At 67.7% G+C, this 115,343-nt stretch carries 103 protein-coding genes, 2 tRNA genes and 1 pseudogene (2 of these 106 cut by a window edge); 52 read left to right on the top strand and 54 right to left on the bottom strand.

The features are described from left to right. Nucleotides 1–334: the 3' end of a dolichyl-phosphate-mannose--protein mannosyltransferase gene (locus OQ968_RS03440; protein ID WP_324674632.1), read on the top strand. Its footprint begins 1,253 nt before the window's first position; the window shows 334 of its 1,587 coding nt (coding positions 1,254–1,587); its start codon lies off the left edge, out of view; it ends in the stop codon at nt 332–334. A gap of 102 nt (nt 335–436) precedes the next feature. On the opposite strand, the gene arcA is transcribed toward OQ968_RS03440, so the two are convergent. Further along, nucleotides 437–1,645, bottom strand: a complete 1,209-nt coding sequence (gene arcA, locus OQ968_RS03435) for an arginine deiminase (RefSeq protein WP_324674630.1) — start codon at nt 1,643–1,645, stop codon at nt 437–439. Nucleotides 1,646–1,703: 58 nt separating this feature from the next. Here arcA and OQ968_RS03430 point away from each other — a divergent pair, with 58 nt between their 5' ends. After that, nucleotides 1,704–2,300 carry an alpha-ketoglutarate-dependent dioxygenase AlkB gene (locus OQ968_RS03430; RefSeq protein WP_324674628.1) on the top strand — a complete coding sequence of 199 codons (597 nt, stop codon included), beginning with the start codon at nt 1,704–1,706 and terminating at the stop codon, nt 2,298–2,300. Nucleotides 2,301–2,306: 6 nt separating this feature from the next. On the opposite strand, the gene OQ968_RS03425 is transcribed toward OQ968_RS03430, so the two are convergent. Genes OQ968_RS03425 through OQ968_RS03415 form a run of 3 tightly spaced genes read right to left on the bottom strand, consistent with a single transcriptional unit; the run spans nt 2,307 to nt 4,626 of the window. Beyond that, nucleotides 2,307–2,963: a DUF5642 family protein gene (locus OQ968_RS03425; protein WP_324674626.1), complete on the bottom strand. Its 657-nt coding sequence runs from the start codon at nt 2,961–2,963 to the stop codon at nt 2,307–2,309. Nucleotides 2,964–2,983: 20 nt separating this feature from the next. After that, on the bottom strand, nt 2,984–3,664 hold the full coding sequence (locus tag OQ968_RS03420; protein ID WP_324674624.1) for a DUF5642 family protein: 681 nt from the start codon (nt 3,662–3,664) through the stop codon (nt 2,984–2,986). A gap of 11 nt (nt 3,665–3,675) precedes the next feature. Continuing rightward, nucleotides 3,676–4,626: a GNAT family N-acetyltransferase gene (locus OQ968_RS03415; RefSeq protein ID WP_324675072.1), complete on the bottom strand. Its 951-nt coding sequence runs from the start codon at nt 4,624–4,626 to the stop codon at nt 3,676–3,678. A gap of 245 nt (nt 4,627–4,871) precedes the next feature. Here OQ968_RS03415 and OQ968_RS03410 point away from each other — a divergent pair, with 245 nt between their 5' ends. Next, nucleotides 4,872–5,612: a class I SAM-dependent methyltransferase gene (locus tag OQ968_RS03410; protein ID WP_324674622.1), complete on the top strand. Its 741-nt coding sequence runs from the start codon at nt 4,872–4,874 to the stop codon at nt 5,610–5,612. A 13-nt stretch (nt 5,613–5,625) separates the two neighbouring features. On the opposite strand, the gene OQ968_RS03405 is transcribed toward OQ968_RS03410, so the two are convergent. Beyond that, a complete protein-coding gene (locus OQ968_RS03405; protein ID WP_324674620.1) occupies nt 5,626–5,877 on the bottom strand; it encodes a hypothetical protein in 252 nt (83 codons plus the stop codon). Between the two features lie 254 nt (nt 5,878–6,131). Between OQ968_RS03405 and OQ968_RS03400 the strand changes: the two genes are divergently transcribed. Continuing rightward, entirely contained in the window at nt 6,132–6,440 is a 309-nt protein-coding gene (locus tag OQ968_RS03400) for a hypothetical protein (RefSeq protein ID WP_324674618.1), read from the top strand. 110 nt (nt 6,441–6,550) lie between these two features. Here the strand turns inward: OQ968_RS03400 and OQ968_RS03395 are convergent, their stop codons facing one another. Together OQ968_RS03395 and OQ968_RS03390 are read right to left on the bottom strand one after the other, a co-directional pair. Beyond that, a complete protein-coding gene (locus tag OQ968_RS03395; protein WP_324675069.1) occupies nt 6,551–8,521 on the bottom strand; it encodes a chloride channel protein in 1,971 nt (656 codons plus the stop codon). 125 nt (nt 8,522–8,646) lie between these two features. Then, nucleotides 8,647–9,123, bottom strand: coding sequence for a MarR family transcriptional regulator (locus tag OQ968_RS03390; RefSeq protein ID WP_324675067.1), 477 nt, complete (start codon nt 9,121–9,123; stop codon nt 8,647–8,649). 216 nt (nt 9,124–9,339) lie between these two features. On the opposite strand from OQ968_RS03390, the gene OQ968_RS03385 reads away from it, so the two are divergent. Together OQ968_RS03385 and OQ968_RS03380 are read left to right on the top strand one after the other, a co-directional pair. After that, nucleotides 9,340–10,164, top strand: coding sequence for a class I SAM-dependent methyltransferase (locus tag OQ968_RS03385; protein WP_324674616.1), 825 nt, complete (start codon nt 9,340–9,342; stop codon nt 10,162–10,164). A 17-nt stretch (nt 10,165–10,181) separates the two neighbouring features. Next, on the top strand, nt 10,182–10,664 hold the full coding sequence (locus OQ968_RS03380) for a nitroreductase family deazaflavin-dependent oxidoreductase (RefSeq protein WP_324674614.1): 483 nt from the start codon (nt 10,182–10,184) through the stop codon (nt 10,662–10,664). 300 nt (nt 10,665–10,964) lie between these two features. Here the strand turns inward: OQ968_RS03380 and OQ968_RS03375 are convergent, their stop codons facing one another. Both OQ968_RS03375 and OQ968_RS03370 read right to left on the bottom strand, forming a co-directional pair. Beyond that, entirely contained in the window at nt 10,965–11,264 is a 300-nt protein-coding gene (locus OQ968_RS03375) for a PE family protein (protein ID WP_324674612.1), read from the bottom strand. 17 nt (nt 11,265–11,281) lie between these two features. Next, nucleotides 11,282–12,670 carry a PPE family protein gene (locus tag OQ968_RS03370; RefSeq protein WP_324674610.1) on the bottom strand — a complete coding sequence of 463 codons (1,389 nt, stop codon included), beginning with the start codon at nt 12,668–12,670 and terminating at the stop codon, nt 11,282–11,284. A 106-nt stretch (nt 12,671–12,776) separates the two neighbouring features. Here OQ968_RS03370 and OQ968_RS03365 point away from each other — a divergent pair, with 106 nt between their 5' ends. Then, nucleotides 12,777–13,025, top strand: coding sequence for a hypothetical protein (locus OQ968_RS03365; protein ID WP_324674608.1), 249 nt, complete (start codon nt 12,777–12,779; stop codon nt 13,023–13,025). A 47-nt stretch (nt 13,026–13,072) separates the two neighbouring features. Here OQ968_RS03365 and OQ968_RS03360 read toward each other — a convergent pair whose 3' ends face one another. The 6 genes from OQ968_RS03360 to OQ968_RS03335 form a co-directional block, all read right to left on the bottom strand. Beyond that, entirely contained in the window at nt 13,073–14,299 is a 1,227-nt protein-coding gene (locus OQ968_RS03360) for a PPE family protein (protein ID WP_324675065.1), read from the bottom strand. A 1,384-nt stretch (nt 14,300–15,683) separates the two neighbouring features. Then, nucleotides 15,684–15,756 (bottom strand) — tRNA-Ala (locus OQ968_RS03355). A gap of 50 nt (nt 15,757–15,806) precedes the next feature. After that, complete coding sequence (glpR, locus tag OQ968_RS03350; RefSeq protein WP_324674606.1) at nt 15,807–16,853, bottom strand: gephyrin-like molybdotransferase receptor GlpR; 1,047 nt, start codon at nt 16,851–16,853, stop codon at nt 15,807–15,809. A 177-nt stretch (nt 16,854–17,030) separates the two neighbouring features. Next, the gene (locus tag OQ968_RS03345) at nt 17,031–17,684 is read right to left on the bottom strand and encodes a GNAT family protein (protein WP_324674604.1); all 654 of its coding nucleotides are present in this window, start codon (nt 17,682–17,684) and stop codon (nt 17,031–17,033) included. A 21-nt stretch (nt 17,685–17,705) separates the two neighbouring features. Continuing rightward, a complete protein-coding gene (glp, locus tag OQ968_RS03340) occupies nt 17,706–18,995 on the bottom strand; it encodes a gephyrin-like molybdotransferase Glp (protein ID WP_324674602.1) in 1,290 nt (429 codons plus the stop codon). A gap of 43 nt (nt 18,996–19,038) precedes the next feature. Then, on the bottom strand, nt 19,039–19,947 hold the full coding sequence (locus tag OQ968_RS03335) for a UTP--glucose-1-phosphate uridylyltransferase (RefSeq protein WP_324674600.1): 909 nt from the start codon (nt 19,945–19,947) through the stop codon (nt 19,039–19,041). 76 nt (nt 19,948–20,023) lie between these two features. Here OQ968_RS03335 and OQ968_RS03330 point away from each other — a divergent pair, with 76 nt between their 5' ends. The 3 genes from OQ968_RS03330 to OQ968_RS03320 all read left to right on the top strand — a co-directional run bounded on the left by OQ968_RS03330 (nt 20,024) and on the right by OQ968_RS03320 (nt 21,762). Then, nucleotides 20,024–20,614 (top strand): 5-formyltetrahydrofolate cyclo-ligase, encoded by a 591-nt coding sequence (locus OQ968_RS03330; protein ID WP_324674598.1) that lies wholly within the window; start codon nt 20,024–20,026, stop codon nt 20,612–20,614. A gap of 74 nt (nt 20,615–20,688) precedes the next feature. Beyond that, nucleotides 20,689–21,015 carry an FmdB family zinc ribbon protein gene (locus tag OQ968_RS03325; RefSeq protein WP_324674597.1) on the top strand — a complete coding sequence of 109 codons (327 nt, stop codon included), beginning with the start codon at nt 20,689–20,691 and terminating at the stop codon, nt 21,013–21,015. A 66-nt stretch (nt 21,016–21,081) separates the two neighbouring features. Further along, nucleotides 21,082–21,762: an SAF domain-containing protein gene (locus OQ968_RS03320; RefSeq protein ID WP_324674595.1), complete on the top strand. Its 681-nt coding sequence runs from the start codon at nt 21,082–21,084 to the stop codon at nt 21,760–21,762. A 34-nt stretch (nt 21,763–21,796) separates the two neighbouring features. On the opposite strand, the gene OQ968_RS03315 is transcribed toward OQ968_RS03320, so the two are convergent. The 7 genes from OQ968_RS03315 to rpmF all read right to left on the bottom strand — a co-directional run bounded on the left by OQ968_RS03315 (nt 21,797) and on the right by rpmF (nt 27,177). After that, nucleotides 21,797–22,219 (bottom strand): MscL family protein, encoded by a 423-nt coding sequence (locus OQ968_RS03315; protein ID WP_324674593.1) that lies wholly within the window; start codon nt 22,217–22,219, stop codon nt 21,797–21,799. A 158-nt stretch (nt 22,220–22,377) separates the two neighbouring features. Continuing rightward, a complete protein-coding gene (locus OQ968_RS03310; protein WP_324674591.1) occupies nt 22,378–22,533 on the bottom strand; it encodes a hypothetical protein in 156 nt (51 codons plus the stop codon). Nucleotides 22,534–22,555: 22 nt separating this feature from the next. Further along, a complete protein-coding gene (locus OQ968_RS03305; RefSeq protein ID WP_324674589.1) occupies nt 22,556–23,113 on the bottom strand; it encodes a MogA/MoaB family molybdenum cofactor biosynthesis protein in 558 nt (185 codons plus the stop codon). Further along, complete coding sequence (locus tag OQ968_RS03300) at nt 23,113–24,561, bottom strand: S1C family serine protease (RefSeq protein WP_324674587.1); 1,449 nt, start codon at nt 24,559–24,561, stop codon at nt 23,113–23,115. The genes OQ968_RS03305 and OQ968_RS03300 overlap by 1 nt, the downstream gene beginning before the upstream one ends. 102 nt (nt 24,562–24,663) lie before the next feature. Further along, complete coding sequence (locus OQ968_RS03295; protein WP_324674585.1) at nt 24,664–26,208, bottom strand: HAMP domain-containing sensor histidine kinase; 1,545 nt, start codon at nt 26,206–26,208, stop codon at nt 24,664–24,666. Further along, nucleotides 26,208–26,894 carry a two-component system response regulator MprA gene (mprA, locus tag OQ968_RS03290; RefSeq protein ID WP_324674583.1) on the bottom strand — a complete coding sequence of 229 codons (687 nt, stop codon included), beginning with the start codon at nt 26,892–26,894 and terminating at the stop codon, nt 26,208–26,210. The genes OQ968_RS03295 and mprA overlap by 1 nt, the downstream gene beginning before the upstream one ends. A gap of 109 nt (nt 26,895–27,003) precedes the next feature. Continuing rightward, entirely contained in the window at nt 27,004–27,177 is a 174-nt protein-coding gene (gene rpmF, locus OQ968_RS03285) for a 50S ribosomal protein L32 (RefSeq protein ID WP_324674581.1), read from the bottom strand. A 319-nt stretch (nt 27,178–27,496) separates the two neighbouring features. Between rpmF and OQ968_RS03280 the strand changes: the two genes are divergently transcribed. From OQ968_RS03280 to OQ968_RS03235, 10 genes are all read left to right on the top strand, one after another. After that, nucleotides 27,497–29,206, top strand: a complete 1,710-nt coding sequence (locus OQ968_RS03280) for an acyclic terpene utilization AtuA family protein (RefSeq protein WP_324674579.1) — start codon at nt 27,497–27,499, stop codon at nt 29,204–29,206. Continuing rightward, nucleotides 29,203–30,351 (top strand): acyl-CoA dehydrogenase family protein, encoded by a 1,149-nt coding sequence (locus OQ968_RS03275; RefSeq protein WP_324674577.1) that lies wholly within the window; start codon nt 29,203–29,205, stop codon nt 30,349–30,351. The genes OQ968_RS03280 and OQ968_RS03275 overlap by 4 nt, the downstream gene beginning before the upstream one ends. After that, nucleotides 30,348–31,943, top strand: coding sequence for an acyl-CoA carboxylase subunit beta (locus OQ968_RS03270; protein ID WP_324674575.1), 1,596 nt, complete (start codon nt 30,348–30,350; stop codon nt 31,941–31,943). Before OQ968_RS03275 ends, OQ968_RS03270 begins: the two co-directional genes overlap by 4 nt. Before the next feature lie 5 nt (nt 31,944–31,948). Next, nucleotides 31,949–33,931, top strand: coding sequence for an acetyl/propionyl/methylcrotonyl-CoA carboxylase subunit alpha (locus tag OQ968_RS03265; RefSeq protein ID WP_324674573.1), 1,983 nt, complete (start codon nt 31,949–31,951; stop codon nt 33,929–33,931). Further along, nucleotides 33,928–35,094: an acyl-CoA dehydrogenase family protein gene (locus OQ968_RS03260; protein ID WP_324674571.1), complete on the top strand. Its 1,167-nt coding sequence runs from the start codon at nt 33,928–33,930 to the stop codon at nt 35,092–35,094. The genes OQ968_RS03265 and OQ968_RS03260 overlap by 4 nt, the downstream gene beginning before the upstream one ends. Further along, on the top strand, nt 35,094–35,876 hold the full coding sequence (locus tag OQ968_RS03255; RefSeq protein ID WP_324674569.1) for an enoyl-CoA hydratase family protein: 783 nt from the start codon (nt 35,094–35,096) through the stop codon (nt 35,874–35,876). The genes OQ968_RS03260 and OQ968_RS03255 overlap by 1 nt, the downstream gene beginning before the upstream one ends. Nucleotides 35,877–35,988: 112 nt before the next feature. Further along, nucleotides 35,989–36,588, top strand: a complete 600-nt coding sequence (locus tag OQ968_RS03250; protein ID WP_324674567.1) for a DUF1707 domain-containing protein — start codon at nt 35,989–35,991, stop codon at nt 36,586–36,588. A gap of 112 nt (nt 36,589–36,700) precedes the next feature. After that, nucleotides 36,701–37,033, top strand: coding sequence for a hypothetical protein (locus tag OQ968_RS03245; RefSeq protein WP_324674565.1), 333 nt, complete (start codon nt 36,701–36,703; stop codon nt 37,031–37,033). After that, entirely contained in the window at nt 37,030–38,703 is a 1,674-nt protein-coding gene (locus OQ968_RS03240) for an alpha/beta hydrolase (protein WP_324674563.1), read from the top strand. Before OQ968_RS03245 ends, OQ968_RS03240 begins: the two co-directional genes overlap by 4 nt. Nucleotides 38,704–38,705: 2 nt before the next feature. Beyond that, the gene (locus OQ968_RS03235) at nt 38,706–39,383 is read left to right on the top strand and encodes an LppA family lipoprotein (protein ID WP_420715812.1); all 678 of its coding nucleotides are present in this window, start codon (nt 38,706–38,708) and stop codon (nt 39,381–39,383) included. A gap of 73 nt (nt 39,384–39,456) precedes the next feature. Here the strand turns inward: OQ968_RS03235 and OQ968_RS03230 are convergent, their stop codons facing one another. Together OQ968_RS03230 and OQ968_RS03225 are read right to left on the bottom strand one after the other, a co-directional pair. Further along, nucleotides 39,457–40,620 (bottom strand): sulfotransferase, encoded by a 1,164-nt coding sequence (locus OQ968_RS03230; RefSeq protein WP_324674559.1) that lies wholly within the window; start codon nt 40,618–40,620, stop codon nt 39,457–39,459. Continuing rightward, complete coding sequence (locus tag OQ968_RS03225) at nt 40,617–41,993, bottom strand: cytochrome P450 (protein WP_420715811.1); 1,377 nt, start codon at nt 41,991–41,993, stop codon at nt 40,617–40,619. The genes OQ968_RS03230 and OQ968_RS03225 overlap by 4 nt, the downstream gene beginning before the upstream one ends. Before the next feature lie 183 nt (nt 41,994–42,176). On the opposite strand from OQ968_RS03225, the gene OQ968_RS03220 reads away from it, so the two are divergent. Continuing rightward, entirely contained in the window at nt 42,177–43,322 is a 1,146-nt protein-coding gene (locus OQ968_RS03220) for an LLM class flavin-dependent oxidoreductase (protein ID WP_420715810.1), read from the top strand. 81 nt (nt 43,323–43,403) lie between these two features. On the opposite strand, the gene OQ968_RS03215 is transcribed toward OQ968_RS03220, so the two are convergent. From OQ968_RS03215 to OQ968_RS03190, 6 genes are read right to left on the bottom strand one after another with little or no spacing between them, the layout of a single operon-like run. Next, the gene (locus OQ968_RS03215; RefSeq protein ID WP_324674557.1) at nt 43,404–45,392 is read right to left on the bottom strand and encodes a VWA domain-containing protein; all 1,989 of its coding nucleotides are present in this window, start codon (nt 45,390–45,392) and stop codon (nt 43,404–43,406) included. Continuing rightward, nucleotides 45,385–46,770 (bottom strand): ATP-binding protein, encoded by a 1,386-nt coding sequence (locus OQ968_RS03210; RefSeq protein WP_324674555.1) that lies wholly within the window; start codon nt 46,768–46,770, stop codon nt 45,385–45,387. The genes OQ968_RS03215 and OQ968_RS03210 overlap by 8 nt, the downstream gene beginning before the upstream one ends. Nucleotides 46,771–46,811: 41 nt before the next feature. Further along, nucleotides 46,812–48,383 (bottom strand): bifunctional phosphoribosylaminoimidazolecarboxamide formyltransferase/IMP cyclohydrolase, encoded by a 1,572-nt coding sequence (purH, locus tag OQ968_RS03205; RefSeq protein ID WP_324675061.1) that lies wholly within the window; start codon nt 48,381–48,383, stop codon nt 46,812–46,814. 8 nt (nt 48,384–48,391) lie between these two features. Continuing rightward, nucleotides 48,392–49,021, bottom strand: coding sequence for a phosphoribosylglycinamide formyltransferase (purN, locus tag OQ968_RS03200; protein ID WP_324674553.1), 630 nt, complete (start codon nt 49,019–49,021; stop codon nt 48,392–48,394). 44 nt (nt 49,022–49,065) lie between these two features. Next, entirely contained in the window at nt 49,066–50,397 is a 1,332-nt protein-coding gene (locus OQ968_RS03195) for a DUF6350 family protein (protein WP_324674552.1), read from the bottom strand. 39 nt (nt 50,398–50,436) lie between these two features. After that, the gene (locus OQ968_RS03190; protein ID WP_324674551.1) at nt 50,437–51,303 is read right to left on the bottom strand and encodes a DUF5336 domain-containing protein; all 867 of its coding nucleotides are present in this window, start codon (nt 51,301–51,303) and stop codon (nt 50,437–50,439) included. Nucleotides 51,304–51,545: 242 nt separating this feature from the next. Here OQ968_RS03190 and OQ968_RS03185 point away from each other — a divergent pair, with 242 nt between their 5' ends. Beyond that, nucleotides 51,546–52,394, top strand: coding sequence for an LLM class F420-dependent oxidoreductase (locus tag OQ968_RS03185; protein ID WP_324674550.1), 849 nt, complete (start codon nt 51,546–51,548; stop codon nt 52,392–52,394). Nucleotides 52,395–52,449: 55 nt separating this feature from the next. On the opposite strand, the gene OQ968_RS03180 is transcribed toward OQ968_RS03185, so the two are convergent. The 3 genes from OQ968_RS03180 to sucC are packed head-to-tail and all read right to left on the bottom strand — an operon-like array spanning nt 52,450 to nt 56,076. Further along, complete coding sequence (locus tag OQ968_RS03180; RefSeq protein ID WP_324674549.1) at nt 52,450–53,979, bottom strand: acetyl-CoA acetyltransferase; 1,530 nt, start codon at nt 53,977–53,979, stop codon at nt 52,450–52,452. Between the two features lie 15 nt (nt 53,980–53,994). Further along, nucleotides 53,995–54,897: a succinate--CoA ligase subunit alpha gene (gene sucD, locus OQ968_RS03175; protein WP_324674548.1), complete on the bottom strand. Its 903-nt coding sequence runs from the start codon at nt 54,895–54,897 to the stop codon at nt 53,995–53,997. A 15-nt stretch (nt 54,898–54,912) separates the two neighbouring features. Then, on the bottom strand, nt 54,913–56,076 hold the full coding sequence (gene sucC / locus OQ968_RS03170) for an ADP-forming succinate--CoA ligase subunit beta (protein WP_324674546.1): 1,164 nt from the start codon (nt 56,074–56,076) through the stop codon (nt 54,913–54,915). 321 nt (nt 56,077–56,397) lie between these two features. Here sucC and OQ968_RS03165 point away from each other — a divergent pair, with 321 nt between their 5' ends. Both OQ968_RS03165 and OQ968_RS03160 read left to right on the top strand, forming a co-directional pair. After that, a complete protein-coding gene (locus OQ968_RS03165; protein WP_324674544.1) occupies nt 56,398–57,444 on the top strand; it encodes a M23 family metallopeptidase in 1,047 nt (348 codons plus the stop codon). 1 nt (nt 57,445) lies between these two features. Continuing rightward, nucleotides 57,446–58,033 carry a hypothetical protein gene (locus OQ968_RS03160; RefSeq protein WP_324674542.1) on the top strand — a complete coding sequence of 196 codons (588 nt, stop codon included), beginning with the start codon at nt 57,446–57,448 and terminating at the stop codon, nt 58,031–58,033. Here OQ968_RS03160 and pcrA read toward each other — a convergent pair. Continuing rightward, complete coding sequence (gene pcrA / locus OQ968_RS03155; RefSeq protein WP_324674539.1) at nt 58,030–60,354, bottom strand: DNA helicase PcrA; 2,325 nt, start codon at nt 60,352–60,354, stop codon at nt 58,030–58,032. The genes OQ968_RS03160 and pcrA overlap by 4 nt on opposite strands. Nucleotides 60,355–60,692: 338 nt before the next feature. On the opposite strand from pcrA, the gene OQ968_RS03150 reads away from it, so the two are divergent. Beyond that, nucleotides 60,693–61,010 (top strand): chorismate mutase, encoded by a 318-nt coding sequence (locus OQ968_RS03150; protein WP_324675059.1) that lies wholly within the window; start codon nt 60,693–60,695, stop codon nt 61,008–61,010. A 78-nt stretch (nt 61,011–61,088) separates the two neighbouring features. Further along, nucleotides 61,089–62,753: a glucose-6-phosphate isomerase gene (gene pgi / locus OQ968_RS03145; protein WP_324674537.1), complete on the top strand. Its 1,665-nt coding sequence runs from the start codon at nt 61,089–61,091 to the stop codon at nt 62,751–62,753. Nucleotides 62,754–62,837: 84 nt separating this feature from the next. Here pgi and OQ968_RS03140 read toward each other — a convergent pair whose 3' ends face one another. Next, nucleotides 62,838–63,407: a TetR/AcrR family transcriptional regulator gene (locus OQ968_RS03140; RefSeq protein WP_324675057.1), complete on the bottom strand. Its 570-nt coding sequence runs from the start codon at nt 63,405–63,407 to the stop codon at nt 62,838–62,840. Nucleotides 63,408–63,503: 96 nt separating this feature from the next. Between OQ968_RS03140 and OQ968_RS03135 the strand changes: the two genes are divergently transcribed. Next, entirely contained in the window at nt 63,504–64,829 is a 1,326-nt protein-coding gene (locus tag OQ968_RS03135; protein ID WP_324674535.1) for an oxygenase MpaB family protein, read from the top strand. 79 nt (nt 64,830–64,908) lie between these two features. Here the strand turns inward: OQ968_RS03135 and OQ968_RS03130 are convergent, their stop codons facing one another. From OQ968_RS03130 to cobF, 4 genes and pseudogenes are all read right to left on the bottom strand, one after another. After that, entirely contained in the window at nt 64,909–65,658 is a 750-nt protein-coding gene (locus OQ968_RS03130; protein WP_324674533.1) for an SDR family oxidoreductase, read from the bottom strand. Between the two features lie 16 nt (nt 65,659–65,674). Next, on the bottom strand, nt 65,675–66,142 hold the full coding sequence (locus OQ968_RS03125; RefSeq protein ID WP_324675055.1) for a zinc finger domain-containing protein: 468 nt from the start codon (nt 66,140–66,142) through the stop codon (nt 65,675–65,677). Between the two features lie 153 nt (nt 66,143–66,295). Then, nucleotides 66,296–66,538: pseudogene (locus OQ968_RS03120) on the bottom strand (DNA-formamidopyrimidine glycosylase family protein); the annotation flags it as partial. A 3-nt stretch (nt 66,539–66,541) separates the two neighbouring features. Next, nucleotides 66,542–67,294 carry a precorrin-6A synthase (deacetylating) gene (cobF, locus tag OQ968_RS03115; protein WP_324674531.1) on the bottom strand — a complete coding sequence of 251 codons (753 nt, stop codon included), beginning with the start codon at nt 67,292–67,294 and terminating at the stop codon, nt 66,542–66,544. Nucleotides 67,295–67,404: 110 nt separating this feature from the next. Between cobF and OQ968_RS03110 the strand changes: the two genes are divergently transcribed. The 4 genes from OQ968_RS03110 to OQ968_RS03095 all read left to right on the top strand — a co-directional run bounded on the left by OQ968_RS03110 (nt 67,405) and on the right by OQ968_RS03095 (nt 71,784). Beyond that, a complete protein-coding gene (locus OQ968_RS03110; protein ID WP_324674530.1) occupies nt 67,405–68,310 on the top strand; it encodes a diiron oxygenase in 906 nt (301 codons plus the stop codon). Continuing rightward, entirely contained in the window at nt 68,307–69,569 is a 1,263-nt protein-coding gene (locus OQ968_RS03105; protein ID WP_324674528.1) for a DUF4873 domain-containing protein, read from the top strand. The genes OQ968_RS03110 and OQ968_RS03105 overlap by 4 nt, the downstream gene beginning before the upstream one ends. 467 nt (nt 69,570–70,036) lie before the next feature. Further along, nucleotides 70,037–70,810: an STAS domain-containing protein gene (locus tag OQ968_RS03100; protein ID WP_324674526.1), complete on the top strand. Its 774-nt coding sequence runs from the start codon at nt 70,037–70,039 to the stop codon at nt 70,808–70,810. 104 nt (nt 70,811–70,914) lie between these two features. Beyond that, the gene (locus OQ968_RS03095; RefSeq protein WP_324674524.1) at nt 70,915–71,784 is read left to right on the top strand and encodes a TIGR03619 family F420-dependent LLM class oxidoreductase; all 870 of its coding nucleotides are present in this window, start codon (nt 70,915–70,917) and stop codon (nt 71,782–71,784) included. A 3-nt stretch (nt 71,785–71,787) separates the two neighbouring features. On the opposite strand, the gene OQ968_RS03090 is transcribed toward OQ968_RS03095, so the two are convergent. The 3 genes from OQ968_RS03090 to OQ968_RS03080 all read right to left on the bottom strand — a co-directional run bounded on the left by OQ968_RS03090 (nt 71,788) and on the right by OQ968_RS03080 (nt 76,969). Then, nucleotides 71,788–72,597 (bottom strand): enoyl-CoA hydratase/isomerase family protein, encoded by an 810-nt coding sequence (locus OQ968_RS03090; RefSeq protein ID WP_420715809.1) that lies wholly within the window; start codon nt 72,595–72,597, stop codon nt 71,788–71,790. A 164-nt stretch (nt 72,598–72,761) separates the two neighbouring features. Continuing rightward, the gene (locus OQ968_RS03085) at nt 72,762–74,702 is read right to left on the bottom strand and encodes a fumarylacetoacetate hydrolase family protein (RefSeq protein ID WP_324674522.1); all 1,941 of its coding nucleotides are present in this window, start codon (nt 74,700–74,702) and stop codon (nt 72,762–72,764) included. Further along, entirely contained in the window at nt 74,699–76,969 is a 2,271-nt protein-coding gene (locus tag OQ968_RS03080) for an ATP-dependent DNA ligase (RefSeq protein ID WP_324674520.1), read from the bottom strand. Before OQ968_RS03080 ends, OQ968_RS03085 begins: the two co-directional genes overlap by 4 nt. A 150-nt stretch (nt 76,970–77,119) precedes the next feature. Between OQ968_RS03080 and OQ968_RS03075 the strand changes: the two genes are divergently transcribed. From OQ968_RS03075 to OQ968_RS03045, 7 genes are all read left to right on the top strand, one after another. Continuing rightward, complete coding sequence (locus OQ968_RS03075) at nt 77,120–78,658, top strand: mannitol dehydrogenase family protein (protein WP_324674518.1); 1,539 nt, start codon at nt 77,120–77,122, stop codon at nt 78,656–78,658. Nucleotides 78,659–78,666: 8 nt separating this feature from the next. Next, a complete protein-coding gene (locus OQ968_RS03070; protein ID WP_324675037.1) occupies nt 78,667–79,503 on the top strand; it encodes an HAD family phosphatase in 837 nt (278 codons plus the stop codon). Nucleotides 79,504–79,554: 51 nt separating this feature from the next. Continuing rightward, the gene (locus OQ968_RS03065; protein WP_324674516.1) at nt 79,555–80,967 is read left to right on the top strand and encodes a mannitol dehydrogenase family protein; all 1,413 of its coding nucleotides are present in this window, start codon (nt 79,555–79,557) and stop codon (nt 80,965–80,967) included. Then, on the top strand, nt 80,964–81,896 hold the full coding sequence (locus OQ968_RS03060; RefSeq protein ID WP_324674514.1) for a carbohydrate kinase: 933 nt from the start codon (nt 80,964–80,966) through the stop codon (nt 81,894–81,896). Before OQ968_RS03065 ends, OQ968_RS03060 begins: the two co-directional genes overlap by 4 nt. A 61-nt stretch (nt 81,897–81,957) precedes the next feature. Continuing rightward, complete coding sequence (locus tag OQ968_RS03055; protein ID WP_324674512.1) at nt 81,958–82,893, top strand: Ku protein; 936 nt, start codon at nt 81,958–81,960, stop codon at nt 82,891–82,893. Between the two features lie 18 nt (nt 82,894–82,911). Then, nucleotides 82,912–84,030, top strand: coding sequence for a phosphate ABC transporter substrate-binding protein PstS (pstS, locus tag OQ968_RS03050; RefSeq protein WP_324674511.1), 1,119 nt, complete (start codon nt 82,912–82,914; stop codon nt 84,028–84,030). Nucleotides 84,031–84,299: 269 nt separating this feature from the next. Continuing rightward, a complete protein-coding gene (locus tag OQ968_RS03045) occupies nt 84,300–86,360 on the top strand; it encodes a serine/threonine-protein kinase PknD (protein ID WP_324674509.1) in 2,061 nt (686 codons plus the stop codon). On the opposite strand, the gene pstA is transcribed toward OQ968_RS03045, so the two are convergent. The 3 genes from pstA to pstS (OQ968_RS03030) are packed head-to-tail and all read right to left on the bottom strand — an operon-like array spanning nt 86,357 to nt 89,368. Next, nucleotides 86,357–87,259, bottom strand: a complete 903-nt coding sequence (gene pstA / locus OQ968_RS03040; RefSeq protein ID WP_324674507.1) for a phosphate ABC transporter permease PstA — start codon at nt 87,257–87,259, stop codon at nt 86,357–86,359. The two genes, OQ968_RS03045 and pstA, sit on opposite strands and share 4 nt — an antisense overlap. Next, nucleotides 87,256–88,242 carry a phosphate ABC transporter permease subunit PstC gene (gene pstC / locus OQ968_RS03035; protein WP_324674505.1) on the bottom strand — a complete coding sequence of 329 codons (987 nt, stop codon included), beginning with the start codon at nt 88,240–88,242 and terminating at the stop codon, nt 87,256–87,258. The genes pstA and pstC overlap by 4 nt, the downstream gene beginning before the upstream one ends. A 10-nt stretch (nt 88,243–88,252) precedes the next feature. Next, the gene (gene pstS, locus OQ968_RS03030) at nt 88,253–89,368 is read right to left on the bottom strand and encodes a phosphate ABC transporter substrate-binding protein PstS (RefSeq protein ID WP_324674503.1); all 1,116 of its coding nucleotides are present in this window, start codon (nt 89,366–89,368) and stop codon (nt 88,253–88,255) included. A gap of 279 nt (nt 89,369–89,647) precedes the next feature. On the opposite strand from pstS (OQ968_RS03030), the gene OQ968_RS03025 reads away from it, so the two are divergent. The 11 genes from OQ968_RS03025 to OQ968_RS02975 all read left to right on the top strand — a co-directional run bounded on the left by OQ968_RS03025 (nt 89,648) and on the right by OQ968_RS02975 (nt 97,622). Next, nucleotides 89,648–90,439, top strand: a complete 792-nt coding sequence (locus OQ968_RS03025) for an SDR family oxidoreductase (RefSeq protein WP_324674501.1) — start codon at nt 89,648–89,650, stop codon at nt 90,437–90,439. 10 nt (nt 90,440–90,449) lie between these two features. Then, entirely contained in the window at nt 90,450–91,526 is a 1,077-nt protein-coding gene (locus tag OQ968_RS03020) for a diacylglycerol kinase (RefSeq protein WP_324674499.1), read from the top strand. 57 nt (nt 91,527–91,583) lie between these two features. Continuing rightward, nucleotides 91,584–92,825 (top strand): Nramp family divalent metal transporter, encoded by a 1,242-nt coding sequence (locus tag OQ968_RS03015; RefSeq protein WP_420715823.1) that lies wholly within the window; start codon nt 91,584–91,586, stop codon nt 92,823–92,825. 103 nt (nt 92,826–92,928) lie between these two features. Beyond that, entirely contained in the window at nt 92,929–93,573 is a 645-nt protein-coding gene (locus OQ968_RS03010) for a hypothetical protein (protein ID WP_324674494.1), read from the top strand. Nucleotides 93,574–93,710: 137 nt separating this feature from the next. Then, nucleotides 93,711–94,775 carry a poly-gamma-glutamate hydrolase family protein gene (locus OQ968_RS03005; RefSeq protein WP_324674492.1) on the top strand — a complete coding sequence of 355 codons (1,065 nt, stop codon included), beginning with the start codon at nt 93,711–93,713 and terminating at the stop codon, nt 94,773–94,775. Nucleotides 94,776–94,800: 25 nt separating this feature from the next. Further along, nucleotides 94,801–95,625, top strand: coding sequence for an LLM class F420-dependent oxidoreductase (locus OQ968_RS03000; RefSeq protein WP_324674490.1), 825 nt, complete (start codon nt 94,801–94,803; stop codon nt 95,623–95,625). A gap of 47 nt (nt 95,626–95,672) precedes the next feature. Continuing rightward, nucleotides 95,673–95,906, top strand: a complete 234-nt coding sequence (locus tag OQ968_RS02995; RefSeq protein WP_324674488.1) for an antitoxin — start codon at nt 95,673–95,675, stop codon at nt 95,904–95,906. 9 nt (nt 95,907–95,915) lie between these two features. Then, nucleotides 95,916–96,353 carry a type II toxin-antitoxin system VapC family toxin gene (locus OQ968_RS02990; RefSeq protein ID WP_324674486.1) on the top strand — a complete coding sequence of 146 codons (438 nt, stop codon included), beginning with the start codon at nt 95,916–95,918 and terminating at the stop codon, nt 96,351–96,353. Nucleotides 96,354–96,461: 108 nt separating this feature from the next. After that, entirely contained in the window at nt 96,462–96,710 is a 249-nt protein-coding gene (locus OQ968_RS02985) for a type II toxin-antitoxin system prevent-host-death family antitoxin (protein ID WP_324674484.1), read from the top strand. Nucleotide 96,711: 1 nt separating this feature from the next. After that, the gene (locus OQ968_RS02980; protein WP_324674482.1) at nt 96,712–97,107 is read left to right on the top strand and encodes a type II toxin-antitoxin system VapC family toxin; all 396 of its coding nucleotides are present in this window, start codon (nt 96,712–96,714) and stop codon (nt 97,105–97,107) included. Nucleotides 97,108–97,549: 442 nt separating this feature from the next. Further along, a tRNA-Arg gene (locus OQ968_RS02975) sits at nt 97,550–97,622 on the top strand. A gap of 16 nt (nt 97,623–97,638) precedes the next feature. On the opposite strand, the gene OQ968_RS02970 is transcribed toward OQ968_RS02975, so the two are convergent. Beyond that, complete coding sequence (locus OQ968_RS02970) at nt 97,639–98,655, bottom strand: tyrosine-type recombinase/integrase (RefSeq protein ID WP_420715808.1); 1,017 nt, start codon at nt 98,653–98,655, stop codon at nt 97,639–97,641. A gap of 146 nt (nt 98,656–98,801) precedes the next feature. Beyond that, nucleotides 98,802–99,065 (bottom strand): helix-turn-helix domain-containing protein, encoded by a 264-nt coding sequence (locus OQ968_RS02965; protein WP_324674478.1) that lies wholly within the window; start codon nt 99,063–99,065, stop codon nt 98,802–98,804. Nucleotides 99,066–99,786: 721 nt separating this feature from the next. On the opposite strand from OQ968_RS02965, the gene OQ968_RS02960 reads away from it, so the two are divergent. Together OQ968_RS02960 and OQ968_RS02955 are read left to right on the top strand one after the other, a co-directional pair. After that, the gene (locus OQ968_RS02960; RefSeq protein WP_324675035.1) at nt 99,787–100,839 is read left to right on the top strand and encodes a helix-turn-helix domain-containing protein; all 1,053 of its coding nucleotides are present in this window, start codon (nt 99,787–99,789) and stop codon (nt 100,837–100,839) included. Between the two features lies 1 nt (nt 100,840). Next, the gene (locus OQ968_RS02955; RefSeq protein WP_324674476.1) at nt 100,841–101,932 is read left to right on the top strand and encodes a hypothetical protein; all 1,092 of its coding nucleotides are present in this window, start codon (nt 100,841–100,843) and stop codon (nt 101,930–101,932) included. Here OQ968_RS02955 and OQ968_RS02950 read toward each other — a convergent pair. The 4 genes from OQ968_RS02950 to OQ968_RS02935 all read right to left on the bottom strand — a co-directional run bounded on the left by OQ968_RS02950 (nt 101,906) and on the right by OQ968_RS02935 (nt 106,115). Next, nucleotides 101,906–102,370 (bottom strand): hypothetical protein, encoded by a 465-nt coding sequence (locus OQ968_RS02950; RefSeq protein WP_324674474.1) that lies wholly within the window; start codon nt 102,368–102,370, stop codon nt 101,906–101,908. The genes OQ968_RS02955 and OQ968_RS02950 overlap by 27 nt on opposite strands. A 116-nt stretch (nt 102,371–102,486) precedes the next feature. After that, the gene (locus tag OQ968_RS02945; RefSeq protein WP_324674472.1) at nt 102,487–102,705 is read right to left on the bottom strand and encodes a hypothetical protein; all 219 of its coding nucleotides are present in this window, start codon (nt 102,703–102,705) and stop codon (nt 102,487–102,489) included. A 131-nt stretch (nt 102,706–102,836) separates the two neighbouring features. Then, the gene (locus tag OQ968_RS02940; protein ID WP_324674469.1) at nt 102,837–105,326 is read right to left on the bottom strand and encodes a DEAD/DEAH box helicase family protein; all 2,490 of its coding nucleotides are present in this window, start codon (nt 105,324–105,326) and stop codon (nt 102,837–102,839) included. Nucleotides 105,327–105,614: 288 nt separating this feature from the next. Continuing rightward, nucleotides 105,615–106,115: a hypothetical protein gene (locus tag OQ968_RS02935; RefSeq protein WP_324674467.1), complete on the bottom strand. Its 501-nt coding sequence runs from the start codon at nt 106,113–106,115 to the stop codon at nt 105,615–105,617. A gap of 300 nt (nt 106,116–106,415) precedes the next feature. Between OQ968_RS02935 and mobF the strand changes: the two genes are divergently transcribed. Next, entirely contained in the window at nt 106,416–112,259 is a 5,844-nt protein-coding gene (gene mobF, locus OQ968_RS02930) for a MobF family relaxase (RefSeq protein ID WP_324674465.1), read from the top strand. A gap of 486 nt (nt 112,260–112,745) precedes the next feature. Here mobF and OQ968_RS02925 read toward each other — a convergent pair whose 3' ends face one another. The 3 genes in view from OQ968_RS02925 to OQ968_RS02915 are tightly spaced (each overlapping or abutting the next) and all read right to left on the bottom strand, a layout consistent with a single transcriptional unit that may run on beyond the window. Then, complete coding sequence (locus tag OQ968_RS02925) at nt 112,746–114,551, bottom strand: DEAD/DEAH box helicase (RefSeq protein WP_324674463.1); 1,806 nt, start codon at nt 114,549–114,551, stop codon at nt 112,746–112,748. Beyond that, a complete protein-coding gene (locus tag OQ968_RS02920; RefSeq protein WP_324674461.1) occupies nt 114,544–115,047 on the bottom strand; it encodes a hypothetical protein in 504 nt (167 codons plus the stop codon). The genes OQ968_RS02925 and OQ968_RS02920 overlap by 8 nt, the downstream gene beginning before the upstream one ends. After that, nucleotides 115,044–115,343, bottom strand: the 3' portion of a protein-coding gene (locus OQ968_RS02915) for a GIY-YIG nuclease family protein (protein ID WP_324674459.1). Its footprint extends 144 nt past the window's final position; only the last 300 of its 444 coding nucleotides appear in the window; its start codon lies off the right edge, out of view — the gene reads right to left on this strand; its stop codon occupies nt 115,044–115,046. Before OQ968_RS02915 ends, OQ968_RS02920 begins: the two co-directional genes overlap by 4 nt.

Genomic DNA, 115,343 nt, shown 5'->3' with positions numbered 1-115,343 from the left:
CTGGCGCTATGCGGTGGTGCTGGTCGGCTACTGCGCGGGATGGCTGCCCTGGTTCGCCGACATCGACCGGCAGATGTACTTCTTCTACGCGGCGACGATGGCGCCGTTCCTGGTCATGGGGATCGCGCTGATCTGCGGCGACATCCTCTACTCCCCTCTTGCGGCTCGAGGCCCGGGTCAGAGCCCGGAGCGCCGGACGCTGGGCCTGATGGCCGTGAGTTTTTATGTCGCTTTGGTGGTGACCAACTTCGCCTGGCTGTTCCCGGTGCTCACCGGTCTGCCCATCTCGCAACAGACCTGGGACATGGAGATCTGGCTGCCCAGCTGGCGCTGACTTCACAGCCGCCACAGTCGCCGCGAAACTGCAACTAACGACGGCGCTACTCGAGAAATGCGTCGGCAGTTACAGTTTCGCGGCGGTGTCAAAGCGGTGCTGTCAAAGCGGGTCGCGGGCGACGGGGCAGGACATGCAGCGCGGGCCGCCGCGGCCGGTGCCCAATTCGGAGCCCGCGATGGTCAGCACCTCGATGCCGGCCTCCTGCAGGCGGGCGTTGGTCTGCATGTTGCGTTCGTAGGCGACGACGACCCCGGGGCGCAGGGCCAGCGTGTTGTTGCCGTCGTCCCACTGCTCGCGTTCGGCGACGACGGGATCCAGGCCGGTGTCGATGACGCGCAGCTTGTCGATCTCCATGGCCTTGGCCGCCGCCTCCAAGAAGGGGGTCTCATCGCTGATGCTGACGCCGTCGGGCGTGCGCTGAATGGTGAATGCCGAGAGCGTGTCGACGACGTTGGCGTACATCACCACGGTGTCGGTGTCGACCATGGTGCACACCGTGTCCAGGTGCATCTGCGCGCGCTTCTGGGCGATCGGCACGGCGAGCACCGTGTTGGCGAGGTCGTCGTCAAACAGGCTGCGCGCCAACGCCTCCGCGCCGGCCGGGGTGGTCCGCTCGCCCACCCCGACCGCGAGCACGCCGGGCGCGAGCAGCAGCACGTCACCGCCCTCGACCGGAGCGGTGCGCGACTCGTAGGCGCGCCGCACACCGGTGAAGCGCGGATGGTGCGCATAGATGAGGTCGGTCAGCGACGCCTCGCGAACCCGGGCCCGCAGCGCCAGCGTCGGGATCACGACCCGCGGCCCGATCCATATCGACGAGTCGCGGGTGAACACCAGGTTGGGCAGCGGCTCGATGACGAAGTCCCCGCCATGGTGCATGCGCAGCACCAGCGACACGTCGGTGCGGGTGTCGGGCGGGAGTTCGTTGAACGTCATCCCGGCCATCAGGACGTTGGCCAGCAGCACCGGGTCGAGGCCCCGCAGGTAGGCCGAAAGCTCTTGCGCCAGAGGCGTTCCGAGCCGGCGGGCATCGACCGCGGCGGCAACGCCCTGCATCCGGGCGGCCCCGCTGTGGCTCAGCGCCTCGGTCAGCAGGTCGGACAGCAGCAGCACCTCCACGCCGGCCGAACGCAGCAGCTCGGCGAACCGGTCGTGCTCCTCCTGCGCGCGGGCGACCCACGGCAGCCCGTCGAACAGCAGCTGGTCGTTGTTGCGCGGGTTGAGCCGCCGCACCTCGGCCCCGGGGCGGTGCAGGATGGCGACGCGCAGCGTGCCGACCTCGGAATCGGTGCTCAGCTCAACACCCACAGTTCAAACCGTAGCCGGTCACCTTCTGATCGAACGGGTGTGCGATAGACTGGCCGGCGTGAGCATCGCGGTCCAGGGCTCGCTGTTCCAACACACCGAGCGCAGACAACTCGGTGACGGCGCCTTCATCGAGGTCCGGGCCGGCTGGTTGAAGGATGCCGACGACCTGCTGCAAGCCCTGCTGTCGACGGTGCCGTGGCGGGCCGAGCGCCGCCACATGTACGACCGGGTGGTCGACGTCCCGCGGCTGGTGAGCTTTCACGACCTCACGGTCGAGGACCCGCCGCACCCGCTGCTGGCGCGGCTGCGCGTGCGGCTCAACGACATCTACGCCGGCGAGCTCGGCGAGCCGTTCACCACGGTGGGGTTGTGTTGTTATCGCGACGGCTCGGACAGCGTCGCCTGGCACGGCGACACCATCGGCCGCAGCAGCTCCGAGGACACCATGGTGGCCATCGTGAGCCTGGGCGCCACGCGCACGTTCGCGATGCGCCGGCGCGGCGGCGGCCCGTCGCTGCGGCTGCCGCAGGCACACGGCGACCTGCTGGTGATGGGCGGGTCGTGCCAACGCACCTGGGAGCACTCGGTGCCCAAGACGTCGTCGCCCACCGGTCCGCGGGTCAGCATCCAGTTCCGGCCCCGCGACGTCCGCTGAGCACGGTCAGCTCCGAACCGCGGTCACCGCCTTGACGAGCAGGTCCCGGGCGCGCTGCGTGTCGACCTTGGCGACCGGCTGGTCGGGCACCACGAGCGGATTGGCGATGACGATCACCTGGTAGTCGCCGAACTGGGCGGAGTAGTCGTAGAGCTCGCCGGTGCGGGCCGTGCTGCCGACGAGCGCCTGCAGGACGCGGTGCACCCCGAACGTGTGCGTCCCGTCGATGTGGGGCGCGTCGATCACCTCGAGGCCGCCGCGCACCTGCCCCCCGGAGAACGCCACCTTGGCGCAGTCCTTTCCCGGGTCCTCGACGGGCACCGGCTTGGACGTTTCCACCGCGATGACGACGTATCGGTTGCCGTTGCCCTCGGCCGACACCGCGGCCATATTGCCCTGCAGGTCCGGCGGCATCGTCGGCCCGAGCGCCGTTTTCGCGCAGTTGGGGGGATCGAAGTTGAGCCCCTCGGGCAGCTTGCGGGCGGACAAGAACTTGGGATCGATTGCCCGTTCGCTGATGTCGGTGACCTTGAACTCGGGACCGAAGCTCGACTTCACCCCGGAGACCTTGGCGATATCGGCCCTCGTCGAGGCGGTATCGGTACCCGATGAGCAGCCGGCGAGCACACCCACCGATGCGATCGCCAACACCACCTTCAACATCGTGGCCAATCTACCCTTGCTCAGCTGCGTAACGTGGACACCGTTTTGACGAGCAGATCCGCGGCGAATTGCGGTGGCAGCGCCGGCACCGTCGAGCCCGGGTCGGTGGTCAACGTGGTGAACGCGTAATAGTTTCCCAGGTACGCGGTGAATGTGTATGTCCGCGAATCGATTTCGGCGCCCGACTCGACGGCGGACTTGATATCGGCCACCATGCCGACCGTTTCGGCGCCGTCGACCCGCGGAGGGTCGGTGAGGTGAACGCCGACCGTGGTGTGCCCGGCGGTCATGGTCCACTGCCCGCAGGCCGCGAGCAGATTGTGGTCGAGGCCAACGGGGCCCGGCAGGGCGACGACGATCGCGTCGACGATGCCGCCCGCGCCCGAGGCGGACAGGCCCTGCGCGGACTGGTCGCGCCCGTCGCCCGGGTCGGCGAGGGCGGCGCACTGCGCCGGCTTGGCCCTCATGTCCGCCGCGTCGGCCCCGAGGCTCCAGATCACCCGGGGCGACGCCGCGCCGGGAATGCCGGTGCTGACCTCGTAGTTGGGCGGCAGGTCGCGCACCACCCGCTTGATGTTGGCCGGGTTGACGGGCGCGGCGTGCGCCGACGACGAGGGTGGGCCCGGCGGTTTCGGCGCGCGCGAATGAGCGCACGCGGTGACCAGCAGGGCGAGCACCACGCCAATCCAGAACGGCCGCATGCCCGTTCCTATCAGCCGACCGCTTCGATCACCTGGCGGGCGACGCGCTCGATCCGCTCGGCCATGTCCCGCTTGAGGTGCAGGTCGCGCCGGCGCGGCACGTCGATGACGGTGGTGATGACGCCGACGTCCTCGCGCTGCCACACCGCGCCGTAGTGGTCCATGATGATGCGCATCGGCAGATTGTCGGAAAGCATTCGCGCGGAGAACTTTTCGATCCCGTCGACGCGTGCGGCGATGGACAGCGCGCCGATCAGAAAGCTACCGATCCCCCGGCCCTGGTAGGCGTCGGCAACCGTGAACGCGATCTCGGCGCTCGCCGGATCGGCCTCGTCGCGCACGAAGCGCGCGTCGGCCACCGGGTCGCTGCCGTCGGTCACCACCCAGACGAAGTGGTCGACGTAGTCGACCTCGGACAGGTAATGCATCAGCGCCGGGCTGGGCAGGCGGGCCGTCATGAACCGGCGATACAGCGTCTCGCTGGAGAATTGGATGTGGCCGTGCACCGTGCGTTCGTCGTCGCCGGGCAGGACCGGGCGCAGCAGCAACTCGGTTCCGTCGCGGACGCGCACCGGGATCGGGGTGATGAACGCGGCGAGGCGCTGGCGGACGGTGCGCAGCAGCCGCGGCAGCACCTCGGGGATGTGCACCATCCTGGTGAACGCGTCGTTGTCGCCGATCCAGCCGGTCAGCGGTTCGGCCGTGGTGACCGTCGCGATCCGGGGACGCTTGCGCAGCAGGGCGATCTCGCCGACGATCGTGCCGGCGGACGCCTCTCCGACCGACACCGCGCCGTCGGAACCGACGTGCTTGATCTCGGCGGTGCCCGACGAGATCAGCAGGAACGAAACCGCCTGCTCCCCTTGCTGCATCAGCACCTGGCCGGCCGCGGCGCGCAGCGGCTGGACGGACGCCGCCAGCGGGGCCAGCTCCTCGGTGGGACATCCCTCGAAGATGTCCATCGCCGCCAGCTCTTCCACCCGCGCACCGGTCAATCCGGCCACTGGACCTCGAGTCCCGATGACCGTTTTGCCATGACCAGCCCTTTGTCGCCGTCGTCTACCGCGCCAGCTCAGGTTATGAGGTGGCTCGGGCCCCGGCAAGGATCGCTGCGGGCGGAGCCCGGCCGCACCCGGGCCAACGGCCCGGTGACACCGCCCACTAGCCTGACGGCGTCCTCCCGCGCCGCCCAACGAAAGCCAGCAAGATGAGTCAGGATCCGGTCGAGTTGACCCGTGGTCTCCTCGACGAGCCCGCCGTCCTGCGGCACGGTTTCCTCGACGTGTTGGGCGAATCGACGAGCGCCCCGGTTCCCACCATCGCCCAGCGCGCCATGAACAGCCCGTTCGTTGCCACCGTGTACGAGCGGCTGTGGCGCCCGACCGCTTTCTACCTTGCCAGCGGCGTCACCCACCGCGCCGAGCAGCATCGCGCCGCGTCGGCCCTGCGCCTGTCCACCGCGCGGCGATTGCTCGACGTCGCCTGCGGCCCAGGCAATTTCACCGGGCCGCTGGCCGAGGAGCTGCCCGATGGCGGCCTGGCCGTCGGATTCGACATCTCCGCGCCGATGCTGACCCGGGCCGTGCTGGACAACAGCGGGCCGCAGACATGTTATGTGCGCGGCGATGCCCGCAAGTTGCCGTTCGGCGACGAAACGTTCGACGCCGTCTGCTGTTTCGGTGCGCTGTACCTGATGCCCGAACCGTTCCGGGTGGCGCGCGAGATGATCCGGGTGCTGAAGCCGGGGGGCCGCATCGCGATCCTCACCAGTTACGCGCGCGAGGTCGCCCCGATCAGGCAGGTCCTGACCGTCGGTGCGCGCGCGATCGGGCTCACGATGTTCGACCGGACGGCCTTTGTCGACCTGTTCTCGTCGGCCGGCCTAATCGACGTCGAACAGCACACGCAGCGCGCGTTGCAGTTCGTCGCCGCCAGCAAGCCCGGCTGATGAGTGTTTGTGATCAGGAGGCGGCTTTACAGACGCCGACGATCCGGACGACGGGGGTGCCCTCTTCGCACTCCACCACCCATGGATCGCCGCCGTTGACGGGCTCCGAGGTGAGCGTGAACATCACCGGCCGGCCGGCCCGCCGGGACATCTGCGTGCATTCCACCTGGAACAGGCGGTAGTCGCCGTCACGGTGAACGGCCAGCGAAAAGCCCGGCTGGACGGACTCGACCGGTACCTTCTGCAGGTAGTACTTGGTGCTCATCGGGTCGACATTAGAGCCGGCACCGTGGCTAATCCCGCCCCGCCACGCGGTCTTACCGAATGTTCAGCAAATTTTTGGCAGCGCATCAGTTTTGGGCTCGCCCTACGCCAGGCAGCGTTGGCGATCAGCAAAGCGCTAAAGCGTTGCGCCGCAATCCAATTGCCAAACGGAGTCCCTTGCGCAGCAAGGCATCTCACCGCGCGGGCGCCTCGATTTTCCTTTGCCTCCGGCATGCTCGGCGATACTATCGAAGCATGCGTTCCACCTATGTCGCCGCGGCGGCCGGCATGCCCACCGCCGTCCTGTTATTCGCCCCGGTTGTGCTCATGGGGGCGTCGCCCGCTCACGCTGACCTCAGCGGTTACCGCCGCTGCGTGGGCAACATCAAGGAAGTCCCGCTGGCCCAACCAGACCCGCAAAATTTGCAGCTCGTCGGACTCATCGAGATGGATCTCAAATCCGGTGTCTCCCCCGCCGCGGAAGCACAGAAAATAGCCCGGACGGGCTTTGACACGCGCGTGGCCAACGGGGTTGTGCAATGCGTCGTGCAGGAGAACCCGTAAGAAAGCCGAGGCGAAACGGCCTAACCGGGTGCTGGTGTCGCTTGAGTGGCCTTGCTACCAAAGTGATCGGGCCCCTGCCCATCCAGATCGACATAGGGCCTCGGGCCTCATTACCGCGTCGGTCGACCCGCTTCACCTGGGTTGCCAATCACCGCGGGGTCGGTGGTCCCGATGTCGGTGCTGTCGACGTTAGTGCTGTCGACGTTAGTGTTGTCGACGGCAGGGACGAGGATGTTGATGCGGTCCCCCTTGGCGAGCCGGACTGTTGGGTCGGCCTCGACGAGCTGGCGGTCGTGGAGGATCGACACAGGGAGGTGACCGGCTGGCCAGTCGAGTTCACCGAGGGTACGGCCGACGGCAGACGAGTCGGGTCCGAGCGTGCGTTCGACGATGTGGTACCCAGCGAGCTGGCTGCGCGGATCATGTTCGGCCCCTCCGGCTTTCGGGTTGGCCCACTCGGCGACCTGGTGACTGGCGGCTATGTGGGGTTGGACATCGGCGAGGTGGGTGCCAACCGCGCGCAGCACATTCTGGTTGGTCAACCAGCCCTGGACGTGCCGGGCGTCGGTGTCGATGACCGGTAGGCCGTCACGGCCGTAAAGGACGAGCTGTCGCAGGGCTTGAGCGAGGCTGTCGTTGGCGAATAGCGCCTGTGGTTCGCGAATGCGGGTAACGGGGCCGAACAAGGTTGTCCAGTCCCGGCGCGGGTTCACGTCGCAGGTGAGATCCACCGGAACGGTGAACCGGTGCATGGCGTCAGCGGCGGTGAGATCGGCGAACGCATGGGTGGAAGTCGGCCGGTCGATGTCGATACCGCGACGCAGCAGTTTCGTGGTGTAGATGGTGCCATAGGACAGTGCGCGGGACACCGTCGTTCCGACGGCGACGGCCAGCATGACCGGCAGGGTGAGTGTGAAGTCGCCGGTCATTTCGACGGTGCTGGCCAGCGCGGTGAGCGGGGCGCGTGCCGCGGAAGCGAAGACAGCGCCCATTCCGACAATCGCGTAGAGGGCGGGTTCCCCGACCCCCGGCCCGATCAACTGGTGGACGGTTAGCCCGAAGGCCATGCCGGAAGTAGCACCGACGAACAGCGACGGCGCGAACACACCGCCTGAGCCGCCGATGCCGATGGTCAGGCTGCAGGCCAACATCTTGCCCGCGGCGAGGATCACCAAAAACCAGAGTGCATAGTGGCCGGCGAAGGCGGCGTACATCACCGGGTAGCCGACCCCGTACAGTTGCGGCACCGCCAGGAGCAGAACCCCGAGCGCGATCCCGCCAACTGCCGGCCTTGCCCAATCCGAACGGTGACGCCACGCCCGGTCGCACAAATCCTCGGTCTTGTATAAGACGTTTTTGAAGACAACCCCGATCAGTCCGGCGACCGCTGCGAGAAGGGCCACCAAAAGATAGTTGGCGATATGGTCCAGCTCGATGCCGGCGGGGAGCTGAGTGAGGAAGGGGGCGGAGCCGAAGAAGACCCGAGCGATCACGTCCGCAACCATCGCCGAGAGCATGATGGTGAAGATCGCCTCGACGGAGAGCTCCCGCAGGATCAGCTCGATGGCGAAAAATACCCCGGTGATTGGGGCATTGAACGTGGCCGAGATACCGCCGGCGGCGCCGCAAGCTACCAGCACCCGCAGCCGGTTCTCCGGCATCCTGACCCACTGGCCCAGACTGGACGCCAGCGCCGCGCCGATCTGCACGATCGGACCTTCTCGGCCAACCGACCCGCCCGTGCCGATGCACAGAGCCGAGGCGAGTGCTTTCACCACCGTCACCTGCGGACGGATACGGCCACCGTTCTCAGCCACTGCGATCATGACTTCGGGCACGCCGTGGCCGCGGGCCTCGCGGGCGAACCGGGAAATCAACGGCCCGTACAGCAATCCACCGACGACCGGGATGACCACAAAGAACCCAACCCCGAGCCAGGGCAGGTGGTCGCCGGCGACCCAGCCCTGTCGGCCGAACGAGTTGTGCCCTGTCGCCAGCCAGGTGAACCCATAGATCAGGTACCGAAACGCCACCGCACCCAGCCCTGAACCGATCCCTACCACGATCGCCACACAGAACATCCCGAGTCGGTTTGCGCGCAGCCAGCCGGCCGCCCGCCCCGCCGCACGGGATACCGATCGCGGTAGCCGCACCGGATCAGCTGCCGTCTTTTTCCGTTCAGTTCGCCGTCTGCACATGAGCTGACCTATAAGTCCGTGTCGACGCGAGCGGTGAGCTCACCCCCGGCGGCGGTAAACGCGGTCAGCGCACGCACGAGTCCGAGCCGTTCCTGCGACGGCATCTTTTCCACGATCTGGGCGATCTGACTGCGCCGATGCGTAGTGACCTGCCGCATGACCTGACGTCCGCCCGGGGACAGGGTGGCCAGCAGTTCACGGCGAGAGGTCGGGTGCGGTAGGCGATCGATCAGGCCAGCGCCGACGAGTCGGTCGACCATCCGGCCGGCGGCCGGCGGTTGCACGCCAAGCGCGCCAGCCAGCGTGGCGAGATTGACGGGACCTCGATTGGACAAGATCACCAGGGTCCGGAACTGCGGAATCGTGATGGTCTCGTCGACCTGAGCGATCGAATGAGCAGAGATCGCCACTAGCAGCCGTGATGCGGTCAGCAACGCGCCGGTTATGGCATCGAGTGACTCATCGGTTGCCGTCGTGTTTTCGATGGGTGCTTCCCTTGTCCGAGCCGGTCGACGTTCTCCGTAGATCACAGACGCTGCGATCAGAATAGTGTAGCAAGTGCATACAATAATAGACAGCAATTATTTCCTAGTGATACTATCGGCCCCACGGCATTCTTCCGTAAGGGTTTCGCCACGCGCTGTCGCGCCGACAACGACGTCGCGGTAGACGATCCCTCTCACTTTTCTTTGGAGGCCAGGATGGATATCGAAACCGCCACAGGCGAAGACCACACATTGGCGAGCGACCATCGTGCGGTGTGGGCGCTGGGCGACTACGCGCTGATGGCTGAGCAGGTGATGGCCCCACTAGGCCAGGTTCTGGTGGGCGCCACTGGCATTGGCCCCGGCGATCGGGTGCTTGACGTCGCCGCGGGATCAGGCAACATCTCGATCCCGGCCGCCAAAACGGGCGCTGCCGTCGTTTCCACCGACCTCACACCGGAGCTGCTGGAGCGCTCCCGGAAAAGAGCTGCCCAACAGGGCGTCACGCTCGAGTGGCGGGAAGCCAACGCCGAAGCCTTACCGTTCGCTGACGGCGAGTTCGACACGGTGATCTCCGCGATCGGCGTCATGTTTGCACCGCATCATCAGCTCGCGGCCAACGAACTGGTCCGGGTCTGTCGGCCCGGTGGCACTATCGGTCTGATCAGCTGGACACATGAAGGATTTTTCGGCCAGATGCTGACCACTATCAGGCCGTACAGGCCGATCATGTTGCCAGGCGTGCCACCGGCGGCGCTGTGGGGACGTGAGAACTATGTGGTTGGGCTGCTCGGGAATCGAGTCAGCGATATCAGCACCCAGCGGGATACGTTACGGGTGGACCGGTTCGGCAGCGCCCAGGCAGTCCACGAGTACTTCAAAACCCATTACGGCCCAACGATCAACGCCTACCGCAACATCAGCGGCAATTCCGTGCTTACCGCCACCCTCGACGCCCAACTCGTCGAACTCGCCCAGCACCACCTCCGTGACGGTGTCATGCAGTGGGAGTACCTGCTCGTCACCGCAGAAAAACGATGAGCCGCAGGTAGCCAATCGTGAAGATTGTCAAGAACGTTCAGCCACCGGCCGGACTAACGCGGTTCCTGTTTCGGATTCCTATCCACCTGTATCGGCTCAGGCTCGGGTGGGTGTTCGGGAGCCGCCTTCTACTGCTCAACCACATCGGCCGTGTCTCCGGCAAGCCCCGACGGACCGTCCTCGAGGTCGTCGAGCACGACGGCGACAGCTATGTCGTCGCCTCGGGGTGGGGACCTACCGCCGCGTGGTACCGCAACATTCTGCACACCCCCGACGTCACCATCCAGGTGGGGGGTCGAACGATACCCGTGACCGCCATGCCGCTCACGGGGGAGGAGGGAGCACAGGTCTTCCTACGGTATGCGTCACGGCATCGCCGTGCGGCCAAGTACATGCTTCCCCGCGCACTCGGATTCTCGGTCGACGGATCAGACGCAGACTTTCGCGCTGTCGGACACCACTTGCCCTTCATCCGGTTCATCCCCCGGGCAGAAGTTTGAGGTCAGACCGCTATGCCGCCAGGACCGTCGCTACGAACCGGCCATCAGGTGGCGGAAATAAGCTTGGCCTCGAACCGCTTTCCCGCATCGGGAGACGATCGGTGCCGACACCGCGCGCAGAGTGCAATGTTGGGTGTGTCAGCGGCAGCAGCCGTAGCACTGGCGCTCCTCTGCGTTTCCACCAGCACCCGGTTATGAATAACGCCACTGCGTTGAGTAGAACTGACATGTTGGCTCACTGCCCAAAAACCCGGCATGGCAATCTCGTTCGTTCAAAGTCGCTTCGGCCAATACGTTTTGCTAGCCGGTCGCGATCGCATTGGCGGTCTCGGTGGCCGCATACGAACCAGCGCTGGTCGCCAGCGTGTTCACGAACATTTCGTGAATCGCGGCGGCTTGGGTGCTGATCGCCTGGTAAATCTGGGCGTGCGCGACAAACTGTGTCGCTGTTAGCGCTGATACCTCATCGGCCGCAGCAGGAACCACGCCTGTGGTCGGGGCTGCTGCGATCATGTTCTCGGCCCACATCGCCGAGCCGATACCCTGCAAATCTCCGGCCGCGGCGGCCAGCAGCTCCGGTTGTGTGGTCACGAAAGACATTGGCTCTCCGTTTCTAGCTATCCCCATTTGGCCTGGGGTGGCGTGGGTTTGGACCTGTTGGCGGAGGACAAGTGCACCGCGTGCACGCCCGGTTTCTTCGACAGCTGGTCCAAGAGGCTCTCCAGGTGCTCCTTGTCGGTGTGCCAGTGCTGCACCGACTCGGGCTTCTGCGACAGTTCTGCGAGGACACGCCTGAGTTTGTCCGGCGTCTTGTTGTCCTTGTCGGGGCGGCCTACTCCTCGGGCGGCGTTTCCGGCTGTCGCACGGGGAACGGTGCCGCCCAGCGCGTTTCCGGCCAAGCCTGCCAGGGCCATTTCGCCGTATAGGGTTCCCGCGCTGTCCGCGACCGCTGGGGCGGCGGCCGCGCTGGTGCCCTGCAACACGGTGGCGGCCAACCTTATCGTCGGAGTGGCCTCGGCCCAGCTCGGCGGCACCGACAACGCCCCCACCAGGCCCGCGCCACCGGTGCCCGCCGACACCGTCGACCCGCCCGCCGCCAGGCCCGCTGCCCCCAACACGCGCGTGCCCGCACCAAGCTGCGCGAACAGCGGACCCTCTAGTTCGACCGCCCTGTCATTGATGGTCCGCGCCGCTGCCACCAAGGCCACGCTGTTGCTGACCATCGCGTCGCTAGCCGGGGTGGCTCCTTTGGCGATGAACTCAATGTTCCCGGCGGCGAGCGCCAACGGGGATGAATTCAGGCCGGTCAGCAGACTCGTCAATGATGGCGGCGACGGCGGATCAGCGGCCGCGGGCGCTGCGAGGCTTTGCAGCGCTTGCGGCGTCGCCGACATCAGCTGCGGCAACATCGATTGTGCGTTCGTGCCGGCGGAAGTCCCGGTGGCTTGGGCGACCGCAGCGGCCTGGCCGGCAGGGCCGTCCGCGTTGGTGGTCTGCGGCGGTGGGCTGAACGGTGTCAGCCGGGCGATGGTCGCCGAGGAACCGGCATAGCCGTACATCGCGGCGGCGTCTTGGGCCCACATATCCTCGTACTGCGCCTCGGTGGCCGCAATCGCCGGCGTGTTCTGCCCCCAAACATTCGTCGCCACCAGTGACGCCAGCTGACTGCGGTTGACCGCGATCACCGGCGGAGGCACCGTCGCCGCAAACGCAGTCTGGTAGGCGGCCGCTGCCGCCCTGGCCTGAGTGGCGGCCTGCTCGGCCTGCGCGGCGGTGGCGCTCATCCACGCCGCGTACGGTTCGACCGCGGCCGCCATCGTCGCCGACGACGGACCCTGCCACCGAGCAATCAGTCCGGAGATCACCGACCGGTAGGACGCCGCCGCCGAGTGCAGCTCGGCGGCCAGCCCGTCCCACGCCGTCGCGGCAGCCAGCATCGACCCTGACCCGGGACCGGCATACATGTGAGCGGAGTTGATCTCAGGCGGCAACATTCCGAAATCCATCACTGCCCCTTAGCCGTTCGCAACCGTGTCAGCGGCCTCGGTGTACGCATGGTCGCCGCCGCCAACATTTCCGGCTGTTTAGTTCCCACCAACAGGTGTCCTTCCTATGTCGTGGTTTGAGACCGGGCTCGAGCCGAGCACATTGTCGGAGTCGGCCCATGGTGTTGCCCACAGCGGACCGAAAGGTGCGCTGCGGTATAAACGCATCGCTGTTGTTGATCCGGCACTGTCTGCAAACGCCCGAGCGACAATCAGTTTGCGAACGATCGTCACCCTGCGTTCGGCCTGCAACGCCGTGGCCGCCGAGCCTCTGCTGGCGGGGCCGAAGTCGATCTGGCGGTCGAAGGTCATCTAACGTCTCCAAAATTTCAGGTCAGGGCCGGCAGTCCGCGGCAAGTGCAGCTATTCCTCCGCGTCGTCGGCGGGTATCACGATGATGGTGGCCGTCGTGGCCGGCCCCCCGCAGCCAGCGCCGCCGAATACGCTGAGGGGCCGGGCAGCGGTAGCACCGTTACCGGCCATGGCGCGTCCGGCCAAACTCGACAAAGCCATATTGCTGAACAGGCTTCCCTGACCGTTTGCTGCGAGCGCCGCTGGCGCGGTAAACAGAGTCGTTTGCGGCAACGCTACGGCGACCGGCCGCACCGCCGGGGCGGCCGCGGCCCAACCTTGCGGCACCGAGAGACCCCCGACCAAGCCGGCACGGCCCATTCCCGCCGAGACTCCGGGTCCACCTGCTTCGCCCACCACACGCGCCCCCAAACCAAGGCCGGGGCCCAGCCCCGACTTCAACCGGTCCCTTTCGAGCCTTTCGGCCGCGCTGGTCAGGTTCGCCCCGTTTTGGGGCAGCAGATAACCTGCCAGACCTAACAGATACGGGCCGCCGCCAATGCCGTACAGCGAGGTGGGCCCTAACGGACCAATGAGCAACTGGTCGAGTGAGAGCAGCGACGACAGCGGAGCCGCCGCGGCGGGCGGATCAGCCGCAGCAGGCGCCGCGAGGCTTTGCAGTGACTGCGGAACCGCAGACATCAATTGTGGCAGCGCGTGAGCATGCGTCCCGGTGGCTTGGGCGACCGCAGCAGCCTGGCCGGCAACCCCGACCGGATTGGTGGCCTGCGGTGGCGGGCTGAACGGGGTCACCGAGGAGGCGGTCGCAGAAGAGCCGGCGTAGCCGAACATCGCGGCGGCGTCCTGGGCCCACATCTCGGCGTATTGGGCCTCGGTGGCCATGATCGCCGGGGTGTTCTGCCCCAGAAAATTGGTCGCGATCAGTGCCATCAACTGCGCACGGTTGGCCGCAATCACCGGTGGTGGCACCGTTGCTGCGAACGCGGTCAGATAGGCGGCTGCCGCGGCCCTGGCCTGGGTAGCGGTCTGCTCAGACTGGGCAGCGGTGGCGCTCATCCACGCCGTATACGGCGCGGCCGCGGCTGCCATCGCGGCCGACGATGGACCCCGCCACCCAGCGGTCAGGGTGGAGATCACCGACCCGTAGGAACCCGCCATGGAGTGCAGCTGGGCTGCCAACCCATCCCACGCCGCTGCGGCCGCGAGCATCGGTCCCGCCCCGGGACCGGCATACATACGACCGGAATTGATCTCTGGCGGCAATAAACCGAAATCCATCACCACCACCCCCCCTTGCCGGGACAGCATGCGAGTTGTTCTCTTTGGCCCACACGACTTACCCATCCCAGATGACGACGAAACGTGGCTCGCTCCATATTGATTGACTGAGTCACGTGCCCGCCTGTCGTGACAATGCTTGGCCGCCAACCGGATACAGCGCACATATCAACGCCACAGGGCGAGTATATCGTGAATATCCTTTGTTCTCAACAACTTTGCGGCTGACCTTAAATTGTAGCAACCGCAGGGCGTCTTAAACCTCCGTCGTCACCAATGTGCGACGGATCTCAAACCGGTTTGGTGGCAAGCGGTGTCGTCATCGAGGCTTGCTATTAACGGCTTTGCAATTCAGCTGGGGATGGTCGCGGCCCGCTCGACCGAATGCACATGCAGCAACTGCTTGCACTGCCGCTGTAAACCATTTGGGTAAGCTTGTCGGTGTTACCTCCGGTGTTTAGACAGCATTGGGTCAAGACCCTCCATGACGTTTCGTTGCCTCGATTGACCACCAGCGGCTTCCGCGAAATGGTGTGCAGCACTGCCGCCGGGTGGAGATGCGGCATCATCACAAGGTCTGACGCATGTGGCCAATGCCGACTGCTGGTGTCGGTTCCGTGCGGGTCGCGCGGAGATTGCGCACGACATCGGCCACAGTTCGGCGAAGCCACGTTAGCGTCCACGTCGATAGGCCAGCGCATGACGCATCCAGCGGCGTGCGAACGATATCGAACCCTTTACCCGATTCGCGCATAGCATCATCGGGCGATTGACTGCGTTCGCCTAGTCGCTGACGCCACCGAGCGCTAGGAACCGCGACTGCGCCACTGCCGATGTCGTCGGCGCTGCAGATACGCCTCAATGCCACTGTGACGGTGCGCCGATCGGCGCCAGTCGTGCCCACTGCGGCAGCAATATTCGGGCGCTCTTGCGCCCCGTACTTCGGCTCCGAACACTGCTCGGCTCCTTGGTCACCCCGTACTCCTGCAGAGCGTCGGGGCCAATGACATACCCCACTGACCGGCCGGGTAAACCAATCCAATCGGAACCTACTCCGACCGACGCACAAATCGACAGGGCAGCGCTTATTGGTCGTCAATCTGGTCACTGAACGCCGCAGGCGCCAGCTGGTGGCCGCGCGGCGAATGCAGCCGCGGCGTGGTTCGTGTTGCGGGTGTCCGACTTCGAAATGCTGCGCCGCCGGATGAACGTATCGCTGTCGGTTACTGAACGCGGCGCTCCGGTCAAGGGCATGTCAAAGACGTGAGACACGACCTGCACCGCACGGCGGCGGCGCCGATTGAATTTGCTCCATACCGCCGGCGTACCGGGCAACCAACGGCCGGATCCAGCTGACCGTGAATGCCCAGCTGGTGTTTATCGGTGGAGCTAAGGGGATTCGAACCCCTGACCTACTCGATGCGAACGAGTCGCGCTACCAACTGCGCCATAGCCCCTGAGTGCTAGCAGGCTACCAGTTCCGCCGCGGCCGGCGCCCCGCCAGGGGCTACTGACCGACGGCTCGCGGCAGGTCCCTGGGCCACCCGTAGTTGCGCATCGGCATCGCGTAGTCCAGGTGCTCGAAGATCGGGTCCTCGTCGTCGATCTCGAGAACCACCGCGCCCGGGCGCCGCAACCGCGAGGGGACCACGTCGTACTCGCGGTCGTGGGCGTTCTCCACGCCGAACCGCGCCCGCGCCATCCGTTGCATCCGGCGGCGGCGCACCTTCTCCTCGATGCGGGTCTGCCGGCGCAGGTAGCCGAGGTAGAGCACGGTCACCGCGGTGGCGCCGCCGCATACCCACCAGGCGGTCGGCGTCACTTTGAATGCGGCCGTGGCCGAACCGATCAGGACGAGCGCCATCACCATCAGCACGCGCTTGCGGAAGGCGTATTTGCGGGCGCTGACCGCGGCGGCGGTCTTGGTGTCGAATCGACGCCGCCGCCGCGCGTCCGCCGATGGGACACGCGCCCGCAAGTCCTCTTCCTCTTCGGAGTCCTCCTCCGGCTCCAAGCCGGACGAATCCTCCATGTATTCGTAGCGGTCGCTCAGCTCTTCGTCGACCTCCGCCTCGGCGAACGCGTCGGTCTCGTCGGCCACCCCTTCCGCATCGGCCTCGTCGGCCTCGTCGGCCTCGTCCACGGGCACCGCGGCGCCGGCGCCCGCCGGAAGGGCGCCCGAATCCTCGACGACGTCGACGTCGAGGTAGTCGGGTTCGGCATCCTCGGCCGGGGCGACCTTCATGACGACCGGACGCGCGCTCTGCAGATCGTCGGTATCGGCTTCCTCGTCCGGGCTCTCGTCGGCGTCGTCGGCGAAGTCCTCGTCCGCCGTGTCTTTCTCCGGCTTCCAATCGGGGTCACTGCGATGACCCGCGGCCGGACCGCCGCGCCTGAGCAGACGGGAAGCGCCGCCGTTGAGCACCCGGGTCGCCAGGGCGACATCACTGGTTCGGCGCACCGCGTCGCGTTTGCTGATGAGCATCGGAACCAACACGAACAGCCAGAGCACCACGAGCGAGATCCACAACAACGATTGCGGGATGCTTGGCATGATGACCTGCTCCTTCTGGTCTGTATCCCCGCGAGGCTCATCGGCGGCCAGCGCGGCCGGGTCACAGCGACCAGGACAATTACACACCTGTAATTTGCCCCCTACAAGCACCAAACGTCACTCGTGTCGCGCTAGTCACAGCCAATGGTGGCCGCGGGCGCCGTCAGCGGCTACCGGTCACGCCCAACTCGCGTGGCCCGCGCGGACCAGTGTCGATGCCACCGAGCCGTACACCTCTTCGATGGTGATGGCCATCAACAGGTGGTCCCGCCATGCCCGGTCCACCTCGAGGTAGCGGCGCAGCAAACCCTCCTCGCGGAAGCCGACCTTCGCCAGCACGGCCCGGCTCGCGGCGTTCTCCGGACGCACGGTGGCCTCCACCCGGTGCAACATGACGGGGCCGAAGCAGTGGTCGAGACCCAGCGCCAACGCTCCGGTGGCCACCCCGCCGCCGGTCGCCGACCGGGACACCCAGTAGCCGATCCACGCCGACCGCAACGCGCCGTGGGTGACGTTGCCGATGGTCAGCTGACCGCAGAACCGCCCATCGAGCTCGATCACGTACGGCAGCATGCGCCCCTTGCGCGCCTCCGCCCGCAGCCCCGAACACAACGCCGGCCACGCCGAAACCGCATGCCGGCTGGTCCAATCCCCCTCCGCGCTGGGCTCCCACGGCTCGAGGTGCGCGCGGTCGGCCAACCGGATCCGGCTCCACTGCGCGCCATCGCGCATCCGCACCGCCCGCAACCGGACCACGCCGGCCGGGACGCGCAGCGGCCCGACGTCCAAGGGCCAACCGGGATGGCGGGAATTGGTGCGCAACAGGTTCACGGGCGTGTGCAGTCGTTGCGCTCAGCCGCGCTGGGCCAGGAAGGCGACGTCGACGATCTCACCGGTACGAATCTGCTCGGCCCCGCTGGGAACCACAACCAGACAGTTCGCCTCGGCCAGCGTCGCCAACAAGTGCGACGCCCCGGGCGCCCCGCCCAGCGCCTGCACCAGGTACTCACCGGTGTCCTGGTCGCGCATCAGCTGGCCGCGCAGGTAGCCCTTGCGCCCGGCCACCGAGGTGATCGGCGACAGCGTGCGCGCCTGCACGATCCGGCGCATCGGCTGCCGCTTACCCAGCGACAGCCGGATCAGCGGCCGGACCATCACCTCGAAGACCACCAGCGCGCTGACCGGATTGGCCGGCAACAGAAACGTCGGGACGCCCTCGCGGCCCAGCTGCCCGAAGCCCTGCACGGAGCCGGGATGCATGGCGACGCGGACCACCTCCATGTCGCCGAGCTCGGCGAGCACCGACCGCACCGCCTCGGCCGCCGCGCCACCGACCGCGCCGGCGATCACCACGATCTCGGCGCGATTGATCTGGCCCTCGACGACCTCCCCGAGTTCCTTGGGGTTGTTGCTGACGATGCCGATGCGGTTGACCTCCGCGCCGGCATCGCGACCGGCGGCCGCCAACGCGTAGGAGTTGACGTCGTAGACCTGCCCGTTGCCGGGGGTGCGCGAGATGTCGACCAGCTCGCCGCCCACGGCCATCACCGACAACCGCGGGCGCGGGTGCACCAGCACCCGTTCGCGGCCGACCGCCGCCAGCAACCCCACCTGGGCCGCGCCGATGATCGTCCCCGCTCGCACGGCCACGTCGCCGGGCTGCACGTCGTCCCCGGCGCGGCGTACATAGGCGCCCGACGGCGCCCCGCGCAGCACCCGCACCCGCGACGTTCCGCCGTCGGTCCATTTCAACGGCAGGACCGCGTCGGCCAGCGTGGGCAGCGGGGCGCCGGTCTGCACCCGGACGGCCTGGCGGGGCTGCAGCCGGCTGGGTGTGCGGGCGCCGGCCTCGATGGTTCCCATCACCGGCAGGACCAGCCCGTCGCGCGCTTCCTCGTCGGCGAGCGCCTCGCCGGTGTCGTCGTCGTGCGCCTCGACGCCCAGCTCGCCGACGCCCAGCACGTCGACGCTGCGCACCGCGTAGCCGTCGATGGCGGCCTGATCGAAACCGGGCAGGGGCCGTTCGGTGATCACTTCCTCGGCGCACATCAACCCCTGCGCCTCGGCGATGGCGACACGGATCGGCCGCGGGGCCACCGCGGCGGCCGTTATCCGGGCCAGCTGCTCCTCCACAGAACGCACAAGCGCGCCTCTCTGCCCTCAAGCCCTGACGGCGCCGGGCCCGCTACTGCTCGGTCAGGCCCAGTCGCGCCACCAACCACCGCCGCAATTCCGGGCCGTAGTCGTCACGATCCAATGCAAAGTCAACCGCAGCCTTGAGGTAGCCGCCGGGATTTCCCAAGTCGTGTCGAGATCCCCGATGCACGACGACGTGGACGGGGTGGCCCTCCTTGATCAGCAGCGCGATCGCGTCGGTCAGTTGCATCTCACCGCCGGCCCCGCGGTCGATGCGGTGCAGCGCGTCGAAGACGGCACGGTCGAGCACGTAGCGGCCCGCCGCGGCATACATCGACGGCGCGTCCTCGGGCTTGGGCTTCTCGACCATGCCCTTGACCTTCAGCACGTCCGGGTTGCCACCGGGAACGGACTCGACGTCGAAAACGCCGTAGGCACTGATCTCTTCGGGCGTCACCTCGATTGCGCACAACACGGTGCCGCCGTATTCGGCGCGCACCTTCGACATCGTCTCCAGCACACCCGTCGGCAGCACCAGGTCGTCGGGCAGCAGCACCATGACGGCGTCCTCGTCGGCCGCCAGCGTGGGCTCGACACAGCTGATGGCGTGTCCCAGCCCGAGCGGTTCGGCCTGCACGACGGACTCGACCTTGATCAGCTGCGGCGCGCGCCGCACCTTGTCGAGCATCGCCTTCTTGCCGCGGGCCTCGAGCGTGCCCTCCAGCACCAGATCCTCGACGAAGTGCGCGACGACGCCGTCCTTGCCCTCGGAGGTGACGATCACCAGACGCTCGGCGCCGGCCGCGGCCGCCTCGGCCGCGACCAGCTCGATACCCGGGGTGTCGACGACGGGCAGCAGCTCCTTCGGCACCGTCTTGGTCGCCGGCAGGAAGCGCGTGCCCAGGCCGGCCGCGGGAACGATCGCCGTGAACGGGACCGGGACTTCTGGGCGTGACATCGTTCACACCATAGCGCTCATAACGTTTGCCGCCTCTGCATGGCAGGCCGAGTACCCGTGCTGTCATGGTTGACGCATGGCAACGGTGACCAAGGCCGCGTTGCGGGAACAACTGCTGGCGGCCCGCGACGACGTTGCCGACGACGTTCGGGCCGCCGAGGCCCGCCGGCTCACCGAGCTGTTGGAGCCGGTGGTGAGCGGGGGCAGCACGGTCTGCGCGTACGTGCCGGTGGGCACCGAGCCCGGGTCGATCGAGATGCTGGACATGCTGCTGCGCCGCTCGGCACGGGTGCTGCTGCCCGTCGCGCGCACCGCCGCCGACGGCATCCCCATGCGGCTGCGGTGGGGCGAATACCGGCCGGGCACACTGGTTTCCGGCCCCTGGGGGCTGCTCGAGCCGCCCGCGCCCTGGCTGCCGGAGTCGGCGCTGGCCGAGGCCGCGCTGGTGATCGTGCCGGCGCTGGCGGTCGACCGCCGGGGCGTGCGGCTGGGCCGCGGCCGCGGCTTCTACGACCGGTCCTTGGACGGCCGGAACGCGCGGGCGCGCCTGGTCGCGATGGTGCGCGACGCGGAGCTGGTCGACGAGTTGCCCGCCGAGCCGCACGACGTGCCGATGACCCATGCGCTCACCCCGCGCCGCGGGCTGGTCGCACTCGGCGGGGAATGAGACCGATCATGCGGCGGTTCTAGCACTTGAGCATGTAGAGTGCTAACCAGGCTTACATTCACGGAGGTTATCCAGTGCCGACCTACAGCTACGAATGCACCGAGTGCGGCAACCGCTTCGACATTGTGCAGGCCTTCACCGACGACGCGTTGACGACGTGCGAGCAGTGCTCCGGACGGCTGCGCAAGCTGTTCAACTCGGTCGGCATCGTGTTCAAGGGCAGCGGCTTCTATCGCACCGACAGCCGGGAGTCCGGCAAGAAGGTGAAGAGCTCCACCAACGGGTCGTCGACCGACTCCGGGTCGGCGTCGACGGATTCGGGGTCCGCGTCCACCGACTCGGGGGCGAGCGAGAAGTCTGCCAAGAGCTCCACGCCATCCACCGCGGGCGCCTCGGCCTAACGCGTTATCCACAGCGGGGTTTCACCGGCGCCACCGCGCCGGCGGGACCCCGCTTACTGTTGCGGCGTGGGTCAATCCTCGCTGAATCCAACGCTATTGCGCCGGCTGTCGGCGGCGCTGCGGCCGGACTGGACCCGGACGGTGTTGGCCCGCCGGGTCGCCGCCGGCGCACTCGTGGTGTTGGCCGGCGTCGCCACGTTGCGTTCGAACCCCGACGGTGACCGCGTCGACGTTGTGGTGGCCGCGCGTGACCTCACCCCCGGCATCGCGTTGACCGCCGACGACGTTCGGATCGAAAAGCGTTCGGCCGCAACGGTTCCCGACGGGGCGCGGAGCGACCTGAGTGCGGCGGTGGGTGCGACCCTGGCCAGCCCGACGCGGCGCGGCGAGGTGCTCACCGACGTGCGGCTGCTGGGCAGCCGGCTCGCCGAGGCCGCGCTCGGGCCGAAGGCCGGGCCCGGCGCCCGCATCGTGCCGCTGCACCTGGTGGACAGCGCCCTGATCGACCTCGTGCGCGTCGGCGACGTCGTCGACGTGCTGGCCGCCCCCGACACCGACGCGTCGGCGGGCGCCCCGGCCGCGACCAAAGTGGTGGCGACCGACGCGGTCGTCGTACTCGTTTCGGCCAGGCAGAAGGCCCAGGCCGCCGACGGCGACCGCGTGGTGTTGGTTGCGCTGCCGGCTCGCGTGGCGAACACTGTGGCAGGCTCGGCGCTGGGCCAAGCGGTGACCCTCACCCTGCACTGATCCTCTGGCCGCTGCCCGCCACACCCCGTATGGATCAGGAGGACGTCTGGGGACTGGCGCAGTATTTGCACTTGTGCGCGGCCTCCGGGATGTCGGACATGCACTCCTGACATGCCTTGGTCGCCGGTTCGTCCCCGAACACGGTGACCCCGCGGCGGGCCTGGATGTGCTTGTAGGGCACCACGATCATGAAGTAGACGGCCGTCATGAAGACGATGAAGTAGATGATCGCCGAGATGAACGATCCGATGTCGAGGAAGGTCGCCTTGTTGCCCGCGTCGCCGAGCTGCCAACCCAATCCGAACTGGGTACCGGGCTGCACGGCCGCGACCAGCGGATTGATCACGCTGTCGGTGAAGGCCTTGACGAGGTTCGAGAAGGCCAGGGCGACGACCAGACCGATGGCCACGGTGATCACGTCACCACGCATCACAAAACTCTTGAATCCCTTGAACATGCGCACACCTCCCGTAGCGCCAATTAGGGCGACGCGCCGCCACCCGAGAAAACGGTATGCCACGTTGTGGGCTATCACACATTTCCCGGACAATAAGTCACCAAAGGTTGACCGCGTGGTGACGTCGGCCAACGGAACCCCTTAGCCGACTCCCCTACTCAACTGTGGTGTGGGGGCACGTTCTCCCGCAACCACTGCTCGTGCTCGTAGGCGTCCGAGTCGAACCCGTCCGTCGACTCCTGAACTCCTGAACCCAATTCGGTTCCGAAAACCGTGTTGGCCCCGTGCGGGTCGTGACCGGAATGTGTGATCACAGCAGATCCTCGGGAAAGAAAGTCAGATCTCCAGGCTCGACAGCTGGCCGATGATCTGCGCCGCGAGCGGATTCAGCGTCGCCATCCCGTCGCGCACGGCGTAGCGGGAACCCGCGAGGTTGACCACCAGCGTGCTGCCGGACACGCCGGCCAGCCCTCGTGACAATCCGGCGTCGATGATTCCCGCGGAGAGCCCCGAGGCGCGGATGGCCTCGGCGATGCCCAGGATTTCGCGATCCAGGATGTCGCGGGTGGCCTCCGGCGTGACGTCGCGCGGCGTGACGCCGGTCCCGCCGACCGAGACCACCAGATCCACCCCGCCGATCACCGCCGTGTTCAGCGCGTTGCGGATCTCGACCTCGTCGGCCGCGACCGCGACCACACCGTCGACGACGAATCCCGCCTCGGTCAGCAGCTCGGTGACCAACGGCCCGCTGTGGTCCTCGTCCCCGTGGGCGGTGCGGTCGTCGACCACCACGACCAGAGCCCGGCCGACTACCAACTCCGCACCAGTTTCCATGGGTGCCACCGTATATCCGAGCTCCGACAGCGGCTCGTTCAAGGGCTCCTCGACTCTCATCACTGATCCGCCTTGCCCAGCGTCACCTGCACGGTGCGGCTGGCGCCGCCGGGATCCTGGAAGGTCAGCGTCACCTTGTCGCCCGGCGCCTTGGACCGCACGGCGGCAACCAGCGCGTCGGCGTTGTTGATCGGGCGGTCGTCGACCTTGGTGACGACGACACCCTTGGGCAATCCGGCGGTCGCGGCGGCACCGCCCTGAACGACGTCGACGACCTTGGCGCCCGGGGTGGCCTTGTCACTGGTCACTTGCACGCCGAGCGAGGCGTGGGTGGCCTTGCCGGTGCTGATCAACTCGTCGGCGATGCGCTTTGCCTGATCGACCGGAATCGCGAAGCCCAGGCCGATCGATCCGCTCTGGGCGTCGGGCGAATCGGCGCCCAGGGTGGCGATCGCCGAGTTGACGCCCACCAGCTGGCCGCTCATGTTGACCAGCGCGCCGCCGGAGTTACCGGGGTTGATCGCGGCATCGGTCTGGATCGCGTCCAGCACCGTGTTCTGGTTGCCCGACTCGCCGGTGGTCGACACCGGCCGGTTCATCGCGCTGATGATTCCGGTGGTCACCGTGCCCGACAGGCCCAGCGGCGACCCGATGGCCACCACGGGCTGGCCGACGCGCAGGTCCGACGAGGAGCCCATGGATATCGGTGTGAGGTTGGGGACTCCCTGCACCCGGATCACCGCGATGTCACTGGTGGGGTCGGCGCCGAGCACCGTGAACGGCGCGGTGCGGCCGTCGGAGAACGTCACCGTCGTCTTCGGCGGCGGACCACCGGGTGCGCCCGGCACGCCGGGGGAGTTGGGCGGCTTGGCCGCGGCCGCGACGACGTGGTTGTTCGTCAGGATCAGCCCGTCGGCCGACAGGACGATGCCGGAGCCCTCCTCGGAGGCCCGGCCCATATCGGTCTCGAGCATCACGACGCTGGGCACCACCTTGGCGGCGACCTGTTCGACGCTGCCGGGCGGCATGTTGGCGGCCGGCACGCTGGGGGCCGCCCCCGGGATCAGCCCGGTCCCGCCGCTGGCGGTGGAGTGCGTACCCAGCTCGACGACCGTGGCCGCGGCCCCGCCGATGCCGGCCGACACCACCGCGATCGAGACCGCACCGACCGCCAATATGCCCGCGCGGGAACGCCTTTGGGGCTGAGGGGGAGGCATCGGCGGCAGCATCCCGGGTATCGGGCCGGTGCCGGTGCCCCCCGGGATCGGACCCGTACCGGTCCCGCCGGGTATCCGGCCCGGCCCGGTGCCGTTGAACGGCTCGTAGGGCTGACGGAACTGCGTGGTCTGCGAGGGTTGCGACTGCTGCGGCGTCCGATAACGCCAGTCGTACTGCTGGTTGTACGGCGGCTGGGGCCCCTGGGCATAAGCGGGGGGCGCCGGCTGATTAGGCGCGGTACGGTATCCCGGCTGCTGCGGCGGTGGCGAATACCTCGGGTCATTCGTCATGTCGCTAAGTCGCTCTTCCTCTATATCGGCTATATCGGCTCATGTCGGCTCTCATCGGCGCGTGCCGGCTCGACTTGGCTCGATTTCCAACACTAACTGCAATTACCTTGCCTGCGCCGACTGAGAGTCCACTGAGATAACGTTCGCCGAATCCCGAGAGTTCGCCCCATTGCCGGCCGCCGGTGCCGCGGGGTCGGTCCTTTGGTCCTTGGCGTCGGAAGTGGGCGTCGGGCCCGTCGAAACCGGCATCGGCCGGCCAGGCAGCAGCACGTAGATCGATGTTCCCGGCGGCTGCCCTCCCGAAACCGTGTCTTCGACACGAAGTAACCCGCCGTGATTGAGGACCACCTTCTTGACGATGGCCAGGCCCAGTCCCGAGCCGGGCATCGCCCGCGCCGTCGTCGACCGGTAGAACCGCTCGAAAACCAGCCGGCGTTCGTGCGGCGGAATTCCCGGCCCATGGTCGGAGACCACCACCTCGGCGTGCGACGCGTCGAGTTGCCTCATCCTGACCCCGACGTGGCCGCCCGGCGGGCTCCACTTGGCCGCGTTGTCCATGAGGTTCAGCGCCGCTCGCGACAACCCGGCGGCGTCGCCGTAGACCTGCCACCCGATCACATCGACATCGAAGTGAATATCGTTGCGCCGCCGCCGGACTCGCTCGAGGCTGCGATCGATGACCTCGGACATGTCAACGGGCTCGTACACCACCTGACCGGCGTCGTCCCGGGTCAGATCCACCAAATCGCCTACCAGCGTGGACAATTCCTCGATCTGCGCCAGCACATCGGCTCGCAGGTCGACCATCTCCTGTTCCGGCAGCCGCGGCGCTCCCGGTTCCATCGAGGCCATCAGCAGCTCCACGTTGGTGCGCAGCGATGTCAACGGGGTGCGCAATTCGTGGCCGGCGTCGGTGACCAGCCGCGCCTGCCGTTCCCGCGACTCGGCCAACGCCCGCAGCATCAGGTTGAAGGCCTCAGTGAGCCTTGCCAATTCGTCACTGCCGAACACCGGGATCGGACGCAGGTCGTCGGTCCGTGCCACCCGCTCGGTCGCCTCGGTCAGGCGAGCCACCGGGCGCAGCCCGGCGCGGGTCACCATTCCCCCGGCGACGGCGGCGACCGCGACGCCGATCCCGCCGACGAGCAGCAGCACCCAGCGCAGCTTGGTCATGACCGCTTCGGTCGGCTTGAGGCTCTTGGAGATCAGCAGCGAGCTGCCGTTGGGCAGGTGGATGGCCAGTATCCGTTGGTCGGAGGCGGTGCGCCGCGACATGAACAGGTCGCCGCGGATGACGGCCTTCTCGGCCGGTCCGACCGGCAGCGTCTGGCCGGGCTGGTTGGCGGTGTAGATCGAGTGGCCCGGGTTCACCAGCATCGCGTTGACATCGGAATAGGCGGTCCCCTCGATGGCCTTCCCGGGATCGGCCGCCAGCGAGCCGCTGGTGATCAGCAGCTGCGCCCGGCTCTCGAGTTGGTTGTCGATGTCGCTGTACAGCGCCCTGGAGATCACCGCGTAGACGGCGCATGCCATCAGGACGACGACCATCGCCACCATCGCCATGGCCAGCAGCATCACCCGCCACCGCAAGGACAACGAGCTGGTCGCTCGCAGCGGCGCCCCCCGGCGGTGGTGTTGGCGGACCATCAGGGCGGCGTCTCCCGCAGGACATAACCCACCCCGCGCACGGTGTGGATCAGCCGCGGCTCACCGTCGGCCTCGGTCTTGCGGCGCAGGTACCCCACATAGACCTCGAGCGCGTTGCCCGAGGTGGGAAAGTCGAATCCCCACACTTCCTCGAGGATGCGGCTGCGGGTGAGCACCCGGCGCGGATTGGCGATCAGCATCTCCAGCAGGGCGAACTCGGTGCGGGTCAGGCTGATCCGGCGTTGCCCGCGGGTGACCTCGCGGGTCACCGGGTCCAGGGCCAGGTCCGAGAACGTCATGGCGACCGAATCGGTGGCATCGTCGGGCTTGGTGCGGCGCAGCAGCGCGCGCATGCGGGCCAGCAGTTCTTCGAGCGCGAACGGCTTGGGCAGGTAATCGTCGGCGCCGGCGTCCAGCCCCGCGACCCGCTCGGAGATCGAGTCGCGGGCGGTGAGCACCAGGATCGGCAGGTCGTCGCCGGTGCTGCGGAGTTGACGACAGACCTCGAGGCCGTCCAGCCGCGGCATCATCACGTCCAGGACCAGCGCGTCGGGCCGGTCGCTGGCGATCTTGTCGAGGGCCTCGACGCCGTCGTGGGCCAACTCGACCGAGTAGCCGTTGAACGAAAGCGACCTGCGCAGCGACTCGCGCACCGCGCGATCGTCGTCGACGACAAGAATCCGCACGGCCACTAGTTTCGTCCCAGCGTCTGAGAGCGGCCTGAGAGGCGCGCCGTTCTACAGCGATGCACTTTCACACCGGCCACACCGGCGACGTGTCTGCCCGTCGGGGCCCCTAGCGCCGGTCGAGGTCGATCAGACCGAGGCGGGCCGCCTTGAGCAGCCGGCGGGGCAGTTTGTGCTGCTGACCAGCAACCGTGACACTGACGAGCTCGGGCTTGGCGGCCTTCCACTGCGCGCGGCGGCTCCGGGTGTTCGCGCGGGACATCCTGCGCTTGGGTGTGGCCATGGTCGGGCCTTACTCCTCGATCGGGGCTTCGGTTCGCCGAACGGCGATTTCCTACCAGAATTGCCTCTCAGGATAGTCGGTGGCCCGGCGGGCGCCAAAACGCCGACGGCCGCGCGCCACCGGCCGCGCGCCAGCCGCGCGCCGAAACTTAAACCGCTGCGGTCCACATCGGGGTGTCTTGTGCGTGGTTTAAGTGTCGCGGTGGGTTTCAGCAGCCCAGGGGGACGGCGCATGCTGGTATTCACGCCGCCGTCGGCGTCCGGCTATGCTGACCTACCGGTTGGTTGGTTCGGCTCACGGTAATCCCAGCGAGGGGAGGATGCGCATGGCTTCTGGCGCCGCCGCTGCCCGGATCGCGAACTGCTCGGGGTTCTACGGCGACCGGCTTTCGGCGATGCGCGAGATGCTGACCGGCGGCGATGTGGACTATCTGACCGGCGACTACCTGGCCGAGCTCACCATGCTCATCCTCGGCCGGGACCGGATGAAAAATCCCGACCGCGGCTACGCCAAGACGTTCCTGACCCAGCTCGAGGACTGCCTTGGCGAGGCCTGCGACCGCGGGGTGCGCATCGTCGCCAACGCCGGCGGCCTCAATCCAGCCGGCCTGGCCGACGCGGTCCGGGCGCTGGCCGAGCGCCTGGGCATTGCGGCGCGGGTCGCCCACGTCGAGGGCGACGACCTGGCGCCCCGCGCGGCCGACCTGGGGCTGGGAACGCCGCTGACCGCGAATGCCTACCTGGGTGCGTGGGGCATCGTCGACTGCCTCAACGAGGGCGCCGACGTCGTGGTCACCGGGCGGGTCACCGATGCCTCGGTGATCGTCGGGGCCGCCGCCGCGCATTTCGGCTGGGGCCGCACCGACTACGACGAACTCGCCGGGGCCGTGGTCGCGGGCCACGTCATCGAGTGCGGAGTCCAGGCCAGCGGCGGCAACTACTCGTTCTTCACCGAAATCCCCGACCTGACCTACGCCGGCTTCCCACTGGCCGAGGTCAACGCCGACGGCTCGTCGGTGATCACCAAGCACCCCGGCACCGGCGGACTGGTCAGCGTCGACACCGTCACCGCGCAGCTGCTCTACGAGATCACCGGCGCGCGCTACGCCAACCCCGACGTCACGGCCCGGATGGACAGCGTCGAGCTTTCCGCCGACGGGCCCGACCGGGTGCGCATCGGCGGCGTGCGCGGCGAACCGCCGCCGCCCACGCTGAAGGTGTCGCTGAACAGCATCGGCGGGTTCCGCAATGCCATGACGTTCGTGCTGACCGGCCTCGACATCGAGGCCAAAGCCGAATTGCTGCGCCGGCAGCTCGAGGCCGCTTTGACGGTGAAGCCCGCCGAGCTGGAATGGACGCTGGCCCGCACCGATCACGCCGACGCCGACACCGAGGAAGCCGCCAGCGCGTTGCTGCACTGCGTGGTCCGCGACCCCGATGCCGCCAACGTCGGTCGCCAGTTCTCTTCGGCCGCAGTGGAATTGGCGCTCGCTAGTTATCCGGGCTTCCACGTCACCGCCCCGCCGGGCGACGGCCAGGTCTACGGCGTCTTCACGCCAGGTTACGTCGACGCCACCCAGGTGCCGCACGTCGCGGTGCACGCCGACGGCAGCCGCACCGACATCCCCTGCGCCACCGAGACTTTGGAGTTGAAGCCCGCCGGTCCCCCGCCGTTGCCCGACCCGCTGCCGGCCGGCCCGACGCGCCGGGTGCCGCTGGGCCGGATCGCCGGGGCCCGCAGCGGCGACAAGGGCGGGTCCGCGAACGTCGGCGTGTGGGTGCGCACCGACGAACAGTGGCGCTGGCTGGCCAACACGCTGACCGTCGAACTGTTCAAGGAGCTACTGCCCGAGGCGGCCGGTTTCGGCGTCACCCGCCATGTGCTGCCCAACCTGCGGGCGGTGAACTTCGTCGTCGACGGCATTCTGGGCCAGGGCGTCGCCTACCAGGCACGATTCGATCCGCAGGCCAAGGGGCTGGGCGAATGGCTGCGCAGCCGCCACGTCGACATCCCGGAAAGGCTGCTGTGAACATCTGGACCACGCCGGAGCGCGAACAGTTGCGAAAGACGGTGCGCTCCTTCGCAGAACGCGAGATCCTGCCCCACGTCGACGAGTGGGAGCGCAGCGGCGACCTGCCGCGCGACCTGCATCGGCGCGCCGGGGCCGCCGGGCTGCTGGGCGCCGGCTTTCCCGAGGCGGTCGGGGGCGGCGGCGGGGACGGCGCCGACTCGGTGATCATCTGCGAGGAGATGCACCAGGCCGGCGCGCCGGGCGGCGTGTTCGCGTCGCTGTTCACCTGTGGCATCGCGGTGCCGCACATGATCGCGTCGGGCGACCAACGGCTGATCGACACGTTTGTAAGGCCGACGCTGGCCGGCGAGAAGATCGGATCGCTGGCCATCACCGAGCCTGGCGGCGGTTCGGACGTGGGACACCTGCGGACCAGCGCGGTGCCCGACGGCGACCACTACGTGGTCAACGGCGCCAAGACCTACATCACCTCCGGGGTGCGCGCCGACTACGTGGTCACCGCGGTGCGCACCGGCGGCCCTGGCGCGGCGGGGGTTTCGCTGCTGGTCGTCGAGAAGGGCACGCCCGGATTCGAGGTGACCCGCAAGCTGGACAAGATGGGCTGGCGATCCTCCGACACCGCCGAGCTGTCCTACACCGACGTGCGAGTGCCGAGGGCCAACCTCGTCGGCGCCGAGAACAGCGGATTCGCCCAGATCGCCCAGGCGTTCGTCGCCGAACGGATCGGCCTTGCCGCGCAGGCGTATTCGAGCGCCCAGCGCTGCCTGGACCTGACCGTGCAGTGGTGCCGCGACCGGGGGACCTTCGGCCGGCCGCTGATATCGCGCCAGTCGGTGCAGAACACGCTGGCCGAGATGGCCCGGCGCATCGACGTGGCGCGGGTCTACTCGCGCAATGTGGTCGAACGGCAACTGGCCGGCGAGACCAACCTGATCGCCGCGGTGTGTTTCGCCAAGAACACCGCCGTCGAGGCCGGGGAATGGGTTGCCAACCAAGCCGTTCAGCTGTTCGGCGGCATGGGTTACATGGCCGAGTCCGAAGTCGAACGCCAATACCGGGACATGAGGATCCTCGGCATCGGCGGCGGGACCACCGAAATCCTCACCGCACTGGCCGCGAAAACCCTGGGATATCAATCGTGACGGTATTGCAGTCCACCCTGGATCCCAAGGCCGACACCTACGCCGAGGCGGCGTGGGCCGCGAACACCAGGCTGGCCGAAATCGAGGCCGAGCTCGCCAAAGCGCTTGCGGGCGGCGGACCCAAGTATGTCGAGCGCCATCACGGCCGCGGCAAGCTCACCGCCCGAGAACGCATCGAGCTGCTCGTCGACCCGGACTCCCCGTTCCTGGAACTCAGCCCGCTGGCCGCCTACGGCAGCGCCTTTCAGATCGGCGCCAGCACGGTCACCGGCATCGGCGCGGTGTCCGGTGTGGAGTGCATGATCGTCGCCAACGACCCGACGGTCAAGGGCGGCACCAGCAACCCGTGGACGCTGAAGAAGATACTGCGGGCCAACCAAATCGCGTTCGAAAACCGGCTTCCCGTCATCTCGCTGGTCGAATCCGGCGGTGCCGACCTACCGACGCAGAAGGAGATCTTCATCCCCGGCGGGCGGATGTTCCGCGACCTGACCAGGCTGTCGGCGGCCGGGATCCCCACCATCGCGCTGGTGTTCGGCAACTCCACCGCGGGCGGCGCCTACGTTCCCGGCATGTCCGACCACGTGGTGATGATCAGGGAACGCTCGAAGGTGTTCCTGGCCGGCCCGCCGCTGGTGAAGATGGCCACCGGCGAGGAATCCGACGACGAGTCGCTGGGCGGCGCCGAAATGCACGCACGCACATCGGGTTTGGCCGACTACTTCGCCGTCGACGAGCTCGACGCGCTGCGGATCGGGTGCCGCATCGTCGCCCGGCTGAACTGGGTCAAGCACGGCCCCGCCCCCGGGCCCGTGACCGAGCCGCTGTTCGATGCCGAGGAGCTGATCGGCATCGTGCCACCGGACCTGCGCATCCCGTTCGACCCGCGCGAGGTGATCGCCCGCATCGTCGACGGCTCGGATTTCGACGAGTTCAAGCCGCTCTATGGGCCGTCGCTGGTCACCGGGTGGGCGCGGTTGCACGGCTATCCGCTGGGCATCCTGGCCAACGCGCGCGGCATTCTCTTCAGCGAGGAGTCGCAGAAGGCCACCCAGTTCATCCAGCTGGCCAACCGCTCCGACACGCCACTGTTGTTCTTGCACAACACCACCGGCTACATGGTGGGCAAGGACTACGAAGAGGGCGGCATGATCAAGCACGGCTCGATGATGATCAACGCCGTGTCCAATTCGACCGTCCCGCACATCTCGCTGCTGATCGGCGCGTCCTACGGCGCCGGCCACTACGGCATGTGCGGGCGCGCCTACGACCCCCGGTTCCTGTTCGCCTGGCCCAGCGCGAAGGCCGCGGTGATGGGCGGCGCCCAGCTGTCCGGGGTGCTGTCGATCGTGAGCCGGGCCGCCGCCCAGGCTCGGGGGCAGCAGGTCGACGAGGAAGCCGACGCCGCGATGCGCGCCGCCGTCGAGGGACAGATCGAGGCCGAGTCGCTGCCGCTGGTGCTGTCCGGGATGCTCTACGACGACGGCGTCATCGACCCGCGCGACACCCGCACAGTACTGGGAATGTGTTTGTCCGCCATCGCCAATGGCCCGATCAAGGGGACGTCGAACTTCGGCGTCTTCCGGATGTGAGCCCCATGGTTACTCGAGTGCTGGTCGCCAACCGCGGTGAGATCGCGCGGCGGGTCTTCGCCACCTGCCGGCGGCTGGGCCTGGGCACCGTCGCCGTCTACACCGACCCGGACGCCGCCGCCCCGCACGTCGCCGAGGCCGACGCGCGGGTGCGGCTGCCCAACACCAACGACTACCTGAACGCCGGGGCCATCATCGCCGCCGCCCGCGCCGCGGGCGCCGACGCGGTGCACCCCGGCTACGGATTCCTCTCGGAGAACGCCGAATTCGCCGCCGCGGTGCAGGAGGCCGGCCTGACCTGGGTCGGCCCGCCGGTAGCTGCGGTGCGCGCGATGGGCTCCAAGATCGAGGCCAAGAAGATGATGGCCGCCGCGGGCGTCCCGGTGCTCGACGAACTCGACCCTGACACCGTCACCGAAGCCCAGCTGCCGGTGTTGGTCAAGGCATCGGCGGGCGGCGGCGGGCGCGGCATGCGGGTCGTTCATGAATTGTCTTCTCTCCCTGGCGAAGTCGCCGCGGCACAGCGGGAGGCGCAATCCGCGTTCGGCGACCCGACCGTGTTCTGCGAGCGCTACCTGCCCACCGGGCACCACGTGGAGGTTCAGGTCCTCGCCGATACTCACGGCACCGTGTGGGCCGTCGGGGAACGCGAGTGCTCGATCCAGCGCCGCCACCAGAAGATCATCGAGGAGGCGCCGTCACCGTTGGTCGAGCGCACCCCGGGCATGCGCGCCAAGCTGTTCGACGCGGCCCGGCTGGCGGCCGGCGCCATCGGCTACGCGGGTGCCGGGACGGTGGAGTTCCTCGCCGACGATGACGGCGAGTTCTACTTCCTGGAGATGAACACCCGGCTGCAGGTCGAGCACCCGGTCACCGAGGAGACCACCGGGCTCGACCTCGTCGAGCTGCAACTCGCCGTCGCCGCCGGGGAGCGGCTCGACGCCGACCCGCCTGCGGGCGAGGGATATTCGATCGAGGCCCGGCTCTACGCCGAGGATCCGGCGCACGGCTGGCAGCCCCAGGCCGGTCTGGTGCACACGGTCGACGTGCCCTCGGTTGCCGCCGAGTTCGGCTCGCTGGGGCGGCGCACCGGGATCCGGTTGGACTCGGGCATCGTCGCCGGCTCGGCGGTGTCGATCCACTACGATCCGATGCTCGCCAAGGTCATCTCCTACGCGCCGACGCGCCGGCAGGCCGCGCTGGTGCTCGCCGATGCGCTGGCCCGTGCCCGCCTGCACGGTGTGCGCACCAACCGCGAGCTGCTGGTGAACGTGCTTCGCCATCCGGCGTTTCTCGACGGCGCCACCGACACCGCGTTTTTCGACACGCACGGCCTGGCCGAACTGTCGGCCCCGCTGGCCGACGACGCGACGGTCCGGTTGTCGGCGATCGCGGCCGCGCTCGCCGACGCCGCGCACAACCGCGCGACGGCGCAGGTGTTCGCCTCGATCCCGAGCGGCTGGCGCAACCTGGCGTCCGGCTTCCAGGTGAAGAGCTACCGCGACGACGCGGACAACGAGCACGGGGTCGAATACCGTTTCACCCGAACCGGATTGGTGCTTGCCGGGGACGAGCCGGTGCGGCTGGTCTCGGCGGCGCACGACGAGGTCGTGCTGGCCGACGGCGCCGGTGTGGCTTGCGGCTTCGCCGTCGCGCGCTACGGCCAGGACGTCTACGTCGACTGCCCGCGCGGGCCCGTCCACCTGGCCGCGTTGCCACGGTTCCCCGAGCCGGGTTCGGCCGTCGAGCAGGGATCCCTGGTCGCACCGATGCCCGGCAACGTCATCCGGCTGGGCGCCGCCGTCGGCGATGCCGTCACCGCCGGTCAGCCGCTGATCTGGCTGGAGGCGATGAAGATGGAGCACACCATCACCGCGCCGACCGACGGTGTGCTCGCGCAGCTCGACGTCACGACCGGTCAGCAAGTCGAAGTAGGCGCCGTCCTCGCACGAGTGGAGGCGCCGTCCCAAGAAGGAGATCCGAAATGACCGATACCAGCTTCATCGAGAGCGAGGAGCGCCAGGCGCTGCGCAAATCCGTGGCCGCATGGGCGTCCAACTACGGCGCCGAGTACTACCTGAAGAAGGCGCGCGCGCACGAGCACACCGACGAGTTATGGGCCGAGGCGGGCAAACTCGGCTTTCTCGGGGTGAACCTGCCCGAGGAGTACGGCGGCGGCGGCGCCGGAATGTACGAGCTGTCACTGGTGATGGAGGAGATGGCCGCCGCGGGCAGCGCGCTGCTGCTGATGGTGGTGTCGCCCGCGATCAACGGCACGATCATCAGCAAGTTCGGCACCGAGGAACAGAAGAAGCGCTGGATTCCCGCCATCGCCGACGGCTCGCTGACGATGGCGTTCGCCATCACCGAGCCGGACGCCGGATCCAACTCGCACAAGATCACCACCACCGCCCGCCGCGACGGCAGCGACTGGGTTCTCAAGGGCCAGAAGGTGTTCATCTCCGGCATCGACCAGGCCCAGGCGGTGCTGGTGGTGGCCCGCACCGAGGAGGCGAAGACCGGCAAGCTGCGCCCCGCGCTGTTCGTGGTGCCCACCGATGCGCCCGGCTTCACCTACACCCCGATCGACATGGAGCTGATCAGCCCCGAACGGCAGTTCCAGGTCTTCCTCGACGACGTCCGGCTGCCGTCGGACGCGCTCGTCGGCGCCGAGGACGCCGCCATCGCACAGCTTTTCGCCGGCCTGAACCCCGAACGCATCATGGGTGCGGCCAGCTCGGTGGGCATGGGACGGTTCGCGCTGGAGAAGGCCGTCGACTACGTCAAGACCCGTCAGGTCTGGTCCACCCCCATCGGCGCGCACCAGGGCCTGTCACATCCGTTGGCGCAGTGCCACATTGAGGTCCAGCTGGCCAAGCTGATGATGCAGAAGGCGGCGACGCTCTACGACAGCGGCGACGACATGGGCGCGGCCGAGGCCGCCAACATGGCCAAATACGCTGCGGCCGAGGCGGCTACCCGCTCGGTCGACCAGGCCGTGCAGTCGATGGGCGGCAACGGGCTGACGCAGGAGTACGGCGTCGCCGCCATGCTGACGTCGGCGCGGCTGGGAAGGATCGCCCCGATCAGCCGCGAGATGGTGCTGAACTTCGTCGCCCAGACGTCGCTGGGCCTGCCCCGCTCGTACTGATGGACACGCTCGTCGACTACACCGGCCCGGCCGATGCCGGCGGCCCGTTCGCCCGGCTGACGCTGAACTCACCGGCCAACCGCAACGCGCTCTCGACCGCGCTGGTCGGCCAGCTGCATCAGCGGCTGCGGGACGCCGCCGCGGATCCGGCGGTGCGGGCGGTGGTGCTCGGGCACACCGGCGGCACGTTCTGCGCCGGTGCCGACCTGAGCGAGGCCGGCGGCGGCGACCCGTTCGACATGGCGGCGGCCCGGGCCCGGGAGTTGACCGCGTTGCTGCGCGCCATCGTCGAGTCCCCGCTGCCGGTGATCGCCGCGATCGACGGGCACGTGCGGGCCGGCGGGTTCGGACTCGTCGGCGCGTGCGACATCGCCGTCGCCGGTCCGCGCAGCACCTTCGCGCTGACCGAGGCCCGCATCGGCGTGGCCCCGGCGATCATCTCGCTGACGCTGCTGCCGAAGATGTCGGCGCGCGCCGCCGCCCGCTACTACCTGACCGGCGAAACGTTCGACGCCGCCGAGGCCGCCGCGATCGGGTTGATCACCATGGCGGCCGACGACGTCGACGCCGCGGTAGCGAAGCTGGTGGCCGACGTGAGCCGGGGGTCTCCGCAGGGGCTTGCGGCGTCCAAAGCGTTGACCACGGCGGGTGTGCTGCAGGGGTTCGATCGCGACGCTGAGCGGCTCAGCGAGGAGTCGGCGCGGCTGTTCGTCTCCGACGAGGCCCGCGAAGGCATGCTCGCATTCCTGCAGAAACGCCCGCCTAGTTGGGCAAACGTCTAACGGCCCGCCGGGGCGCCGCAAAAGGCCCGTCGATCAGGAGCGGCCCGGGAAGAAGGTTGCAGTTTAGCCAACCCGCTTGCAGCAAAACTTCTACGTCGTACGCTCGTGGATGATGAGCAACCCAACGCAACGTGACGAAAACGACACACGCGACGAATCGTCACGTGCGGGCGACACCGATCGGATCCAGATCGCGCAGTTGCTGGCCTACGCCGCCGAACAGGGCCGGCTGCAGCTCAAGGACTACGAAGACCGATTGACCAAGGCGTACGCGGCGACCACGTACGCGGAGCTCGACGAGCTGCGGGCCGACCTGCCGGGCGCGCCGATCGTCCCGCGCCGGGGCGGCAAGCTCAATCCCGCGCCGTCCACCCTGCTGCTGGCGCTGCTGAGCGGATTCGAGCGCCGGGGCCGATGGAACGTCCCGAAGAAGCTGACCACGTTTACCCTGTGGGGCAGCGGGGTGGTGGACTTGCGCTACGCCGACTTCACCTCGACCGAGGTTGACATTCATGCGATCTCGATCATGGGCGTCCAGAACATCCTGCTGCCGCCGGAAGTGAACGTCGAGATCCACGGGCGCGGTGTGATGGGCGGCTTCGACCGCGACGTCGTCGGCCAGGGCACACCGGGCGCGCCGAAGGTCAACATTCGCGGCTTCTCGCTGTGGGGTGGCGTGGGCATCAAGCGCAAGGCCCGCAGGCCCCGCTAGCAGCGGGCAAACCGGCTGGTCAGCCGCGGAGGGTAACTGGCTCGAGCCCCCGGCTCGTGCAATACTCCGCAGGAGCGAAGCCACAGGATCTCATTCAGGGCGGGGGCGAGTCATGGCCGAGGAATTGCGCGCGCAGCCGGACGTACTGAGCCACGTGGGAACCCAACTCGCCAACCACGGTGAGACATTGCTGGCCGTTCAGCAGGCCTGCCTCGGCGCGGCCGCGGACGCGCAGTCGGGTTGGGTCGGCTCGTCGGCGGGCGCACTATCGGGATTGCTCGACGGTTGGGAGACCGCCGGCACGACCCACATCGGCCGCTTCGGCGAGCATTCGTGTGGCATGCATTTCGCCGCCGTGGAGCTCACCGAGATGGAGCAGCGCACCGCAGCGGCACTGGCCGAGGTCGGCACCACCGCCGATGGGGACGCTGCGCGCGGCGTATGACGCTCAGCCTGGCCGACATCGAGCGCTGGGATCCCGCGGCGATCAGGGCGGTCTTCGATGCCGCGATCAAGCGCTCGCACGGCACCCGCACTGCGTCGGCGGCGCTGACCGATACCATGCGGCTCCTGGATTTCGGCGGTGACGCCGCCGAAGCGGCGCACGCGGCGACGCATCGCACCTCGGAAATCCTGGACACGCACGCCGACGCCTGCGAGGCCGTCGCTCGCGCCGCCGAGAAATCGGCCGATCAGGTTGCGGCAATCAAGGTGCGGCTCAACGCGATTCGCGACGATGCGCGCGCTCATCACCTGACGATCGACGACACGACCGGCCTCGCGTTGCCGCCCCCGGACTTGTCGTCGTACTCCGCCGCCGATCAAAAGGACATCCTCGACGCCGCGCTGCGGGTGAACGCGAACATCAAACGGCTTTTGGCCGACGCCGAGACCGCCGACGAGGATCTGGCGGCGGCGATTCGCGGCGCCGACGGCGACCTGTCCTCCCAGCAGGTAGATACTCAGATCAGCCACGAGCCACCCAAGATGCCGCACGTGCCACCGCCGAACAGCGATCCCGACGCGGTCAAGCAGTGGTGGCATTCGTTGACCCCGGGGCAGCAGGACCGGGTCAAGGAATGGTTCCCGAACTCGATCCGCAGCCTCGACGGGATTCCCACCGACGTTCGCAGCGAACTCAACATGCCAGTCCTGCAACGCGAGCTGCGGCGGCTACAGCAGGGCTGGCTGGACGGAAATGGCGTGTGGCACACCGACGCCGCCAAGCTGGCGGACTTGCAGGCGTTACAGGACACACTCAGTAAGCACCCTGGAACCAGCCTGATCCTGCTCGACACCACCAGCAACCCCAACAAGGTGCTGGCCGCGGTGGGGATCGGGGACGTCGACAACGCCGAGCGGGTCGGGGTGACGGTGGGCGGCCTGAACACCCGGGTCAGCTCCAGCGTGGACGCGATGGTGCGCGAAGCCGAAACCCAGCGCGCCAAGGCGAGCGACCTGCGCAGGTTCGCGGGCACACCGAACTACGACTCGGTGGCGTCGGTCGCGTGGCTGGGCTACGACGCTCCCGACAACCCGATAGACGTCGCCATGGACCGGCTCGCCCACCAGGGCGCGGGACCGCTCAACCATTTCTACAAGGGCCTGGCCGCGGCAAGCAATGTCTCGGACCAGCACATCACCGCGTTCGGGCATTCCTACGGCTCCCTGGTGACCAGCCTGGCGTTGCAGCAGGGTGCGCCCGTGAGCGATGTCGTGCTGTACGGGTCGCCCGGCACCGAGCTGAGCAATGTCTCGCAGCTGGGTGTTGCGCCGGGGCACGCCTACTACGAGATCGGCGTCAATGACGGTGTGTCCGACGTGATCCCGCAGTTCGGCGCCTTCGGGCCCGCCCCCCAGGATGTTCCCGGCATGACCCCGTTGTCCGTCGACACGGGAACGGCGCCGGGCGGCAGCCTGGGCGACGGTATGCTGCACGAGCGTGCCTATGGACACTCCGAATACGCCCGCGACGGCAGCAACGGCCAGCTCCGAATGAGCGGCTACAACCTGGCCGCGGTCCTGGCCGGGCTGCCCGACGACCTTGTCGAGGCGCAGCCGCCCCCGCTCCTGATCCCGCCGGGTCAGGAGCCGATCATCGTCGCGGGGCCGTAGAAATGCGGTGCGGCACTTCCTCGTTGGCGCGGGGGGCGCTCACCGTCGCCGTGGTGACGGCGACGCTGTCCGCGGCATGCGCCAAGCCGACGACGTTCAACCCGTACGCCAATCCGGGGCGCAGCGAGCTGGATCGGCTGCAGAAGATCGTCAACGACCGGCCCGACCTGGAGACCGTCGAGGGGCAGTTGGCCGACCTCGACGCCAAGATTCGGGCGACCGTCGCCAAATACTCGCCACAGACCAGGTTTTCGAGCACCGCGATCGCTCATCCGACGAACGGCTGCAAAGACCCGTTCGTCCGCACCATCGGTCGCCAGGAGCAGAGCGACCACTTCTTCGGCGAGCCGGGCCCCTCCCCCGCGCAGTGGCCGCAGATCACCACCGACCTGGCGCCGCTGTTCTCCGCGGCCGGGTTTCACCAGAGCGATTCGACGCCCGGCCAGCCGCCGCGGCCGCCGGGCGCGGACAACGACTCACAAACCCGCGACGACGGCGCCTCGATCGAGTTGGTGAACCACGGCACCCTGATCGCCTACTCCTACGACACCGGCTGTCGCCTTCCCGCCGCCTGGCGCAGCGCGCCGCCTCCGCCGGACATGCGGCCGCCGAACGACCCGAACGTGCACTACCCCTACCTGTACGGGCCCCCGGGCGGCCGAACCGTCGACGCCCCCTGAGCAGCGGGTTAGTGCAAAACCGCGTCCGCGATCACATAGACATTCCACGCGGCGACCGGCCCCGACGCACTGGTCATTCCGGGAGGCATGCCGTCAGCGTCGCACCAACGGGATTCGACGCGTCGCCGTAGCCGTACCGGTCAATGACCTCTCCCCAACGCTCGGCGACGGCGGCACGCTGGTCGGCCGTCAGCTCGTAGCTGTTCGTCTCATAGTCCGCGTGGTCGGCGAGATACCGGCGCAGGCGCGGTAGGTATTGCTCGAAGCCGCCCAGCCCCAGGTGCTCGTAGAGTCGGCGCAACTGTCCCTCGGGATCGGCGATCAGATCTTCGTAGCGCAATTCGTAGAAGCGTGCGGGATCGACGAGTTCTCGCCCTTCGTCCAACTTTCGATGCAGATGGAGATAGGTCGACAGAACCTTCTCGTTCAATCCGTCGAACGTCGGCCGCTGCAGGCTGTGTACGCGGGACAACGACTTGAGAAGGTGGAGGCTGGAGGGATAGACGACATAGGGATCTCGGACGATGTGGATGAACCTCGCCCGCGGAAAGACGTCCAGCAGCACCCTTATTCGGAAACTGTGATTCGGGTTTTTCAGGATCACCACCTTGCGACGGCGAAGGTGCACCTGCTGAACGAACCGGTAGAGGATGCGTTTCCACGCCTCCAGTTCTCGCGGGGTCAACTGGTCCAAATCCAGATAACGCTCGTGCTGCGTCGGCCGGTTCGGGAACGCCAGCGTCAGGTACGGGGACGGCTGCCCCTGCATGCACCAGATGAACTCGTCTTCTTGCGGATGGCGCAGGCTCAGGTCCATGTTGTCCATCGCGCGATGCTTCGACACCAGGAATCCCAGCAGTGGCGCTATCCGCTCGGTCAACAGAAAATGTTGCGGTGCAACGCATTCGAAACCCGTGGGACCGGTGTGGCGCTCATCGAGGACCAGCATTTCGTGCAGCAGCGTGGTGCCGGTGCGCCAGTGGCCGACGATGAAGATCGGTGCGTCGGCGACCACCGTTTGGGCCGTCCGCCCGCCGAACAGGATCTTCTGGCACCACCCCAGGAAGGAGTTGACGACGCTGGCGAGCGTGACGAGAACGGCGAAGTGCCAGCGGCTGGGGTGCACGGCAAAACGGTTCCGGATCAGCAGCCGCGCCCATGCCGAGAAGCTGCACCCGATCCACACCGGCGCCGCCCACTCGTGCCACCGGGAACATCGAGACGCAGAAGCGTTCATGGTGCCTGCGGCGCCCTATGCGGTCGCGCGGGGGTGACGGCGACCCGCAGCCGGGTCAGGCCGCGCAGGTTCGCGTTCGTCGTCCACACCGGTGGCTCAACCACATCGATCCGGTCGACGTTGGCGACGATCTCGCGCAGGACGGCCTGGCCCTCCATCCGCGCCAGCTGCGTCCCGGGACAGGAGTGGATGCCGGAGCCGAACGCCAGATGCCCGGCCGGATTGCGGTCGGCGCGAAAGACATCCGGATCGTCGAATTGGCGCGGGTCGCGGTTGGCCGCCCCCCACGCCAGCAGCACCAGCGAGTCCCTCGGGATGACGGCATCACCGACGCGATAGTCGACACGCGCTGTGCGACAGATGCTTTGAACCGGTGAGGAGAAGCGAAGCTGCTCCTCGATCGCCGACGGGATCAGATCTGCGCGTTGCGCGAGGAGCCTGAGCTGATCCGGATGGTCGGCCAGCGTCAGAAACAGGGTGCTGATCAGGTTCGCAGTGGTCTCGTGCCCCGCAACCAGCAACAGCACCGCAGACAAGAACAATTCTGTATCGCTGATCCGGCTGTGCGCGGCATCCGCGGCGAGCTTCCCGAGAATGGTGGAATCCCCCAGCAGCCCGTTGTCGCACCGGTGAGCCAGCAGCTTGCGCAATCGCCGAAATCCGGTGAAGCCGTGCGCAAGCGAAACCAGCCCCGACGCCGACAGATTGGCGTCGGTGATGCGAACCGCTTGGTTGGACAGGCGGCAGAACGCGGTCTCGTCGGGTCCGGTTATGCCGAGAACATGGGTGATGGTGCGCATCGGCATCGGTGCGGCCACGGTGGAAACGACGTCCGCGGGTGTCCGCGCCAGCAGCCCGGAAACCAGTTCCAGGGCAAGTTGGTCGATCATCGGGCGCCAGGATTCCAACGCGCCGCGCGCCATACCCGGCGCCAACTGCTTGCGCATCCCGGTGTGTCTGGGCGGATCGGAGGTGGGGAGGAAGGGCGCCGATCCGCGTGAAAAGGTGACTCCGCGGGCGCTGGACAACGCCTCGTGGTTGCGCGCGGCCTCACGGACGTCTGAGTATCTGCTCAAGATGTAGACGTCGCGCTTGGGGTTGTACCGCACCCGCCCGCCCGCCAGCAGCTCCCGGTAATGCGGATACGGGTCGCGGGCCATCGCGGGGTCCAGCGGGTCGAAGTCCGTGATCTCAACGTGCTTTGGGGCACGGCCGCCGGCCAATCTCGACTGGGCCTTCCTGGCGGCGGTGAGCGCCAGTACCTTTGCCGCCATCGGCGCGCACGCCCGGGCGAGCTGCGCGTCGCGCCGCAGCGTTGCGGTCACGGGTGCGAACCCACCAATGAAACCGGTCGCGTCTTGCGTCGCCGTCATCGGCCCTCGATCCAAGGCAGGATTTGGACAGTGCAACGATACCGGCGCTCATCGCGATAAGTGCGTCGTTAGCCTGTTGTTTACGAATCCTCGTGTCGTCGTTAACAGGGGTCGCCACCGACTCGACGCCTGGCCTGGCGGGGGACCGCTACGATGCTTCAACCACTGCGGAAGGCGACGCGTGTGAATCCGGTCCGAGTCGGGCTGAGCGTTCAGCTCCTCAATTCTCGATACTCCGCGACCGCGCTCGCCCGCGCCAACATGCTGATGGCCACGGCCGGCGGCGTCGACTCCTACTGGGTGGCCGACCACCTGAATTCGCTGTTTCCGCGCTCGATCGCCACGCCGGGCCACCTCGGTGTCGCCACACTCGTCCCGAAGGTCGACGCGCAATTCGAACCGTGGACCATGCTCGGATATCTCGCCTCCCACAACCGCTTTGCGCGTCTGCGCCTTGGCGTCGGCGTTACCGATGCCAATCGCCGTCACCCGGCGGTCACCGCGCAGGCCGCGGCCACGTTGCAGTTGATCACCCGCGGCCGCGCCATCCTGGGCCTCGGCGTGGGAGAACGGGAGGGCAATGAGCCCTACGGAGTGGACTGGACCAAACCCGTTGCGCGCTTTGAAGAGGCGATCGCCACGATCCGTGCGCTGTGGGAATCCGGTGGCGCGCCCGTCTCGCGTGACTCGCCGTATTTCCCGTTGCGTGACGCGGTGTTCGAGCTGCCGCCCTACCGTGGCAACTGGCCCGAGATATGGATCGCCGCCAAGGGACCGCGGATGCTGCGGGCCACCGGGCGCTACGCCGACGCGTGGTTCCCCGGGTTGTTGTCGGGACCCAAGGCCTACGCGTCCGGTCTCGAAGCAGTGCGCACGGCGGCCTCCGACGCCGGGCGCGATCCCGCGTCGATCACGCCGGCAATCTCGGCCTTTGTCATCACCGGACGCAGTCGCGACGACGTCGAGCAGGCCCTGAATTGTGCTGCGGCAAAAGCCTTCGCGCTCATCGCTCCCGGGGAGATGTGGGCCGAGCACGGCGTGCAACATCCACTCGGACATGAGTTCGCCGGCGCCCAGGACCTGATCCCGCAAACGTTAGACCTTCGGACCGTGTTGTCCTACACCAAGGACGTCCCGGTATCGCTGCTCAAAGCCGCCGTTCTGGCCGGGACGCCCGACGAGGTCGTCGACCGGGCCGCGCAATGGCGCGGCCACGGAGTGCGCTACTTCGTCGTCAACAACCTCAGCTACCTGCAGCCGAGCCTGCGGAAGGGCCTCGCTTCCAGCGCACCATTCGTCAGGATTCTGCGCGGCCTCAAGAGGCTGTGAGGTCGAGTTAGTGCGCGCGAGCAGACGCAAAATCGCCCAAATCTTGCGAAATTTGGGTGATTTTGCGTCTGCTCGCGCAACTTACCGGCGGCGCCGCCGGGAGCGCAGGTAGTCGCCCACCACGGCGGCGCCCAGGCCGTCGAGATCGGGCACCACGACGCGTCCCTCGACGCGGCGCGCGACCTGGTCGATGAACCGGGCCAGCCCGGGGTCGCTGCCCAACCGGAAGATGGTGACCTGCGCGCCCAGCCGGGCCATCTCGTCGAACCCGCGCACGGTGTGGGCGATGGTCCGCGGATGCGGCGGATAGTCGAAGAACACGGCGGAAGACCCCTGACCGTCGACGTCCTCCAGGTGGGCGGTCGGCTCGCCGTCGGTCACCACCAGCACGACGGGCTGCGCGTTGGGGTGCCGGCGCAAGTGACGGCCCGCCAGCGCCAGCGCGTGATGCAGGTTGGTGCCCTGCTCGTAGACACCCTCCAGACCTGTCAGCTCGGCCGCGGTCACCGTCCGCGCGTACCGCCCAAACGCGATGATCTGCAACGCATCCGACCGAAACCGGGTGCACACCAGGTGGTTGAGCGCCAGCGCGGTCTGCTTCATCGGCAGCCAGCGATTCTCCATCACCATCGAAAACGAGGTGTCCACCAGCAGCGCCACCGCGGCCTGGGTGCGGGTCTCGGTCTCGGAGACCTCCACGTCGTCGACGCTTATCCGGATCGGGCCGGCCCCGCCCTCCAGGGTCGCGGTCCCCGCCTCGCGCAGCACCGCATTGGTCAGCGTGCGCGAGATGTTCCACGGCTCGGTGTCACCGAATTGCCAGGGCCGGGTCGCGCCGGTCAGCTCGCCGGCCGCGCCGGCACGCCGATGGTCGCGCTCGCCGTGGCGGCCGGAAAGCTGTTGCGCCACATCGCGTAACGCCGTCTCGCCGAGCCTGCGCATGGCCTTGGGCGACAGTCGCCACTGGCCGTCGGAGCCACGATCCAGGAACCCCTGGTTCACCAGCGCGCGTTCCAGTTCGGCCAGCGTCCGGGCGTCGATGGCGGCCTGGTCGCCGAGCTGGCGTGCCAGCGCGTCGAGGTCGACGTCGTCCATGGTGGCGCCCGGGTAACTCTGCGACAACTGCTCGGCCAGCTGCTCGAGCTCGCCGATGTCGGCCAGCGCCTGGGTGCCCTCACCCATGCCCAACGGGTTGTCACCGGAGAACTGCTCGGAGCCGGTCCAGTCCTCCCCCGGCCGGGCGGCCTGCAGATGCGCGTCGAGCCGGTTCAACGCCTGCATCAACGACGGTGAGCCAAAAGCCTGCTGCGCCAAGGCATCCAGCTCGGCGCGCTGCTCGGGGCTGAGGCTGTTGCGGAAGCGCTGCGCGGCGGCGGCGCGCTTGGCCAGCGAGTCCAGCAGCTCCTCGACGTTGCGCGGGTTCTCCGGGAAGAACTCGCCGTGCTTGTCCATGAAGTCCTGGAAGTCCTGTGGCGTGTCCTGACCTCTTGCGTGCTTGTCCAGCAGCTCGTTGAGGTCGTCCAGCATCTCGGTGACGCGCTGGCGATCCTCGTCGGTGGCGCCCTCCAGCGCTTGCTTCATCCCCGCGAAGCGCTGGTCCAGCATCTCGCGGCCCAGCAAATCCTTGATCCGCTCGTACTTTTCGCGCGCCTCGGCGCTGCGCCAGTTGTAGTCGGAGAGCTCCTGCACGGCCTTGGCCGGCGAGGCGGGCAGCGAGTCCAGCTGCAGTTCGCCGAAGCGGGCGTCGTCGTCCAGCGCGCGGGCCAGTTCCTTGCGTTCGGCCAGCACGGCCTCGTCGAGCAGCTTCTTGATCTCCTGCAGCGTGCCGTCCAAGTTGTTGCGGCGCAACAGGTCCCGCCGCCTGCGGTTGGCGTCGGCCGCGAGCCGGTCGGCGCCGGGCATGTTGTTGGTGCCGCGGCGCAGCAGCTCGGACAGCGCCCGGCGCGGCGAGGTGCCTCCCATAACGTCCTGCCCGATCTGTTCGAGCGCCTCGCGCAGGTCCACCGGCGGGGCCAGCGGGTCGGGTCCGCCGGTGTACGCCGAGTAGCGCGACGAATGGCCCCTAGCCATAGACGGTTTGGCCCTCCCCGGACACCTTGTCGATCCGCTTGGCCAGGTACAGGGCTTCCAGCGCGAGCTCCAGCGCCGCTGCGCGCTCGCCCTCGGATTCGGCGCCCAGCTTTTTGGCGATCTTGTCGACGACGGGCAGCCCCGGCACCGCGGCCAGCACGTCCTTGGCCGACACCCGCTCGCCCGTCGTCACCGCCGAACCGGCCTCGACGGCGGCCACCAGGGAGCCGACGTCGACGCCGCCGAGCACCCGCGACGCGGTGTCGGCGGTCGCCCGGCGCAGCAGGTGTTCGAGCACCGCCTGCTCGCGGCCCTCCTCGCCGGACTCGAATTCCAGCTTGCCGCGCAGCACGTCGATCACCGTGCCCAGGTCGACCACGCGGGCCACCGGGTCGGTCTCGCCCAGCACCGCGCCGCGATGCCGGGCCGCGGCCGCGACGGTCTCGGCCGCCGCGATGGCAAACCGCGCCGACACCCCCGAGCGCTGGTCGACCGAACTGGACTCGCGCAGGTACCGGGCGAACCGGGCCAGCACCTGGATCAGGTACTCGGGGACCTGGGCGCTCAGGTGCGCCTCCTGGGCTATCACGCCCATCTCGGCCTCGAGCTCCAGCGGGTAGTGGGTCCGGATCTCGGCGCCGAAGCGGTCCTTGAGCGGGGTGATGATGCGGCCGCGGTTGGTGTAGTCCTCGGGGTTCGCGCTGGCCACCACCAACACGTCCAGCGGCAGGCGCAGCGTGTAGCCGCGGACCTGAATGTCGCGCTCCTCCATCACGTTGAGCATCGACACCTGGATGCGCTCGGCGAGGTCGGGCAGTTCGTTGACCGCCACGATGCCGCGGTGCGCCCGCGGGATCAGCCCGTAGGCGATGGTCTCCGGGTCACCGAGGCTGCGGCCCTCGGCGACCTTGATCGGGTCGATGTCGCCGACCAGGTCCGCGACGCTGGTGTCCGGAGTGGCCAGCTTCTCCGTATAGCGTTCGCTGCGGTGCTTCCACTCCACCGGCAGATCGTCACCGAGCGTGGCGGCCCGCCGGATGGACTCGGGCGTGATCGGCGTGTAGGGGTGCTCGCCGAGTTCGGCCCCGCCGATCACCGGCGTCCACTCGTCGAGCAGCCCGACCAGCGCGCGCAGCAGCCGGGTCTTGCCCTGGCCGCGCTCGCCGAGCAGCACGACGTCATGACCGGCGATCAGCGCCCGTTCCAGCTGCGGGATGACGGTCTCGTCGAAGCCCAGGATGCCGGGCCAGACCTCGTCCCCGTCGGCCAGCGCGGTCAGCAGATTCTCGCGGATTTCCTGCTTCACTCCCCGCTCACGATGGCCTGCGGCACGCAGCTCGCCGACCGTGCGGGGCAGGTTGCTCGGTGATGGCACCACTCCACGCTACGCGTTGCTGGTCCGCGCGCGATGCCTGGTGTTCAGTGAGCGAAGTGGCGCGCGCCGGTGAGGTACACGGTGACACCCGCCTTGGCCGCGGCCTCGGTCACCTCGTCGTCGCGCACCGATCCTCCCGGGTGCACGATCGCCCTCACCCCGGCGGCGGCCAGCGTCTCGAGGCCGTCGGGGAACGGGAAGAACGCATCGGAGGCCGCGACGGCGCCCCGGACCCGATCGCCGCCGCGCGCGACGGCCAGCCGGGCCGCGTCGACACGGTTGACCTGGCCCATCCCGACGCCGATGGTGGCGCCGTCCGCGGCGATCACGATCGCGTTCGACTTGACCGCGCGGCACGCGCGCCACGCAAAGACCAAGTCGGTCAACGTCGCCGGATCGGCCGGTGACCCGGTCGCCAGCGTCCAGTTCGCGGGATTGTCGCCGTGCGCGTCGAGCTCGTCGCGCTGCTGCATCAGCAGCCCGCCGCTGACCGCTCGCAGCTCGGCACCGCCGGTCAGCGGCTCGGAGGCCACCAGCACCCGGACGTTCTTCTTGCGCGTCAGCGCATCGACGGCTCCCGGCGCGTACGCGGGTGCGACGATCACCTCTGTGAAGATGGTGCTGACATATTCCGCCATCTCGACGCTGACTTCGGTGTTCGACGCGATGACTCCCCCGAAGGCGCTCAGCGGATCGCACTCGTGCGCCTTGCGATGCGCGTCCGCGACCGAAATCGACGAGATGGCGATCCCACATGGGTTGGCGTGCTTGATGATTGCCACACACGTCTGCTCGTGGTCGAAGGCCGCCCGCCAGGCCGCGTCGGCGTCGGTGAAGTTGTTGTAGGACATCTCCTTTCCGTGCAGCTGCTCCGCCTGCGCCAGGCCGGGCCAGGCGCCAGGGTCCACGTACAGCGCCGCCTGCTGGTGCGGGTTCTCGCCGTAGCGCAGCATCGCCGAGCGGCGCCAGCCGCGGCCGAACCACTGCGGGAACGCCGTCGGTGGATGCTCGGGCGCCAGCGTCGACTCCATCCAGCTCGCGACGGCGATGTCGTACTCCGCGGTGTGCTGAAAGGCCAGCGACGCCAGCCTTTTGCGCTCGGCGAGCGTGAATCCGCCGTTGCGCACCGCGGCGAGCACCCCGTCGTAGCCCAGCGGGTCGGTGACCACCGCGACGCTGGGATGGTTCTTCGCGGCCGCCCGTACCATCGACGGCCCGCCGATGTCGATCTGCTCGACGCAGTCGTCGATGCCGGCGCCGGAGTCGACGGTCTCGCTGAACGGATACAGGTTGACGACGACCAGTTCGAACGCCGCGATCCCGAGCCGCTCGAGCGCCGCGGCGTGCTCCGGCTTGCGCAGGTCGGCCAGCAGGCCGGCGTGCACCCGCGGATGCAGTGTCTTGACCCGGCCGTCGAGCACTTCGGGAAAGCCGGTCAGTTCCTCGACCGGTGTCACCGGGATGCCCTTGCCGGCAATGGTTTTGGCGGTCGATCCGGTCGAGACGATCTCGACGCCGGCCGCACTGAGACCCTGGGCGAGTTCGATCAGCCCGGTCTTGTCGTAGACGCTGATCAACGCGCGGCGAATCGCCCTTCTTGACTCGTCGTTGCTCACGGGAGTGCTCATCCCAGGGTCGCCTTTCGTCCGGTCCAGGTCACGCCGCGGGTTGCGATCGCGGCCACGACGTCCACCAACAGCTTCCGTTCGGTGACCTTGATGCGTTCGTGCAGTGTCTCCTCGGTGTCGCCGTCGAGCACCGCGACGGATTGCTGCGCCAATATCGGTCCCGTGTCGGTGCCGGCATCCACCAAATGCACCGTACAGCCGGTGACCTTCACGCCATAGGCCAACGCCTCGGCCACCGCGTGCGCACCGGGAAACGCCGGCAGCAGCGCCGGGTGCGTGTTGAGGATGCGGCCGCAGTATCGTGAAAGATACTGTGGCCCAAGTAGTTTCATGAATCCCGCGGATACGACCAGATCCGGCGAGTGCGCGGCGGTGGCTTCGGTGATGGCAGCGTCCCAGGCCTCGCGGCTGGCGTGGTCGCCGAGCCTGACGGTGAAGGTCGGCACCGATGCGGCCTCGGCGATCTCGAGGGCCAGGCAGTCGCGGTCGGCGCCGACGGCGACCACGCGGGCCGGGTAGCCGCCGACGGCGGCGGCGAGCAGCGAGCTCAGCAGCGACCCGGTGCCCGACGCGAGCACCACCAGCCGCGCCGGTGCGCTCGGGGGCACGTGGAGCGGTTGCTGCACATCGGCGAGCCTACTGGGAGTGATGGGCGCCATACGGTTTGCGTCTATTCCTCCGCGTCGCGCTCGGTCGCGTCCTCCTCGGCCGGGGCTGCGGCCGGCTCGTCGCCGCCGACCGACACTTCGGGTTCGGCCGTTGGCTCGTCGGGTTCGGGTTCGGGTTCGGCCGGGGGCTCAGCGGGTTCGGGTTCGGCCGCGACCGCGGGTTCGGGTCGCTTCGGTCGCCGCGGCCGGCGCCGGATCCCGCCGCTCATCACCACCGTGACCCAGCCGACGACCGCGAACCAGAAGAACACGCCGACGACCAGCGCACCCTGGTCCACGCCGACATCGCCGAAGTTGCCCAGCCGGCCGCTGCCGGCGTATGCGACCAGCGACATGACCAGCGCCCCGGCGACGGACGCGACCAGCAGCTTGGCCAGCGCCGGAAGCAGCGGGAGCGGACGCCGCGCGCATTGCTGCCCGACCGCCACACCGGACGCCGCGCCGACGATGAGCAGCGCCACCCACACCGGGCCGAGCGGCGGCCGTGGCACCGCGGCCAGCACCGGCAGCGCGGGGATGTCGCCGCCGAACACGGTGAACGAACTGAACGTCGCGAAGCCGAGGTGGGCGCTGGACCCGACCGCGACCGCCGCGGTGCCGACGATGACGTTGGGCGCATACAACACCGACAGCACCGTGAGGTTGAACTGACCCCAGATCGAATCGGTGATCCCGTAGAGCTCCTGCATCGTCGCCCAGTGCACGACCAGAGACCCGGCAGTCACCATGCCGGACAGGCCGACCAGCGCCAGCACGCCGGCGGCCGCGGCACGCGCGGAATCGCCGAGCCAATCGGGCAGCGGCGACGCCGTCAGCGCCCGTCGGCCCACCCGGGAGAACACGCCGATCGCGGCGCCGATGGCGTGCACCACCAGCACATTGACGAAAGCCCGCAGGGCGCTTGGTGTTTGCAGCTCGGTGATCACCGACGACGCGTCGTGGATCACCGCCAGCGCGATCGCCGCCATCAGCAACGGCCCGCCCAGCGCCGAGGCGAAGACCCAGCGGGCCACGAGCCACGACGAGTGCGGGGAGGTGGCCCGCGCGGTGCTGCGCGCGGTGGCCCAGATCATCAACATGACCGGCAGCAGCGGCAGCACGCCGAGTTCGCGGCCGCCGATCGAGATCGGCACCTGGTGCACGCCGAGCCACATGCTGGCGATGGCGCCCAGCGCGCCGGTCATGTCGCTGTTGGCGATCAGCAACTGCAGCAGCGTGACCGCGGCGATGATGCCCAACGCCACCACGGCCGGGCCGAACGCGACCCTGACGAGGTCACGCGCCTGTCGAGCGCCCGCCGCCCGGTCGTCCGAGCTTTCCGACACCCTTTTCACTCTTGGCGAACGTGCCCGACTAGGCGCGAAGGCGCGCGGTTAGGCCGGCGCCGGCCCAGCCGGTGACGACGGCGACTGCTCCTGGCCCTGGCCGGAGGACTGCTGCTCGCCGGCCGGGTTCGCCCCGCCGCCCTGCGGGGGCGGGCTGAAGCTCGGGAAGCCGGTGGGCGGTGTGGACGACCCCTGCTGCGCCGCGGGCTGGGCGCCCGACGACGCGTTGAATCCGCCGGTCGACGGGTTCGGGATCGCGGCGTTCTGGGTCGGCGCCTGGCTCGACTGATAACCGCCGTACTGCGATCCGTATGGAGCGTGCTGCTGGGCACCGGGCTGGCCGTAATACCCGCCGGGCGGCTGCGCGCCGTACCCGTACTGCCCGTATTGGCCATACTGCGCGTAGGGGTCGTACTTGGGCCGGGGCGTCGGCGCGGTGATGACGCCCGCATCCAACAGGATCACGACGACGGCGGCGATCGCCTGGAAAATGCTGCAGGCCACCAGAGGCCACATCGCCCAGCCGATCGCAAAACCCGACGGCGTGTTGATCGTCTCCGAGATCGCCAGCAAGGCACCCAATGTGGCGATCACACCGACAATGCCCGCATAGCTCTTCGCCTTGGGCAGCAGGCCCAGCCCGGCGAGCAACGCGGCCAGCAACGCGACGAGGACCGCGGTGCCGGCATCACCGGCACGCCCGCCGGCGCCCGGCCCGAGGTCGGCCCCGATGGTGAACGTCGGCCCGAAATTCAGCAGGTACACCGCCAGGCCCAGCACCACCACCGCGATGTTCAGGTACAGCGGAAGGCTGCTCTCCACGTTCTCGTCCTTGGCGAACGACGGTGTGGCGGCTGGGTAGGAGCCGCCGGGTTGCGCTGGTGGATATCCGGGACTACCGGGCGAGTAGGTCATGACTCCTCCTGTTGCTTCCGTGCCTTGAAGGCCTCCGCGGCGCCAGCCTTGCAGTGCGACGCTGTGCTCCCGGCGCGCCGTTCCATAGCCACCGGCCTTGCTGCGCTTTCGGTGCGACGCGATCGATGAACCACGCTAGCGCACGTTCGGGTGCCTTCGCCGGGGCCACCGGAGTGTCGGGGGCGCCCGTCCGCGCGAGGCCCGCTTGCCCCCGCTAGGTAGAACACGTTCTAATCCTGTGCATGGATTACGGCCTTGTGCTTTTCACCAGCGACCGTGGCATCTCCCCGGCGGCGGCCGCCAAGCTCGCCGACGACCACGGCTTCAAGACGTTCTACGTGCCAGAACACACCCACATCCCGATCAAGCGCGAGGCGGCCCACCCGACGACGGGTGACGCGTCGCTGCCCGACGATCGGTACATGCGCACGCTGGACCCGTGGGTGAGTCTGGGCGCGGCGTGCGCGGTCACCTCGCGGGTGCGGCTGTCCACCGCGGTGGCGCTGCCCGTCGAGCATGACCCGATCACGCTGGCGAAAAGCATCGCCACCCTCGACCATCTGTCCGGCGGCCGGGTCAGCCTCGGCGTCGGCTTCGGGTGGAATACCGACGAACTCGCCGACCACAACGTGCCGCCGGGCCGGCGCCGCACCATGTTGCGCGAGTACATCGAGGCGATGCGGGCGCTGTGGACCGAGGAGGAAGCCGCCTACGACGGCGAATTCGTCAAGTTCGGCCCCAGCTGGGCCTGGCCCAAGCCGGTGCAGTCGCACATTCCGGTGCTGGTCGGCGCCGCCGGCAACGAGAAGAACTTCAAGTGGATCGCCCGCAGCGCCGACGGGTGGATCACCACCCCGCGCGACTTCGACATCGACGAGCCGGTGAAGCTGCTACAGGACACCTGGGCGGCCGCCGGCCGCGAGGGCGCGCCGCAGATCGTGGCCCTGGACTTCAAGCCGGTGCCCGACAAGCTGGCGCGTTGGGCCGAGCTCGGGGTCACCGAGGTGCTGTTCGGCATGCCGGACCGCCCCGAAGACGAGATCGCCGCCTACGTCGAGCGGCTGGCCGGCAAGCTGGCCGCCCTGGTGTGACGAGCAGACGCGAAAGCACCCGCACGCCCGGCGTGTCGGGTGCTTTCGCGTCTGCTCAGCGTGGAAAGCAGCGGTTGCCGTAGTCGAAGGAGCGCACCCGGACCTCGCGACCCAACGGGTCGCCGTCGGTCAGCAGCGCGATCAATTCTTCGTCCTCGGTGGTCGACAGGAATCGGGCGCCGTCTTCGGCCAGCCGGCCGACGATGATCCCGGTCAGCCGCCCCGAATCGCGCCGCACGGTGTAGGTCTCGACAGTGGCGGCGCCCTCGGCCTTCTCGGTCACCGCCTGCGTGGGCGATCCGCCGATCTGCGCCTGCAGCGCGGCGCTGCGGTCCGGCTTCCATTCGGTCGGGGTGGTCGAGTAAATGCCGACCGAGTACTTGCTCAGGATGCCGCCGTTGGCACCGACTAGGCCGAATTCTCCTGGCGCGCTTCGCATTCGGGACACAGTCTCGGCGACGCCGTGCATCGAGTAGTTGTTGCCGGCGCCGCCGAAGAAGGGCAGCCCGCCGGTCAGGGTCAGGCCGCGCGGATCGTCGGGCGCGATGCCCATGCCGTCGCAGATGTTGAACACCGGCACCGGGAAGCAGCTGTAGAGGTCGAAGGTGGCGACGTCGTCGACGCCGATGCCGGCCACCCGCAGCGCCTCACGAACCGCCATCACGGCCGACGGCGCGTGCCCCAGGTCCGGGCGTTCCAGCAGCGGCTGCTCCTCGAGGTCGGCGTGGCCGTGCAGGTACACCCAGTTCTCCTCGGGCACGCCCAGCCGCCGCGCGGCCTCGACCGACGTCAGCAACGCGGCCGCGCCCTGGTTGACCTGATCGCGGGCGACCAGCAGCCGCGGGTAGGGCTCCGCGATCATCCGGTTGCTCTCGGTCACGGTGATCAGCTCGTCGACGCTGCGCTCCACCGGCGCGGCGGCGAACGGATTACCGGCGGCCACCTTGGTGAACGGCGCGAACAGCTCGCCCATCCGCCGCAGGTATTCCGTTGGGCCCAGCCCGGTTCCGGCGCGGCGGGCGTTTTCCAGCAGCGCGTACTGCGTCGGCGCGTCGACCAGCCCGTGGACGACCGTGTAGCGCGTGACGAGCCGGTCCAGCCCGTAGCCGCGGTCCTCGAGCGAGCCGTCGACGGTCTCGGAGAAGTCCGGGCGATTCTCGGTCCCGGCGAAGTACCGGGTGGTCGACGTCGCGTCGGAGCCGAAGATCAGCGCGGCTTCCGAACGGCCGGCGGCGATCTCGCCGGCCAGCTCGGTGATCAGATGCTGCGGGCCTTGGCCGCCGACGACCTCGAGGATGGCGCGGGCGGGGTCCGCACCGATCCGGTTGGCCACCGAGCGCGGGTAGTTGTTCGACTTGCCCAGCACCGGCTGGGCCGGCCCGGAGATCTCGAATTGCCTTACGCCCGCGACGGTGTCGATCGTCGCCGCGACCTTGGCGACGTCGGCGCCGCAGTCGTCCAGCGCGGCACGCACTGCGGCCGTGGCCAATTCGACGCCCGACATCGCGCGGTAGTAGGCGTCGTCGATGCGCTCGGCCGCCTGCCCAACACCGACGACGACGGGCGTGCGCGGGTCCAGTGTCACTGTGCGAAACCGTCGTTACAGGCTGGTCAGGATCTCCCGGGCCAGCGCCGCCGTCGCCGACGGGGTCTTGCCGACCTTGACCCCGGCCGCCTCCAGGGCCTCCTTCTTCGCGGCGGCGGTGCCCGAGGAGCCGGACACGATCGCGCCCGCGTGGCCCATCGTCTTGCCTTCTGGCGCAGTGAATCCCGCGACATAGCCGACGACCGGTTTGGACACGTGCGCCTTGATGTAGTCGGCCGCGCGCTCCTCGGCGTCACCGCCGATCTCGCCGATCATCACGATGACCTTGGTGTCGGGATCCTTCTCGAAGGCCTCGATGGCGTCGATGTGGGTGGTGCCGATGATCGGGTCGCCGCCGATGCCGATGGAGGTGGAGAAGCCGAGATCGCGCAGCTCGTACATCATTTGGTAGGTCAGCGTGCCGGACTTGGACACCAGCCCCACCGGTCCCGGGCCGGTGATGTTCGCCGGCGTGATGCCCACCAGCGCCTGGCCCGGGGTGATGATGCCGGGGCAGTTCGGGCCGATGATGCGGGTCTTGGCGCCCTTGTGCAGGTTGTAGGCCCAGGCATATGCGCTGTCCTGCACGGGGATTCCCTCCGTGATGACCACCAGCAGGGGGATCTCGGCGTCGATGGCCTCGATGATGGCGTCCTTGGCGAACTTCGGCGGCACGAAGATGATCGACACGTCGGCGCCGGTCTGTTTCATCGCTTCGGAGACGCTGCCGAACACCGGCAGCTTGATCATCCGGCCGCCCTTGTCCTCGTGCGTGACGGTGGTGCCGGCCTTGCGCGCGTTCACACCGCCGACGATTTGCGTGCCCGCCTTGAGCATTCGGGCCGTGTGCACGGTGGCCTCGCTACCGGTGATGCCCTGGACGATGACCTTGTTGTCTTTGGTCAGGAAGATAGCCATGTTTCAGTGGTCCTTTCAGGCGCTCGCCAGCTCGGCGGCCTTGTCGGCGGCCTCGTCCATCGTCGGCACCAGCGTCACCAGCGGGTGGTTGGCCTCGGCCAGGATGCGCCGGCCCTCGTCGACGTTGTTGCCGTCCAGCCGGACCACCAGCGGCTTGTTCGCCTCGTCGCCCAGGATCTGCAGCGCCTGCACGATCCCGGTCGCCACGGCGTCACACGCCGTGATGCCGCCGAACACGTTTACGAACACGGCCTTGACCTGCTTGTCGCCCAGCACCACGTCCAGGCCCGCGGCCATCACCTCGGCCGAGGCGCCGCCGCCGATGTCCAGGAAGTTGGCCGGCTTGACTCCGCCGTGCTTTTCCCCGGCATAGGCCACGACGTCGAGGGTGGACATCACCAGGCCCGCGCCGTTGCCGATGATGCCGACCTGCCCGTCGAGCTTGACGTAGTTGAGGTCGTGCTCCTTGGCCTTGAGCTCCAGCGGGTCGGTGGCGTCGCGGTCCTCGAACTCGACGTGGCCGGGCTGCCGGAAGTCGGCGTTGGCGTCCAGGGTGACCTTGCCGTCCAGCGCCAAAATCCTGTCGTCCGGCGTGCGCACCAACGGGTTGACCTCCACAAGCGTGGCGTCCTCACCGACGAAGAGCTCCCACAGCTTGGAGATGGTGACCGCGGCGGCGTCGAGCACCTCGGCCGGCAGGTGACCCTGCTCGGCGATGGAACGCGCGGTTGCCAGATCCACGCCCTCGACGGGGTCCACCGGGACCTTGGCCAGCCGGTCGGGCTTGGTCGCCGCGACCTCTTCGATCTCCATGCCGCCCTCCACCGAGCACATGGCCAGGTAGGTGCGGTTGGCGCGGTCGAGCAGGAAGGAGATGTAGTACTCCTCGGCGATGTCGCTGGCCTCGGCGACCAACAGCTTCTTGACGACGTGCCCCTTGATGTCCAGGCCGAGGATGTTCTTGGCGTGCTCGTAGGCGTCTTGCGGTGTCGCGGCGAATTTGACGCCACCGGCCTTGCCCCGCCCGCCGGTTTTGACCTGCGCCTTGACCATCACCGGCCGCCCGATCTCCTCGGCGATGGCCCGCGCGCCCTCAGCGGTGTCCGTCACCCGCCCGGGCGTACTCGGTACGTTGTGTTTGGCGAACAACTCTTTGGCTTGATACTCGAAAAGGTCCATGGGCTCACTGTCTTTGCTCGGCTTGCTGCTAAGGCCAGGCGGCGCCGGATTCGGCAACACGCACGGACGAACTGTATCCACCCACCGAACGGCTGCCATCGCCGCATCCCACTGATGTGGCACAGCTCACGACATACCGCCGGGCCTGAAACGTGATGCGAATCACAATATTGGTCGGGATATTGCCCCGAGGTTGCCAGCTCCGTCCGTTAACCGATACCTTCCTTAGGTCCAGATAACGTTATGGTCACGATACGAGGACATTTCAGCTTGTCCCAGCACCGTTTGGCTCGTTCTTCTGCCGATTTCGGCGTGGTGAGAGTGGGTCGCGCAGCGGGTGGCCGGCGGGCGGAGCCTCACCACAACGAAGTCACCGAGATCCTTCCGCTCGACGGGTTCGACTTCGACGGCCTCGAGTTCGCCGACGACCACGGCGAACTTCTCGACCTGGACTTCAGCAACGACTCGCCCTTCGACAACGAAGCCCGGGTTCTGCTCGCCCCCGAGCTGGACGACCTGCACGACGTGGACGACCTGGGTCCGCTGATGCTTGCCGCCCCGGTCGCGGCGGCGGTCCCGGCGCGACCGGCGCCCGACACCGATGGGCCGGCCCGCTCGAACCCCAGCGACATAACCGACGTCATCGGTGTGATCCGCCGCGGCGGGCAGCACCGCAAACAGCCGACCAGCGCGGCCAGGGGCCGGGTGCTGATCTCGGCGATGGCCGCGGGCGCGGCGGCCGCGGCGGCCCACACCGCGACCAGCCATGCCGACACCCCCAAGACCGAAGCGGTGCTGACCGCCAACGCGTCGGCCCTCACCGGCGGGTCGGCCGGCAACCCGACCCGGGGCGCTCAGGTGATCACCGTCCAGCCCGCCGCCAACGCCGCGGTGCACAACGCGGAGCTCGCCAGGGGGGTCGCGTTCGCCAACGACCGCGCCCAACGCGAGGCGCGGCTGCAGCAGCCGCTCTACGTCATGCCCACGCACGGCATCTTCACCTCGAACTTCGGCTACCGATGGGGTGTCCTGCACGCCGGCATCGACCTGGCCAATTCGATCGGAACGCCGATCGTCGCGGTGTCCGACGGGGTCGTCATCGAGGCCGGGCCGGCCGCCGGCTACGGGGCGCTGGTCAAGCTGCGCCACGCCGACGGCACGGTCACGCTCTACGGCCACGTCAACAGCACGCTGGTCAGCGCCGGCCAGCGGGTGATGGCCGGCGACCAGATCGCCACCATGGGCAACCGGGGCAATTCCACCGGCCCACACCTGCACTTCGAGGTGCTGCAGAACGGCACCGAAAGGATCGACCCGGTGCCGTGGCTGGCCAAGCGCGGCATCAACGTCGGCAACTACGCTGGATGAGGTGACCGCGCCGAACGACCCGCCTCCCGCAGCGCAACTGTCCGAACCGCCGGACCCACCCTCCGAAACACGGACGCGGATCATCCGGCGCGCGCCGACGGGACCGATACCGACGATCCCGGAGCCGTCGACCACTCAGATTCCGCCGCCGGCGGCGTACGCGCGCGTGGGCGCTGGCCTTGCCGCCCCGCTGGCCGTCGAGCCCAACGGCCGGATCGTGGTCGCCGCCTGTGCCGTCAGCATCGTCAGCGGATGGGCCACGTCCGTGGTTGCCACGGATCTGATCGCCGGCTGGTGGAAGTCCGACCGGTTGTTCTGCATCGCGGTCGCGTTCCTGGCCGTGGTGTTCGCGTCGACCACCATTTCCGGCGTGATCATGCTGCTGCAGCACCGGCCGCTGGGGCGCTACCTGATCGCGGCCGGGGCGGTGGTCGCGGTGCTGACCTACGGCGGCGTGTTCATCGCGGGGGCCCACGTCGCGTGGATCGTGTACACGCTGTGGGTGCTGCCGGTCGCCAGCGTGGTGCTGGCGTTTTTCCCGCAGATCAAGGCGCTGGCCGAGCGGATAGCCGCGAGCGTTCGGCGCTAGAGCTTGCTGATCGGGGCGTGGTTGTGCATCAGCTTCACCCGTCCCGAGCTGCCGAAGTCGATCAGCGACATGGCCGATTCGCCGACGCCGGAGACCTCCTCGACCCGGCCCAGCCCGTACTTGTCGTGGGTCACCCGGTCACCGGGCTGCAGCACCAGCAGCGGGCGTTTGCTCGCTCCCGAGCGGGTCGGTGCCGCGCGCGGCGCGCCGAACCGGCCGGCTCCGCTCACCGGCGCGCTGAACGACGGGGCGGGGGCGCTGCGGCGCCAGTCGATGAGCTCCTGCGGGATCTCGCGCAGGAACCGCGACTCCGGGTTGAGCATCGGCTGTCCCCAGGACGACCGCACGATGGCCCGGCTCACGTACAGCCGCTGTCGCGCCCGCGTGATGCCGACGTAGGCCAGCCGCCGCTCCTCGGAGAGCTCGGTGGGATCGTCGAGCGCCCGCATGTGCGGGAACATCCCGTCCTCCCAGCCGGTGACGAACACCACCGGGAACTCCAGACCCTTCGCGGTGTGCAGCGTCATCAGCGTGACCATGCCGGCGCCCTCTTCGGGGATCTCGTCGCTGTCGGAGACCAGCGACACCCGTTCCAGGAACGCCGCCAGCGCACCGGTGTCCGGCACGTCCTCGTCCTCGGGCATCTGCAGGGACTCGTCGAGGGCGGCGGAGTTGGCCTGGTCGATGCTGAATTCGTGTGCGACGCTTACGAGTTCGTTCAGGTTGTCCAGCCGGGCCAACTCCTGCGGGTCGCTCGAGGACTCCAGCTCCCGGCGGTACCCGGTGCGTTCCAGCACCGACTCGACGAGATCGCCGAGGTCGTCGTCGAGGCGGCCCCGTAGCTCGTCGAGCATCTCGACAAAACCCGCGATTGCCTTCTCCGCACGGGTATTCAGCATCGGCACTTTGCCTTCGGCGGCGGCGACCAGCGCGTCGGCGAAGCTGGCGCCGGTGTTCTCCGCGTAGACCGCCACGCAGGCCTCGGCGCGATCACCGATGCCCCGGCGCGGGGTGTTGAGGATGCGCCGCATGCTGACCGCGTCGCCGGGGTTGTCCAGCACCCGCAGGTAGGCCACGATGTCGCGGATCTCCTTGCGCTCGTAAAAGCGCACTCCCCCAACGACTTTGTACGGAATGCCGGCGCGGATGAACACCTCTTCCAGCGACCGCGACGAGTTGTTGGTGCGATAGAAGACGGCGACATCGTTGTAGGTGATCTCGCCGCGGTCGGCGAGCGCGTCGATTTCCTCGGCAACGAACCTGGCCTCGTCGTGTTCATTGTCGGCGACGTAGCCGACGATCGGCTCCCCTTCGCCGGCGTCGGTCCACAGTCGCTTTTCGCGGCGCCCGGAGTTGCGGGCGATCACCGAGTTGGCCGCCGACAGGATGTTCTGCGTCGAGCGGTAATTCTGTTCCAGCAGAATGGTTGTCGCGTCGGGGTAGTCGCGTTCGAAGTCCTCGATGTTGCGGATGGTGGCGCCGCGGAACGCATAGATCGACTGGTCGGCGTCGCCGACGACGCACAACTCGCCGGGTGGGACGCCGTCCACGGTCACGGTGCCCACCAGCTCCCGCACCAGCACGTACTGCGCGTGGTTGGTGTCCTGGTATTCATCGACCAGCACGTGCCGGAACCGCCGCCGGTAGTACTGGGCGATCTCCGGGAAGGCTTGCAGCACCGCCACCGCCTCGCCGATCAGGTCGTCGAAGTCCAGCGCGTTGGCCGCCCGCAGGCGGCGCTGATACTCGCCGTAGACGGAGGCGACGGTGCGGGCCAGGTCGTCGGACTCGTCGGACAGGTTGGCCACGGCCCGGTCCGGGTCGATCAACTCGTTCTTCAGGTTGGAGATGGCGTTGGCCAGCAGCCGCGGCGAATACCGCTTGATGTCGAGCCCCATGTCGCGGCCGATCATCTGCAGCAGGCGCCGCGAATCGTCGGCGTCGTAGATCGAGAAGTTGGAGTTGAGCCCCTTGATCAGGGACGCCTGGTTGCGCAGGATGCGCACGCAGGTCGAGTGAAACGTCGACACCCACATCGCGCGGGCCCGGGGGCCCACCAGCCGCACCACGCGTTCGCGCATCTCGGCGGCGGCCTTGTTGGTGAAGGTGATGGCCAGGATCTGACCGACCCCGACGTCCCGCGCGGCGATCAGGTACGCGATGCGACGCGTCAGCACCGCCGTCTTGCCCGAACCCGCGCCGGCCACGATCAGCAGCGGTGAGCCCTGATGCACCACCGCTTGGCGCTGTTGGGGGTTGAGGTCGTCGAGCAGACGATCCGCTTCGGGAGCGGGCTTGGTATCGGTTGCGTGCACACTCATGTCTGTCCAAACTTACCGCCGCCCGCCGACGCCGGATGGCCGGTTCGGGCGCCGCGGCCGACCTTTTTCGGGCCGGGCCGGCCCGGGTTTGCTGATGGGCGGCCGCGGAAACGGTTTTGCCGGTTTCCGCGGCCACCCGGGTTTTGCAGACGGCCTTTACATCGCGTTTTGCAACGGGTGCGCCTCTCAGTGGCTAGACTCGGTTCCGTGCTCAACGCGCGTCGCCGATTTTTCTACGGGTACCGGCCAGCGGTGCCCGTGGTCTAGCGCTGTCGCAGAGCCCCGTGGTCCGCTTTCCGGATTCGGGGCTCGTCTCTTTTGTGAGGCCTGATTACCGGATGAGACCAGAACCCCCACATCACGAGAACGCGGAGTTTGCAGAGATGAACATGGAAATGCTCGAAACGGAAGAACTCGCCGGCATCGACGAGTTGCGCGCGGAGATCGACCGGCTGGACGCCGAGATCCTCGCGGCGGTGAAGCGGCGCGCCGAAGTGTCACAGGCGATCGGCAAGGTCCGGATGGCCTCCGGCGGCACCCGGCTGGTGCACAGCCGCGAGATGAAGGTCATCGAGCGCTACAGCGAGCTCGGCCCGGACGGCAAGGATCTGGCGATGCTGCTGTTGCGCTTGGGCAGAGGCCGGCTCGGCCACTGATTCCGGTCTGATTCCCGTCTCCGCCGGGGCCGGGCGCGAACCTGGCTGCGTCGCGCCGGGCCGCATTAGGGTCGAACCATGACCTCCCTGCAAACGATCCCGGACATCACCGCCACCCCGGCGTGGGAAGCCCTGCGCAGGCATCACGATCGAATCGGACGAACCCACCTTCGCCAGTTCTTTGCCGACGATCCCGATCGCGGCCGCGACCTCACCGTCGCCGTCGGCGACCTCTACATCGACTACAGCAAACACCGCATCACCCGCGAGACGCTGCGGCTGCTGATCGACCTGGCCCGCACCGCCGGCCTCGAGGAGCGCCGCGACCAGATGTTCTCCGGTGCACACATCAACACCTCGGAGGACCGCGCGGTGCTGCACACCGCGCTGCGGCTGCCCCGGGACGCCGAGCTGGTCGTGGACGGGCAAAACGTCGTCGAGGACGTGCACGCCGTGCTGGATGCGATGGGCGACTTCACCGACCGGCTGCGCAGCGGCGAATGGACCGGGGCCACCGGCAAGCGGATCGGCACGGTGGTCAACATCGGCATCGGCGGTTCGGACCTGGGACCGGTGATGGTCTACCAGGCGCTGCGCCACTATGTGGACGCCGGGATCTCGGCGCGCTTCGTGTCCAACGTCGATCCGGCCGACCTCATCGCGAAGCTGGCCGATTTAGACCCCGCCACAACGCTTTTCATCGTCGCGTCGAAGACGTTCTCCACGCTGGAGACGCTGACCAACGCGACCGCCGCACGCCGCTGGCTGACCGACGCGCTCGGCGACGGGGCGGTGTCAAAGCATTTCGTGGCCGTCTCCACCAACAAGCGCCTGGTCGACGACTTCGGCATCAACACCGACAACATGTTCGGGTTCTGGGACTGGGTCGGCGGCCGCTATTCGGTCGATTCGGCGATCGGCCTGTCGCTGATGGCGGTGATCGGCCGCCAGGCGTTCGCTGACTTCCTGTCCGGATTCCACATTGTGGACCGGCATTTCAAAACCGCACCTTTGGAATCCAATGCGCCTGTGCTGCTTGGGCTTATCGGGCTGTGGTACTCCAACTTCATGGGTGCGCAATCGCGTGCCGTGCTGCCGTATTCCAACGACCTGGCCCGTTTCGCGGCGTACCTGCAGCAGCTGACCATGGAATCCAACGGCAAGTCGACGCGCGCCGACGGCACCCCGGTCACCACCGACACCGGCGAAATCTTTTGGGGCGAACCGGGAACCAACGGCCAACACGCCTTCTACCAATTGCTGCACCAGGGCACCCGATTGGTGCCGGCCGATTTCATCGGCTTCAGCCAGCCGCTCGACGACCTGCCCACCGTCGAAGGCACCGGCAGCATGCACGACCTGTTGATGAGCAACTTCTTCGCCCAGACCCAGGTGCTGGCGTTCGGCAAGACGGCGGAAGAGATCGCCGCCGAGGGCACCCCCGCCGACGTCGTGCCGCACAAGGTGATGCCCGGCAACCGGCCGTCCACCTCGATCCTGGCCGACCGGCTCACCCCGTCGGTGCTCGGCCAGCTGATCGCCCTCTACGAGCATCAGGTGTTCACCGAGGGCGTGATCTGGGGCATCGACTCGTTTGACCAGTGGGGCGTGGAGCTGGGCAAGACGCAGGCCAAGGCGCTGCTCCCGGTGATCACCGGCGACGGCTCGCCCCCGCGGCAGTCGGACAGCTCGACCGACGCGCTGGTGCGCCGCTACCGCACCGAAAGGGGCCGTGCGGGCTGACCTGGCGAGCAGACGCAAAAGCCCCCATTCCGTGCCGAAATGAGGGGCTTTTGCGTCTGCTCGCGCCGGCTGGTGCGCGCGCTCTCAACCGGTGGGCACCACGAGCTCGGACCCGAAGCGCCGCACAAAGGTTCGCAAGCGTTCCACGGTCGCGGTCTGCGGGTCGCTCAGGTGCAACTGCAGCAGTTCGCGACCGGCGGCATGCAGGATGCGGGCGGTGTATTCGGGATCATGCAGGTGGGGATTGATGCGCAGCAGTTCGCGGACGAAGAACTCGAGTACGACCGCCTGGGATTGAGCCAGGCGGGCGTACAACTCCGGCGGGGCGCCCTGCGGCGGGAACAGGAACAGCCGCCAGGTCGCCGGGTGAGCGTCGACGGCCGCGAGTACCCCGTCGAACGCGAGCACAAGAGTGTCGGCGCCGGCATCCAATCCGGAGACCGCATCGGCGAACTGCGCGCCGGCGCGCGCCGCCTCACGGTCGATCAGGGCGACGAAGAGCCCGGCCGGGTCGCCGAAGAGCTGATATATCAACGATCGATTGACGCCGGCCGCGGCTGCGATGCGGTTGGGTGTTGCCGCGTGGAACCCTTCGGCGTCGACGATCGCGTGCGTGACGTCGAGGATCTGCTCGCGCCGCCGCTCGGCGGGCATGCGCCGCTTCGGGCCGTCTGGATGCACGCTTGACAGCATAACTAACAACTTGTGAGGATTACTCACTAACTGTTAGTTAGCGGGAGGTTGCCTGCCATGCAAAGGGTCGCGTACTACCCCGAACTCGCCCAGCGGGTCCGCAGCCAGCGCGACTTGCAGCCGGACCTCTACGGGGATTTCGACTTCGACCTTCGGCCGGATCGCCTGGCCACCGAGCCCGAGGCCGAGTCGGCGCTGCCCACCTGGGTCGCCGACCGCGCGCCGATCCTCGAAGACGACCGCGTCACGGAACTGATTAGCACGGCCACCCTGCTCGGCGACGTCGTCGCCGATCCCTACGCGGCACTGATGGCCACGCACAGCGTCGCGCACCTGATCGACATGCTCAAGACCGCCTGCCGCGAGGGAATCGAGGCGGTGCCCGACGCGCCCCCCGAGCTCGCGGCGTTCGTCGCCGCCATGGAGGCCACCCCGGAGTGGATCAACTTCGACCTGGTGCACGAGGGCGCGCGGCAGGAGCGCATCCCCGCGGCGCTACTGGCGCCCTTCATCACGCGAGGAGCCTTCATCGCGACCTTCACCAACTCCTACGCCGCGCTGCCGATGGCACTGACCGGCGCGCTGTCGGGCAAGCGGGCCGCCCGGCGGGTCAACGAGACGGCCAGCTTCTTCGCCGTCACCACCCTGCCCGGCGCGCTGGACCGTTACGGCCCCGGCTTCGAGGCAGCCGCCATGGTCCGGCTGATGCACTCGATGGTCCGCTACAACGCGCTGAAGAAATCCGACAAGTGGGACACAGCCATCTACGGCATGCCGGTGCCGCAGGTCGACCAGATGCCCGCCGGAATGATCGGCCAGTACCTGCTGGCCCGCAAGGCGCGCCAGCAGGGCCGGACGAAGTTCAGCAAGGAAGAGCGCGCCGTCGTCGAATTCGCCAGGTATCGCTGCTTTCTGCTCGGCCTGCCGGAGGAACTGCTGCCCTCAGAGCCCGCCGACATCATGCACGTCATGCACGCCCGCTCGGCGCTGCTGCGCCACGGGTTCGACAGCATCTGCCAGGAACTGGTCCGCGGCACCATGGCGGCCTATCTGCGCCCGGGCACCACGCTGTTCGACCGTTGCGCCGAGGCGGTCGAAAAGAGTTTCAGCAAGCTCACTTTCGTCCAGACCTTCTGCGGTGGCGACAGCGAGATCGCTGGGGCCATGGGCGTCTCGCTCGCGCCGGCGGACCTACTGCGCGTCGCGCTCACCGCGCCGTTCATCTTCGGGCGTTTCACCGCCGTGAGCCAGGCCAGCCGCATCCCCGTGCTTCGGGACATCACCGATGCGTACGTCATCGGGCTCCTCAAGCTCCGGCTGGCGACCTACGGCAAGCCCGAATTCACCACCGACGCGGCGCATTACACGCCGGTCCCACACTGAGTTTGTGTCGCGAGCGTGCCCAGATGTACACGATCGCGCGGTGTGTCGCGTACAAACACGCACGCTCGCGGATGGTTTGCTACGCAAACCTTTTGGTCAGCGGGGGTGGTAGCACCCGCATCAGCTGGACCATCGGCGCCCAGGGCCACCACGGCACGACGGCCCGGCCGGGCTCGCGTTCGATCGCGTCGACGAGCGCCCTGACGCCAGTTTCGTTGTCCACCATGAACATCGTGCTCGCCGATTTCGCCGTCATCTCCGACTCGATGTAGCCGGGCTCGATCACCGAAACCTTGATCGGGCCGTTGCGGTATTCGGCGCGCAGCGATTCGCCCAGCGAGCGCATTCCGGCTTTGCTTGCGGCGTAAGCGGCTTTGACGCCCGGCACGCCCTTGTTGCCGAGCACCGACGAGATCAGCACCAGATGTCCCGAACCGCTCTTGGTGAACATCTCCAGGGCGGCCTCGATCTGCACGAGGGCGGCCACCAGGTTGGTCTCCAGGGTCGCCTTGTTCGCCCAGAGCTTGCCGGAGCCCAGCTTCGCGCCCTTGCCGATGCCGGCGTTGACGACGATGCGGTCGACGCCACCCAGCTCGTCGGCGATCTCGGCGAACACCTTGGGCACCTGTTCGTGATCGTTGACGTCCAACGCCGCCACGGCGATCCTGATGCCCGGATACCGTTGTGTCAGTTCGGCTTTCAGTTCGTCGAGCCGGTCGGTGCGACGGGCGCACAAGCCCAGGTCGCGGCCCTTGGCGGCGAAGGCGCGCGCCATTCCCGCGCCCAGGCCGGAGCTGGCGCCGGTGATCAGGATCTTCTGACGAGTCATCCCGGCAGCATATCGGCTACTTGAGCAGCCGGGACAACCGCCGGTCGGCCAGCACCTTGCCGCCGGTCTGGCACGTCGGGCAGTACTGAAAAGACTTGTCCGCGAACGACACTTCGCGCACCGTGTCGCCACACACCGGACACGGCAACCCCGTTCGCGCGTGCACCCGCAACCCGGAGCGCTTCTCCCCCTTGAGCGTGGCCGCCCCCTGGCCGACGGAGCGGGCCACCGCGTCGGTCAGCACCGAGATCATCGCGTCGTGCAGTGCGGCGAGCTGCTCGCCCGTCAGCTTCGCGGCGGTCGCGAACGGCGAGATCTTGGCGACGTGCAGGATTTCGTCGCTGTAGGCGTTGCCGATGCCGGCGATCACCTTCTGGTCGGTGATGACCGTCTTGATCCGGCCGGTGTTGCCGGCCAGCAGCCCGGCCAGATCGTCGGCGCCGAGATCCAGCGCGTCCGGGCCTAGCGCGGCGATTCCCGGCACCTGCCGCGGGTCGTCGACCAGCCACACGGCCAGTCGTTTCTGCGTCCCGGCCTCGGTGAGGTCGAAGCCCGGCGCGGCTCCGGGGACACCGAGGTGCACCCGCAGCGCGATCGGCCCCTTGCCTGGTCGCAGCGGCGCCGCGGCCAGCTTGTCGGACCACCGCAGCCAGCCCGCGCGCGACAGGTGGGTGATCAAGAACAGCTGGTCGGCCTGCAGGCCAAGGTATTTGCCCCACCGCCCGGCCCCGACGACGGTCCGGCCGTGCAGCGCGTCGACCGGCGGGTCGAAGGTCTTCAGCACCGACAGCGCCGCGACGTCGACGCGACCGACCGTCAAGCCGACGGCGTGGCGGCGCAGGTGGTCGGCCAGGGCCTCGACCTCGGGAAGTTCGGGCACGCGTCAAGTCTGCCAGCCGGGCGCCCGCAGCAAATAGGTGTCCATGATCCAACCGTGCCGCGCGCGGGCCGCGGCCCGCAGCTCCACGATGCGGGTCCCGACCTCCCCCACGGTCCCCGCCACCAGCAGTTCGTCCTCGGTGCCCAGGTAGGCGCCCCACCAGATGCCGGTGTAGTCCGGGCAATCCCGGAACGAACAGTCGGCGTCGAGCAGCACCACCGCGGAGCCGGACAGCCCGTGCTTGCGCAGCTGCCTGCCGGTGGTGAGCAGGACCGGCTCGCCGACCTCGTTGAGCGGGATGCGGTGGCGGGCCGTCAGCGCCTGCACCGCGGTGATTCCCGGGATCACGTCGAAGGTGAACGCCACCTCCGCCGCGACCGCATCGAGGATGCGCAGCGTGCTGTCGTACAACGACGGATCGCCCCAGGCCAGGAAGGCCCCGACGCCGTCGGGCCCCAGCTCGGTGGAGATGGCCGTCGCCCAGATCCTGGCGCGCGCGGCGTGCCAGTCCGCCACCGCCTCCCGGTAGTCGGCGTCGGGGGCCCGCTTCGGGTCGGGCAGCTCGACGAACCGATAGCCGGGCTCGCGGATGAACCGCTCGCAGATCTGCCGGCGCAGCTCCACCAGGTCGCTTTTGGCCTCGCCCTTGTCCATCGCGAAGAACACCTGGGTGTCGTTGAGCGCCTCGACGGCCTGGGCGGTCACGTAGCCGGGGTCTCCCGCGCCGATGCCGATCACATGGATATGCCGACCCACTGCGCCCTCCTCGTTTAAGTCAGATTGCCGAATCGAGACCGCAGGGGCCTAGCCGGGACCTCAAGTACCCGATACCATGGGTACCGTCTGAAGACCCAACGGAGGGATCCATGACCACTGCGATGAAGCCGGCCGGGCCGAGTCGTGAAGAGTTCTCCGACCGCCTGCTGAAGGGCTCGGTCAAAAAGTCCTACGAGCCCGTCGTCGACATCGACTGGGACGCGCCGCTGGACCCGGACAAGTTCTTCCTGCCGCCCCGGCTGGTGTCGCTGTACGGCACGCCGATGTGGGACGAGATGACCCGTGAGCAACAGATCGAGCTGTCCCGCCAGGAACTGGTCAACACCCTGTCGGCCGGGATCTGGTTCGAGAACATGCTCAACCAGTCGTTGTTGCGCACCATCATGCACGAGGACCCGACCAGCCGGTCGACGCACTACAAGCTGACCGAGCTCGGCGACGAGACCCGCCACATGATCATGTTCGGCAAGGCGATCGAACGCGTCGGCGCCAAGCCGGTGTGGCCGCGGCGGTTGCACCGCTACATCATCAACATGCTTCCGCTGGCCTTCCAGCGGGGCTCCATGCTCTGGGTTGCTGCGCTGATCGGCGAGGAGATCTTCGACTCGCTGCAGCGGCAGATGATGGACGACCCGGAACTGCAGCCAATCATCCAGCGGCTCATGCGGATTCACGTCACCGAAGAAGCCCGGCACATTCAGTTCGCGCGCGACGGCGCCCGCAAGCGGGTGCAGGAGATGCCCCGGCGCAACAGGTGGTTCATGGCCAACATCAACGGGCTCGGCGGGTACTTCTTCCGCTACCTGTTCACCAACCCGGTCCCGTATGCGCGGGCGGGGCTGGACGCCAGGCGGGCACGAAAAATCGCGCGCAGCAGCCCGCACCGTCGCGAGGTTCAGGTGGCCGGGTTCGCTCCGCTGGCGGCGTTTTTGACCGAGGTCGGCCTGCTGGGCCCGATCGCGCGCCGCGGCTGGCGGCGCACCAGGTTTCTGTGAGCCGCACGCGCGTCGTCGTCATCGGTGCAGGAGCGCGTGGCCGTGGCGCCGCAACGGAATTGCTGGCGGCCGGCATCACCGACATCGTGATGCTGGACGGCGCGCCCGGCCAACCGCATGACTGGCCCGCGGCCCTGGACGGGCTGCTGCTTCCCGGCCGCGAGGTGGTCGGCGCGCGGTTCGACGACGACACCCACACCTGGGAATTGCGGACCACCTCCGGCGAGACCTTCCACGGCGGCGTGGTCATCGCGGCCCACCCGCCCGAATTCGTTCCGTGGATACCGGAGTTGCCCGGGCGCAACGACTTCCGCGGCCCGTCCTTTCATGCCGCGCAGTGGGACCCGGGGTTCGATCCGCGCGGCAAGCGCATCGCGGTCATCGGCACCGACGCCACCGCGGGCAACCACATCGGGCGGTTGGTCGCATCGGCGGCGGCCGTCGCCGTCTTCGCACACGCGCCGCGCCGGATCGTCGACGAATTGCCGTTGCCGGCAACGCGCGTCAAGCGGTGGCTGCGTCGGCGGCCCGCGTCCAAAGGCCGGGGGTCGCGGCCCACGCCGGTGAAGTCGGCGGTCAGCGAAATCACCCCGTCGGGCATCCGCACCAGCGACGGCGCCGACCACCGCGCCGACGCCATCGTCTACGGCACCGGTTTCGCGATTCCGGATCGGACCCCCGACACGGCGCTGGTCGGCGCCGGCGGGCTGAGCATCCGGCAGGCCTGGAACGACGGCATGGAACCGTTCCTGGGAGTCGCCGTCCACGGCTTCCCGAACTACTTCTTCGTCGCCGGGCCCGATAGCGCCGCGCGGGTGCGCTACGTCGCCGAGTGCGTGCGGCACATGAAGCACGCCGCCAGCACCCGCATCGAAGTGCTTCGCAGCAGCCAGCAGGTGTTCAACGAGCGCGCCCACGTCGGGCCCCCGCAGCCTTTCCCGGCGCTCTCGGCGTTCGACCTGTCGTCGGGCGCCGCCGACGACGAGACCTACGACGGCGCGGCGACGCTGACCATCGCCGGAACCAGCCATGCGGTTCGCGTCCGGCTCACCGGCCACCTGGACCCGATCGACGGCCGCTACCACTGGCAGGGGACGGTTTTCAGTTTCCCGACGCAACCCCTGCCGGCCGACGCGCTCAAGGCGCGAAACGTGACGGTGACCGTGGGTGAGCGCAGCGCGCCCGCGCGCATCGTCGAACAGACCCCGTGGGGCACCCACTCGGTCGCCGGGGTGGGCGCCCCGCCGTACACGCTGTAACGCGCCCTCGACGAGCGATAAACGCACACCTCCGACGTTGCCGTGCGCCCGCAAAATCCGCGGGTTTGCCGACTTTTACGTCGGGGTAACCCGGTTAGGCTGATTCACCCAAACTGGGGGGCTGGCCGCGCTGAGTAGGCGGTCATCGTGGGGGCGTGTGCTGCGGCAGGCGACGAGACAAAAAGAGATTGTTTGGCGTGGTGGCGGCGATGCTTTGCATGGGCGGGGGTCGGGGGCGTATCCCACTCGCACGCATCTTGCTGCCCGGCCATCGTCGTTTCTCGGGCTCAGAAACTTCGGCCGCCATGGGGGCGGCTCTTCAGAAAGTCAGCCGGCCGAACTCAAGGAGCGGGGATGGAACCGGACCACACAAGCGCGGGGAGCCAATCGCAATTTGGACACAACCGTTCGCAAATGACTTGCTCACTGATCGCGGTCGGCGAAAATGGTCCCGGTAGCGGAAAGGGGTGGCTGCGGTGAGTGCGGTATCGGAGTCGCCGAACTCGCTGGCCGTCGCGGCGCGGACGGACAAGTCGGTGGCCGTGCTGACCGTCGAGGGCGTGCTTGACGCCGGCAACTTCGCGCCGCTGCGCGACAGCATCACCAAGGCCACGCTGGACAAGCCCTCCGCCGTCATCGTCGACATCAGCGCGCTTCGAGTGCCCGAGGAATCGGCGTTGTCGGCGTTCATCAGCGCGCGCTGGCAGCTCGAGACCCAGCCGGACGTGCCGATCGTGCTGGTCTGCGCGCATCGCGCCACCCGCGAGGCGGTCACCCGCGGCGCGGTCGCGCACTTCATGCCGGTGTATTCGACCGAGGCGGCGGCGATCAAGGCCCTCGACCGGCTCACCCGTCGCCCGGTCCGGCGCGCCGACGCCGAGCTGCCCGCAAACCTGACCAGCCTGCGCGAGTCACGCCGCCTGGTCCGCGAGTGGCTCACCGCCTGGTCCCAGTCCGCACTCATCCCGGTCGCGCTGGTCGTGGTCAACGTGTTCGTGGAAAACGTGCTGGAACACACCGGCAGCGTCCCGCTGATGCGGCTCGAGACCGACGGCTCGACGGCGACCATCGCGGTGGCCGACGACAGCACCACGCCCGCCGTGCGGCTGCCGTCGCCGGACAAGGGCATCGACGTGTCCGGCTTGGCGATCGTCGAGGCGTTGTCCCGCGCGTGGGGCAGCACGCCCACGTCGAGGGGCAAGACCGTCTGGGCCGTCATCGGCCCGGAGAACCAGCTCTGACTTTCGGAGCCTTTCGGAGCCTTTTGGAGACGGACCCCGGGCGCGGGTCAAACTAGAACACGTTCTAATCTCGTGTTATTGCCCGTTGACGGAAGGTGGACGACGTGCGGTTCAGCTTTGCGGAGTCACTGACCGACCCTTCGTTTTACATCCCGCTGGCCAAGGCCGCCGACGCGGCCGGCTACCACAGCATGACGATCGCCGACAGCATCGCCTACCCCTTCGAATCCGACTCGAAGTACCCGTACACCCCCGACGGCAGCCGCGAGTTCCTGGACGGCAAGGAGGTCGTCGAAGCCTTTGTGCTGGCGGCGGCGCTGGGTGCGGTGACGACGAACCTGCGGTTCAACTTCTTCGTCCTCAAGATGACCGTCCGGCATCCCGTGCTGACGGCCAAGCAGGCGAGTTCACTGGCGGTGCTGACCGGCAACCGGTTGGGACTCGGCGTCGGCACCAGCCCGTGGCGGGAGGACTACGAGCTGCTGGGGATCCCGTTCGCCAAGCGCGGCAAGCGGATGGACGAATGCATCGAGATCGTGCGGGGCCTCACCACGGGCGAGTACTTCGAGTTCCATGGCGAGTTCTACGACATCCCCAAGGCCAAGATGAGCCCGGCCCCGACCCGGCCCATCCCGATCCTGGTCGGCGGCCACGCCGATGCGGCGCTGCGACGCGCGGCGCGGTTGGACGGCTGGATGCACGGCGGCGGCACCGACCCCGAGGAGCTCGACCGGCTCATCGCCCGCGTGTTGAAATACCGCGAAGAGGAGGGCAAGACGGGCCCGTTCGAGATCCACGCGATCTCGACGGACGCCTACACCGCGGACGGCATCAAGCGCCTCGAGGACAAGGGCGTCACCGACGTCATCGTGGGCTTCCGGTACCCCTACATCAGCGGACCCGACACCGAACCGCTGGAGGACAAGATTCGCCACCTGGAACGGTACGCCGACAAGGTGATGTCGAAAGTCTAAGCGTCACAGCGGATCCCACTTCGGGGCCCGCTTCTCCCGGTGCGCTTTGGCGGCCTCGACCGGATTGTTGGTGAAACCGGACAGGATCTGGGTTCGGTTCTCCAGCTCGATGGCATGCCGCAGGCTGGGCGCGTCCAGCGCCGCGTTGAGGCCAATCTTGGTCTGCCACACGCCATAAGCGTTGTTCTCGGCGATCGAGCGGGCCAGCCGCAGGGCCGTCGGCATCAGCTCGTCCGGCGCCACCACCTCGTGCACCAGCTTGATGCGATAGGCCTCGGCGGCGTCGATGATCCGGCCGGTCAGCATGAGCTCGCGCGCCACGCCGGCGCCGACGATTTTCGGCAGCAGGTAGCTGGTGCCCATGTCCATCGACGAGAAGCCGGCCTTGATGAACGCGGACCCGAACCTGGCCTGCTCGGACGCGACCCGGATGTCGCTCACCAACGCGAACGCCAGCCCACCCCCCACGGCGACGCCGTTCACCGCGGCGATCACCGGGATGTCGAGCTCGTAAAGCCGGGTGAACAGGTTGGCCAGGCGGACCTGGGCGTCGTAGTTGACCTTGAACGCGGGGGTCGACGGGCTCGCGGCCTTGGTCCACGCCTGGCCGGTGCCACTCAAATCGGCGCCGGCGCAGAATCCGCGACCGGCGCCGGTGAGGATCGCGACCCGAAATTCACCGCCGCCGAGCGCATCCAGGGCATGGTCCACGCCGTCGATCAGCGATCCGTCGATGGCGTTCAGCCGCTCCGGCCGGTTCAGGGTGATGCGGGCGACATTGTCCTCGATTTTTTCCAGTTCCACTGCTGACATACCCAAACCGTATGCGGCCGCCGCAGCGAAGGAGAAGCCATTCGATACCTTCGCCGGTCGCACCCGCTACTACGACGACTACTTCGCCGCCGCCGACCTGACCGCGAGACTGCAACTGGCGACGGCTCCACTCGGGCGATGTGTTGCCAGTTGCAGTCTCGCGGTCAGAGCGAGCGCTTGGCCAGCCACTCGGCCTGCATCGTCAGCAGCGCCATGACCTCCAGCTGCGGGGTCCCCGGGTCCAGTTCGCGGTAACGCTGATACACGTTGACGACGACGCGTTCGGCGTCCAGCCACGTCGCGTACTCGGCGAGGTCGATGCTGTCGGCGGCCTCGGCCCACGTCAGACCCCTGCGGTAGGCGGCCTCGGCCTGCGCGGCGACGTACGCGAGATAGCCACGCACGGCGCGGATTCCGTCGGGGTCGGTGACCGGCCCGTGGCCGGGCACCACGATCGGGGCGTCCAGCGCGATCATCACGTCGCAGGCGCGTATCCAGTTGGCGATGGGGCCGGCCCACACGATCGGGGTGCAGCCGATGAACAGCAGGTCCCCGCCGAACAGCACCCCCGCGTCGGGAACGTGAACCACCGAATCCGCGGCGGTGTGGGCGGGGCCGAGGTTCAGCAGGTCGACCCGCCGGCCGCCGACCTCGATGGTCAGGTCGCCCTCGAAGGTCTGGTCGGCGTTGCGCAGCTTGATGCCGCTGAAGTCGAAGTGCCCGAACCGGTCTCGCACGTACGGCGTCGCGACGGGGCCGAGGTTGGCGGTCTGTGCCATGGCCAGCATCTCGGGCGCCATCCCATGCGCGATCTCGTCGGCGGTGCCCCGCGCGGCGATGATCCGCACCGAATCGTCGAGCAGTTGATTGCCGTGGGTGTGGTCGCCGTTGGAATGCGTGATCAGGGCGTCGGTGATGGGCGCGGAGCCGGTGATCGGGCGCATGGCGGTGAGCATTTCGCGGGTCAGCGCCAGGTCGAACAGGGTGTCGACGAGCAGCGACGCGCCGTCGCCGGCAACCAGCCCGGCGTTGCTCCAGCCGTAGCCGCCGTCGGGCAGCGTCCACGCCCAGACCCGGTCGGCGACCTCGTGCAGGCCGCGGGTGTACGGTACCCGCGCGGGTGCCGGGTTGACCCGAGCGGGCGGCGGCGCGGCGTCCGGGTTGGGCCGGGCGGGCAGCGGATGCGGCGCGCCGCTGGCGCGCACCGTTTGCCGGGTCTCCCCCAGCCCCTGCACCTTCAGTGTCACGACGTCGCCGTCGTGCAGCCAGCCCGGGAAGGATTCCAGCGCAGCGGGATTGAGGTGCTCCACCAGCGTGCAGGTGGGCACGGTGCCGGAGCCGATGACGTCGCCGGGGCGCAGCGTCACCCCGCGGGACACGTACGAGATGACCTCACCGAAGCTCCAGTCCATCTGGGCGGTGGACCCCGAACCGATCACGGTGTCGTTCACCAGCGCGGTCACCTGCAGATCGAGTCTGCCGTCGCGAAGGTACGACTGCAGCTCGTCGGGCGTGACGAGGTAGGGCCCCAGCGTGACCCCGCTGTCCTTCCCCTTGCCCTGCCCGATCCCGAGCTGGCTCTCCAGCTGCTGCAGGTCCCGCGCCGACCAGTCGTTGAAGATCGTGTAGCCGATGATGGCCAGCTCGGCCTGCTCGACCGTCAGGTCCTTGCCGCCGGCGCCGATGACCGCCGCGATCTCCAATTCGAAGTCTTGCCAAGCGCTTCCGGGCGCCGTCGGCGCGTCGTCGTATGGGCCCAAAACCGTTGTCGGGCAGGCGAAGTAGAAGGCGGGGATGCGATACCAGGTGTCGGCGAGCACCCGGCCGGCGCCCAGCGCGGCCTGGCAGTTGCGCATGTGGTCCAAGAAGCACAGCGAATCGCGGATCGAGGGCGGGCGCGGGATCGGCGCCATCAGCGTCACCTCGCCGAGCGGCACCACCGCCGACGGCGACCGCAAGGCGTCCTCGCCGGCCTGTCGCAGCCCGTCGGCGCCGCGCCCGATCAGGTCGAGCAGCGCCACTCCCGGCGGCATCGCGTGGATCGTGTCACCGGAGAGGACCCCGGCCCGTTCGCCGTCGGCGCCTCGATACGTCACCCATCTCATTCCCGTACCACCTCACTCGGTTCCTTGTCCGGACGCAGCCCGCGCCAACTCGGTTGGCGCAGCCGGTTATCGGGGGTCCACTCGCTGTAGCGCACCTCCCCGACCAACACCGGCTCGACGAAGGTCACGCCCTTGGCTTCACGCGTCGGAAGGCGGGTGTCGAAGGGAGACTGGTCGGTGTGCAGCGGCGCCAGCATCTTCTTCAGCTTGGCCAGGTCGCGTTCGGTGAAGCCGGTGCCGACTCGCCCGGCGAAGCGCAGCCCGCCGGGGCCGGGGATGCCGACCATCAGCGAGCCGATGCCGCTGCTGCGCCCGCCTTCCCCGGCCTTCCAGCCGCCGATGACGACTTCCTGCGTGCGCCAATGCTTGTCCTTGAGCCACGACGACGAGCGCCGCCCCGGCTGATAGGTGGAGTCCCGCTTCTTGGCGACCACCCCCTCCCAGCCGCGCTCGCGGGAGTGTTCCAGCGCCTCGGCGCCATCTCCGGGCAGCAGCTCGGGGACGATGAGATTGCCCGCGCCGGCCAGGGTTTCGAGCAGCTTTCGCCGGTCTTGATACTTGGCGCGCAACAGCGAGCGGCCGTCGAGATACAGCAGGTCGAATGCCCAATACTCGACGTGGGTGCCGCGGCCGCGGTTCTGCATCTCGTGGAAGCTAGGCACGCCCGAGGCGTCCAACACCACGGCCTCGCCGTCGAGCACCACGTGATGGTCGGCCAGATCGGCTGCCAGCGAACGCAATTCGGGGTATTCCCCGGTGACTTCGCGGCCGCGCCGAGATCGCACCCGCAGGTGGCCATGGTCGGCCTCCACCAACAGCCGGTAGCCGTCCCACTTGCCTTCGAAGGCCCACTGACCGGCCGGCAACGCCGCGACCGAGCGCTCGGTGGCGAGCATGGGCGTGATCTCGTCGAATTCGAAGACCTTCTGGTCCTTCATCCGGTGCGCCAGCCACTGGTCCCCGTTGGTCTGAATCAGCGCGTAGCGCCCGGAAATTCGTTTCCCGTGCAGGTTGACGATGACCTCTCCTTTTTCGGCGGGGTCATCGCGGAACTTCTCGGCCTCGTAGGTTCCGGCGTCCCAGATGATCACCTTGCCGGCGCCGTACTCGCCCTTGGGAATGGTGCCCTCGAAGGTGGCGTATTCCAAAGGGTGATCCTCGGTGTGCACGGCGAGGTGGTTCACCGACGTGGTCTCGGGCAGGTTCTTCGGCACCGCCCACGACACCAGCACCCCGTCGCGTTCCAGCCGGAAGTCGTAGTGCAGCCGACGGGCGTGGTGCTCCTGGATCACGAACGTATTGCCCTGGCCGGTGGTGGGTTTCGCCAACGGCACCGGCTCGGGGGTCTTCGACGCGTCGCGCATGCCGCGGTACTTGGCCAACCGGTCCGCCGCGGGCAGGTCGGCGTCCAGCGCCGCCAGCAGGTCGCCGTCGCGGGCCACCCGATCGAGCACCTCGTCGTAGCGCAACTGGCGCACCTCGGGGTCCTCGAGCTCCTCCCAGGTGCGCGGCGCCGCGACCGTCGGATGCTGCCGGCCGCGCAGCGAATAGGGCGCGATGGTGGTCTTGGCGCCGTTGTTCTGGCTCCAGTCCAAGAACACCTTGCCCGCCCGCAGGCTCCTGGTCATGGTCGCCGTGACCAGCTTGGGCATGGTCTTCTCCAGTTGCTGCGCAACGCGTTTGGCCAACACCGCCGCGCCCCGGCTGCTCACCGGCTGATCCAGCGGCGTGTACAGGTGCAGCCCCTTGCTGCCGCTGGTGAGCGGGAACGTGGTCAGCCCGATGCCGGTGATCAGGTCCCGCACCGCGTGCGCCACCTCGCAGAGCTGGGCCATCGTCACGCCCTCGCCCGGATCCAGGTCGAACACCAGTCGGGTCGCCGGGCCCGGCTTGAGTTCTTCGGCCCGGCTTCGGGTCCACTCGGCCACGAACCGCCACTGCGGCACGTGCACCTCCAGCGCCGCCTGCTGCGCGATCCAGGCCAGCGCGTCGGGGCTGTCGATGATCGGATACGTCGTCGTCCCGGACCGGTGGGTCACGCTGGCCCGCGGCAGCCAGTCGGGCGCCGACGACGCCAGCTGCTTTTCGAAAAACGACGCCTGCTCGACCCCGTTGGGCCAGCGCTTGCGCGTCGCCGGGCGGCCCGCGATGTGCGGGAGCATCACCTCGGTGATGCGGGTGTAGTAGTCGAAGACGTCACCCTTGGTGGTTCCGGTGGCGGGGTAGAGCACCTTGTCGGCATTGGTGAGCTTCACCCGCGGCGACATGGTGTAAACCTACGCCGGGCCATGACCGCGCATATCGGTGTGGCCAAGTTCACGGTATCGGCGAAACGGCTGATGAAGACGCAATAGAGGCCACAACGGCTACCCGCTCGCTTCGCGAATTGCGTTCACCGTGGGTAAGTTCGGCCAGCGATGCGCCACGCCGACTGTCTTACGAACGTCGTCACTCAGGGCTGCACGACCGGGGTTCCGCTGAGCGACGCCACCTTGCCCCTACACTCTCCGCGGATCGATGTGCCAACCTATGACAGATCGGCTCTGCGGCCCGGTGTCGTTCACATCGGGGCGGGTAACTTTCACCGCGCGCACCAGGCGGTGTACTTCGATGACGTTGCCCGCGCGGGCATTTCCCGCCAGTGGGGGGTCACCGGTGTCAGTCTGCGCTCCCGCGACGTGAAAGACCTGCTGTCCGCCCAGGACGGGCTCTACACCGTCGTGCAGCGCGGCCATGACCACCAAACGGCCCGCGTCGTCGGCTCGATTGCGTCCTATCACTACGCGCCCAACGACAACGCCGCGGTCCGGGCCGCCCTCGCCGACCCCCAAACCCGCATCGTCAGCCTGACGGTCACCGGCAACGGGTACTACCTGGATCCGGTCACCTGCGAGTTCGACGCCACCCATCCCGACGTGCGGGCCGACCTTGTCGCGTCGAATTGCTTTGTCACCGCGTGGGCGTACCTGGCCGAGGCGCTCGACCGCCGCCGCCGCGCCGGAATCGCGCCGTTCACGGTGCTCTGCTGCGACAACATTCCCGGCAACACCCAAGCGGCCCGGACCGCGCTGGTGTCGTTCGCGGCGCTGAAGGACCCCGGGCTCGCCCGCTGGATCGACACACACGTCGCGTTCCCGTCGACCATGGTCGACCGCATCACCCCCGCGACGTCGGACTCGGAGCGCGAATTCGTCGAGCGCACGTTCGGCGTCGCCGACAACTGGCCGGTGCTCACCGAACCGCATTGCCAATGGGTGATCGAGGACGCGTTCAGCCACGGCCGCCCACCGCTCGACGAGGTCGGCGCCCAGTTCGTGGCGGACGTCAGCGACCACAAGCTCGTCAAGACCCGTCTGCTCAACGGAACCCATATCGCGATCGCGTGCCTGGCCACGCTGGCCGGCTACCGGCGCACCGACGAGGCGATGGGGAACCCCGTCATCTTCGATTACGTCGAGCAGCTCATGCGCGATGAGATTCAGCCGCTGCTGCCGGCGGTGCCCGGGATGAACACGCCCGGCTACCGCAACACGTTGCTCAGCCGGCTCAGCAATCCCCGCATGAGCGACCAGCTGTCGCGGCTGGCGCGCCGGGGGTCGACGAAGATGTCGTCGTTCCTGCTGCCCTCCCTGCAGGAGGCGATCGCGCAGGGCCGGCCGCACAATCTGCTGATGCTGGCGGTAGCCGGGTGGGCGCGCTACCTGCGCGGCGACGACCTGAACGGCCGCAAGATCCGCATCGACGATCCGCAGCCGGAATTGCTGACCAGGCTGGCGACCATGGGACGCAACAACCCCGTTCCGTTGCTGCGCCACGAGATCTTCGCCGAACTGCGTTTCGTCCCCGGCTTCACCGAGCGCCTCGGGGAGATGATCGCCGACATCGACGAGCGCGGCGTGATACCCGCGCTGCGCCGATCGTTGCGGGACAACGTGCGGGAGCTGGTGTTGCAGTGAACCCGCCGATGTTTGTGCGCCAATTCGACCCCGCACCGATAACGACGTTGCTCTGCGACGCCGACGACAACCTGTTCCCCTCCGAGAAACCGGCATTCGCCGCCTCGGTCGAGGTGATCAATCGTTTCCTGGCCAGGTTCGGCGTGACGGCCCCGTTCACCGCCGAGGAGTTGCGCAGGCAGGCCGTCGGGAAGAACTTTCGCAGCACCGCCCTCGATCTGGCCGTGGCGTCGGGGGTGCCCCTGGAGCCGACGCTGGCGCAGGGCCACCCGGCCGCCGTCGTCGCGTCCGATGGCGATGCGGCAGCCGGCCGCGCGCTGTGCGCCGAGGAACTCGAGGACTGGGTGCGCCGGGAACGCGAGCACGTCACCGCGCACCTGGCCGCCACCCTGAAACCCGATCCCGAGGTGCTTGCTCCGCTGCAGGCCCTCGCGTCGCGGTACACGTTGGCGGCGGTCAGCTCCAGCGCCACCAAGCGCCTGGCCGCCTGCTTCGACGTCACCGGCCTGGATCCGCTCATCCCGGCGGGTCTGCGCTTCAGCGCCGAGGACTCGCTTCCCACGCCGACGAGCAAGCCCAACCCCGCGGTGTATCTGCATAGCGGCGAGGTCATGGACGTCGACGCCGAGCAGGGCCTGGCCATCGAAGACTCCGTCGCCGGTGTCACCTCCGCGGTCGCGGCCGGCTTCGCCACCGTCGGCAATCTGATGTTCGTCCCGGCCGACGAAAGGCAGTGCCGCCGAACGGAATTGATCGATGCCGGCGCGGTCGCGATAGTCGACTCGTGGCGCGCCCTGGCCGACGTTCTCACGTTGTCGCCCGCGACGGGTGGGGTTTCCGGCTAATCTGGGCATCGTCACCGACGATCCGGGTCGTGCCCCGGGAGGAGTTGGCCAATGGCGGCTAGCGCGATGGATCTGAACAACGCGACGCTGACCAAACTGCCGATCGCCACGCCGAACTATGACCGCGGCAGCGTCGGCGTCGGCATCGCGCACATCGGGGCCGGTCACTTCCACCGGGCGCACCAGGCCATGTACATCGACCGGTTGTTGCAGCGGGGCCTGGCGCGCGAGTGGGGCATCTGCGGGGTCGGGGTGATGCCCGGCGACTGGACGATGCGCGACGTGCTGCGCGACCAGGACGGGCTGTACACGCTGATCCTGGAGAACCCCGATGGCAGCCGGGACGCCCAGGTGATCGGCTCGATCATCGACTACCGCTACGCGCCCGACGATCCGGAGGCGGCGGCGGAGTTGCTGGCCGCGCCGACCACCCGAATCATTTCGCTGACCATCACCGAGGGTGGTTACCGCGACGTAGACGGACCCGCGTTCGCGTTGATCACCGAGGCGCTGGACCGCCGCCGCGGCCGCGGGATCGCCGCGCCGACAATCGCGTCGTGCGACAACATCGAGAGCAACGGCGAGGTCGCCAAGCGCGCCGTCCTCGCGAACGCCGAACAACGTGACCCCGGGCTCGCCGAGTGGGTGGCGGAGCACAGCCGGTTCCCGAGCTCGATGGTGGACCGGATCACCCCGGCCACCACGCTGGAGATGGCCGAGACGGTGCGACGCGACCTGGGTGTCGCCGACCGGTGGCCGGTGGTGGCCGAGCCGTTCAGCGCCTGGGTCCTCGAGGACGACTTCTGCGACGGCAGGCCGCCTTTGGAGCAGGCGGGCGTGCTGCTGGTCGATGACGTAGCACCGTACGAGGCGATGAAGCTGCGACTGCTCAACGCCGGGCATCAGTGCCTGTGCTACTTCGCCCACCTGTGCGGCTTCGAATATGTGCATGACGCGGCGCGCGATCCGCTGTTCGCCGAATTCCTGCTCGCCTACTTCGATTTCGAGGCCATACCGACGCTGGCGCCGGTGCCCGGGATCGACCTGTACGAGTACACGCGGAAACTGATCGAGCGGTTCGCCAACCCCGGCGTGCGCGACACCGTCGCGCGGCTGTGCGCCTACTCGTCGGACCGCATCCCGAAATGGCTGCTGCCGGTGATCCGCGACAACCTCGCCAACGACGGGTCGGTTCGGCTGGCGGCGGCGACGGTGGCCAGTTGGGCCCGCTACGCCGAGGGCGTCGACGAATGGGGTGAGCCGATCGAGGTGGTGGATCAGCTGGCCGACTCGCTGGTACCGATCGCCCGGTCGCAGTACGAGCAGCCCACCGCGTTCATCGAGATCACCGCGGTGTTCGGGGACCTGGCCCAGCAGCCGAGCTTCGTGCAGGCCTACCGCTGGGCGCTGGATTCGTTGCACCGCAAGGGAGCTCGGGTGACGCTGCAGGCCTTGGTGCGATGACCCGAGGGCTGGTGATCGGCGAGTCGCTGCTCGACATCGTCGACGGCGACCCCCCGGCCGAACATGTCGGCGGCAGCCCGCTGAACGTCGCCGTCGGTTTGGGCAGACTGGGCCGCGACGTCGATTTCCTGACGCACATCGGCGACGATCCGAACGGCCGGCGGATCGCCGACTACGTCAATTCCGCAGGGGTGCAACTCGTTTCGGGGAGCCGGGGCGCCGACCGAACGCCGACCGCGCGATTGACCGTCGGCGAGGACGGGTCGGCGGAGTACGCGTTCGACCTGGATTGGCGGCTTTCCGGCACACCGGTGGTAACGCCGCCGCTTTTCGTGCACACCGGATCGATTGCCGCCGTGCAGGAACCGGGCTGCTTGGCGGTCGCCGCGCTCGTCGACACCTACCGCGTCTCGGCCACCGTCACCTTCGATCCCAACGTCCGCCCCTCGCTGATCGTGGACCGGGACCTGGCCCGCGAACGCATCGAGCATCTGGTGGAGCGCAGCGACGTCGTGAAGGTCAGCGAGGAGGATCTGCGCTGGATCGACCCCGACCGTCCGCCCGAGCGAATCGCCGAAACCTGGCTGGCGCTGGGTCCCGCCGTCGTCGCGGTGACGATGGCCGACCGGGGAGCGACGGCGCTCTGCGCGGCCGGCCGGGCGCGGGTTCCCGCCCGGCCGGTGAACGTGGTCGACACCGTCGGCGCCGGCGATGCGTTCATGGTCGGCCTGATCGATGCGCTGTGGGGTTCGGGCCTGCTGGGCGGCGACCGGCGCGACCGGCTGCGCCGCATCGGGCTTGACGCGCTGACCACCGCGCTCGAGTCGGCCAGCCTGTCGTCGGCCCTGACCGTCGCCCGCGCCGGCGCCGATCTGCCCGACCGCGCGGCCCTGCGGGCGCAGTCCGCTCCGCCTGGTCGTTCCTGCTAGAAACCCCGGCGCGCGGGCCCGCGCGCTGTTTTGCCACCGGCGGTATGGGCATACTTGCTGCATGCGCTCCATCTGGAAGGGCTCCATCGCGTTCGGGTTGGTTAACGTGCCGGTCAAGGTGTACAGCGCCACCGAGGACCACGACATCAAGTTCCATCAGGTGCACGCCAAGGACAACGGCCGCATCCGCTACCAACGCGTGTGCGAACTCGACGGCGAGGTCGTCGAATACCGGGACATCGCCCGGGCCTTCCAGTCCGACGACGGCCAAATGGTGGTCATCACCGACGACGACCTGTCCACCCTGCCCGAGGAACGCAGCCGCGAAATCGAGGTGCTGGAGTTCGTCCCGGCCGGCGACGTCGACCCGATGTTGTTCGACCGCAGCTACTTCCTGGAGCCGGATTCGAAGTCGTCGAAATCCTATGTGTTGCTGGCGAAGACGCTGGCCGAGACCGACCGGGTCGCCATCGTCCATTTCACGCTGCGCAACAAGACCCGCCTGGCGGCGTTGCGCGTCAAGGACTTCGGCAAGCGCGACGTGATGGTGGTGCACACGCTGTTGTGGCCCGACGAGATTCGTGATCCCGACTTTCCGGTGCTGGACAAGAAGGTCGAGGTCAAGCCCGCCGAGCTCAAGATGGCCGGGCAGGTGGTGGAGTCGATGGCCGAGGAGTTCAACCCGGACCGATACCACGACACCTACCAGGAGCAGCTGCACGAGCTCATCGAGGCGAAACTCGAAGGCGGGGAAGCGTTTACCACCGAGGAGCAGCCCAAGGAGTTGGACGAGACCGAAGACGTCTCCGACTTGCTCGCCAAGCTGGAAGCCAGCGTGAAGGCGCGATCCGGCAACGGAAAGGCGCCGGCGAAGAAGGCGCCGCCGAAGAAGACCACCGCGAAGAAGCCAGCCGCGAAGAAATCGCCCGCGAAGAAGGCGCCGGCCAAGAAGACCGCCGCCAAGAAGACCGCGGCCAAAGCCTCGTCGAAGTCGTGAGTCGTCTATAACAGTGCCATGAAGCTCACTCGATGCGGCGCCGGACTGAACCTGTTGCTCGTCGGCGCGCTGGTGCTGTCAGCCTGCGGCGGCCATTCCAACCAATCGTCGTCGTCGACCGGAACCAGCGCCTCGTCGGTGCCGGTGGCATGCGGCGGCAAGAAGAAGCTCGTGGCCAGCGGCTCGACGGCGCAGAAGAACGCGATCGAGCAGTTCGTCTACGCCTATATCCGCGCCTGCCCCGGCCACACGCTGGACTACAACGCCAACGGCTCCGGCGCCGGGATGAAGGAGTTCCTGAGCAACCAGACCGACCTGGCCGGCTCGGACTCGCCGATGGACGCGTCGAGGGGCGAGCCGGACCGGGCGGCGGAGCGCTGTGGCTCGCCGGCGTGGGACCTGCCGGTGGTGTTCGGTCCGATCGCGGTCACCTACAACGTCAACGGCCTGGGTTCGCTGAACCTCGACGGGCCCACCACCGCGAAAATCTTCAACGGCGCCATCACCCGATGGGACGACCCGGCGATCAAGGCACTCAACGGGGGAAACAACCTGCCGCCGACGCAGATTCACGTCGTTTTCCGCAGCGACAAGTCCGGCACCACGGACAACTTCCAGAAGTACCTCGACGCCGCGTCCGACGGCGCGTGGGGTAAAGGCACCGGTCAGACGTTCAACGGGGGCGTCGGCGAAGGGGCCGCCGGCAACGACGGCACGTCGACGGCCCTGAAACGAACCGACGGGTCCATCACCTACAACGAGTGGTCATACGCGGTGGGCCATCAGCTGAGCATGGCCCAGATCATCACGTCGGCGGGCCCCAATCCGGTGACGATCACCACCGACTCGGTCGGCAAGACCATCGCCGGGGCCAGATTCAAGGGACAGGGCAACGACCTGGTGGTGGACACGTCGTCGTTCTACAAGCCGACCCAGGCCGGCGCCTACCCGATCGTGCTCGTGACCTACGAGGTCGTCTGCTCGAAGTATCCGGACGCCCCGACCGGAACCGCCGTGAAGGCGTTCATGCAGGCCACGATCGGGGACGGCCAGAAGGGTTTGGACGAGTACGGCTACATCCCGCTGCCGAACTCGCTGCAATCGAAGCTGGTTTCGGCGGTCAACGACATCTCGTGATCGCGGCGGACGACTCCGCCGCCGCCCGGCAGCCTGGCAAAATGCCCGTGTTGCGGGCGTAGCATTTAGCTAAAGTAAAGATGTCCTGCGGGGCAAACCGCGTCTGTCACGTGCGAGTCGTGTTTCAGAGTTCGCTGTGAGAAGCCTGTATTTGTGGTAGTTACCCTCGCCTACGATTTACCGTGTGGTAACCAGCCGTTCAGACGCGGCAGCGCTGCATCGCGCCGCGGTCCGCGGCCGATCGGATCTGGGCGAAAGGGGCGACGACGGTGAACGACACCGTTTCGCGAGTAGGGACGCAGTTCGGGCCCTACCAGCTGAGGCGGCTTTTGGGCCGCGGCGGCATGGGCGAGGTCTATGAGGCCGAAGACACCCGAAAGCACCGGATCGTCGCGCTGAAGCTGATCTCGCAGCAATTCTCCGGCAACTCGGTGTTCCGGGCCCGCATGCAGCGTGAGGCGGACACCGCGGGGCGGCTCACCGAGCCGCACATCGTTCCCATCCACGACTACGGCGAAATCGACGGCCTGTTCTTCGTCGAGATGCGCATGATCGACGGTGTCTCACTGCGCACGCTGTTGACGAACTACGGTCCGCTGGCCCCGCCGCGGGCGGTGGCCATCGTGCGCCAGATCGCGGCCGCGCTGGACGCCGCGCACGCCAGCGGCGTCACCCATCGCGACGTCAAACCGGAAAACATCCTGGTCACCGGCAACGACTTCGCGTATCTGGTGGATTTCGGCATCGCCCGCGCGGCGACCGACCCGGGGCTGACCCAGAGTGGAGTCGCCGTGGGCACCTACAACTACATGGCCCCGGAGCGGTTCACCGGCGACGAGGTCACCTACCGCGCCGACATCTACGCGCTGGCCTGTGTGTTGGGCGAGTGTTTGATCGGGGCCCCGCCGTATCGCTCGGACAGCGTGGAACGGTTGATCGCCGCCCATCTGCTCGAGCCCGCGCCGCGGCCCAGCCAGCTGCGGCCTGGGCAGGTGCCGGCGGCCCTGGACGCGGTGATCGCCAAGGGCATGGCCAAAAACCCCGCGGAGCGCTATTCGACCGCGGGTGATTTGGCCGCAGCCGCTCACGACGCGCTGACCGCGCCCGAACAGCACCAAGAGGCCACCATCCTGCGGCAAGAGGGCGACAACGCGACTCTGCTGCCCAACGCGATGGGCAGTGGCCTGGGTCGCGCCTGGACCCATTACGACGGCTCGGTCGCCGGTCCCGCGACCGCACGCGCGCAGGCTTCTCAGGGTCGTTATGCCGGCGACGAAACGATGGCCCGGCCCGTGCCGCCCCCCAGCGGGGTGTGGCCGTCGAACCCGAACGCACAAGGCCAGTGGGCACCGGCCCCGAGCACCGGCAGCTGGCGCAGCAAGCCGCCCAACCGGCCCCCGGTCGCCGCCACGCGCCCGCCCACGCTTGATCACCAGATCGCGGCGGCGCAGCCCGGAGACAGACGGAAGATGTGGGCGATCATCGGGGCCATCGCGGTCGCCGTGGTCGTTGTCATCATCGTGGCCGGATTTCTGATTTCGCGGCCCTCGTCGCCGTCCAAGCAGGCGAGCGGACAAACCGTGCTGCCGTTCAACGGCCTGAACTTCCGCCTCTCCCCGGGCGGCGTGGCGGTGGACAACTCCGGCACCGTCTACATCACCAACCAGGGCATGTACGGCCGGGTGGTGACGTTGCCGGCGGGATCGACGACGCCGGTGGTCAAGCCGTTCGCGGGCCTCTACGAGCCGCAGGGGGTGGCGGTGGACGGCGCCGGCACGATGTACGTCACCGACTTCAACAACCGGGTGGTGACGTTGGCGGCCGGGTCGAACAACCAGACCGTGCTGCCGTTCAACGGGCTCAACTACCCCGAGGGCGTCGTGGTGGACGGCCAGGGCAACGTCTACGTCGCCGACCGGGGCAACAACCGCGTGGTGAAGCTGCCCGCCGGCTCCAACGCTCAGGTCGACGTGCCGTTCACCGGCCTGAAGAATCCCGACGGGGTGGCCGTGGACACCGCCGGCGACGTCTACGTCACCGACACCGACAACAACCGGGTGCTGAAGCTGGACCAGGGGTCGAACAACCAGACCGTGCTGCCGTTCCCCGGCCTGAGCATCCCGTGGGGCATCGCAGTCGACAACGCCGGCGACGTGTTCGTCACCGAGCACGACAACAATCAGGTGCTGAAGCTGGCGGCCGGATCGAACGCCCCGACCGTGCTGCCGTTCAGCGGCCTCAACACCCCGCTGTCGGTGGCGGTGGACAAGGACGGCAACGTCTATGTCGGTGACCGCGGGAACAACCGAGTGCTGAAGCTCGCGCCCTAACGTCGCCGGGTCGCCAGGAAACGAAACGCCGTGGCCAACAGGTTGATCACGGCGACGATGATGATCAGCGTCAGCGCCGCACCCCAGATCCGCAGATAACCGGCGTGCTCGGGGTTGGTGAGTTCGGTGTAGATCAACAGCGGCAGCGAGGCCATGTTGCCGTTGAAGATGTCGAGGTTGATCGAACGGCTGTAGCCGACCAGCACCAGCACCGGCGCGGTTTCCCCGATGACGCGGGCGACGGACAGCAGAACACCCGAGAAGATGCCCGGCATCGCGATCGGAAAGACAATCCGCACAATGGTTTTCCACTTGGCGACGCCCAACGCGTAGCTGGCTTCCCGCAGCTCGTCGGGCACCAGGCGCAGCATCTCTTCGGTGGATCGCACCACCACCGGCAACATCAGCAGGACCAACGCCAGCGACACGGCGAAGGCGCTCTGCGGAAATCCCAGGGTGGCGATCCACAGGCTGAAAATGAACAGCGCCGCCACGATCGACGGAACCCCGGCGAGCACGTCGACCATGAAGGTGGTGACCCGCGCCAACCGGCCGGCACCGTATTCCACCAGCAACACCGCCGTCATCAGGCCGAGCGGCACGGCCAGGACGGTGGCGACCGCGGCCTGCGCCAGAGTGCCGTACAGCGCGTGGTAGATCCCGCCGGCGAACTCCTCCGGCAGCACGCCGCGCAGGGAGTGGGTCCACCAGCCCGACCGCGTCACGGCATACCAGCCCCGCGCGACGACCACCGATAGCAGCCACACCAGCGGCACCAGCGCGATGACGAACGAGGTGAGGAAAAGCGTTGTGGCGAGATGGTTTTTGAGGCGCCTCTTGATGCTGAGCGGGCGGTACAGCGCGGCTTTGACCGGCCGCTCGAGCGCGTCGACGGTCATGCGTTGACCTTCCCGCCGGCGACCATGCGGGCGGCGGCGTTGACCACGAAGGTCAGGACGAACAGCGCGAATCCCGCGGAAATGTAGGCCCCCGTCGGCAGCGGTTCACTGAATTCCGATGCCGCCGAGGCGATCTTGGAAGCGAACGTGTAGCCGCCGTCGAACAACGACCAGTGGCCGGGTTGGGCCGCCGAGCGCAGGATGATCAGCACCGCCACCGTTTCGCCCAGGGCGCGGCCCAGGCCCAGCATCGACGCCGCGACGACACCGCTGCGCCCGAAGGGCAGCACGGTCATCCGCACCACTTCCCACTTGGTCGCGCCCAGCGCCTGCGCCGCCTCGATCTGGATGCGCGGGGTCTGCCGGAAGACCTCACGCGACACCGAGGTGACGATCGGCAGGATCATCACCGAAAGCACGATCCCGGCGGTGAAGATGGTGCCGCCGCCGGCCAGGGACACGTTGCCCTGCTTGAACAAGAACAACCACCCCAGGTTGCGGTTGAGCAACTTCGCGAACGGCTCGAGCTGGGGCGCCAGCACGAAGATGCCCCACAACCCGAAAACGATGGACGGGACCGCGGCAAGCAGGTCCACGATCGCCCCGAACGGGCGCGACAACCGTCTCGGCGCGTACTGGGTGAGGAACACCGCGATCCCGACTGCGATGGGCACGGCCAGTGCCAGGGCGAAGATCGAGCTCAACAGCGTGACCATCAACAGGTCGCGGATGCCGAACGCCAGGTGGTGGGCGTGGACGGTGTCGAACGTGGCGCTGGTGAAGAAATTCGCGTGGTTGGCGCGCAACGACGGGACGGCGCGCACCAACAGGAACACCGCGATCAGCACGATCGCGATCACGATCGTCGACCCGGCAGCGGCCGCGGCCGCCTTGAACAGCCGGTCGCGCCGCCGCACCTTGTCCAGATCGACGACGTCCAGCACAGGTTTCGTCCCGAGCTGGGCGAGCGCTTCTCGGGACATCAATCCCCGATCACGCGATGGCGTTGACCGACGCCGACAACCTCGACTTGAATGCGTCCGGGATGGGGATGTATCCGTTGTCCCCCAAGCCATTCTGGCCGCCACCGATGGTGCTCTGCAGGAACGCCTTCACGGCCGTGCCGACCTGGGAGTCGGGATACTTCGAGCAGACGATCTCATAGGTCGCCAGCACGATGGGGTAGGAACCGGGCTGCGTCGGCTTGTAGAACGAGTTGGTGTCCAGCACCAGGTCGTTGCCCTGCCCGCTGACGGTGGCGCCCGAGATCGTCTTGCCGACCGAGTCGGTGCTGATCGCCACCGCGTCCGGACCGGCCGACGTGATGACCTTAGCCATGTTCAGCTTCTGCGCCTGGGCGAACGACCATTCGTTGTAGGTGATCGATCCCTCCGTGGCCTTGATGGCGGCCGAGGTGCCGTCGTTGCCCTTGGCGCCCTCACCGACGCCGCCGTTGAACGTCTTCCCGGCGCCCTTGCCCCAGGCGCCGTTGGAGGCGGCATCGAGGTATTTCTGGAAGTTGTCCGTGGTCCCCGACTGGTCGTTGCGGAACACGACGTGAATCGGCTCGGCGGGCAGCGCGGTCCCGGCGTTGAGGTTCGCGATCGCGGGATCGTTCCAGGTGGTGATGGCGCCGTTGAAGATCTTCGCCGCCGTCGGACCGTCCAGGCTCAGCGAGCTCAGGCCCTTGACGTTGTAGGTGATGGCGATCGGGCCGAACACCACGGGCAGGTTCCACGCGGGTGAGCCGCAGCGCTGCTGCGCGGCGGCGTACTCGTTCGGGGCCAATGGCGAGTCCGACCCGCCGAAATCGGTTTGGTTGCCGGTGAATTCGCTGATGCCGGCGCCCGAGCCGTTGGCCGTGTAGTTCAGGGTCTGGCCCGGGCAGGCCTGCTCGAACGCGTTGACGAAGCGGGTCATCGCGTTGGCCTGGGCTGTCGACCCGCTGGCCTTCAGCGTCTTCTTCCCGCCGCAGGCCACCTTGCCCGACGATGCGCCGCTCGTCGCGCTTCCGCCGGTGGCGTTGTTGTTGTCGCTGCCGCACCCCGACAACATCAGCGCACCGGTGGTCAGGATGCTCAGCGCGGCACTAAATCGATTGAGGTTCAATTCAATTCCCCTAAGACGGTACGGATGAAATGTGCGTCGCCGCAGCCGGTGGCCGCGGTCCGCCGCCCTGCCGTGTTGCTCGCAGCCATGAAGCTAACAGTAGCAAGGTTAACGTCCGGCAAATCTATGTGTTATGGGCCTGATACGGCTTCCCCCTGGTGGTGGGCGCCGAATCGGCGCGCTCGTGTGACAAACTAGAACCTGTTTCAGAAATGCCTTTCTTCGGGGCCGCGAGGCTTGCTACCGTTTCGTCCGACAACTCAAAAGGAGAGGCCGCAAATGATCCTCGACAGGTTCCGTCTCGACGACAAAGTCGCCGTCATCACTGGTGGCGGCCGTGGCCTCGGCGCGGCCATCGCGCTGGCTTTCGCCGAAGCGGGCGCCGACGTCCTCATCGCCTCGCGGACACAATCCCAACTAGACGCCGTCGCAGAACAGGTCCGCGCGACCGGCCGCCGGGCGCACGCCGTCGCCGCCGACCTGGCTCATCCCGAAGCGACCGCCGAACTGGCAGGTCAGGCCGTCGAGGCGTTCGGAAAACTCGACATCGTCGTCAACAACGTGGGCGGGACCATGCCCAACACCCTGCTGACCACCTCGACCAAGGACCTCAAGGACGCCTTCACGTTCAACGTCGCCACCGCCCACGCCCTGACGGTCGCGGCGGTGCCGTTGTTGCTCGAGCACTCCGGCGGCGGGAACATCATCAACATCACCTCCACCATGGGCCGGCTGGCCGGGCGCGGCTTCGCCGCCTACGGCACCGCCAAGGCGGCGCTGTCGCACTACACCCGGCTCGCGGCGCTGGACCTGTGCCCGCGCATCCGGGTCAACGCCATCGCGCCCGGGTCGATCCTGACCTCCGCACTGGACGTGGTGGCCTCCAATGACGAGCTGCGCGCGCCGATGGAGAAGGTGACACCGATGCGCCGGCTTGGCGATCCCGTCGACATCGCGGCCGCGGCAGTGTATTTGGCCTCGCCGGCCGGCGAGTTCCTGACCGGCAAGACCCTGGAGGTCGACGGCGGCCTCACCTTCCCCAACCTCGACATACCCGTCCCGGACCTGTGAGGAGCCTCTGATGGCCATACCCGTCGTTCAACTCGGCACCGGCAACGTCGGTGTCCACGCGCTGCGCGCGCTCATCGCCAACCCCGAGTTCGAACTGACCGGCGTCTGGGTCTCATCGGAGGCCAAGGCGGGCAAGGACGCGGCCGAGCTTGCCGGACTTGAGGATTCGACGGGAGTGCGGGCCAGCACCGACCTGGACGCCGTGCTCGCCACCGGGCCGCGGTGCGCGGTTTACAACGCGCTGGCCGACAACCGGCTGGCCGAGGCGCTGGAGGACTACCGGCGCGTTTTGGCCGCCGGGATCAACATCGTCGGCAGCGGCCCGGTCTTCCTGCAATACCCGTGGCAGGTGATACCCGAGGAGCTCGTCTCACCGCTGGAAGATGCCGCGCGCGAGGGTAATTCGAGCCTTTATGTCAACGGGATCGATCCCGGGTTCGCCAACGACCTGCTGCCGCTGGCGTTGGCCGGCACCTGCCAGAGCATCCAGCAGATCCGGTGCATGGAGATCGTCGACTACGCCACCTATAACAGCGCCACCGTCATGTTCGACGTGATGGGATTCGGAAAGCCGCTCGACGAGATTCCCATGCTGCTGCAGACCGGCGTGCTGAGCATGGCGTGGGGATCGGTGGTTCGCCAACTCGCTGCGGGCCTTGGCATTTCGCTCGACGAGGTCGCCGAGGTTTACGTCCGCGAGCCGGCGCCCGAGGACTTCGACATCGCGTCGGGCCACATTCCCAAGGGCAGTGCCGCGGCGCTGCGCTTCGAGGTGTTCGGGATGGTCAACGGCGACCCCGTCGTCGTACTGGAACACGTCACCCGCTTGCGGGAGGACCTGTGTCCCGATTGGCCGCAACCGGCCCAGCGCGGCGGTTCGTACCGCATCGAGGTCACCGGCGAGCCCTCCTACGCGATGGACATCTGCCTGAGCAGCCGCAAGGGCGATCACAACCACGCCGGGCTGGTCGCCACCGCGATGCGGGTGGTCAACGCGATCCCCGCCGTGGTGGCCGCGCCGCCGGGCATCGTGACGACGCTCGACCTGCCGCTGATCACCGGCCGGGGACTCTACGTCCCGGGGTAGCCCGCGATTAGCTGCGCGGCAATGCGTTCGTTAACCTCACTTTCCTATCGGTAATGGATCGAGGTCGATACGTTGGCGCAAGGCACCCAGGCCTCGCTCAAGACGAGCTGGTATCTGCTCGGGCCGGCGTTCGTCGCCGCGATCGCCTATGTCGATCCCGGAAACGTCGCGGCCAACGTCAGCTCCGGCACGCAATTCGGCTACCTCCTGCTGTGGGTCATCGTCGCCGCCAACGTGATGGCCGGCCTGGTGCAGTATTTGTCGGCGAAACTCGGGCTGGTGACCGGACGCTCGCTGCCCGAGGCGATCGGCACGCGGATGAGCCGTCCGCTCCGGCTGACCTTTTGGGCGCAGGCCGAAATCGTGGCGATGGCAACCGATGTGGCCGAGGTGATCGGCGGGGCGATCGCCCTGCGGATCCTGTTCGGTTTGCCGCTGCCGGTCGGTGGGATCATCACCGGAGTCATTTCGCTGCTGCTGCTGACGATCAGGGACCGTCGCGGGCAGCTGCTTTTCGAACGCGTCATCACCGGCCTGCTGCTCATCATCGCCGTCGGGTTCGCGGCCAGCTTCTTCGTCGCCACCCCGCCGCCCGAGGCCGTCATCGGCGGGTTGGTGCCCCGCTTCCGCGGCACCGAGAGCGTGCTGCTGGCCGCCGCGATCCTGGGGGCCACCGTGATGCCGCACGCGGTGTACCTGCACTCGGGTCTGGCCCTGGACCGGCACGGACATCCCGAAGAGGGCCATCGCCGACGCTGGCTGCTTCGCGTCACCCGGGTGGACGTCGTGCTGGCCATGGCGGTTGCCGGGACGGTGAACGCGGCGATGCTGCTGGTGGCCGCGATCAACCTGGAGGGCCGCGAGACGCGCGGATCCATCGAGGGCGCCTACGCCGCGGTGCATGCCACCTTGGGGACGACGATCGCCGTGCTGTTCGCAATCGGACTGCTCGCGTCCGGGTTGGCTTCGGCGTCGGTGGGCGCCTACGCCGGCGCCATGATCATGCAGGGCTTGCTGCACCGCTCGATCCCGATGCTGGTGCGTCGGCTGGTCACGCTGTGCCCGGCGGTGGCGATCCTGGCGTTCGGTGTCGACCCGACGCGCACGCTGGTGCTCTCTCAGGTCGTGCTGTCGTTCGGCATCCCGTTCGCGGTGCTTCCGCTGATCAGGTTGACCAGCAACCGCAAACTGATGGGCACCGACGCCAACCACCCCGTCACGACGGCCATCGGCTGGGCGGTCGGAACAATGATCAGCGTGCTCAACATCGCGCTGATCTGGATGACCGTGACCGGTTAACCCAAATCGTCGTCAAAAAACTGTCCGGCTCACCTGCGGTGCCTCCTCCTACCTATGAAGCGACCCAGCCCCGGGGCCGCGACCCACCACCGAGGAGCACCCCATGACAACCACGCACGACTTCGATCGGACGGAGTTCGCCCCGCGCGGCGAGGAACCCACCTCGGTGTACGCGTGGGCGTCGAGCCCGCTCGGCGAACCAAGCGATTCGCTCGCACACCTTCCGTACGAGCAGGAGCTTCCGCCCGAGCCGGTTGCCCCCGAGGCCGGGCCGAGGTCCATCAACAAGGCGATCGTTACCGCCGGCGTGATCGGCCTGATCGGCGCGGGCGCCGCGCTCGGCATCGCCCTGTTGGGAAGCTCGTCGCACCCGCGGCAGGTGGCCGTCGCGTCGGGCGCCAGCCCGGTGGCGGCCGACGCTCCCACATCGGCTCCCCCGGCGCCGGTGGTCGCCGTGCCCGACACCCCGGCCCCCGCCCCCGTGGTCGCCATGCCGGCTCCCGCCGCCGTGGTCGCTCCCGCGCCCGAAAGCCCGCCTCTGCCGCCCGGCCCGGCCGCCCTGCCCCGGGCCGTGCCCCCGCACCCGGTCGTCGCCAACCCTCCGCCGCCCGTCTGGGTGCCGCCTCACCCGCCGCAGCAACCATGGCAGTGGCAGCCGTCGCCGCCGAAGCTGCCACCGCCCCCGCCGCCGCCGCCGCCAAGGCCGTGGCTGCCCCCGCACCACTTTGTGCTGGGCGGCTGCAAGTGAGCTCCCGTCACCGAGTGACCCGTGCGTAGCGGGCAGATCGCCCGGTGCGGCAGTATGGGAAGCGTCGTCATCCGTGGAGAGGCTCGCGGGAGTTTAGGTTGGTTCAAGATCTCAGCATCCAGATGGTGACTGCATAGATGCTGGCCCCCCGCCACCCCTATTTCGCATACGGGTCCAATCTGTGCGTCAGCCAGATGGCGCTGCGCTGTCCGGACGCGGCCGATCCGCGACCGGCGGTGCTGTCCGACCACGACTGGCTGATCAACCAGCGCGGCGTGGCAACCGTCGAGCCGTTGGCCGGTAACCAGGTGCACGGGGTGCTCTGGCAGATCTCCGATCACGACCTGGCCGCCTTGGACAGCGCCGAGGGTGTGCCGGTGCGCTACCGGCGGGACCGGCTGACCGTGATGACGAACGACGGACCCGCGCCGGCCTGGGTCTACATCGATCACCGGGTGACCCCGGGTCCGCCGCGGCCGGGCTACCTGCCCCGGATCATCGACGGCGCTGTGCACCACGGGCTTCCGCAACGCTGGATCGACTTCCTGCACCGCTGGGATCCCGCGCGCTGGCCCCGCGCGGCGTCTGCGAGATCACGCTCCGGGCCTGGGCCACAATCACTTTCGGCGTTGCTGCACGAGCCGGGGGTGACCGAGTCCAGCCGGCTGCGGTCGCGGTTCGGTTTCCTCGCCATTCATGGCGGCGGCCTGGAGCAGATGACCGACATCATCGCCGAACGCGCCGCCGAAGCCGCCGACGCGTCGGTGTACGTCGTGCACCATCCCGACCATTACCCGCATCACCTGCCGTCGGTCCTGTTTCACCCCGGTGAGTCGACGCGGCTGGCGGAGTTTCTCGACCATGTCGATGTCGCGGTCTCGCTGCACGGGTATGGCCGCATCGGGCGCGGCACGCAGCTGCTGGCCGGCGGCCGCAATCGTGCGCTGGCCGCCCACCTGGCCCGCCACATCCGCCTGACCGGCTATCAGGTCGTCACCAACCTCGACGACATCCCACACGAATTGCGCGGCCTGCATCCGGACAACCCGGTCAACCGGGTGCGCGACGGCGGAACGCAATTGGAGCTGTCCGTTCGCGCCAGGGGTCTCAGCCCGCGCAGCCCGCTGCCCGGCCCCGACGGCTTGTCGCCCGTCACCGCCAGCTTGGTGCAGGGCTTGGCGGCCGCGGCGCGCGCCTGGTAATCGTCGTCAGCTGGTTGAACGGAGGTTGTTGGTGGCCAAGGATTTTCGCTTCTCGATGAGCATGCGCTTCTTCAAGTCCCGCGAGAGATTGGTGGACAAGGCGAAGCGAGCGGAAGACTTCGGGTACGACATTTTGTGCGTACCAGACCATCTCGGCGCGGCGGCGCCGTGCCCGACGCTGACCGCGGTCGCGATGGTGACCACGCGGATGCGGCTGAGCATGTATGTGCTCAACGCGGCGTTCTACAAGCCGGCCCTGCTCAGCCGGGACCTCCAGGCGCTGGACGTGCTCAGCGACGGCCGCCTCGAGATCGGCCTGGGCACCGGCTACGTCCGGGAAGAGTTCGAGGCCGCCGAATTGCCGTACCCCAGCGCCGGAGCCCCGGTCGACTACCTCGGACACATGACGACCTACCTGAAGGAGCACCACCCGAGCACGCCAATCCTGATCGCCGGCAACGGCGACCGGGTGCTGACCCTGGCTGCCCGGCACGCCGACACCATCGGGCTGACCGGCGCCAGGGTGCGAGACGTCGACGACCCGCTGGCCGAACGCGTCGAGTTCGTCCGCAACGCGGCGGGGGATCGGTTCGACGCGCTGGAGCTGAACATGGTGATCACGGCGATGCCGCGCGAGGGCGAGACCGCCCCCGACTTGAGGATGACTCGCCAGTACGCGCCGGATCTGTCCGATGAGCAGTTGCTGTCCATGCCGTCGGTGCTCAGCGGGTCACCGCGCGAGATGGCCGACATGCTGTCCGGGCTCCGCGAAAAGTACGGCCTGACCTCCTTCACCGTGCAAGACAACAACCTCGACGCGTTCGCGAAGGTCATCGCCGAGCTGCGGTGACGCCCGGCTGTGTTGATGTGTTTTAGATGTAGATGTAAATTCGATGTATGATACGGACGCAGGTCCAGCTCCCGGATGAGCTTTACCGCGACGCCAAGCGGATCGCGCACGAGCACGAAATGACGCTTGCCGAGGTCGTTCGTCGCGGGCTAGAGCACATGGTGCAGATCTATCCGAGGCGCGAAGTGGCGCCCGACACCTGGCGTCCGCCGACGCCCCGCCGACTCGGTCCGTTTCGTGCGCCCGAAGAATCGTGGCGCGAACTGGCCAACGTGAAGTAAGTCGCCGCCGTGCTCTCGATCGATACGAATGTCCTTCTGTACGCCCAAAATCGGGATTGCCCCGAGCATGATGCCGCCGCCGCCTTCCTCGCGGAGTGCGCCGGCCGGGCCGACGTCGCGGTCTGCGAGCTGGTGCTGATGGAGCTGTATCAATTGCTGCGGAATCCTACGGTGGTGACGCGACCGCTCGATGGCCCCGAGGCCGCGGGGGTCTGCGAGGCCTTCCGTCGCAACCGGCGCTGGGCGCTCATCGAAAACGCCCCGGTGATGAACGAGGTGTGGGCGTTGGCGGCCACGCCCGGGATCGCTCGGCGGCGATTATTCGATGCCCGGCTGGCACTGACGTTGCGCCACCACGGCGTCGACGAGTTCGCTACTCGAAATGTCAACGACTTCAACGACTTCGGCTTCTCGCGCGTGTGGGATCCGATAACGTCGGACCGCTGAGCGCACGCCACCCGTTGCCGACCAAAACCCGCTCAGCGTCGCGGCGCCGTCGTTGCGCAATTAGCGGCTACCGTAGCAATCTGTAGCATCATCTGCTACAGTCGTGCCATGGCAAGGACTATCGCGCAGCGCGATCTCCGCAATGACAACGCCAAGGTGATCGACGCGGTAACCGCTGGCGAGACGTTCGTTGTGACGCGCAATGGCGAACCGGTGGCCGAACTTCGGCCGATACGGTTCGTTCGCCGCACGTTCATCACTCGCGACGAAGTCGCGACGCTGGCCAAGGCGGCGGTGCGCATTGATCATCGTCGGTTCCGCGCCGACCTCGACCGATTGATTGACCAGAGTCTCTGAGGTGACATCCGGACTTCTGGATACGTCGGTCGTCATCGACTGGCATGATCCGGCAGTCGTCGCAGCGTTGCCGGACGAGATGGCGATTTCGGCGATTACAGCCGCCGAGCTGGCCGCCGGTCCGCTGCTGGCCGCGGCGCCGATCGAAGCGGCCAAGCGCCAAGCCCGGCTCCAAGAGGTGGAATCGAGGCTGGAGCCCATCCCGTTCGACGGGGCGGCCGTGCGAAGCTACGGGCTCATCGTCGCCGCGGTGGTACGCGAAGGACGAAAGCCGCGAAGTAGATTCGCCGATCTGCTGATCGCTGCGACCGCGCACGCCAATCACCTGGATCTCTACAGCCGAAACGCCGAGGACTTCTCGGGGCTGGAGAAACTGATCCGCGTCGTCGCGGTATGAAAATGGGCATCCCGCCTAGATCGGCGCCGGCCGAGCAATGGTTCGCGCGAAAGCCGCGACTGTGGCAGCAACACGCTCGATCGTACCGAATATGACGGCCGCACAACCGATTTCACCTGATACGCTGATTATCACTCTGCGGCGATTCACCTTGGGCTGCAACATAATAAGCGGGCCACCGGCACTGCCGACGACAATCGTGAGCAACCTGGCCTTCCCGCGACCACGACGAACCTCACCCTCGCCGGCCACACCCAGCAGCGAACATCGTGTTGATGTTGCGGGCCCCGCTACACTTACACGCGCAGCACCCACGACAAGCCCGACGGCCGGGAACGGCGCCAAGACGTCCAGAACACCGTCGAAAACCACCCGCCGTTCCGAGCGGCTAGGTTTTGGTCAGGTATTCGAAGGCATCGCGGCCCCGGCCCTTGGCCCTCACGCCCTCGTAGCTCAGGGGATAGAGCACGGCTCTCCTAAAGCCGGTGTCGCAGGTTCGAATCCTGCCGGGGGCACTAGCGTTTTTGCAGGTCAGAGCCATTGACTCTGAGTCTGGCTGTGATTCTCAGCTTCGTCTGGTCGGTGCTTGGTCGGTGCTCGTTTGGCATCAGATGGCTCGCGTTGGCTAGCGATAGTGAGTCGCGCGGCGGCGTCGAGTCGCGAAGCGACGTCGTCAAGGTCAGTCGGGAAAAGACCCGCATAGTGGTTCAGCGTGGTCGCAGCCGATTCGTGACCCAACAGGCGTGCGACCGCGACGACCGACGCGCCCTCCTGGATGGCCAGCGATGCGGCCGTGTCGCGCAAGTTGTGTGGGGTGATTCCCAGTCCTTGCGCCTCGACCGCGGGATCAAAAACGTCGCGTCGCCAGTTCCGGTTGCGCAGCGGTGTGCCGGACGCAGACGGAAAAACCAATTCGCCCCTGGGCTGGACAGTTTCGTATTCTGCGAGCTCGACCGACACGATCTCGGGAACGGGCACCGTGCGGGCCTGATGATTCTTGACCGGCGACAACTCACCTCGCGGCGCCTCCTCTGAATACGCTCGAACGATCCGCAAGGTCTTGCTTTGCAGGTCGACGTCAGACCATCGCAACGCGGCCAGCTCGCCCCACCGCAAACCGCAATAGCCAGCGACAAGCACCAGCAGCCGATCCCTCGTTGCGTCGACCGCACCTGCAAGCCGCCAGAGTTCGTCATGGGTCAACGGCCGTGGGTCATTGCCCTGCACCTTGGACAGACGGATACCCGCGGCTGGATTGCGTTGAATTGCGCCGTCGCGCACGGCATAGTCGAATACCCGCCGCAAAACGCCAAGCGCGTGGCGGGCGGTCGCAACGGACTGCGTTCGCGATAGTTCAGCGGCCCAGGCCTGTACCTCGGATGGTCTTACCGAGACGAGTGGCCGGCGCCCAAAGGTACCGGCGATCTGTTTCGCAATCACCCCACGGATTTTGCGTACGGTGGCTGGCTGCCGAGCCGGCTGGGCGTCCAGCCAGATCTGGCACCACTCCCCTACCGGCCTGTCCCCCGCTGCGGGATCAGACCACACCCCGGACCGCAAGCTGTCCGTCTGGCGCCGTTCCCACTCCTGCGCATCACGTTTTCGTTGAAAAGTCCTCGACGCCACATAACGGCCCCGGTAGTAAATGCGAGCGCGATAAACCCGAGTACCACCGGGACCGATGCGTCCCTCAATCACCCTGCTTGCCAGCGTGATTCACGCCGGATGTCGAGCCATTCATCGACCTCGCGAGAATCCCATCGGAGCGCAGTCCCGACACGGATCGCCGGCGGGCCATCGCCACGCAGCCGCCAAGCGCGGATGCAACCCACGCTAACCGTTAGCCGCTCCGCCAACTCTTGGATCGTCAGCAGCGTGCCGAGCGGATGCATATCATCCTGCGGCTTCGACTGTTTCGAAACCGCAGTCGCCTTTGCCGGTATCTGGGATGCAGCCATCATGTTCCTTTATTGCGGTATGCGATTAGTTGGGATCATCGGATACCACTTGACTGTCTCGCTACCACCGCAGCCAACTTCACCCAAAATTGGGTTCACCTACGAGACCCGAAAGTTCTGCCAAGTGGTCTAGGGGATTCCGCTCGTGGCAGCGAAAATTGACTACATGACCACCGAGCCGCAGTCCAGCGGAGACGACTCCCGAGACTAGCCCTGGTGTAAAGCCCGATTGAACGTGTTGTACCACGCGGTCTTTGGACGTGGCATGCCGTCGTGATTTAGCCACAGCGATACCGGTGCCAGGCCGTTGTCAGTCTCGGTGAAGAGCCGGATCAGTAACCTCGCCGACAACCAGCTGCCCCCTCGGCCCAACAGTCAGCCGGTGATTTCACACCGGCGTGGCGGACCTCGCAATCGGCGTCAGTCTCATGACGCAGACCTAGGCTCCGAAACCATGGACGGTGTCGGCGAGCAACCGTTGGAACAACGATGGTCGCTGGACTTCTACGACTTGAGCCGCAACAATCCCGCATTCGGAATATTTTCAAGCGTGATTGCCGGGCGTGTTGACCGGCTTTGTGTCGGTGTGCGGGGTTATGGTCCTCCTCGTGAACATCAACGGTGTGCGGGCGTTGCACCGCTGTTGCATGGGCGCGCAGGTTGGTCGTAGGCCGGTGTCGGTGGCCCACACGACTCGTCGGGTTGGGAGGTGGGGCCGGTGATGGCAGCCAACCCGCGGATGGTCACGTTGGTGCGTGAGTCGAAGTCGTGGTCGCAGGGCCACCTTGCCGAGGCTGCGGGAGTGACCCAGGGCTACGTGTCCAAGGTCGAGAGCGGACTGGTCGAACTGATCGGTGAGCGGTTGTCGGCGATCGCTGTGGCGCTCGAATGCCCCGAAGCCGTTCTGGGCATCCGCGACGCTCAACAGGGCACAGAGGTGTCGTGCATGTTCCATCGTCGGCGCCGAAGCCGGATGACGGCCAGTGTGGCCAAGCGTGTCGAAGCAGTCGGCCACCTGACCCGGATCAGCGTCGATGGGCTCATGGAGGGTCTGGACTACGAGTGCAACCTCGAGCGGATGCGCCTCGATGACTATGGTGGCGATCCCGCCCGCGTCGCGACCGCCCTGCGGGTCCGGTGGGGTGTGCCTAGCGGGCCCATCGACGATCTCCACGCCCTGATGGACGACGCCGGCGTCGTGATCGTGGTCCGCGATTTCGATGCGGTCGCCCAGGACGCGTTCAGCACGTGGCCGGCCGGCAAGGCGCCGCTGATGGTGGTGCGAGCGGGTCTTTCCGCTGATCGTGAGCGGTTTTCGATCTGCCACGAAATCGGCCATGTCCTGATGCACGTGGCGCCCACCGACGGCCAGGAGCAGCAAGCTGACGCGTTCGCCGGCGAGTTTCTCGCCCCTGCTGCGCAGATCGGTCCGCAGTTGGCGGGACTGACGACTCGGGACTTCAAGCGGTTGATGGATCTCAAGCAGCAGTGGGGTTTGTCGATCGGCGCGTTGATTCAACGGGCCAAGACGTTGAAGCTGATCAGCGACCGGCAGTTCCGAGAGTTTCGGGTCAAGCTGTCCCAACTTGGTTGGAACACCGTCGAACCCGCGCCGGTGCCGCACCGCCGTGCTCGGCTGCTCGAAAAGATCCTGGCCGCCCATCAGTCGTCGCTTGACGCCGAGCGCCCTGTCATCGACCTTTCCTTGACGACCGCGGAGACGTTCCTCGGCGATTACTACCGCACTGCACTCATACAACGCGAGGTGTCTTGACGTGGAACCGCTACAACTGCCACTCGATTTGCAGGTCCCGGGCCGCCTGCCTGGCTTCGGCCCCGGGTTCATGGCGCACGGCCCGGCGTCGAAGGCTGACCTGTTGGCGCCGCTGACGCGTCGAGCCGGCGTTGGCGCGGTGTTGACCTCGCGTGATGGCGCGACGGCTGGAAAAGCGATCCGCACCGTGCTGGGTGTGAACCCGGCGGCCAGTGTGCTGGCCGACGCCGATCGATACAGCGGTAGCAAGCGCAGCGTCGGCGCCGAGGGCATGTCGGTGGACTGGATCTCGATGCAGCTGCGGGCCGGATGTGAATGGGCCCTGACCGATTCGGGATACATCCCCGCTGGTGATCGCAAGGCGCTGCAACGAGTCTTGGGCTGGCCCGCCGGTAGCGAACGGGTGATCGTTGCGTTGCCGCTGGCGTTGTCCTGGCTGACCAAGGAGCGCGATGAGTTGTGCGCGGCGATCAACGCCGCGGGCATGCCGGTGGCGCTGATGCTCGAGGACGAGACTGATCCGCTCTCCAGCGAGGCGGCCGTGACCGGGCTCATCGAGGTTTTGGCGTGCGACGTGCCGGTGCTGCTGCTGCGTTCCGATACGTCAACGTTGGGCGCCCTGGCGCACGGTGCTGCGGTGGTGTCGGTCGGCACGCAGTCCCGCTACCGCCATATCTACCCACTGCCCGACGAGGACGATGACACGCAGGGAGGTTTCACGCCGCCGACGTCGGCGTTCGTGACGCCACTGCTGTCGTTCAAGTACCTCGACTTGATCGCGGACTTGCACACTCGTGACCCCGACAGTTACTTGTGGCGCTGCGACTGTGTCGTGTGCAGCGGTCGCACCATCGAGTGGATCACCACGGCAGTGGACCGCGGCACCGCGGCTTTTGAGCATTCGGTTGCGGCACTGGCGCTCACCGCTGCGCAGCTGCTGGCCGACGCGTCGCCGCCGATCCGCTGGCAGACGATGTGTGCCGAGGCGCAGGTGGCCTTCGACGAGATCCCGATCGTGCCCGGCAAGCCCCGCCGCTTCCCGCCCGCGTTGCGGGCTTGGGTGCGGTCAACCCCGCAGGGCGCCGCTTCCTGACGTCACAACGCCTGAACGCGCCGCGTGGGCGAACAGGATCTCCTCTTTCTGCCGCGTAGCCACTGTTCTGCGCGCGGTTGCGACGGGTCCTTGCCGCCCGGCGACGACGCATTCGCAGTCAGCGCCGTGACTCCACACCATGAACACGCCGGCCAACTCGCATTCCCGCATCGTCCAAATAGCTGGCCCCCGCATGCTCTGCAGCAGAATCAGCCCCGCGCCGTAGCCGGCTAGGACGTTCAGGCCGTAGATCGCCCGCTGTGGCGGTGCGGTGCTGATGAATCCGGTGATGGTGATCGGCGACGCCGGTGGCATGGGCCCAAGGTCGGCGCGCCAGCCTTCCCACACTGCAAGTGTCGACATCTCTGTCTCGGCGTGCTGACCAGCATCTAGCCGCTGTCTGGCGATCTCATCGTCGATTTCGACGACCGGGTACACCGCAAACCCACTGATCCGTAGCTGAGGCAAGACTACGCCTCGCCAACCGGCCGCAGTCGCCGCGCGGGCGGATTCGTCGCCAACATCGTTGTGTGGCAACACGTTTGACTTCGGCATTAGGTCACCACCACCTGCACCTCGTTGTCGCCGACCGGCGTCAAGGTTGCCTTCTTGCTGGAGAACATACAGATGATGTTCGGGTCCTCCGCCGAAATGCCGAGATAGACCTCGTCGTGCTTCTTCAGGTCGACCTGGTCGAGGAGCTTCTTCGGTACCGACACCTGGTAGACCTGCGTGATCGTGCGCGGCCCGCGCGGCCGGCCCGTCAACTTCATTCACCTAGCCTACTAGATTAATAACATTAATAATACTCTTCCTGACAGCGGCTGGGCGATGCGTGGTGCGCGCTTGACGGGATCTGGGTGGTCTTGCGGTTGGCGCCGGATTACGTGCCGCCGGCTGGGAGTTAGCCGGGTTTGATGGCGCGCGTGTAGCCGAACAGGTCGCCGGCCCGCAGCTTGTGGCCAGCCAGCAGGGTTTGTAGATCGTCGGGCTGATCCCAGCGGCCGGCGGTGACCAGTGCGTCGGCGTAGTCGCGGACCGCCGATCGAAGGGCCTCCATTTTCGGTTCGGTGATCACCCGGGCACCGCTCGGGGCGCTTGCATCCTTGGCGAGGGTGTCGGAGGGGTGGATCAAGATGGGCAGCGCCGTGACAGTGGAGTCGTATTGCCCTTCGAACCAGTTCATGGAGCCGGCGAGCTGGTTGATGTAGCTCTTCTTGATGAACGTCGTCGTTGCCCCGCTCTTGGCCTCGATAACCCAGTATTTGAGCTGCCCGAGCGCCCAGAGGCCGTCTGGTCCTTGCCCGATGTCGTGTTCTGGCCGCTGAGCGGCGAGACCGATATGCCGGGCGAGTTCGACGAGCGCATCTTCGAATTCATCGGTGCGGGCGGGGTCGAACCGCAGGTCCTCCAGAAGCGCTTCGATGCCCATCCTGATCTCGACCTTGTCTTTGTATCGCTGCATGAGGAAGTCGCTGGCGGCGACGGCTTGATGGTCGGAGCCCGACAGCTTCTGATAGGTGGTCCCAACCAGTGGTCGCAACACCGCGCCGTTCTTGGCACGCGCGGACGTGAGGACCTTTTGCGCGTGAGCGGGATTAGTCCGGTCGACGTAGGTCGCCTGCTGTTCGAGCAGCCATCCCTGTTGGTGCGGGTCGGCGGTGTCGGCGATCGCCTCCGTCAGTGCGGCCGCAGCTCCGGCCAGGTCGCCGTCTACGGCACGGTCGAAGGCGGTGCGACGGCCAATTGCGGCTGCACCGACGTGCCCTGGCGAGGGGGCGACGTGGGCCAGACCTTGGCGCGCGTATTTGATCCACGCCGGGTGGCGATCTAGCGCTTGTCGCGCCACGTCGATGATCGCCGTGAGCGGCTCGTTCTCCAGCCCGCCCGCCATCTGCCGGGACTGCTCGAGTTGGACCTGGCTGGCTGGGCTGAAGCGCGCCAATGTGTCGGGGTCGTACACCAGTTGGGTCAACCGTGCCCCGAGCAGGAACACCACGCAGTGGTCTTCGTTGCTGCGCACTCCGCGACCCATGCCTTGTTCGATGCGTTGCACCTGTCGGTCATCGGTGCCCGACGTGTAGCTGGTCAGGTGGGTTTCGAGACGTTCTTCTCCAGAAAAAGCCTCGGGCAATCCGTCGAGAATCAGGACGCGACATGCGTTGCCGGGCAGGTCGATTCCGTCGTATTTGTTGACGAGCACGACCAGGCCAACATGCCCATTGCGGAGCCGCTCGACGGCGTCGGCCACGGCGTCGGCATAGACGATGTTGCTCTCCGGTGTGTATGGGAGCCACAGGTCGGCGATGCGCCTGCTCGGCGCGATGACGACAACATTGTGCTTCTCGGCGAGCGCGGCGATGCCCGCGCGCACACCCTCGATGGCCAACTGCGGGCTGAGTTCCATCGGCGCCAGGATCATGCGTTCGCCGATGTCGCCAGCGGTCTGCGGAGTGATGGGCGTCGCGACGCTGGTCGGGTCAGCGCCGAAGTCGGTCACCAGCACCGAATCATCGGCGAGTGTCGCCGTCAGGTAAATCCGCCGACTCGCCGACTTGAAGTTGGTGATGTGCCCTACCGGGCTGCATAACGGGGTGATCGTCACCTGTCTGCCGGTGAACACGGTACGGCAATACTCGAGCACGTCCTTGACCGCGGGCCAGGACCAGTAGATCTGATCGCTTTCGCTGGCCGTGCCCTCCGCCTGATGGAGGATCTTGCGGGCGCCTTCCAGGTGTGATCGCCATGCCCAGAACGGAACTCGCAACAGCGCCCCGGCGCTCTGGTCGGTCACGTCGAGGAGTTCGTTTGGCGAGTACGCCTCCAAGTCATCGCGGAACTCATCGAGCAGGGCTTTGAATGCGGGGTCCTCGTAGGGGATGTCGATCGACAGGCAACCGCGAGCTGTGCTCAGGGCGGCGTGCGCGTCATCGATGACGACGACGCCGATCGGTGCCGGCGCCTTCGTGGGCCGCTGCCGAAACACCGACCTGCCGTTGAACAGCTTCCACGCGTTGACGACGCAGATCGCTTGTCCTAGGCGGTATTTAGTGCTATCCGGATCCTCGACGGTGGCTAGTCCGATACGTTCCGCCTCTTCGATGACCTGAGCCACAAGGTACTTGTTGGGAGCGACGTACAGAGCTGGGCCGAGGCCTTCGTTGAGGTAGCTCTGCAGAATGATCAGACCGTCGATCGTCTTGCCGGCTCCGGTGTTCACCTTTATTACCAGGTCGCGGGTGCCGCGTCGTTCGTGCCATGCGGTCAGAACCTGGCCTTGAACGTCACGCAGATACCCGTACCCCTCGGCCTTGTTCGGCAAAGATGCAAACAGTTCGCGCGGCTCGATCGGCGCAGCCTGGGCGCTATCCGCGAGAAACTTCTCGAAATCCATGTCCCCATTGTTCCCGCCCGATCTCCGGACACCGACCGGGGCTGCCGATGCCGAGCGGTCATTGACGGCAAGAGGCGGATCGCCCGGCCGGAGATGCACGGCATGATCTGCGAGTTTGCTCTCACCTCCCTGAGCCCGGTGCCAGGGTTTGCCTCGGGTCGATCCCCAAACTCGTCCAGGGCGACACCCGACAGTTGTCGACCGGATCAGTGAACCATGGGCGAGACCCAATGGATACCGAACAACAATTCGCCGACTCCGACCTGGGCGCACTCACCGACAATCACGTCAGGTCTGTTCTGCGTGAGGTGGCCCGCTTAAGCAGCCGCCACCAACACCGACCACCGGCGCAGCTGCGCCCAGCGCCGCGCCCACCGGATCCTCGTGCGCGCTGTTAGGCGCGTCGCTCGCGGCGCTGGGCGCAGCTAGTGCATCCGGCGGGGCGACTGGTTGTGCGCCCGCTGATTTCAGCATTGCTCGGACCACGCTAACTTTGACGCCGGCCAACTCGGCGATCGCGGTCAGCGTTTCCCCACGATCCAGCATCCGCGACACCGCGGCCGCGCCCTCCTGGCGGTGTTCGTGACGCCGCCGCTCCCCTTCTGCGCGAATCTCAACAACGCGGCCCTGTTCCCACTCGTCGACTGCCGCCAGACGGCCCAGTTCGACCAGAAACGACGCCGCGTCATCGACGTTCTCCCGTTCACGCTGCAACCGAGCCTCGTTCGCCCGGGCCTGCGCTTCGCGAACCCTTTTGCGCGCTTCAGTTTTCGAGTTGATGTTCGCCATGGTCGAACCATACGGCGCGGTCAACCCGCGTCTCTACCATCACCCACAACATCACCCTGTCCACATTTGTCTGCGCCTCACGTTTCCCAATCTGCCACTGCGCCAATATAACCCGCTCGGCACTCTAACAGCCACCCACCAGCGCCCAACCCCACCAACCGTTTTCGACCACCCCACGCACCACACACCTCTTGCATTAAGGTCACGGTTTGGTAACAACCGCCGGAGCGATGCGAGACACAACATCGGGGCTGTCCCTAACGTGCGCCTGGAAGGGACGGCGCCGCAGTGACAATGACGATGCACAAGCTCACTGCCGGAGACGGGTACCAGTACCTGATCCGGCAAGTCGCGGCTGTCGATTCCACCTCGCGGGGCAAAGCACCGCTGATCGACTACTACTCCTCCAAAGGTGAATCGCCGGGGCATTGGGTGGGCTCCGGGCTGGCCTCGCTGGAGTCCACCGGCGCACGCTGGGTGCCCGCCGGCGACGTCACCGACGTGTGGTCGGTGGCGGTGGGTTCCCAGGTCAGCGAAGCACAAATGAAAGCATTATTCGGAGAAGGGTTGCACCCCAACGCCGATGCGATCGCCGCCTACGTGACCAAGCGTGGAGTGCACGGCCTCGCGGCCGGCGAAGCCACCAAACTGGGCCGCAAGTTCTACATCCGCGACGGCGAAACCAGCTTCGCTCGCGCCCTAGCCGTGGCCTACCGCGACCACAACGCCGAAGTCGGCGCGCACTGGAACGCGCCCATTGACGCGCCCACCCGCGCCGCGATCCGCACCGTCGTCGCGCGCAGACGCTTTGCCGAACAGTACGGCCGCGCGCCCGCCGACGACCGCGAACTGTCCGGCTACATAGCGCGCGAAACGCGGGCGCGCACCACCGCGGTCGCGGGCTACGACCTGACCTTCTCACCGGTGAAGTCGGTGTCGGCGCTGTGGGCCATCGCACCCAGAGACGTCGCGGCGGTAATCGAGCAGTGCCACGACGCGGCGGTCGCCGACGCGCTGAAGTGGTTGGAAACCCACGCCGCGTTCACCCGCTCCGGCACCGACGGCGTCGCCCAGGTGGACACCACCGGGCTGATCGGGGCGGCCTTCACCCACCGCGATTCACGCGCCGGCGACCCCGATCTGCACACCCACGTCGCGATCTCCAACAAAGTCGCCACCGTTGGCGCTGACGGTGTACTGCGCTGGCTGGCCTTGGACGGACGGCCTATCCACCAGTTCACTGTCGCGGCTTCCGAGCTGTACAACACCCGCTTAGAAGCCCACCTCGGGCAGCGCCTGTCGCTGCGCTTCGCCGACGTGACGCCCGAAGGCCGCAACAAACGACCGATCCGCGAAATCGTCGGCATGTCTGTCGAACTGATGAGCGTGTGGTCATCGCGGCGCCTGGCGATTGAATCCCGCACCGCGGAGTTGGCCAAGCAGTTTCACGCCACCCACGGGCGCGAACCCACCCACGTGGAGATCATCGCGCTGGCCCAACAAGCCACCCTGGAAACCCGCGACGCCAAACACGAACCGCGCTCGTTAGCCGAACAACGGCACACCTGGCGCACCCAGGCGATCGAAGTCCTCGGCGGTGTAAAGGAACTCACCGCCATGCTCGGCGTGATCTTGTCCACCCCGGCACAAAAGATCGAGCGTGTCGATGACGACTGGATTGCTGCGCGCGCCGCCCAGGTCATCGCCACCGTCGCGCAATCCCGCGCGACCTGGCAGCGCCACCACGTGCTCGCCGAAGCGCAGCGCGTCGTGCGGGGCAGCGGGCATGCCGCCGACACCACCTTGGCCGACACAATCACCGACACCGCGTTGCGCGAACCGTTGTCGTTGCCCTACCTCGGCGATGGCGACGGCGAGATGGGAGAACCGGCGCCGCTGTGCCGCCGTGACGGCGCCAGCGTCTACACCCGCCACGGCGCCACCACCTACACCTGCCAGGAAATCCTTTCGGCCGAGCGGCGCATCGTCGCAGCCGCGCACCAGCAAGGTGGCCGCACCACCAGTCAAGGCGACGTCGAGCTGGCGCTGGCCGACTCGGCTGCCCGCGGCAAACCACTCAACGACGGCCAAATCGCGCTCGTACGCGAAATGGCCAGCAACGGAAAGCGACTCGCGCTCGCACTCGCGCCAGCCGGCACCGGCAAAACCACCGCGATGGCCGCCCTCGCTCATGCGTGGCGCTCCTCGGGAGGAACCATCATCGGGTTGGCGCCCACCGCAGCCGCCGCGATCGAGCTCGGCGAAGACCTATCCGCGCCCACCGACACCATCGCCAAATACGTGTGGTCCACCGACCCCGAATCCTCACCGCGCCGAAGCGAACCGCCGGAATGGTTCAGCCAAATCGGCCCCGACACGCTGGTGATCATCGACGAAGCCGGTAAAGCCGGAACCCTCGAATTAGACGCGGTGATCACCCACGCCTTGGCCCGCGGGGCCAGCCTGCGCCTCGTCGGCGACGACTGCCAACTGGCCTCCATCTCCGCCGGCGGCGTGCTGCGCGACATCGCCGCCACCACCGACGCCTTGACCCTCTCAGAGCTGGTCCGCTTTGCCTCCACCGCCGAAAGCGCGGCCACCCTGGCGATCCGCGCTGGGGACCCCGCCGGGCTGGGCTTCTACATCGACCACCACCGGGTGCATGTCGGCTCCGATGAGACCGCCTCAGACATGGCCTACCGCGCCTGGGCCGCTGACCTCGACGCCGGCCGCGACAGCATCCTGTTGGCTCCCACCAACGACATCGTCGACGAGCTCAATGCCCGCGCCCGGCGCGACCGCCTCGCAGCCGCCGATCCAAAAACCTTGCACGGCCACGAAATCATTCTTTCCGACCGGCTCGCCGCCTCCCCCGGTGACCTCATCCGCACCCGCGACAACGCCCGCTGGCTACGCATAGGACGCACCGACTACGTCCGCAATGGCTACCGCTACCAAATCATCGAAACCCGCAAAGACGGCAGCATCAAAGCCCGCCACCTCAGCAGCGGCAAAACCGTGCGCCTACCCGCCAGATACGTCAAAAAGCACGTCACGCTGGGCTACGCGGCCACCGTAGACCTTTCCCAAGGGATCACCGCCCAACACGGCTGCCACATCGTCGGAGCCGGCAACCTCACCCGCCAGCTGCTCTACGTCGCATTAACCCGCGGCCGCATAGAAAACCACATCTATTTATCCACCGCCGAATCCGACCCCCACCGCGTCATCTCACCCAAAGCCACCCACCCACAAACCGCCGTCGACGTCCTAACCAAGACCCTGGCCCGCGACGGCGCCCAAGTCTCGGCCACTACCGCAGCACGCCAAGCAGCCGATCCGTTCCTGCGACTAGGTGCCGCCGCAGCGATGTACTACGACGCCCTCGGCGAAGCCGCACAACACCTCACATCCCCCGCCGTCCTCGCGCAGCTGCACATCACCGCCGATCAGCTCTACCCCGGCCTAACCCACGCCCAAGCCTGGCCCGTGCTGTGCAAGCACCTGGCCCTCATCGCCGCCGACGGGCGCGACCCAACGGCCGCACTCGTTGACGCCGCCACCCAAGACGAACTGTTCAGCGCCGATGACCCCGCCGCCGTCATCGATTGGCGCATCGACCCCACCGGCGGACACTCCACCGGAATCGGGCCGCTGCGCTGGCTGCCCGCCACCCCCGCAATGCTGGCCAACCACCCGCAATGGGGCACCTATCTGAACGCCCGAGCAGAACTCGTCACCGACCTGGCCACCCAGATCCGCGACACCGTCACCCACCACTGGACCCCCACCAACGCCCCGGCCTGGGCCAAAGCCGTCCTGGCCGCCAACCCCAAACTCGCCGCAGAAATCGCTGTCTTCCGCGCCGCCCACAACGTCGCCGACGAGGACAGCAGCCTGCTCGGCCCGCCCCGCTACGCGGTGCGCGCCCGCAGCGTCCAAAACGTGCTCGAACACCACGCCCAAGCCGCGTTACGCACCCAGCACCCACACACCCGCCGCTTCGAGCAGCTCATCGACTCGATCGACCCCCGCATCCGCGCGGACGGGTACTGGCCCCAACTGGCCGCCCACCTCGCCCAAGTCGCAACCAGCCGCCCCGACCTGCCCACCCTCGTACGCACCGCCGCCACCGCCCAACCACTGCCCGACGAACTACCCGCCGGCGCACTCTGGTTCCGCCTGACCGACGAGCTGACCTCCAAAGCCACCCTCGACACCCCCCACACAGGCCTGCGGCCAACCTGGATCACCGACCTGCACAACGTCTTTGGCTCCGCCGCCGCCCAAGCCATCATCGCCGACCCGGCCTGGCCCGGCCTGGTCTCCGCGGTCAACGCCGCCGACCCCACCCGCTGGACACCGGCCGACCTGCTCCACGTCGCCGCCGAACACCTCGCCGACATCGACCCCGACCACACCATCCCCACCTACCAATACGCCCGCACCATCACCTACACCGTCGACCTATTCGCCGGCCACCACGACCGCCTCGACCACGACATCCCCGACCACGCCCCTCTACACCCCGAGGACGAAGAACAATTCCCCCCCGACCCAGCACACCCCAGGACCGACATGCCCGCCACCGACCTCACCACCACAGAGTGGAACCCCGAATCCGCCGCGCCAGACCCACTTGACGAAACCCACAACAGCGCCGACGAACTCGGCGCCCTGGACTTCGCCGACCTGCCCCGCCACCGCGCCGAACCGCCCCCACTCCCCGACGCCGTGCTCAACGTGCACGCCCTGCGAACCCAATACCAACAGGCACGCACCGACTACGCCCAGCTCCGCGACCGCGTACGCATCGGCCATGGACCCGCCATGCGACAAGCCGGCCCCCGCATCAGCGCCCTGCGCGCACGCGCCGACGCCGACCGGCCCTATCTGCTCGCAGTCCAAGACGTCGTCGCGCAATGGGCCGACGCCGAAGACGCCTACGCCGGCGTCGCAGCCAGCGTCGAATGGGCCCGCGACCAACTCGCCGCACTCCAAGCCCAGCCCACCGCCGATCCCGACGACATCACCTCAGCGAAACTCGACCTGCGCTGGCGCATCATCCTATTGCCCCCGATCACGCCCGCCGAACGCTTCCAGCCCGCACTGAACGACGCGATCGCCGCCCGCGCGGCCGCCGCCGGCGGCGCCGAACACATCATCAGCGGCGACGACGTCGACAAACTGATCGCCGACGTCATGAGCGAAGACGACCTCGCCGTCGCCGCCGCCCGCCAGCAGTGCACGCAGCTGCGCCGCGATCTCGACCGCGCCGAACTCACCACCGCCGCCGCATTCGCCGCAGCCGAAATCCGCTCCGCAGAACACATCGCCGCCCAACTCGAAGAACTCGACACCGAGCTGCGCGTCCTCGACGCAGCCAGCCGCTACCAGCCACAACGGCCCATGCCGATCGCCCCGAATGGCGTCGCCGACCTGCATCCAGCCGACGCAACAGCCCTCACCAGCACCGCCGCCTTACCGTTCGCCGTCACCGTCCTTGACGCCGCACCCTCCCAGCAGCGCACCGCCGCGCTACGAGTCCTCCATGACGCCGCGATCGCCGCCAACCGAAACCTTCTGTGGTGCAGCCCCACCCAGCAACAAGCAGACGAGGCGATCGCCACCCAAGTCGCCTCGACTGCCACAACCGTGACCGATACCCACGCCCACATCACTAGCGGGCACCAGCCCCTGGCGCCGGGAACGCTCATCGTCGTCGACCACGCCGCCGACGCCAACCCCGCCATCCTGGCCGACCTCGCCGAACATGCCGCCGCCAACCAGGCCGGGCTCATTCTGCTCGACACCACAGGACCGACATGGCCGCCCCAGCCCTCCCGGCAGCTTGTCGGTGCGCTCACCTCCGAGCTGCCATGGACCATGACCCTCAGCGCCTACCCCCGCTCCGACATCCTCACCACAGGCACCCCGCCCGACCTCGACCCCGCGCTCGCCCAGAGCCGCCGCCTGCACCCAACCCTGCGCGACAAACACCTAGCCGACAGCCTCGCCCGCGGCGACCAGCTCCGCACCAAGATCCGCGCTGCCTACAAGCGCCATATCGACGCCACCTGGCTACGACAACGCGGACACGCCGCCGACCCCTCCACCCCGCACCTCGGCCTCAACGACGACTAACACGTCGGGCTAGGCGCGGCGAATTTCGCCCGCAATACCTCCAAGGCGGCCTCACACACCGATACTCGTGTATTACCGAATGGGAAGTGCCTACCCGGTCGATCCGGCCCTGGTGGATGTTCTGAGTATGTCTGCCACGTTGTCGCCAGGTATCTGGAGGAGAGGGAGAGGGAAGACGGCGTGGCGTGCGCTGATGCTGTCGCGGTCATGTCGACGACGGGGCCATAGTTCAACGGTAGAACGCGGCCTATGCAATGCTCAGATCGAGGTTACTAGCGTTGGATCGGCGGAACATGCCGGTCGCCAGGAGGGGTGGTGACCACAGGCCAATATCAGCGGCGAAAGACTCGGTGGGCGTAGTTGCCGAGTTCGATGCGCTCAGTGATTTGGGCGCGGCGCACTGCGCGCAGATAAACGTTGCGCTCGAAGTTGACGACGGGATTACCTACGCCGGATATGACCGCGGTGCAGTAGATCACTCGGTCGCTAGGCGGTCCGAAGGTGCTCGAACAACGCTTCCAAGTCGCCGCGTTGCTCGATGCCGAGCAGCAAGTCCGTGTCCGAGAGGACGTCATCTGTTGCCGGGAGGGCCAGCGTGGCGAGGTGGCGGTCATTGAGCGTGTGGGCCATGTCGAGGACTTTGGCGTCCAGGCGCCGGTGAGCGACGTCGTCGATAGTGTCGCTGCCGTCACGGCGGACGGCCATTAAATAGGTCGAGGTGCAGTTGGTGCCAGGCGGTAGTCCGAGCCGGTGCGTGCGATCGATGGCCTGCAGTAGCAGCCCGGCATTGAAGGTCCGGTCGATGTGGATCTGGTGGGTGGCGTAGTGGTGCAATGACACCCCTTCTGAAAGGGTGTGCGGGGTGGCCACTAGCACGTGGCAGTCCGGATCATGGCGGAAACGGTCGACCTCGCCTTGGCGGTCGTGACGGGCAACATCACCGGAAACCACTGCGGGACGGTGTGGTTCGAGGAGGCGTTGCAGGCGGCGCACGTGACTGCGGAAGTTGGCCCACACAACCACCTTGCGTCCGGCCGCCCAGTGGTCGTCGACATACTGGGCCACTCGCACGAACTTGGTCGGGATGAAGTTAGACGGCAGCTCGAGCACGAGGCGCTCGAGGTCCAGCTCCGCACGGTCCGCCAGCATGGTCAGATCACCGCCGCCACCAAGCACGGCCGTCGGATCGGTGGCGGCCTGCAACAGCAGCATAAGGATGCGCCCGGCCCTGCTGAAGTCGCTTCGCAAAGTCGGGTCACGTAGCAGGGCCCGCGCGGCGGCGTCCACTATCGCGGCATAGATCCGATCGTGTGCCGGCGACAAGGGGACATGCTCGATCAGTGGGATCAGCGGTGGTAGGCCCAGTTCGGCCTTTGTCACGCGCGTGTAGGCCGACATTAGTGTGTCTGGGTCACGTGCGGCTAGTCGGAATCCGTGGCCGGGATAGGCGAGTTCGAGCACGCGGGCGAGATCTTCGGGAGAATTTGGTTGAGGGGTGCCGGTCAACACGCTCCGCCTGTGTGCAGCGGCAGATAGCTCGAGGGCGGCCGCGCCGCGGATGCCGTTCGGTCCGGCCTTGACCCGGTGTGCCTCATCGAAAACGACGAGGGTGCGCCGACGTCGACAGAACTGGACCAGGGCATCGAGGCGGCCGCGGTTCTCGAGCCGCTCGTAATTGGTGACGATGACCTCGGCTGCACCGGCCCTCCCGGCCCCCACATGCAGGGTGGGTGCGGCACCCGCCGCATACATGAGGGCGGGCTCGGTTTCCCAGGCTTCATGTGCTGAGATAGGTGCCAGCACAAGCATCTGTTCAACCTCGCCGAGCTGCTTGAGCGCGCTGTAGAGCAAGTAGGTCATGCCAGTCTTGCCGGCGCCGGGCACCGAGAAGTTTGCGCCACCGCCGAGGGCGATGAGCCTGGCGATGTCGCGGCGCTGCGGCACCGTGGGTTTGCGGGTGATGCCCAGATCCGCGATGCTCGCGATGCGGGTTGGCCACCGCGCTTGCTCCTCAGGCGGCTGGTTCAGTACGTCCAGGCGCACACCGTCCTCGCGCAACTGGTGGCGCAGGTGCTCGATGAGAGTCTCATCGAAGGTGAACGGGCTGCGCGGATCTGCGAAGTACCACAACCACCCGGCGGGATCGCGTAGCGGAAGCGTGACGTAGCGCAGCGAAACCTCGAGCGCCACATGACTCAGCGCATCGACCATCTCGGCGAAGTGCTCGTCGGGCATGTCGTCGGCCTTCGTCACGGTGACGGCATCGGGGCCGGACAGATACAGCTCAGTCACGGCCGACCTCCTGCAGGCGTTCCCGCAACGAGGCTGCCACCGCTGCCCCACTCACTCGGCGCCCGTCGATCTCTACCAGCCCATCACGCAGCGCGCTCGCCGCCAACTCGACTACCCGATAGCCGAGCACGTCGCGGGGATCGCTGGTTTGCAGGCCGGTGTCTCCCAAGGCGACGAGAGCCGGTGGCAGGTCGTCGGCAAGGGGGTCAGGCAGCACGTCGCGGGGGCGGGCGCGGTGCAGAATCGCCGCAGAGTCAGGGTTGAGCCGCCCGATCACGGTCGCCTTCATTCCCAACAGCCAGCCGGCCAGGGTGAGCCAGCCGTACCGCTCAGCGTGACGCAGCTCGCCGCAACGGCGCAATTCGGTGATGCGTCGTTCCCGTGTGACAGCCAGGCGGATCGTGGGGTCGAGCGTTGTTGCGAGCTTGTCGCCGAACTGCCGCTGGACGAACGCTACGGTCGCCTGCGGTGCGCAAGGCGTGACTGGCGCAGTCACCGGGTGGCCCCGTTCACGCGGAAGGACTTCGGACAGTGAGCGGTGTTGTAGGGCGGATGGTACGCGCGGATCATCCGCCGCTCGATGCGGTCGAGGGCCGACTTCGGACAGTCTAGCCGCATGGGCAGCAGCCAGAGGCCCGTCGCGAATGGCGGGATGGCGTGATGGCCATCCACGCGCTGTACCACGCTAGCGTCGGGCCGATCGCATTGTCCTATGTACAGGCACGCGCCGGCGTCGTCGACGGCGACGTAGATGCACACCGGCACAACGAGGTGGCGGTCGACCAGATGGCA

Source organism: Mycobacterium sp. 663a-19 (assembly GCF_035616495.1).
Classification (GTDB): Bacteria; Actinomycetota; Actinomycetes; order Mycobacteriales; family Mycobacteriaceae; genus Mycobacterium.
This window is presented reverse-complemented; position numbering and strand designations above follow the sequence as displayed.

Excerpts from the sequence above, each read along its gene's own strand:
- OQ968_RS03070 (WP_324675037.1), top strand. The coding sequence starts at position 78,667 with ATGTTTGTGCGCCAATTCGACCCCGCACCGATAACGACGTTGCTCTGC.
- OQ968_RS03370 (WP_324674610.1), bottom strand. The coding sequence starts at position 12,670 with ATGGATTTCGGAATGTTGCCGCCTGAGATCAACTCCGCTCACATGTAT.
- OQ968_RS03130 (WP_324674533.1), bottom strand. The coding sequence starts at position 65,658 with ATGACTCGTCAGAAGATCCTGATCACCGGCGCCAGCTCCGGCCTGGGC.
- OQ968_RS03295 (WP_324674585.1), bottom strand. The coding sequence starts at position 26,208 with ATGGTCCGCCAACACCACCGCCGGGGGGCGCCGCTGCGAGCGACCAGC.
- OQ968_RS02960 (WP_324675035.1), top strand. The coding sequence starts at position 99,787 with ATGGCAGCCAACCCGCGGATGGTCACGTTGGTGCGTGAGTCGAAGTCG.
- OQ968_RS03240 (WP_324674563.1), top strand. The coding sequence starts at position 37,030 with ATGACGCTCAGCCTGGCCGACATCGAGCGCTGGGATCCCGCGGCGATC.
- OQ968_RS03375 (WP_324674612.1), bottom strand. The coding sequence starts at position 11,264 with ATGTCTTTCGTGACCACACAACCGGAGCTGCTGGCCGCCGCGGCCGGA.
- pstS (WP_324674511.1), top strand. The coding sequence starts at position 82,912 with ATGAAGCTCACTCGATGCGGCGCCGGACTGAACCTGTTGCTCGTCGGC.
- OQ968_RS03280 (WP_324674579.1), top strand. The coding sequence starts at position 27,497 with ATGCGCATGGCTTCTGGCGCCGCCGCTGCCCGGATCGCGAACTGCTCG.
- mobF (WP_324674465.1), top strand. The coding sequence starts at position 106,416 with ATGCACAAGCTCACTGCCGGAGACGGGTACCAGTACCTGATCCGGCAA.
- OQ968_RS03065 (WP_324674516.1), top strand. The coding sequence starts at position 79,555 with ATGGCGGCTAGCGCGATGGATCTGAACAACGCGACGCTGACCAAACTG.
- rpmF (WP_324674581.1), bottom strand. The coding sequence starts at position 27,177 with ATGGCCACACCCAAGCGCAGGATGTCCCGCGCGAACACCCGGAGCCGC.
- OQ968_RS03005 (WP_324674492.1), top strand. The coding sequence starts at position 93,711 with ATGCTGGCCCCCCGCCACCCCTATTTCGCATACGGGTCCAATCTGTGC.
- OQ968_RS03245 (WP_324674565.1), top strand. The coding sequence starts at position 36,701 with ATGGCCGAGGAATTGCGCGCGCAGCCGGACGTACTGAGCCACGTGGGA.
- OQ968_RS03090 (WP_420715809.1), bottom strand. The coding sequence starts at position 72,597 with ATGTCAGCAGTGGAACTGGAAAAAATCGAGGACAATGTCGCCCGCATC.
- sucC (WP_324674546.1), bottom strand. The coding sequence starts at position 56,076 with ATGGACCTTTTCGAGTATCAAGCCAAAGAGTTGTTCGCCAAACACAAC.
- OQ968_RS03405 (WP_324674620.1), bottom strand. The coding sequence starts at position 5,877 with ATGAGCACCAAGTACTACCTGCAGAAGGTACCGGTCGAGTCCGTCCAG.
- OQ968_RS03395 (WP_324675069.1), bottom strand. The coding sequence starts at position 8,521 with ATGTTCTGTGTGGCGATCGTGGTAGGGATCGGTTCAGGGCTGGGTGCG.
- OQ968_RS02935 (WP_324674467.1), bottom strand. The coding sequence starts at position 106,115 with ATGGCGAACATCAACTCGAAAACTGAAGCGCGCAAAAGGGTTCGCGAA.
- OQ968_RS03110 (WP_324674530.1), top strand. The coding sequence starts at position 67,405 with ATGACCACTGCGATGAAGCCGGCCGGGCCGAGTCGTGAAGAGTTCTCC.
- OQ968_RS03385 (WP_324674616.1), top strand. The coding sequence starts at position 9,340 with ATGGATATCGAAACCGCCACAGGCGAAGACCACACATTGGCGAGCGAC.
- OQ968_RS03230 (WP_324674559.1), bottom strand. The coding sequence starts at position 40,620 with ATGAACGCTTCTGCGTCTCGATGTTCCCGGTGGCACGAGTGGGCGGCG.
- OQ968_RS02945 (WP_324674472.1), bottom strand. The coding sequence starts at position 102,705 with ATGAAGTTGACGGGCCGGCCGCGCGGGCCGCGCACGATCACGCAGGTC.
- OQ968_RS03425 (WP_324674626.1), bottom strand. The coding sequence starts at position 2,963 with ATGTTGAAGGTGGTGTTGGCGATCGCATCGGTGGGTGTGCTCGCCGGC.
- OQ968_RS03055 (WP_324674512.1), top strand. The coding sequence starts at position 81,958 with ATGCGCTCCATCTGGAAGGGCTCCATCGCGTTCGGGTTGGTTAACGTG.
- OQ968_RS03060 (WP_324674514.1), top strand. The coding sequence starts at position 80,964 with ATGACCCGAGGGCTGGTGATCGGCGAGTCGCTGCTCGACATCGTCGAC.
- OQ968_RS03085 (WP_324674522.1), bottom strand. The coding sequence starts at position 74,702 with ATGAGATGGGTGACGTATCGAGGCGCCGACGGCGAACGGGCCGGGGTC.
- pgi (WP_324674537.1), top strand. The coding sequence starts at position 61,089 with ATGACCTCCCTGCAAACGATCCCGGACATCACCGCCACCCCGGCGTGG.
- OQ968_RS03300 (WP_324674587.1), bottom strand. The coding sequence starts at position 24,561 with ATGACGAATGACCCGAGGTATTCGCCACCGCCGCAGCAGCCGGGATAC.
- OQ968_RS03025 (WP_324674501.1), top strand. The coding sequence starts at position 89,648 with ATGATCCTCGACAGGTTCCGTCTCGACGACAAAGTCGCCGTCATCACT.
- OQ968_RS03080 (WP_324674520.1), bottom strand. The coding sequence starts at position 76,969 with ATGTCGCCGCGGGTGAAGCTCACCAATGCCGACAAGGTGCTCTACCCC.
- OQ968_RS02965 (WP_324674478.1), bottom strand. The coding sequence starts at position 99,065 with ATGGCTGCATCCCAGATACCGGCAAAGGCGACTGCGGTTTCGAAACAG.
- OQ968_RS03255 (WP_324674569.1), top strand. The coding sequence starts at position 35,094 with ATGGACACGCTCGTCGACTACACCGGCCCGGCCGATGCCGGCGGCCCG.
- OQ968_RS02940 (WP_324674469.1), bottom strand. The coding sequence starts at position 105,326 with ATGGATTTCGAGAAGTTTCTCGCGGATAGCGCCCAGGCTGCGCCGATC.
- OQ968_RS03365 (WP_324674608.1), top strand. The coding sequence starts at position 12,777 with ATGTCGTGGTTTGAGACCGGGCTCGAGCCGAGCACATTGTCGGAGTCG.
- OQ968_RS03415 (WP_324675072.1), bottom strand. The coding sequence starts at position 4,626 with ATGGACATCTTCGAGGGATGTCCCACCGAGGAGCTGGCCCCGCTGGCG.
- OQ968_RS03150 (WP_324675059.1), top strand. The coding sequence starts at position 60,693 with ATGAGACCAGAACCCCCACATCACGAGAACGCGGAGTTTGCAGAGATG.
- OQ968_RS03140 (WP_324675057.1), bottom strand. The coding sequence starts at position 63,407 with ATGCCCGCCGAGCGGCGGCGCGAGCAGATCCTCGACGTCACGCACGCG.
- OQ968_RS03235 (WP_420715812.1), top strand. The coding sequence starts at position 38,706 with ATGCGGTGCGGCACTTCCTCGTTGGCGCGGGGGGCGCTCACCGTCGCC.
- OQ968_RS03075 (WP_324674518.1), top strand. The coding sequence starts at position 77,120 with ATGCGCCACGCCGACTGTCTTACGAACGTCGTCACTCAGGGCTGCACG.
- OQ968_RS03420 (WP_324674624.1), bottom strand. The coding sequence starts at position 3,664 with ATGCGGCCGTTCTGGATTGGCGTGGTGCTCGCCCTGCTGGTCACCGCG.
- OQ968_RS03260 (WP_324674571.1), top strand. The coding sequence starts at position 33,928 with ATGACCGATACCAGCTTCATCGAGAGCGAGGAGCGCCAGGCGCTGCGC.
- pstC (WP_324674505.1), bottom strand. The coding sequence starts at position 88,242 with ATGTCCCGAGAAGCGCTCGCCCAGCTCGGGACGAAACCTGTGCTGGAC.
- OQ968_RS03410 (WP_324674622.1), top strand. The coding sequence starts at position 4,872 with ATGAGTCAGGATCCGGTCGAGTTGACCCGTGGTCTCCTCGACGAGCCC.
- OQ968_RS03335 (WP_324674600.1), bottom strand. The coding sequence starts at position 19,947 with ATGTCACGCCCAGAAGTCCCGGTCCCGTTCACGGCGATCGTTCCCGCG.
- OQ968_RS03215 (WP_324674557.1), bottom strand. The coding sequence starts at position 45,392 with ATGGCTAGGGGCCATTCGTCGCGCTACTCGGCGTACACCGGCGGACCC.
- OQ968_RS03190 (WP_324674551.1), bottom strand. The coding sequence starts at position 51,303 with ATGACCTACTCGCCCGGTAGTCCCGGATATCCACCAGCGCAACCCGGC.
- OQ968_RS03265 (WP_324674573.1), top strand. The coding sequence starts at position 31,949 with ATGGTTACTCGAGTGCTGGTCGCCAACCGCGGTGAGATCGCGCGGCGG.
- OQ968_RS03225 (WP_420715811.1), bottom strand. The coding sequence starts at position 41,993 with ATGACGGCGACGCAAGACGCGACCGGTTTCATTGGTGGGTTCGCACCC.
- OQ968_RS03135 (WP_324674535.1), top strand. The coding sequence starts at position 63,504 with ATGCAAAGGGTCGCGTACTACCCCGAACTCGCCCAGCGGGTCCGCAGC.
- sucD (WP_324674548.1), bottom strand. The coding sequence starts at position 54,897 with ATGGCTATCTTCCTGACCAAAGACAACAAGGTCATCGTCCAGGGCATC.
- glpR (WP_324674606.1), bottom strand. The coding sequence starts at position 16,853 with ATGCCAAGCATCCCGCAATCGTTGTTGTGGATCTCGCTCGTGGTGCTC.
- pcrA (WP_324674539.1), bottom strand. The coding sequence starts at position 60,354 with ATGAGTGTGCACGCAACCGATACCAAGCCCGCTCCCGAAGCGGATCGT.
- OQ968_RS03185 (WP_324674550.1), top strand. The coding sequence starts at position 51,546 with ATGGATTACGGCCTTGTGCTTTTCACCAGCGACCGTGGCATCTCCCCG.
- OQ968_RS03315 (WP_324674593.1), bottom strand. The coding sequence starts at position 22,219 with ATGTTCAAGGGATTCAAGAGTTTTGTGATGCGTGGTGACGTGATCACC.
- OQ968_RS03400 (WP_324674618.1), top strand. The coding sequence starts at position 6,132 with ATGCGTTCCACCTATGTCGCCGCGGCGGCCGGCATGCCCACCGCCGTC.
- OQ968_RS03330 (WP_324674598.1), top strand. The coding sequence starts at position 20,024 with ATGGCAACGGTGACCAAGGCCGCGTTGCGGGAACAACTGCTGGCGGCC.
- OQ968_RS03360 (WP_324675065.1), bottom strand. The coding sequence starts at position 14,299 with ATGGATTTCGGTTTATTGCCGCCAGAGATCAATTCCGGTCGTATGTAT.
- OQ968_RS03010 (WP_324674494.1), top strand. The coding sequence starts at position 92,929 with ATGACAACCACGCACGACTTCGATCGGACGGAGTTCGCCCCGCGCGGC.
- OQ968_RS02985 (WP_324674484.1), top strand. The coding sequence starts at position 96,462 with ATGGCAAGGACTATCGCGCAGCGCGATCTCCGCAATGACAACGCCAAG.
- pstA (WP_324674507.1), bottom strand. The coding sequence starts at position 87,259 with ATGACCGTCGACGCGCTCGAGCGGCCGGTCAAAGCCGCGCTGTACCGC.
- OQ968_RS03250 (WP_324674567.1), top strand. The coding sequence starts at position 35,989 with ATGAGCAACCCAACGCAACGTGACGAAAACGACACACGCGACGAATCG.
- OQ968_RS03020 (WP_324674499.1), top strand. The coding sequence starts at position 90,450 with ATGGCCATACCCGTCGTTCAACTCGGCACCGGCAACGTCGGTGTCCAC.
- OQ968_RS02995 (WP_324674488.1), top strand. The coding sequence starts at position 95,673 with ATGATACGGACGCAGGTCCAGCTCCCGGATGAGCTTTACCGCGACGCC.
- OQ968_RS03305 (WP_324674589.1), bottom strand. The coding sequence starts at position 23,113 with ATGAGAGTCGAGGAGCCCTTGAACGAGCCGCTGTCGGAGCTCGGATAT.